Below are 86132 nucleotides of genomic sequence, written 5' to 3'. Positions count from 1 at the left end.
CCGGTCCCCTCGACCACGTCCTTGCGGAACCGCCGCTTCAGCTCGGTGGCGAGCGCCTCGTCGCCGGCCACCCAGCGGGCCTCCAGCAGCGAGGTGCGGATGGTGTAGTCCTCCCGCGCGAAGCGGATGCACTCGTCCACCGTGCGCGAGGCGTGGCCGACCTTGAAGCCCAGGTCCCACAGCGCATAGAGCAGGCACTGGATCGTCGCCTCGGCGTGGGCGTCGCCCTTGTGGGGGCGCAGGAACAGCAGGTCCACGTCGGAATAGGGCGCCATGGTCCCGCGCCCGTAGCCGCCCACCGCCACCAGCGACAGCGGGTTGGCTCCCTTGCCGGTCGGCTCCGGCAGCACATGGCGGGTGACGAAGTCGTAGAGCGCGGTGATCGCCACGTCGGTGAGCGCGCCCAGCACGCGGGCGGTCTCCAGGCCCCCGCCGCCGGCTTCCAGCCTGGCGCGGGCGGCTGCGCGGCCCTGGTCAAGCGCCTGACGCAGGCGGCGCACGGCCTCCGTGCGGCGATCGTCCAGATCGGGCTGGGCGGCGGCGATGGCGTCCAGGTCCTCGCGCAGCGCCGTCCGGTCGACGAGGGCTTCGCTCTGGAGTGGACGGGCGCGGGGCATGAGGTTTCCTGTTCCCAGCCTTCATCTAGGGTGGCTTGGCGGTTTTGTGAATGCGCCCACAGCGTCGCGTCCCGCGACGTAAGGGACCGCTACCGGGTCATGTTCTTCAAGCGGTACAGCGCCTCTAGCGCTTCGCGGGGACTGAGCGCGTCGGGGTCGATGGCCTCCAGCGCCGTCTCCACCCGCGACGCCTCCACCGGCTCCGGCGGCTTGGTCGCGGCGAACAGCGGCAGATCGTCCAGCCGGGCGGGGGAGTTGGGATCGCGCTCCAGCCGCTCCAGCACCTGGCGGGCGCGGGCGACCACGGGGGCGGGCACGCCGGCCATCTTGGCCACCTGCACGCCGTAGGAGCGGTCGGCCGCACCCTCCACCGCCTCGTGCAGGAACACCAGGTCGCCGTTCCACTCCTTGGCCCGCATGGACAGGTTGCAGCAGGCCTTCAGGCGCTGCTCGAGCCGCGCCAGCTCGTGATAGTGGGTGGCGAACAGGGCTCGGCAGCGGTTGGTGTCGTGCAGGGCCTCGGCGCAGGCCCAGGCGATGGCCAGGCCGTCATAGGTGGCGGTGCCCCGCCCGATCTCGTCCAGCACCACCAGCGAACGCGGCGTCGCCTGGGTCAGGATGGCGGCGGTCTCCACCATCTCGGTCATGAAGGTCGAGCGGCCGCGCGCCAGGTCGTCGCCCGCGCCCACCCGGCTGAACAGCCGGTCCACCACGCCCAGCCGCAGCCGCCTGGCCGGCACGAAGGCCCCGGCCTGGGCCAGCACCGCCAGCAGCGCGTTCTGGCGCAGGAAGGTCGACTTGCCGGCCATGTTCGGACCGGTGACGATGGCCAGCCTCGGGCAGCCGTCGCCGCCCCCATCCAAGCGGCAATCGTTGGGGGTGTAGGGCGCGCCGGTGCGGCGCACGGCGGCCTCGACCACCGGGTGGCGACCGCCCTCGACCTCGAAGGCGGTGCTGTCGTCGATCTCGGGGCGCACCGCCTCGACCTCCACCGCCCATTCCGCCAGCGCGGAAGCCACGTCCAGCACCGCCAGCGCGTCGGCGGCGTCGGCGATCTGGCCGGCGAAGTCGCAGGCCTGGCGGCGCAGCTCGTCGAAGGTCTCCATCTCCATCGCCAGCACGCGTCCGCCCGCCTGGGAAATCCGGGCGTCCAGCTCGGCCAGCTCCGCGGTGGTGAAGCGCACCTGGTTGGCGGTGGTCTGGCGGTGGATGAAGACGGTGTTCAGCGGCGGCTGCATCAGCATCTCCGCCTGCTTGGCGGTGGCGTCGACGAAGTAGCCGAGCACGGCGTTGTGGCGGATGCGGACCTGCACCCCGCTCTCGCCCTGCAGCCGGGTCTCCAGCGCCACGATCACCCGGCGGCTGTCGTCACGAAGCGCGCGGGTCTGGTCCAGTTCCGGGCGATAGCCGGGCGCGATGAAGCCGCCGTCGCGCGCCGACAGGGGCAACTCCATCTCCAACCCATGGCTGAGCGCCTGCAGCAGGGCGGCCAGCGCCGGCTGTTCCGACAGGCCGAGCGCGTCCAGGGCCTTGGCGATCTCGGCGGGCGGGATGGCCAGCGGGCTGCGCAGGGTGGCGAACAGGGCGCAGAGGTCCTGGCCGACGGTCAGCCCGGCCCGGATCGCGCCCAGGTCGCGCGGACCGCCCCGGCCCAGCGCCAGGCGGGACAGGGCGCGGGCCATGTCGGCGGAGCCCTTCAGGGCGTCGCGCACCCGGCCGCGCAGGTTTGCGTCTTCTGTGAAGGCCTGCACAGCGTCCAGGCGCGCGTCGATATAGGTGGGGTCCAGCAGGGGCCGGGCCAGCCGGTCGGCCAGCTTGCGCGCGCCGGCGGCGGTGATGGTGCGGTCGATCACCGACAGGAGGCTCCCCTCGCGCGATCCGCCCTGGGTGCGTTCGAGTTCGAGCGAGGAGCGGGTGGCCGGGTCGATGGCCATGGTGTCGGCAGCTCCGCCTCGGCGAGGCGCGCGCAGGGCGGGCAGCTTGCCGGCCTGGGTGGTCTCCAGGTGGGCGGCGATCAGGCCCAGCGCGATCACCTCGACGGTGGCGAGATCGCCGAAGCCGTCCAGCGTATCCACGCCGTACAGCCGCTTGACCCGCGCCTCGGACGCCGAGGGTTCGGCCAGGGCCGAGGGCATGGGCTGGACCGCGCCGCCGGCGGTCTTCAACGCAGCGGAGGCGGCCTCGTCGGCGAACAGGCGGTCGGCGGCCAGCACCTCGGATGGTCGCAGCGAGGCCAGGGCCGGCCCCAGCGCCGAACGCTCCATCAGCAGGCTCTCGACCTCGCCGGTGGACAGCTCCACGCTGGCCAGCGCCGCCTGGTTTCCACGCACCGCGACGGCCGCCAGCCGGTTGGCCCCGCGCGCGTCGAGCAGCGAGTCCTCGGTCAGGGTGCCGGGCGTCACCACCCGCACCAGGTCGCGCCGCACCACCGCCTTGGAGCCGCGCTTTTTGGCCTCGGCCGGGTCCTCCATCTGCTCGCAGACGGCGACCTTGAAGCCCAGGCGGATCAGCTTGGCTATGTAGGCGTCAGCCGCATGGACCGGGACCCCGGCCATCGGGATGTCCTCGCCGCCATGCTTGCCGCGATAGGTCTGGGCGATGCCGAGCGCGCCGGCCGCCACCTTCGCATCGTCGAAGAACAGCTCGTAGAAGTCCCCCATCCGGAAGAACAGCAGCGCGTCGGGCTGCTTCGCCTTGGATTCCAGATACTGGACCATGACCGGTGTGGCGTCCGCCGCCGGGGTCGGCGGGGGCGGGATGGGAGGGGCTTGCACATTCATCAGGCCTACAGGCTTAGCCAATGCCGCGCTGCGCCGGAAGCCGTGCGGTTGTCGCCGCCGATTTTGCAAATTTGCGAAGGACGGTTCCCTTCGACGGCGATCATGTTCTAGGTTCCCGCCGCCTTCCGGGCCTCCCCGCCCTCGCGCGCCGCATCTCTTCTGGAGCCAGCATGTCCGACGATCGCAAGAGCTTTACCGACGAAGAGGCGCTGGCCTTCCACCAATTCCCCACCCCGGGGAAGATCGCAATCATGGCGACCAAGCCGATGGCGACCCAGCGCGACCTTAGCCTGGCCTATTCGCCCGGTGTGGCCGTGCCGGTGAACGCGATCGCCGCCGACCCGGACCTGGCCTACGAATACACCTCCAAGGGCAACCTGGTGGCGGTGATCTCCAACGGCACCGCCATCCTGGGCCTGGGCGATCTCGGCGCGCTGGCCTCCAAGCCGGTGATGGAGGGGAAGGCTGTGCTGTTCAAGCGCTTCGCCGACGTCGACGCGATCGACATCGAGGTCTCGTCCCGGGATCCGGACGAGATCATCACCGTGGTCAAGAACATCGGCATCAGCTTCGGCGGCATCAACCTCGAGGACATCAAGAGCCCTGAGTGCTTCCGCATCGAGACCGAGCTGCAGGAGCTGCTCGACGTTCCGGTGTTCCACGACGACCAGCATGGCACCGCCATCATCACCGCCGCCGGCCTGATCAACGCCTGCAAGATCACCGGGCGCGAGATGGATACCGTCAAGGTGGTGCTGAACGGTCCCGGCGCGGCGGGCATCGCCACGCTCGAGCTGATCAAGGCCATGGGCGTACGGCCGGAAAACTGCATCGCGGTGGATCGCAAGGGCGTGCTCTACCAGGGCCGCACCGAGGACATGAACCAGTGGAAGTCCGCCCACGCGGTGGACACGCCGCACCGCACCCTGGCCGACGCGCTGAAGGGCGCGGACGTGTTCATCGGCCTGTCCGCCAAGGGCGCGCTGACCGCCGACCTGGTGAAGACCATGGCCGACCAGCCGATCATCTTCGCCATGGCCAACCCCGATCCCGAGATCACCCCGGAAGAGGCCCATGCGGTGCGTAAGGACGCCATCGTCGCCACCGGCCGGTCCGACTATCCCAACCAGGTCAACAACGTCCTGGGCTTTCCCTACATCTTCCGCGGCGCGCTGGACGTGCGGGCGCGGCGGGTGAACCACGAGATGAAGATCGCCTGCGCCAACGCACTGGCTCAGCTCGCCCGCGAGGACGTCCCCGATGAGGTGACCGCCGCCTATGGCCGCCAGCTGCGCTTCGGGCGCGACTACATCATCCCCGCGCCGTTCGATCCGCGCCTGATCTCCTACATCCCGCCGTTCGTGGCCCAGGCGGCCATGGACACCGGCGTCGCCCGCAAGCCGATCGAGGACATGGACGCCTATCGCGCCCAGCTGGCCCAGCGCCTCGACCCCAGCGCCGCCTTCCTGCAGAACATCACCGCCAAGGTGCTGAGCGCGCCCAAGAAGCGCATCGTCTTCGCCGAGGGCGAGGAGACTGCGGTGATCCGCGCCGCCTACGCGTTCCAGCTCCAGGGCCTGGGCCACGCCATCCTGGTCGGGCGCGAGGACACGGTGCGCGAGAACGCCAAGGCCGTGGGCATCGACATCCAGGAAGCCGGCCTGGAGATCGTCAACGCCCGCCTGTCGCACCGCAACGAGGAGTATGTCGAGTTCCTCTACAAGCGGCTGCAGCGTCAGGGCTATCTCAAGCGCGACGTGCAGCGTCTGATCAACCAGGACCGCAACTCCTTCGCCGCCTCGATGGTGGCGCTGGGCCATGCCGACGGCATGGTCACCGGGGTGACGCGGACCTACAATGTTTCGCTGCGCCAGGTGATGCGGGTGATCGACCCGATGCCGGGCGGCCGGGTGGTGGGCCTGTCGGTGCTGCTGGCCAAGGGCCGCACCATCTTCGTGGCCGACACCAGCGTCACCGAGATGCCGGGCAGCGACGAACTGGTCGAGATCGCGGTGGAGGCGGCCGAGGCGGTCAAGCGGCTGGGCCATACCCCGCGCGTGGCCTTCGTCTCCTACTCGACCTTCGGCAATCCCCAGGGCGAGCGCGGCCAGAAGGTCAGCGAGGCGGTGGCGATGATGGACGCCCGTTCCGACATCGACTTCGAATACGAGGGCGAGATGCCGCCGGAAGTGGCGCTCGATCCCGAGAAGCGCGCCAACTACCCGTTCGTGCGCCTGACCGACGACGCCAACATCCTGGTGATGCCGGCGATCCACTCGGCCTCGATCTCCACCAAGCTGGCGCACCTGCTGGGCGGGGTCACGGCGCTGGGCCCGCTGCTGCTGGGCATGGGCAAGCCGGTGCAGATCTGCTCGCTGTCGGCGTCGGTCTCGCAGATCCTGAACATGGCCACCTTCGCCGCCTACGACGTGCGCGAACTGACGGTGGAGAAGTAGGGACTTCTGCGTCCTTCGAGACGCCCCTTCGGGGCTCCTCAGGATGACGGAGCGTGTTGGGTTTCTCCAACCTTCGTCATGCTGAGGAGCGCGGGACGCGCGTCTCGAAGCGCGCAGTCCGTCGGCGGCTACAGCCGCGCCTTCACCTGGGCCACCACCGCCTCGGCGGTGATGCCGAACTCCCGGTACAGCCGCTCGGCGGGCGCGCTGGCGCCGAAGCCGGTCATGCCGACGAAGCCGCCGTCCTGCCCGACATAGCGGTCCCAACCCATGCGCACGCCAGCTTCCACCGCCACGCGCACGGACGTCTTGCCCAGCACGGCGTCGCGATAAGCCTGGTCCTGGACCTCGAACAGCCGCCAGCAGGGGACCGACACCACCCGCGTGGGCACGCCCTCGGCCTGCAGCGTATCGCGGGCGGTGAGCGCCAGGGCCAGTTCGGTGCCGGTGGCGAACAGGGTGGCCTTGGCCTCGCCCACGGCGGGGCGGATCTCGTAGGCGCCGCGCGCGCTCAGGTTCTCCGTCGAGGACGTGATGCGGCAGGCCGCCGTCTTCTGGCGCGACAGGGCCATGACCGAAGGCGTCGTCTCGCTTTCCAGCGCCACGCGCCAGCACTCCGCCGCCTCCACCGCGTCGCCGGGGCGGAACACGTTCAGGTTCGGGATCGCCCGCAGTGCGGCCAGATGCTCGACCGGCTGGTGGGTCGGGCCGTCCTCACCGACGCCAATGGAGTCGTGGGTGCCCACATGGATCACCCGGATGCCCATCAGGGCCGCCAGCCGGATGGCGGGCCGGCTGTAGTCGGTGAACACCAGGAAGGTGCCGCCATAGGGGATCACCCCGCCATGCAGCGCCATGCCGTTCATGGCCGCGCCCATGGCGTGCTCGCGGATGCCGTAGTTGACGTAGGTCCCGCCGTAGTCGGGGGCGTCCAGGATCGCCATGCCCTTGACCAAGGTGTTGTTGGAGCCGGTCAGGTCGGCCGAGCCGCCCACGAGGTCGGGGTTGGCGGGCACGAGTGCTTCCAGCGCCGCGCCGGATGCGGCGCGGGTGGCCAGCGCCGGCGGCGCCTCGATCAGCTTGGCGATATGGGCGTCCAGCCGGGCGAAGGCCTCGGCTGGGAGTTCGCCGGCCATGGCGCGCTCGAACTCGGCCTTCAGCGGCGAGTTGAACAGCCGCGCGCCCCAGCGCTTGCGCACGGTGGCGCCGCGCTTGCCGATCCTGGCCCAGGCCTCGGCTATGGATTCGGGCATCACGAAGGGCGCGTGCGGCCAGCCCAGCTTCTCGCGGGTGGCGGCGATCTCGGCCTTGCCCAGCGCCTTGCCGTGGGTGTCGTGGTGGCCTTCCAGCGTGGCGGAGCCCCTGCCGATCTTGGTCTTGCAGGCGATCAGCACCGGCTTGGGCTGGCGCGTCGCCCAGCGTAGGGCGCGGTCGATCTGGGCGGTGTTGTGCCCGTCGATCCGCCGGGTCATCCAGCCGGCGGCGCGGAAACGCGCCAACTGATCGCCGGTCTCCGACAGGCTCAGCGCCCCGTCGATGGTGATGTCGTTGTCGTCCCACAGCACCGTGAGGCGGTTCAGCTTCAGCCGCCCGGCCAGCGAGATCGCCTCCTGGCTGACGCCCTCCATCAGGTCGCCGTCGCCGCACATGACCCAGGTCCGGTGGTCCACCAGCACGTCGCCGAAGCGCGCGTTCAGGTGGCGCTCGGCCATCGCCATGCCGACGGCGGTGGAGATGCCCTGGCCCAGCGGTCCGGTGGTGGTCTCCACGCCCGGCGTATGGCGGTATTCGGGGTGGCCGGGGGTCAGCGATCCCCACTGCCGGAACCGCTTGATCTCCTCCATGGTCATGCCCGGATAGCCGGTCAGGTGCAGCAGGGCGTAGAGCAGCATCGAGCCGTGGCCGTTGGACAGCACGAAGCGGTCGCGGTCGGCCCAGGTCGGGTCGGTGGGATCGAACTTCAGGTGTCTGGCGAACAGGGCGGTGGCGACGTCGGCCATGCCCATCGGCATGCCGGGGTGGCCGCAGGTGGCGGCCTCGACCGCATCCATGGCCAGGACGCGTATGGCGTTGGCCAGGTCGGCTTCGGTCGCCGGAGAGGGGGTCGGGGTGAGAGTCTCGGCCTCGGACATAGGGCCTCCTGTCGCAAACGGGCTCGCTTTGCGGCAGGCGGACGCGCGGCGCAAGGCGAAGCGGTGCGATCGGGACGCGAGGTCGCGGCTGTAACGCCCCCAAGTCGCGCTTTTGACTCCGCTTCGGCCCATGCCGCGCTTTGGCCCCGCCGCGACGCGGCCTATAGGTGAGTCGCAGGCAAGAGGTGAGGACGCCCAATGCGGGAGCCCGTCGCCCGAGAGGCGAGCGGACCAGATGCGATCGGCGAGGCCGCGCGCCGGTTGGATCGCGCCCTGACGCGCGTAGAGAAGCTGCTGGCCGCGCGCGGGACCGGCGGCGGTTCGGACCTGTTCGATCATGACCGCTCGGCCCTGGCCGCCGAGCTGGACGCCGCCCGCGCCCGCGAGCGCGCCCTGGAAGAGGCAGCGAGCGCCGCATCCGACGCACTGGGCCGCGCAGCGGCCGAGGTGCGGCTGGCGCTGGGCGAGGACGATCCGGAGCTGGACGTGGGCGACGAGGGGGCCGGCTGGGAGGAACCTCGGCGCGAAGATGTGCTTGAAGCTGAGGGGGAGACGGCGGGGGCCGATCATAAGGACGCGGGCGCAGCGGGAGAGGGCGACACCGCCCCCGACGCCGAACCGGACGCGTCCCAGCCGCAGAAGGACGCCGCGTCATGAGCACCGTCAACGTCGAGATCAACGGCCATCCCTTCGCGGTGGGTTGCGAGGATGGGCAGGAGGAACACGTCCACGCCCTGGCCCGGGTGTTCGATCGGCAGGTGCAGGAGGTCTCGCGCACCGTCGGCCGTGTGGGCGACCTGCGGCTGTTCCTGATGGCGGCGCTGATGACGGCGGATGAGCTGGCCGACGTGCGCGCCCGGCTGGCCCATGTGCAGTCCGAGTTAGCGCGGGTGCAGTCCGACCAGGCCCGCTCCGAGGCGCGCGCGGCCCAGGCCCTGGACGCCGCCGCTCTACGCATCGAGGCGCTCGCCGCCAAGGCGGGCTGAACTGACCCTCGAAGACGCCGCAGCCCTGCATCAGGCCGGGCGGCTGGACGAGGCCGAGGCGACTTATCGGCGCCTGCTCGCGGATGGGGCGGACGGTCGGCCGATCGTGCTGCAACTGCTGGCGCTGCTCCACACTCAACAAGGCCGGTCCGAAGACGCCCTGACCGCCTACGACATCCTCGCCGCGGAGGGCGAGATCGGCGCCGACCTGCATCAGGCGCGCGGGGATCGCCTGCAAGGCCTTGGCCGGTTCGAGGCGGCGGTGGAGGCCTATGACGCGGCGCTGGCGCGCGAGCCGGCTCGGGTCGAAGCCCTGAACAACCGCGCCGCCGCCCTGGAGGCGACGGGTCAGTTGGATGCGGCGCTGCAAGGTTTCGACGCCGTGCTCTCGATCCGGCCCGATCACACGCAGGCGCTCTATAATCGCGGCGGCGTGCTGACCGCGCTCGGGCGCTCGACCGAGGCGCTTGAAAGCTACGACCGGGTGCTGGTCCTGCAGCCGGATTTTGCGCCGGCGCATAACAATCGCGCCCTGGCCTTGGCGGCGCTCGGCCGGTTCGAGGAGGCGGTCGTGGGCTACGACGCGGCGCTGTCGCTGGCCGACGACGCCTCGACCTCGAGCAATCGGAGCGCCGCCCTGCGCGCCCTGCGTCGGCTGGACGAAGCGTTGGACAGCGCCCGCCACGCCCTGGCGCTACGACCCGACTTCCCTGACGCCCTGAACGCCGAGGGCTTGGCGCTGGCGGCCATGAACCGTTTCGAAGCGGCGCTGGCCAGTTACGACCGCGCGCTGGTCCTGAAGCCGGACCATCGCGACGCGCTCAACAACGCCGGCGTGACGCTGGCGGCGCTTCGGCGTTTCGATGAGGCCGGGGTGCGCCACGAAGCGGCGCTGGCGCTGGACCCGAGCTTCGCCGAGGCCGAATACAACCTGGGTCTCCTGGGGCTGCGCCTCGGCGATCCGGCCGGTTGGGCGCGGCATGAAGCCCGCTGGAGGCGTGCGGGCCAGCCGGGCCCGACCTATCCCGACGCCCAGCTCTGGCTTGGCGCCGACGACATCGCGGGCTCGACCCTGTTGCTGCACGCCGAGCAGGGCCTGGGCGACACGATCCAGTTCGCCCGCTACGCCTCCCATGTGAGGGCGCGGGGCGCGAAGGTCGTGCTTCAGGTCCAGCCCGCGCTCGAGCGCCTGGTGCGGGGCCTGGACGAGGCGGACGTGGTGGTGGCGGCCGTCGGAGAACCCCTACCGCCTGTAGATCGTCATATCCCGCTGATGAGTCTGCCGCTGGTGTTCGGCGTGGAAGGTGGTGCGCCCTACCTCCAAGCCGATCCCGCGGCGGCGGCGCTCTGGCGCGAGCGTTTGCTGGCCGATCGGCTGCGGGTGGGGCTGGCCTGGGCTGGCAACCCGGCGCACGGGAACGACGCCAACCGCTCCATCGCCCTGAGCGTTCTCGCCCCCTTGCTGGCGAGAGCGGCGACTTTCGTCAGCTTGCAAAGGGACGTCCCTCCGACGGACGTCCCGACGCTGGCCGAGACCGGAATCCGCCCCTTCCCAGCCTCGATCTCGGACTTCGCCGACACCGCCGCCCTGATCGATGCGCTCGACCTGGTGATCACCGTGGACACCTCGGTCGCCCATCTGGCGGCGGCGCTGGGACGGCCGACCTGGGTGCTGCTGCCGCGCTTCCCCGACTGGCGCTGGGGCGAGGCCAGCGACGAGACGCCCTGGTATCCGACCATGCGCCTGTTCCGTCAAAGTGACTTCGGCCAGTGGGGCGACGTCGTCGAGGTGCTCGGCGCCGCGCTCGATCTGGTCATCGCGTCACGCGCCGCTTGAGACCGGGCCGCACAGCGCCTACGTTGATCCTCGGCGGGTCTTGCTGCGGTTCGCGTCGGAGGACTCACATCCCGGGGACCTTAATCGTCTCGATCGGGGGCTGTCCCTGTGTAGGTCCGTGGACCTGCGCACATGGCTCCCACCTGGTTAACCAGGTCCGAGGGGATTGAAATGCCTCCACGGTTCTTCGCGGCGCCGCCACCCTTTTCTCCCAGTTCCGAACCGCCCGGTTCCGGCGCTCCGGCCCTGGACGCCGCCAAGGCGCAGCTTCGGCTCCGAGCCCGCGCGACGCGCCTGGGCCTGAAGGGGGCGGTTCCGGATGCGGCCACCTGGGCCGCAGCCCTGGCGCCGCTCGACATCCTGCTGTCGGCGCGTCCCTGCGTGCTCGCCGTCTACCATCCGGTCGGCGCGGAGCTCGATCCGGGGCCCCTGGCCGCCCGGCTTGGCCTCGAGGGCGCCGTCGTCGCCTCGCCGGTGGTGGTCGCCAGGAACGCGCCGCTGATCTTCCGCCTGCAGACCGACGCCGAGCCGGTTCCCGACGCCCTGGGGATCATGGCGCCGCCGCCCGAGGCGCCCGAGGTGCGGCCGGACGTGGTGATCGTGCCGCTGCTGGCCTTCGACCCGACGGGGGCGAGGCTAGGGCAGGGCGGGGGCTATTACGACCGCACCCTGGCGCAGCTGAGGGCGCAAGGAGCCGTGCTGGCGGTCGGCCTCGCCTACGCCGGCCAGGCGGTCGCGCACATCCCTGTGGACGGCTTCGACCAGAGGCTGGATGGCGTTTTGACCGAAACCGCCTATTTGGACTTCAGCTAGCGCCGCCTCGGCGGCCGCCATCCTCTACGGGAGATCGTTGAACGCATGCGTCTGGCCTTTTTCGGCGACATCATCGGGCGGGCCGGCCGCGAGGGGCTGGCGACGCACCTGCCGGGGTTGCGGCGCAGGCTGGCGCTGGATTTCGTGGTGGTGAACGCCGAGAACGCCGCCGCCGGCTTCGGCATCACCGAGAAGACCGCCAACGACCTGTTCGACGCCGGGGCCGACTGCCTGACGCTGGGCAACCACTCCTGGGACCAGCGCGAGGCCCTGACCTATATCGAGCGCGAGCCGCGCCTGCTGCGCCCGCTGAACTATCCGCGCCTGTCGCACGCGCCGGGCCGGGGCAGTTGGATGTTCGATGCGCCGGGCGGCCGCCGCATCCTGGTGATGAACGTGCTCGGCCGGGTCAACATGGACGCGTTGGACGATCCCTTCTCCGCTGTGGACAAGGAGCTGGAAGCCTGCCCGCTGGGCGTGGCCGCCGACGCCATCATCGTCGACATCCACTGCGAGGCCACCTCGGAGAAGATGGCCATGGGCCACTTCTGCGACGGGCGAGCCAGCCTGGTGGTGGGCACCCACACCCATGTGCCGACCGCCGACGCCCAGGTGCTGCCGGGCGGCACCGCCTACCAGACCGACGCCGGCGCCTGCTGCGACTACGACAGCGTCATCGGCATGAACAAGGAGGAGGCGGTGCGCCGCTTCGCCACCCGCCTGCCCGGCGCGCGCCATCAGCCGGCCTCGGGGCCGCCTACGGTGTGCGGCGTCTATGTCGAGACCGATCCCCGCACGGGGCTGGCCACGCGCGTCGAGCCGATCCGGGTCGGCGGCCGGCTGCACGCCCATGTGCCGGAGCCCGCGTTGGTTCGCGCTTAAGTCTGCTTGGGACCTAGAAGGGTCGCACGGCCCGGCGCTTCACGAACAGTTCGTCGATATCCAGCCGTCCGATCCGCATGTGTTTGAAGCGCGACCGGCCGACGGTGAGCTGGCCCACCGCCAGAACGCCGATGGCCAGGGCCCCGATGGCGACGGCGCCCACCGCCGCTGCGCCCACCAGGGCCAGGGCGTACAGGCCCAGGTTCCCACCCTCGCCCACCGACAGGCCGCGCCGAGGCGACCACTGGATCAGTTCGGGGTTGTCGAGTTGGGGTTCGGTGTCGTCGACGTCCATGGGGCCTCAACGGCGACGCGGCGCGCCGGTTCCGCGCGGGCCTTGCAACGGATGCGGGGTGACGCCGACCTTCCCTAGCGCTAAAGGAGCCGTTTGCGTAGCCGCCTTCCGGCGCGCGGTCAGACATTCAGATATCGAGCATGGCCGGTCACTCCAAGTTCAAGAACATCCAGTTCCGCAAGGGCCGCCAGGACAAGCTCCGCTCCAAGCTGTTCTCCAAGCTGTCGCGCGACATCACCCTGGCCGCCAAGACCGGCCTGCCCGACCCCAAGGACAACGCCCGCCTGCGCCTGGCCATCGTCGCCGCCAAGGCCGAGTCGATGCCCAAGGACAACATCGACCGCGCGATCAAGAAGGCCATGGGCGGCGAGACCGACACCTACGAGGAGATCCGCTACGAGGGCTTTGGTCCCGGCGGCGTTGGCCTGATCGTCGAGGTGCTGACCGACAACCGCAACCGCGCCGCCGCCAATGTGCGCACCATCTTCGGCAAGAACGGCGGGGCCATGGGCGAGACCGGCTCGGTGGCCTTCATGTTCGACCGGGTCGGGCGCATCGTCTATCCGCTCAAGGCCGCCACCGAGGACGCCATGATGGAGGCCGCCATCGAGGCCGGCGCCCAGGACGTGGAATCCGACGAAGAAACCCACACCGTCTACACCGCCTTCGAGGACCTCGGCGCCGTGGTCGAGGCGCTGGACGCCCAGCTCGGCGCCCCCAAGTCCACCGCCCTGGTCTGGCGGCCCAAGTCCGGCACGCCGGTGTCGGGCGACCCAGCCGCCACCCTGCTCAAGCTGTTCGACGCCCTGGACGACGACGACGACGTGCAGATGGTCTTCTCCAACGAGGAGATCGACGAGGCTGAACTCGAGCGTCTTTCCGCCTGATCCGGGGCCGCCTGAGCCGGCTTCACCCCTAACGCCGATCCTTTGGCCGACCGACATCGGCCGCCCATCCAAACCTTGTTGATCCCCACATGACCGACACGCCTCCCGACCGCCTCTGCGCCAACGCCAACAGCCCCTACTTCGACGCCGCGATCATGGAGCGGGGCGTCGGCATACGTTTCAAGGGCCAGGAAAAGACCAACGTTGAAGAGTATTGCGTCAGTGAAGGCTGGGTCCGGCTGACGGTGGGCACCACCCTGAACCGCAAGGGCGAGCCCATGACCATCAAGCTGCAGGGCGAGGTCGAACCCTACTTCCGGACCCCGGCGGAATAAGGCCGCAGCGCCTGTCGCAAAGGCGTCGCACGGCTGCGATTGCCGAGCCGGCCCAAGCCGGCTAGACGCCACCTGGATTGATCCGCACACGCGTAGCTGGAAGGGGGACGAGCCATGCCTGCGCTGCACCCCATGTTGGCCGCCCGACGGCCCTGGCGCTTCATCCCCAGCGTTTGGGACGCCGTCATCTTCGCGCTGCTGATCGGCGGCTTCGTGTTGATCGCGCTCGGCGGTCGCGAGACGCTTCAGCCCCTGGCGCATAGTCCCAAGATCAGTCTCGATCCCTGGGCGCTGCCCGACTATGCGCTGCGCACCACTTTGCGGATGCTGGCCGCCATGGCCTGTTCGGTGGTGTTCACCTTCGTCTATGGCGCCCTGGCGGTGAAGAGCCGGCGGGCCGAGATGGTGCTGATCCCGCTGCTGGACATCCTGCAGTCGGTGCCGGTGATCGGCTTCCTTTCCTTCACCACCGCCTTCTTCCTTGGATTGTTTCCAGGCCAGATTCTGGGCGCGGAGTTCGCCTCCATCTTCGCCATCTTCACAAGCCAAGCCTGGAACATGACCTTCAGCTTCTACCAGTCGCTGAAGACCGTGCCGCGCGATCTCAGCGACGTATCCGACTCGCTCAGGCTCGGCGCCTGGCGTCGGTTCTGGGTGCTGGAGGTTCCGTTCGCGGCCCCGGGTCTGATCTGGAACGCCATGATGTCCATGTCCGGCGCGTGGTTCTTCGTGGTGATCTGCGAGTTCGTGACCGTCGGCAATGTTTCCATCACCCTGCCCGGTATCGGCTCCTATGTCGGTTTGGCGATCGAACAGAAGAACCTCGGCGCCATCGGTTGGGCCATTGTCGCTATGGGCTTGGTGATCCTCGCCTACGACCAGCTCTTGTTCCGGCCTCTGGTGGCCTGGTCGGAAAAGTTCACGGTGGAGCTCTCGGCTCGGCAGACGGCTCCCCCGCAATCGTGGTTGCTGAACTTTGTCCAACGCGCGCAGCTCGCCCGTCGCGTGTGGATGCCCTTCGCCAAGATGGCGGGGTCTGTGACCCGCGTACATATCCTCGCGCCGCCACCGCCCCGGCAGTTTGTCCGGGCTTGGTCGAGCAAGTGGGCCGACGGGGTATGGTTCGCCCTGATCGCGGGCTTCGGGCTCTACGCCGCGTGGCGGGCGATCGCCTACATCGGTGGCGAGGTGGGACCGATGGAGGTGCTGGGCGTGGTGGGCCTTGGCGTTCTGACCCTGCTTCGCGTCCTGATCCTTACCGTGCTCGCCAGCGTGGTCTGGGTGCCGATCGGCGTGATGATCGGCCTTCGCCCCAAGTGGACTGAGGCGATCCAGCCGATCGCCCAGTTCATGGCGGCGTTCCCCAACAACCTGTTCTTCCCACTGGCTGCGGTCGTCATCGTTCGCTTCCACCTGGCGCCGGACATCTGGCTGTCGCCGCTGATGATCCTGGGCACCCAGTGGTATATCCTGTTCAACGTCATCGCCGGGGCTGCCGCCTTCCCCAACGACCTGCGTGAGGCGTCGGCGAGTTTTGGCGTCCGAGGTTGGAGCTGGTGGCGCAAGGTGATGTTGCCGGGCGTGTTTCCGCACTTCGTCACGGGAGCCATCACCGCCAGCGGCGGCGCTTGGAATGCTTCCATCGTCGCCGAGGTGGTGAACTGGGGACACACCCACCTTGTCGCGCATGGCCTGGGCGCCTTCATCGGCGACGCCACTACACGCGGCGACTTTCCGCGCGTGGTGCTGGGGGTCGCGGTGATGAGCGTATTTGTGGTGTTCTTCAACCGGCTGCTGTGGCGGCCATTGTTCGGCTACGCCTCGCGCCGCCTGCGGATGGACTAGGAGAGCGACCATGGTCGACGCCACCCTCGACACGCCTCCAGCCGTCGAAGCCGACACCCTGCTGCATATCCAGCACGTGCGCCAAGCCTATCCCAAGGGTTCGGGCGCCGACCTGCTGGTGCTGGACGACATCAACCTGGACCTACACTCCAACGAGATCCTCGGCCTGCTGGGCCGTTCGGGGTCTGGCAAGTCGTCCCTGCTGCGTATCATCGCCGGACTGGCGCGGCCGGTATCGGGCGACGTGCGCTGGCGGGGCAAGCCGCTGACCGGGCCCAGCGACGGCATCGCCATGGTGTTCCAGAGCTTTGCACTGTTCCCCTGGCTGACCGTGCTGGAGAACGTGGAGATCGGGCTGGAGCCGCTCGGCGTACCCGCCGCCGAGCGCCGTTCGCGCTCCATCGCCGCCATCGACCTGATCGGGCTGGACGGTTACGAGAGCGCCTATCCCAAGGAGTTGTCGGGCGGCATGCGCCAGCGGGTGGGCTTCGCCCGCGCCCTGGTGGTGCATCCCGAACTGCTGCTGATGGACGAGCCATTCTCGGCGCTCGATGTGCTGACCGCCGAGACCCTGCGCACCGATCTGGTCGAGCTGTGGCACGAGAAGAAGCTGCCGTTGTCCTCGATCCTGCTGGTCACCCACAACATCGAGGAAGCGGTGCTGATGTGCGACCGCATCATCATCTTCGCCTCCAATCCCGGCCGCATCGCCCACGAGATCAAGATCGCCCTGCCGCACCCGCGCGACCGCACCACGCCGGTGTTCCGCCAGGTGGTGGACGACATCTACGGGCGCATGACCAACCCGCTCGACCCCAAGCTGATGGCCGAGCAGCCCACCCCCGACGTGGCCGACAGCGCCGGCGTGCGCTGGGGCCTGGACAGCATCTCCACCAACCTGCTGGCCGGCTTCATGGAGGCCTTGGCCCGTCCGCCGTTCAACGGCCGCGCTGACCTGCCCCAGCTGGGTGAAGACCTGCAGATGGAGATCGACGAACTGTTTCCCATCGCCGAGTCGCTGCAGTTGCTCCGCTTCGCCGAGGTGGCGCACGGCGACATCCAGCTCAACGACGCCGGCCGCATGTTCGTCGAGGGCGAGTCCGACGTGCGCAAGCGCCTGTTCGGCCAGCAGCTGCTGGCCCATGTGCCGATCGTGGCCCTGATCCGCCGGGTGCTGGACGAGCGGCCGAGCCACAAGGCCCCCTACCGCCGCTTCTCCGAGGAGCTGGAGGATGTGATGTCGGAGGAATACGCAGACGATACGCTCGACGCCGCCATCAATTGGGGTCGCTACGCCGAGCTGTTCGCCTACGACGAACAGTCCCAGACCTTCAGCCTGGAAGATCCGGAATAGCCCCGTTGCGGCCCGTTCCCACGCGGGCTAAGCGCAGTCCATGACATCCGTGAACACCGTCGAGCTCGCCAAGGCCCTGGTCCGCAAGCCTTCGGTGACGCCGGCCGACGCCGGGGCCATGGATGTGCTGCAGGCGGCGCTGGAGGGGCTGGGCTTCCGCTGCCGCCGGCTGCGGTTCGGCGAGATCGAGAACCTCTACGCCCGTCGCGGGGACCGCAGCCCCAACTTCTGCTTCGCCGGCCATACCGACGTGGTGCCGGTGGGCGACGCGACCGCCTGGCGCGAGCAACCCTTCGGCGCCCAGGTGGTGGACGGGGTGCTGCACGGGCGCGGCGTGGTCGACATGAAGGGCGCGGTGGCGGCTTTCGTTGCGGCGACCTCCCAGGTGGTGGCCGAGGGCGAGCCCCCCGGTTCGATCTCGCTGCTGATCACCGGCGACGAGGAGGGCCCCGGCCACGACGGCACGCGCCGGGTGGTCGAGCTGTTGCAGGCCGAGGGCGAGCGTATCGACCATTGCCTGGTGGGCGAGCCGACCTCATCCGCCCAGCTCGGCGACATGATCAAGGTCGGCCGTCGGGGCAGCCTGAACGCGGTGATCATGGTCGAGGGCGTGCAGGGCCACGTCGCCTATCCCGACCGCGCCGCCAATCCGGTCCCGGTGCTGGTCGAGCTGCTGCATCGGCTGGGCGCGCGCCAGCTGGACCAAGGCTATCCCGAGTTCCAGCCCTCCAACCTGGAAGTCACCGACCTGGAGGTCGGCAACCCCACCCACAACGTCATTCCCGCCCGCGCCAAGGCCCGGCTGAACATCCGCTTCAATCCGACCTGGAAGGGCGCGGACCTGATCGCCTGGATCGAGGCCGAAGCCGCCAAGGTGGCCGAGGGCTTCCGCGGTAGCGTCGCGGTGGACGCCCGCGCCACCGGCGAGGCCTTCTACACCGCGCTCGGCCCTTTCACCGACCTGATCGCCGCCGCCGTTCGGCAGGCCGTCGGCCGCACGCCGGAGCTGTCCACCTCGGGCGGCACATCGGACGCCCGCTTCATCCGCGACCTGTGTCCGGTGATCGAGTTCGGCCTGGTCGGCCGCACCATGCACATGGTCGACGAGCGCGCGCCTGTGGCCGAACTCCAGGCGTTGGAACAGATCTACGCGGGTATCCTGCGGCTCTATTTCGAGCGTTTCTGTGCACGCTGAACCGCCGTTGAGGGCGGGCTCAGATATCGTCCGGGTCGCACGCGGCCTCGGCCGGCTGCTGCGCTTCGACGCCCGCTGGGTCGAGGGGTTCGACTTCTCGATGCGCGGCTTCCTACAGTCGTTCTACGGGCCGCTGCTGGCGATGCCGTTCTACGTCTTCTACATCGCCATGGTGCAGTCGACCCAGGCGTCGGGGCGCGGGCTGTCGGCCCTGGTGCTGGGAGTGGCGGCGGGCGAGCATCTGCTGGACGCGTTCGGCTACATCCTGATCATCGCCGTGATCTCGCGGCCGCTGCGGGTGGGCGCGGGGTTTTCCGCATTCGCCACCGTGGTCAACTGGAGTTCGCTGTTCCTCAACGCGCCGCTGGCTGTCGCCTCGCTGCTGCTGATGGGCGGTCAGGACGGGCTGGAGGGGTTCGGTCTGTTTGGTCTGCTGCTGGTCTGCCTGTCGGTCTATGTGATCTGGCGCGCGGCGCGCGAGACCCTGACCCGCGAGATCGCCCCCTTGGCCCTGGTGGTGGTGCTGGCGGTGGCCTGGAGCACCGTGGTGGATCAGGTGGTGGGCTGGGCGACCGCCGGGCTGTAGTCGACCCCGGTCAGATACAGGCCCTGCGACGCCGCCACCTGGCCACAGGCGCGGCGGTCGCGGGCGGCCAGCGCCTCGGCGACCCGCTCCACCGCCCACCGGCCCGAGCCGACCTCGACCAGGCTGCCGGCCATCGAGCGGACCTGGCGATGCAGGAAGGAGCGCGCGGCGAAGGTCAGATGCACCTCGGCCCCGACCCGCGCGACCTCGGCCACGTCCAGAGTCTTCACCGGCGAGCGGCTTTGGCAGTGCATGTCGCGGAAGGTGGTGAAGTCGTGCGTGCCCACCAGCGCTTGAGCCGCCGCGTGCATGGCCTCCACGTCCAGTGGCGTCTTCACCGACCAGACCCGCGCCCGCTCCAGCGCCGGCGGGCTCTTGCGATCCAGGATGCGGTACAGGTAGCGCCGCCCGGTCGCCGAGAAGCGGGCGTGGAATTCGTCGCTGACCTGCTCGGCCTTCAGCACCGAGACCGGCTCGGGCACGAGGTGGGCGTTGATGGCGTCGCGCACTACGTCGGTGCGCCACTCGCGCGTCAGATCGAAGTGGATCACCTGGCCGGTGGCGTGAACCCCGGTGTCGGTACGCCCCGCCACGTGCACCCGGGCCGCTTCGCCGGTGAAGCCGGCGATGGCGCGCTCCAGCGCCCCCTGCACCGACGGGCAGTCGTCCTGTAGCTGGAAGCCCTTGTAGGGGCCGCCGTCGTACTCGATGGTCAGCTTGTAGCGGGGCATGGCGTCAGCCCAGCACCGTTCCCGCGGGCAGGGCCAGCCCGCGCAGGAACACATCGGCGGGCTGCGCGCCCTTGCCCTCGCGTTGCAGCCTGCTCAGGCGCACCGCGCCCTCTCCGCAGGCCACGACCAGGCCGGTTTCCGGCGTCCCGTCCAGAACTTCGCCCGGCGCGCCCGACCCGCCGTGCGGACGGGAGAGCAGGGCCTTGACCCGCACCGTGCCCGACGGCGAGGGCGCCTCGAACCAGCCGCCGGGGAAGGGCGACAGGCCACGGACGTGCTGGTCCAGTTCGCTCGCCGGGCGCGACCAGTCGATGCGGGCCTCCGCCGGCTTGATCTTCTTGGCGTAGGTGACGCCCTCGACCGCCTGGGGCGTCTCGACCGCGCCGCCACGGGCGATGGCCGACAAGGCCACGGGCAGCAGGGCGGCTCCAGCGATCGCCAGCTTGTCGTTCAGGCTGGCGGCGGTGTCGTCGGGGCCGATGGCGACGGTGGCGGACAGCAGCACCGGGCCTTCGTCCAGACCCTCGCTCATGCGCATGACCTGCACCCCGGTCGCGGCGTCGCCGGCCATGATCGCCCGCTGGATCGGTGCGGCGCCTCGCCAGCGCGGCAGCAGCGAGGCGTGCAGGTTGAAGCAGCCCAGCCGCGGGGCGTCGAGCACCTCGCGCAGCAGGATCTGGCCGTAGGCGACGACGATGGCCGCATCCAGCTCCAGCGCCTGGAAGCCGGCGATGGCGTCGGGCGCCTTCATCGAGACGGGTGTGCGCACCTCCAGGCCCAAGCCTTCGGCGAAGGCGTGGACCGGGGAGGGCTGCAAGGTCTGGCCCCGTCCGCGCGGTTTGGGCGGCTGAGTGTAGACGGCGGCGATCTCGTGGCCTGAGGTGACCAGTTCGGCCAGGGCGCGGACGGAGAATTCGGGGGTGCCGAGGAAGGCGAGGCGCATGGGCGGTGCTTAGAGCATTTTGCGCTGCGGATAACCCTTTGGCGTCAATACCCCAGCGCGATCCCCTCGCGGCGGGGATCGGCGGCGCCTTCGTACCCATGCGCGGTAACGACGATGCCGTGCAGGCCGGACTCCTCGCCCGCATTGGCGCGCACCTTGACGCCCTTGGACTGGAGGAAGGCGATGATGGCGGGGTCGGCGCCGCTCTCCACCGCCACGCTGTCGCCGTGGCCGATGACGTTGGGCAGGGCGAAGGCCTGGCCGATCGGCAGTTTCCAGTCGAGCAGGCCGACCAGCGCCTTGGCCACATAGCCGATGATGTTGCCGCCGCCGGGCGAGCCCAGCGCCGCCACGAACCGCCCCTGGGCGTCGAGCACGATCACCGGCGACATCGAAGAACGTGGTCGCTTGCTCGGCCCCACTGCATTGGCCGCAGGGCTCCCGTCAGGATCGGTCGGCGAGAAGGAGAAGTCGGTGAGCTGGTTGTTGAGGAAGAAGCCGCCCGCCATCCGGCCCGAACCGAAGATGTTCTCCACCGTGGTGGTCATCGACACCACGTTCCCCTGCGCGTCGACGATGGCGAGATCGGTCGTTCCGCCGGGCTCTGTCGTCCGGTCGGACCCAGCCATACCCGCGCCAGGCGGGGTTCCGGCGAGGGCCGGCGCGCCGCCGAGACCGGGGATCAGGCCTGCCCGCGTCGCGTCGTAGGCCGGGTCGATCAAGCCGGCGACCGGCGCCTTCACGAAGTCCGGATCGCCAATGTAGTGGTCGCGGTCGGCATAGGCGAGGCGGCTGGCCTCGGCGAACTCGTACCAGGCCTGTGGGTCCTTGGGACCGCGGCTGGCGATGTCGGTGCGCTCCAGCTCGCCCATCAGCTCCAGCACGCCCACCCCGCCGGCCGGGGGCGGCGGGGCGCAGATGCGGTACCGGCGATAGGGCCGACACAGGGCGTCCGAGGTCTGCGGCCGATAGGCGGCGATATCGGCGGCGGTGAGCGTGCCCGGCCGTGGGCCTTCGTGGGTCTTGGCGGCGATGTCGGCGGCGATGCGACCGCTGTACAGCGCGCTCGGTCCCTCGTTCGCCAGCCGGCGCAGGGTGGCGGCGTAGGCCGGGTTCTTCAGCAGGTCGCCGATCTGGTAGCGCGCGCCGTCGGGCTTGGTGAAGTAGGCCGTGGCGTCCGGGGTGCCGGCCTGGGGCGGCCGGCCGTTGATGTCCTCGGCCAGGCGCGGGCTGACCTTGAAGCCATCCTCCGAGAGCTGGATCGCCTCGCTGAACAGGTCCTTCCAGGCCAGCTTGCCGTGGGCCTTTTGCGCCATCGCCAGCATGGCGATCGCACCGGGTACGCCGGTGGAGCGGCCCGAGAGCACGCCCTGCATGAAGGGCAGCGGCTTGCCGTCCGCGCCCAGGAACATGTCGGGCCGCGCGCCGGACGGGGCGGTTTCGCGGCCGTTGTAGGCGGTCGTGCGCCCAGTCTTGGCGTCGTAATAGACCAGGAAGGCGCCGCCGCCGAGGCCGGAGCTCTGTGGCTCGACCAGGCCCAGCACCGCCTGCACGGCGACCGCGGCGTCCACAGCGCTGCCGCCGGCCCTCAACACCTTGACCCCGGCCTGCACCGCCAGGGGATTGGCGGCGGCGACCATGGCGTGGACGGCGCCGCCGGTCTTGACCACGGTCGGGCCGGTGGCGGGAAGCGGGTCCTGGGCTTTCGCGACCTGGGTCGACAGCAGCAGGGCTAAGGAAAGCCCGACGAAGCTGTACCGCATGAGAGCCTTCCTCCGGCCTTGACGTCCGACCTCTCCGCTACGCTGCGGCCGGGATGACAGGAAGAGAGAAAAAGGCGGAGGACGGATATTCGTCCTGGGGCGTCAGGCGGCGTCCAGCTTGTAGGCGCGCCTGGGCGCGTCGTAGGCCAGATAGCGGGCGACCTCGTGCGCCTCGTCCTCCTCCAGCCGGTGCTCGGCCACCAGGCGGGCGAGGAAGCCGCAATCCATCCGCCGGGCCACGTCGTGGCGCGCGGGGATCGACAGGAAGGCGCGGGTGTCGTCGTTGAAGCCGACGGTGTTGTAGAAACCCGCCGTCTCGGTGGTCTGCTCGCGGAAACGGCGCATGCCCTCAGGGCTGTCGTGGAACCACCAGGCCGGGCCGAGCTTCAGCGCCGCATAGTGGCCGGCCAGCGGCGCCAGCTCGCGCGAATAGCTGGTCTCGTCCAGGGTGAAGACGATCAGACTGAAGCGCGGGTCGCCCCCGAACCGATCCAGCAGCGGCTTCAACTCGCGGACATAGGTGGTTTGGACCGGTATGTCGGCGCCCTTGTCGCGGCCGAAGCGGGCGAACAGGCCGGCGTTGTGGTTGCGGAAGCAGCCGGGGTGGATCTGCATCACCATGCCGTCCTCCACGCTCATCCGCGCCATCTCGGTCAGCATCTGGGCGCGGAACAGCTCGGCGTCCTCGGCGTCGCCTTGGCCGCTTGTCACCTTGCGGAACAGGGCTTCGGCATCAGTGGGCGTGAGGTCGGCGGTGCGGGCGGTGGCGTGGCCATGGTCGGTGGAGGTGGCGCCGGCCTCGCGGAAGGCGGCGCGACGCAGGCGGTGCGCCTCCAGATAGCCGGCCCAGCCATAGACGTCCTGGCCCGACAATTCGGCGAAACGAGCCATGGCGGCGGGGAAGCGCTCGTCCTCCACATCGATCACCGGGTCGGGGCGATAGGCGGTGATCACCCGGCCATTCCAGCCGGACTCGCGGATCGCCTTGTGGTGGACTAGGTCGTCGGACGGGCTTTCGGTAGTGGCCAGCAGCTCGATGTTGAAACGCTCGAACAGGGCGCGGGGGCGGTAGGCGGGGGTCTGCAGCGCCTCGGTGATGCGGTCGAAATAGAGATCGGCGGTGGAAGCGTCCAAGCGCACGTCGAAGCCGAACACCTCGGCGAACACATGGCCCAGCCACATCGACGAGGGCGTGCCGCGAAACAGATGCATGTTTTCCGCCAAGGTCCGCCAGGCTTCGCGGGGTTCGGCGCAGGCCCCGCCGTCCCTGGGCGCCACGCCGACCTGTTCGAGCGTCACGCCCTGGCTGTGCAGCATGCGGAACAGGTAGTGGTCCGGCGTCAGCAGCAGGTCGGCGGCGTTCTCGAACGGCTGGTCGTAGGCGAACCAGGCCGGGTCGGTGTGGCCGTGCGGGCTGATGATTGGCAGAGCGGCCACCTCCGCATAAAGGCGGCGCGCCATGTCGCGTGTAGCCGGTTCGGCCGGGAACAGGCGGTCGGGGTGAAGTGTGAGCGGGACGGGCATGGCGGCTCTAGGACACGACGGCGAGTCGAATGTGACCGCTCACATTTAGCCAGCTTGTTCTTCGCATCATAGGCGGTTCCTCGCCGCTTCGGCCATGTGGTCTTGACCATCGGCCTAATCGGCCCCTCCCGATCCAGAGGAAACGATTTGCTCCCGTTTTTCGGCACAGTCGTCAGGCGCGGTGTCCAGGCGCTACTCGGACCCGGCCGGATGAGGTGTGGGCGGAGGGGACGCATCCTTGCAGACTGCGGGGTCTCCCGCCTTGATCCTGGCGCGGGTCTTCTCAAGCAGGGCGTTCCGGGCCGCGGTGTCCGAGGGATCGATGGTCGTTCTCAACTCGACATGGTTTCGAACCCTTACGGTGACGGTGAGGGGCGATCCCTCCGTCATCGCCGAGAGAATGGCCACGCCGACAGGGTCGTTTCGTCCGTAAAATATCCGGCCGGATTTAACGGTCTTGGGACGGGGCGCGGGGAGGGTGGATAGCCAATCCGAGTTAGGGCTTGCGGGCTGTTCAAAACTCCACTTTTCGCCACGGATGGCGAAATCGATCTCGAGAGGATCTCGGATCCCAGCGTTTCGCTGGAGATCGTATTCGATCTCCAGATCCGTCAGTTGCGTCGGCGGGTCCCAAACGCCCCCGGTCCAACCGACGTGAATATTCATCGGCGAGCCGGAAGCCGGGGGGGACCATCTGACCCAGGACGCAGTGAGCGGCGCTCCGGGAGGATAATCATTGGGGTCCGGATTGACGCCCGCTTCTACGGCGCCGCCTGCCGGAGACCGCATGAGAACTTCGCACCGTTTCGATTGCGCCTGAGCCGAGCCGGCGAACGGAATCAACAATGCTGCAAACAGGGCGACAATAGTCGCCTTCGTATGTGCTCGAAAAATCATATCTGGTTCTCGCAAGCCAATCTGTAACCCGTCAATGCCTCACGGGCGGTGGATCGGACCGCATCGATCGCCAATGCAAATTGTCGTCGGTCCATAAAATGCCCCGCTCCAGATTTTTGTTTCAATTATTGAATGACCGTCGGGATATATCGGAATCACGAAGAAACTAATCTTTTGCGGATCGTCGAACTGTATGCCCTGGAAGATGCCGTCATCTAGGAATTGAGACATTGCGCGATAGTCCTTGTTTATTCGCGAATATTTCAACACCCTATTATACATCCCAACTTCTTTGGCGTCATGGTAGAAGCTTGCCCGATCTTCCACCATGCCCAGGGCGTCGCGAGCCGAGCCCGAGCCCATGATTTCGCCGATGGTCGGCCCCGGCGCCGCGAACTTCGGAGCCGTCGAAGGGCCCTTCGGTCCTGTCGGATAAGGAGAGCGTGAGGCGGGCGGAAGCCAGGACACGTCTTGTCTGAGAGGATTGTGGGTAAGGTCGCCGTTCGCCGGGTCGCCGTCTTTCGAAGGGTCGGATAGGCTGAAACGGGGGATCGGTCGGGTCATCGGCGTCTCCTGGTCGGGAGGAGACTATTCGTTCCCTCTATGTTCTGGCCAAGTGCAAAGTGCGTAAAACGCACAGTCGGCGTCGACGGGATCGATCTTACGCCCCGCCGACACTTTCAGCCCGCTACAGGTTCAGCAGCATCGGGTCCCCGCCCTGGGCGGCGATGTTGACGGACAGGGCGCGCTCGACCGCGAAGCGCAGCAGGGCGTGGGGACCGCCGGCCTTGGGCCCGGTGCCGGACAGGCCCTCGCCGCCGAAGGGCTGCACGCCGACCACCGCCCCGATGATCGAGCGGTTGACGTAGACGTTGCCGGCCGGGACCAGGTCGCGGACCTCCTCGGCGAAGGCGTCGATGCGGGTGTGCACGCCCAGCGTCAGGCCGTAGCGCCGCGCGGCCAGCTTGCCGGCGACCTCGGGCAGCTTGGCCGGATCGTAGCGGTAGATGTGCAGGATCGGGCCGAACACCTCCTGCTCCAGGAAGTCGGGGGTGGGGATCTCGGCGATGACCGGGCCGAAGAAGCTCCCCTTGTCGGCCAGGGCGCCGACGTCATAGCGGGTGATGATCCTGGCCTCGCGCTCCAGCCGCTTGACGTGGGCTTCCAGGGCGTCGCGCGCCTCCGCGTCGATCACCGGGCCGATGTCGCAGGCGGGGTCCGCGCCGTCGCCGACCACCTGGGCCTCCAGCGCGCCTTTCAGGGTGGCGATCAGCAGCTCTGCGCTGTCCTTGGGCACGTACAGCACCCGGAGCGCCGAACAACGCTGGCCGGCCGAACCGATGGCCGAGGCGATGACGTCGTCAACCACCTGTTCCTTCAGCGCAGTGGTGTCGACGAACATGCCGTTCAGCCCGCCGGTCTCGGCGATGAAGGGAACGATAGGACCGTTGCGGGCGGCGAGCGTGCGGTTGATCGCCCAGGCGGTGGAGGTGCCGCCGGTGAAGGCTACGCCGTCCAGCTCGGGATGCCCGGTCAGGGCCGCCCCGACCGTCTCGCCCCTGCCTGGCAACAGCGCCAGCAGATCGCCCTTCAGCCCGGCCCGGTGGAACAGGCGCACGGCCTCCGCCGCGATCAGCGGGGTCTGCTCGGCGGGCTTGGCCAGCACCGCGTTGCCGGCGGCCAGCGCCGCGGCGATCTGGCCGGTGAAGATGGCCAGGGGGAAGTTCCAGGGGCTGATGCAGACGAACACGCCGCGCCCGCGCAGCTCCAGCGCATTGGTCTCGCCCACCGGGCCGACCAGCATCTCCGGCGCGCGGAACTGCTGTTCGGCCAGGACGGCGTAGTAACGGCAGAAATCGGCCGCTTCGCGCACCTCGGCGATGGCGTCGAGCAGGCTCTTGCCGCCTTCGCGACAGAGCAGGGCGCACAGCCGGTCGAGATCGGCCTCAAGCGCGTCGCCCATGGCGCGCAGCACCTTGGCGCGAGCGGGGCCGCCGATGCGGTCCCAGGCCGGCTGCGCCTTGCGGGCGAGGCGGAAGGCCAGATCGATGTCGTCGCTCCCGGCTTCGGAGGTCTCGCCGACGATGCGCGAGAGGTCGGCGGGGCTGCGCACGGGGGCGACGTTCTCGCCCTTGCGCAGACCGCCGGCGACGATGGGGCCGCTGGTGAAACGCTGGCTGTCCAGCGCTACGGCCGCCGCCGTCAGCCGGTCGCAGTCGGCCTTCATCGACAGATCGCGGCCCAGCGTGTTCAGGCGCGCGGGGCCGTACAGGTCGCGGGGCAGGGGGATCTTGGGGTGCGGCCCGGGGCTGGCCTCGACCGCGCTGATCGGATCGGCCACCACCAGGTCCGCCGGCACCCGGTCGTCGAGCAGGGCGTGGACGAAGGAGGTGTTGGCGCCGTTCTCCAGCAGGCGGCGCACCAGATAGGGCAGCAGGTCCTCGTGCCCGCCCACCGGCGCATAGGCGCGGATGATCAGGTCGTTTCCATACCGCGTCGTGGCGGCGGCGTAGAGCGCCTCGCCCATGCCGTGCAGGCGCTGGTGCTCGATCTGCACGCCCGCCTCGCCGGCCATGTGGCGCACGGCGGCCAGCGTGTGGGCGTTGTGGGTGGCGAACTGGGGATACAGCGCCGGCGAGGCGTCGATCAGGGTGCGCGCGGCGACCAGGTAGGACAGGTCGGTGGCTGGCTTGGTGGTGTAGACCGGATAGCCCGGCCGTCCCGCCACTTGGGCGCGCTTGATCTCGCTGTCCCAGTAGGCGCCCTTGACCAGGCGCACCATGATCCGGCGCTGGCTGTCGCGGGCGAGCTTGGCCACCCGTCCGATCACCTCGACCGCGCGCTTCTGGTAGGCCTGGACCACCACGCCCAGCCCCTGCCAGTGGCCGAGCTCGTCCTCGTGGGCCAGCTTCTCCAGCAGCTTCAGCGAGATCACCAGCCGGTCGGCCTCCTCGGCGTCGATGGCGAAGTTCAGGTCGTAGTGCGAGGCCAGGACGGCCAGCCGCTTCACCCGCGGATACAGCTCGCTCCACACCCGCGCCTCTTGCGTGGACTCGTAGCGGGGCGACAGGGCCGACAGCTTCACCGACACGCCGTGGCCGCGTTCGGGACCCGCGCCGGCCGTAGCCTTGCCCACCGTCTCGATGGCGGCGGCGTAAAGACGCTCATAGCGTTCGGCGTCGGCTGAGGTGCGCGCGCCCTCGCCCAGCATGTCGAACGAGCAGAGCACACCCTCCTTGCGGGCGCGCTTCAGGGCGTCCTCGATGGTGCGGCCGAGCACGAACTGTTCGCCCATAATCCGCACCGCGGCTCCCACGGCCTGGCGCACGACGGGCTCGCCCAGACGACCGGCCAGCCGCTTGACGAAGCCGCCGATGTCGCTCTTGGCCTCCTCGTCCACGTCCACCAGCTTGCCGGTCAGCATCAGCCCCCAGGTGGAGGCGTTGACGAACAGGCTGTCGGACTGGCCCAGGTGCGAAGCCCAGTCCGCGTCCCCGATCTTCTCGGCGATCAGTTTGTCGCGCGTATCCTGGTCGGGCGTGCGCAGCAGGGCCTCGGCCAGGCACATCAGCGCCAGGCCCTCCTTGGTGCCCAGCGAGAACTCCTGCAGAAAGCTCTCCACCACGCCCTGACGGCGTGCGCTGCTGCGGGCGGCGCGGACTAGGCCCTGGGCGTCGGCGGCGACGCTGGCGCGGGCTTGGGCGCCCAGCGGCTTGGCGGCCAGCAAGGCCGAGACCGCTTCGCTCTCGTCACGGTACTTGTGGCGGTCCAGGGCGTCCCAGGTCATGGCGTCTTCCCAGCTTAAGTTCGCTTCCAACTACCGCTCATCCCCGCGAAGGCGGGGACCCAGGTCAAGGCCTCAGGCGTGGCCGGATGAATCTGGATTCCCGCCTTTGCGGGAATGAGCGGACAAGGGGCGATGTTCAAATTTCGGAATATCGTATTGTTATCCGAATGTGCTTTTCTTCACCGGCGGATCGACCGAAGATTCTCAGGTTATATGGCTCCATGACCGAAGTTTCGCTCGACGACACCGATCGCCGTCTGCTGCGCCTGCTGCAGACCGACGGCCGGATCACCAACCAGGACCTGGCCCGGCGCGCCAACCTGTCGCCGGCCGCCGTCCACGAGCGGGTGCGCAAGCTGCGCGAGCGGGGCGTGATCCGGGGCTACACCGTGGACCTGGACCCGGAAAAGGTCGACCGGGCGCTGCTGGTGTTCGTGGAAGTGGTGCTGGACCGCACCACCAGCGACGTGTTCGACGCCTTCGCCGCCGCCGTGTTGCGCGTGCCCGAGGTGATCGAATGCCACATGGTGGCGGGCGGGTTCGACTACCTGATCAAGGCCCGGCTACGCGACATGGGAGACTACCGCGCCTTTCTGGGCGAACTGCTGGTCAAGCTGCCGGGCGTGCGCGAGACGCGGACCTACACCGTGCTGGAAGAGGTCAAGAGCGGCGGGGCCCTGCCGGTCTGATCGGAAGTCCCGATCAACCTGCACCCAATGCGCTGCTCCCGCCTCGGTCACGTCAACGCGACGGGAGGCGCAAACAGGCCGCCCCCGAAAGACCCGCTCGCGCGGTCGGTTTCCAGGAAGAACACCATGATGTCGTTGGGATCGGTCCCGGTTGCGGCGAGGTGTTCCACCAGGCTTTCGACGAGGGCTCGTTTTCGCTCGGTCTCTGTGCCCGACGACACCAGCGCCTCGATGATCAGCACCTGGTCCGTGCGTGCTTTCGGCAGCCCTGGATATTTCGGGTCCACCCGGAAATGGCCCGGTTCGAGCGGGAGAAAGCGCTGGAACATGTCGTCGGAGGGGTAGCCGGCGGCGACGGCGGCGGCATGGATCGCGCCGGAAAGGCGCTCGATTTCATCGGCGGACCTGCCGGCCCGCAAAGTGACGGTGAACAACGGCATGGGATCTCCTGTCCGGCAGGCCGAACAACCCCGCACCCCCCCCGCGAACGGGGATATGCGGAACTTGGCGGCGGCTCAATCCATACCCGGATGCGCTAGAGTTCGGCCGGCGTCTCGGGCTCGCCGGCGTCGAACTGCATCAGGTCGCCGGGCTGGCAGTCCAGCTCCCGGCAAAGCGCGTCCAGGGTGGTGAAGCGGATCGCCCGAGCCTGACCGCCCTTGAGCAGGGTCAGGTCGGCCACGCCGATCCCCACCCGGTCCGACAGCTCGGTCAGGGACATGCGGCGCGCGAGCAGCATGCGGTCCAGGTGCAGGCGTATGGCCATGGGTCTTCGCGATCCTCTAGATCGTCAGCTCGGCGTCCTGGCGCAGGCGCGCGCCCTCACGGAACACCTCGGCCAGCACGAACACCACCAGGATCGCGAACCAGGCGGTCGGATTGACCGAAATCCCCTTGTCGCCGTGGACGCTGGGCGCGGCCCAATGCAGGAAGGTGGACAGGACGTAGCTCCAGAGTTGCAGGGCGATCAGCGCCAGCCCGATCACTCTCAGCCGCCCCACGTTGTGGGGTAGGAACGGATCGCCCAGGGTGAGCGTCTCGAAGATGCGCCTCAAGCGGTTGAACACCACCACCAGCACCGCGACGTAGATCGCGAACCCGAACATGCACAGCGCCAGCATCATCGGCGAGATCGAGATGTTGGCCGGATGCGAGCGCGTCAGGTCATGCAGGTCCAGCTCGTAGAGCTGTCCCACGAACGGCTGGAAAACCAGCAGCGCCATGCCCCCGATCAACAGCAGCCCGAGCGCGACCCACAGGGCGGCGTGGACCACCTCCAGCACGATCTTCAGGAAGCTGGAGACCGACCCCGGCCCCAAGGCGCGCATTTTCCAGCCTCTATCCACTGGCGGCGATATAGCCGCGCTCTTCGCCAACTTGCCCAAGCCGCCGCCTCCACGCCAGCGCCACGCAGGTTAATTATCGGAAAGCTCGCGGAATGAGGCATCGGCGACGGCTTTAGCCCGGGGCGCTCTTGCTTTACGGACTGCGTTCAATCCCGAAGGATCGTCCATGACCCTGAAGCTGCAGACCGGCGCGCGTCTGGTCGTCGCCACTCACAATCCCGGCAAGGTGGTCGAGATCGCGGCCCTGTTCGACGGCCGCTTCGACGCGGTGTCGGCGGGCGAGCTTGGCTTGCCCGAACCGGAGGAGACCGAGGCCACCTTCATGGGCAACGCGGTGTTGAAGGCGCGCGCGGCGGCGGACGCCGCCCACCTGCCGGCCATTGCGGACGACTCGGGCCTGTCGGTGCGGGGGCTGGGCGGCGCGCCGGGCGTGCTGTCCGCGCGCTGGGCGGGCGAGCCGCGTGACTTCGGCGTCGCCATGGATCGGGTGGCGCGCGAACTGGCCGAGCGAGGCAGCGACGATCGCTTCGCCTGGTTCACCTGCGCGCTCGCCGTCGCCTGGCCGGACGGGCCGGTGGTGGCGGTGGAGGGGCGCGTGGAGGGCGAACTGGTGTTTCCGGGCCGCGGCGGACAAGGCTTCGGCTATGATCCGATCTTCCGCCCGACCGGCCTTGAGATCACCTTCGCCGAGATGGACCCGGCCCACAAACACGCCATCAGCCACCGCGCCCGCGCCTTCGAGAAGCTGAAGGCCGTGCTGCTGTGACCGGCGATCCCCTTGGCTGAGGCCGGCGCGCCGCTCGGCGTCTATATCCACTGGCCCTATTGCGAGCGGATCTGTCCCTATTGCGACTTCAACGTCGTGCGCGACCGGGGCCGTTCCGCCCGCGCCGAGGCGCTGACCGCCGCCATCGCCGCCGACCTGCGCGCCCAGGCGGCGCTGGCCGGGCCGGCTCGGCTGGCCTCGATCTATTTCGGCGGCGGCACGCCCTCGCTGATGCCGCCGGAGGCGGTGGGCGAGCTGATCGCCCTGGCGCGCGGCCTGTGGACGGCGGAGCCGGACCTGGAGATCACGCTGGAGGCCAATCCCACCGATGCGGAGACCGGCCGCTTCCGCGCCTTCGCCGAGGCCGGGGTGAACCGGCTGTCGCTGGGGGTGCAGGCGCTGGACGATGCGGCGCTGGGATTGCTCAAGCGCAATCACGATGCTGCGGCGGCGCTGCGGGCGGTGGAGACGGCGGTCGGCGTGTTTCCGCGCGTTTCGCTCGACCTGATCTACGCCCTCCCGGGCCAGACCGCCCAAGCCTGGACCGAGACCCTGCGCCGGGCGACCGCGCTCGGGACGGAGCACGTCTCGGCCTACCAGCTGACCATCGAGGCGACGACGCCGTTCGGCCGGGCGGTCGGGCGGGGCCAGATGGCGGCGCCGGACGCCGACCGGGGCGCCGACCTCTACGAGACCACGATCGAGACCCTCGCCGGCCTGGGTTTCGACGCCTACGAGGTGTCGAATTTCGCGCGGGGCCGTGCGGCGCGCTCGCGCCACAACCTCGTCTACTGGCGCGGCGAGGCCTATGTCGGCGTCGGCCCCGGCGCGCACGGCCGGGTGGTCATGGACGGCGCGCGGTACGCGACCGAGGCCGAGTCCGGGATCGAGGCCTATGTCCGACGCGTCGCCGAGACCGGGACCGGCTGGGCGCGCCGCGAACCTGTCGCCCCTTCGGAAGTCCTGGAGGAACGCATCCTGATGGGCCTGCGCATCGACGAGGGCGTGGCGCTGGACGATGTGGCGGCGCTTGGCCGGTTGGACGCCCTGGCGCCGCTGACCGAGGGCGGCTGGCTGACGGTGGACGGCGGCCGTGTACGCGCGACGCGCGCGGGCCGCCTGCTGCTGGATCGGGTGACGGGCGAGCTGTTGGCGTGACGGTTCGCGTCGCTGCTCACCCGATCGCTTCGGTCAGCGCGTCCACTACCCGGTCCACATCCTCGTCGGCCATCGCCGGATAGAGCGGCAGGGCCAGGATACGGGCGTAGTAGGCCTCCGCGCCCGGCAGGCGCATCTCGCCGTAGCGGTTGCGGAAATAGGGCTGACGGTAGAGCGGGATGTAGTGGACCTGCGCGCCGATCCCTTTGGCGGAAAGCGCGCGCATCGTCTCCGCCCGCGTCACGCCCGTCGCCTCGAAGTCGACCAGCACGCCGTAGAGGTGCAGCCCCGGCTTCGAGCCTGGCCCGGAACGTATCGGCGTCACGCACGGAGCCAAGGGTGTAAGCAGCCGGTCGTAGCGCGCCGCCAACGAGGTCCGGCGATCGACGAAGCGCGCGAGCTTGTGGAGCTGGCTCAGCCCCAACGCCGCCTCCATCTCGTTCATGCGGTAGTTGAAGCCGAGTTCGAGCTGTTCGTAGGCCCAGGGGTTGGGCGCGCCATCGGCGTCGAAGCTGTCGGCCTCGCCCATAAGGTGGGGATCGCGGGAGACGGCGTGATTGCGCAGCCGGCGCATCCGCTCGGCCCGCTCCGGATCGTTCAGGGTGATCGCCCCGCCCTCGCCGGCGGCCAGGGTCTTGACCGGATGGAACGAGAAGGTGGCGGCGTCGGAAACCGCGCAGTCGCCGACCTGGCGTCCCTGGGCGTCGCGTCCGCCGATGGCGTGGGCGGCGTCCTCCACCACCCAGGCTCCGGCCGAGCGCGCCAGCGGCGCCAGCGCGTCCATGTCGCACAGCCGCCCTCCCAGATGCACCGGCAGCACCACCTTGGGCGCGGGCTCGCGCGCGAGGGTTGCGGCTAGGATCTGCACAGTCATCAGGCCGGTGACGGGGTCGACATCGGTGAAGGCCACCTCCGCGCCGCACAGCCGCGCCGCCGTGGCGGTGGCCAGGAACGTCATCGCCGGAACCAGGCAGACATCGCCCGGCCCCACGTCGAGCGCCGCCAGCGCCAGGTGCAGGGCGGCGGTGCCGGAGGAACAGGCGACGGCCTCTTTCGCGCCCACCGCGGTCGCCAGCGCACGCTCGAACGCCGTCACGCTGGGACCATGGGCGATGTGATCGCTCTTCAGCGCCGCCACCACGGCGGCGATATCGTCGTCCTCCACCAGGTGGCGGCCGTAGGGGAGGGGATGAGGGCTCGACATGGAACGCAGCATGCCGTCCGCCCCTTGCTCGCCCGTTAACCACGAAACGTTAACCCTAACGGGTCAGCATGGCGCTCCATCCTTGCAAGGTCCGCCCATGCCCGCCGCCAACCTCGCCGAAAGCCTGGAAGCTGTGCAAACCGTCGCGAGCACCCGCGATTTCCGCACCCCGCGCGTCGATCTGAACGGCAAGGTGGTGCTGATCACCGGGGGCACGGGCTCGTTCGGGCGCGCCTTCGTGCAGATGGCCTGTGAGGAATTCCGGCCCAAGAAGCTGATTATCTTCAGCCGCGACGAGCTGAAGCAGTACGAGATGGCCCAGGCCTTCCCACCCGAGCGCTATCCCTTCCTGCGCTATTTCATCGGCGACGTGCGCGACGCAGCCCGGCTGGAGATGGCGATGCGGGGGGTGGACTATGTGATCCACGCGGCCGCCCTCAAGCACGTGCCGATCGCCGAGTACAATCCCTTCGAGTGCATCAAGACCAACGTCATGGGGGCGGAGAACGTGGTCAACGCCGCCATTTCCGCGGGCGTGCAGCGGGTGGTGGCCCTGTCCACCGACAAGGCGGCCAACCCGATCAATCTCTACGGCGCCTCCAAGCTGGCGTCGGACAAGATCTTCGTGGCCGCCCAGGCGATGGCGGGCGACGCGGGGACCCGTTTTTCGGTGGTACGCTATGGCAACGTCATGGGTTCGCGCGGGTCGGTGGCGCCCTTCTTCCGCAAGCTGGTGGCCGAGGGCGCGGTCGAGCTGCCGATCACCGACGCGCGCATGACCCGGTTCTGGATCACCCTGGAGCAGGGGGTGAACTTCGTGCTCTCCAGCATGGAGATGATGGCCGGCGCCGAGATCTTTGTGCCCAAGATCCCCTCCATGCACACCACCGAGCTGGCCCACGCCATCGCGCCCAACCTGCCGCACAAGCTGGTCGGCATCCGCCCGGGCGAGAAGCTGCACGAGATCATGGTGCCCGAGGACGACGCCCGCTCGGCCGTCGAACTGGACGACCGCTACGTGATCCTGCCCAGCCACGACCTGTCGCGGCGAGACGCCTGGCTCGAACAGGGCGCGCGGGGCCTGCCGGAAGGGTTCTCCTACACTTCCGACCGCAACCCCGAACGGCTCGACGCGCGCGGCTTACAGGCCCTGCTCGCACAGTCCCTCGGACACTGAGAATACAGCTTCGAACCGATCAAACCCAAGGTCGTCGACCCCGGTCGAGGGGCGACGCCTTAGTTTCGTCATCTCGCCCCCCTTTACCAAGCACAGCAGCCTGACGAGCCATGATGCCCGAGCCAACGACCTTGACCGCCGCCAGCTTCAGTCCCCTGGCCATGTTCATGAGTGCGGACTGGGTGGTCAAACTGGTCCTGACAGGACTGATCGTGGCGTCGCTGTGGTCCTGGGCGGTGATCCTGGACAAGATCTTCCGGCTATCCTCGCTCAACCGCATCGCCGCACGGTTCGAATCCGAGGTCGGTTCCGGTCGTCCGCTGGAGGACATCGCTTCCGAGGTCGGCGAGAACCCCGTCCACGCCCTGCCGCGCATGCTCCAGGCGGCGCTGCGCGAGTGGCGCGGCTCGCGGGTGCGCGCGGCGCTGAGCGAGACCCAGACCGCCCTGACCATCCAGCGCATCGACCGGGCGCTGGACAGCGTCATCGCCAAGGAGAGCCGCAAGGTCGAGGAGGGGCTGGGCCTGCTGGCCATCGTCGCCACCGCCTCGCCCTTCATCGGGCTGTTCGGAACGGTGTGGGGGATCATGACCGCCTTCCAGGCCATCGCCATCCAGAAGAACACCAACCTGACCGTGGTGGCGCCGGCCATCGCCCACGCCCTGTTCGCCACCGCCATCGGCCTGGTGGCGGCGATCCCGGCCTATATCGCCTACAACAAGTTCTCCACCGACGCGTCCAAGTTCACCGCCCGCCTGGAAGCCTTCGCCGACGACCTGTCGGGCGCGGTGGCGCGCCGGCTGGGCGAGCGGCTGGGCGCGCCCTCTTCCACCGCCGCCGACGCCGAGCGGGTCTGAGCCTTGGCGCTGTCCGTCCACGACGCCCTGTCCACCGGCCGGCGCGGCCGTCGCCGCCGGCGCGGACGCGCGGCCCTGTCGGAGATCAACGTCACGCCGCTGGTCGACGTGATGCTTGTGCTGCTGATCATCTTCATGGTGTCCGCGCCCCTGCTGACCGCTGGCGTGCCGCTGGAACTGCCCAAGACCGACGCCGCCGCCATCAGCACCCCCGCCGAACCCGTCACCGTCAGCGTGCAGAAGGACGGCCGTATCTATGTCGGCGAAAACGAGACCGATCTTGACGAGCTGGCCGACCGGGTGAAGTCGGCCGGCGGCGCGGCGGGCGTCGGCCAGGGCGGCGAGAGCAAGCCGCTCTATGTGCGCGCCGACGGGGCCGCGTCCTACGCCGTGGTGGCCCAGGTGATGGCGCGCTTGTCCACCTCGGGCTTCAGCGCGATCAACCTGATCACCGATACGGGCGGCGCCGAGCATCCGGCCAAGCGCGCCGATACCGACGCCTCCGGCCAGCCCTGAGTCCCGCCGTGGCGGAGCGCACCACCACTCTTCGGCCGGCGTTCGTCGCCTCGCTGGGCCTGCACCTGCTGGTGGTGCTGGCCATGCTGATCAGCTGGAAGTTCGCCCCGCCCCTGACCCGGCCGATGGTGGTGACGCCGGTGACGCTGGTCGCCAACGCGCCCGAGACCAATGTGCGCGCCGCCGTCCAGGCCGAGGAGCGCCAGACCGCCGCCGCTCCCGAACCCGCGCCGCCGTCGCCCCTGCCGCCCTCGCCGGTGGAGACGCCGACGCCTGAGCCCAAGCCCGCCCCGCCGCCGCCCGAACCCGCGCCGCCGCCGCCGCGCCCGGTCCACCGTACGCCGCCGCCACTGCCGCAGCCCGCGCCTGAACCCAAGCCCGTGCCGGTGAAGCGCACCCCGCCGCCCAAGCCCGAGCCGAAGCCCATTCCGAAGCCTGTCGCGAAGTCCGACCCCAATTTCCTTGAGCACCTCGCCAGTGAGCAGCCGAGAACCAAGGCGCAATCAAAGTCGAGTCTGCTGGAAGGCATCCTCGCGGAAGACTCGAAATCAAAGTCACGCGCTAAAGCTTCGCCTAGCTTTTTAGAAACGCTAGCCGCCGAAAGTCCATCCGGCCATCGCGCCAATGCCGCCAAGGGACAGGCGCATGCGGAGACAGACCGCACTGCCCGCATGGCCGCCGGGGCGGCGACAGCGCTGGACGCCAATACGCTGGGGGCGTTGACGGCCAAGGTGATCCGCCTGTGGCACCCAAACTGCGGGATCGAAGGCGCAACGGGCGTAGAAGTGAAAGTCCGCTTTCTCTTGACCCCGGACCATCGTCTCGCCGGCCAACCTACTGTTTTTAAAAAGAGTTCGTCCGGCGCAAGTGAGGCTGTAATGAATGCCGCCGCCCAACGTGCAGTCAGCGCGGTCGCTCAGGGCGCCCCTTACACCGAGCTGCCGCCAACGGCCAACCGAGACATCATTCTGGACTTTGATGCGAAGTCTGCGTGCGAGGGATAGATGAGATTTGATGAAAGCGTCAGCGAGACGGTTTAAGAGGAAGCCCATGCGTCACTTCATCGTCGCCTTCGCCGCTCTTCTCGCTAGCGCTTTTCCGCTCGCGCTTACGGTCGCGCACGCTCAGCCAGTCGAGGTACAGATCAATAAGGGTACGTTGGAACCCCTGCCCATCGCCGTGCCGCCCTTCAGCGGCGCGGACGCCCGCACCACGGAGCTCGGCGGCCAGATCGCCGACGTGGTGTCCAAGGACCTGGAGCGCTCGGGCTACTTCAAGCCGGTGCCAGCGAGCACCTTCCCCGAGAAGACGCTGAACGTGAACATCCAGCCCCAACTCGCCGCCTGGCGGCAGGTGGGCGCCCAGGCGTTGGTCAACGGCTTGGCCAGTATCGACGCGGACGGCCGCCTGCGCGTCGATTTCCGCCTGTGGGACGTCTACAACCAGAGCCAGCTGGTCGGCACCCAGTTCACCTCGACGCCGGACAACTGGCGCCGCGTCGCCCACAAGATCGCCGACGCGGTCTACAAGCGCCTGACCGGGGAGGACGGCTATTTCGACACCCGCATCGTCTTCGTGGCCGAGAGCGGCCCGCGCGGCCATCGGGTCAAGCGGCTGGAGATCATGGACCAGGACGGCGCCAACCCGGCCTTCCTGAGCAGCGGTAAGGAGACCATCCTCAGCCCCCGCTTCTCGTCCAGCAACCAGCAGATCACCTTCGCCTCCCTGACCAAGGACGCGATCCGGGTCTACCTGTACGATCTGGAGACCGGCCGGCGGGAAACCATCGGCGAGTTCCAGGGCGCCATGGCCTTCGCCCCCCGCTTCTCGCCCGACGGGTCGCACGTGGCCCTGTCGGTGGAGCGCAACGGCAATACCGACATCTACGTCTACGACCTCCGCTCGCGCGAAAGCCGCCGGCTGACCTCCGACCCGTCGATCGACACCTCGCCCTCCTATTCGCCGGACGGCGGCCAGATCGTGTTCACCTCGGATCGGGGCGGTAGCCCGCAGATCTATTCGATGAGCTCGAGCGGCGGCGGCGCGCACCGCATCTCCTTCGGCAGCGGTCAGTACACCACGCCGGTGTGGAGCCCGAAGGGCGACCTGATCGCGGCCACCAAGCAGACCGGCGGCCAGTTCCACATCGTGGTGATGCACCCCGACGGCTCGGGCGAGCGCACCTTGACCTCGAGTTTCCTCGACGAAGGTCCGACCTGGGCTCCCAACGGACGGGTGCTGATGTTCTCGCGGGAAACGCCGGGGGCCGGGCCGCGTTTATGGACCGTGGACGTTTCCGGGCGCAACGAGCGCCTGGAACCGTATCCGGGCGGCGCCACCGATCCGGCGTGGTCACCCTTGCTGAAGTAAGGCCGGCGTTCTTCGGTCCAGCTCCCTTTTTGCAGAATATGAAGGAGTAAATTCCCATGGTGCTGAACACCCGGGCTCTTCTGAAGACCGCAGCCGGCGTTGGCCTGGCGGCTTCCCTCGCGGCTTGCGCCCACAAGGGGCCGCCGCCTCCGGCCGACACCGGCCCGCCGCCTCCGCCGCCGATGGCCGACAACGGTCCTCCGCCCCCGCCCTACACCGGCCCGTCCCAGGCTCCGGTGGGCGCCGTCCCCGGTTCGGTGCAGGACTTCGTCATCTCCGCCGGCGACCGCGTCTATTACGAACTGAACGCCGACAGCCTCGGCGCCGAAGGCCGCCAGATTCTGGACAACCAGGCCCAGTGGCTCGGTCGCTATCCGCAGGTGACGGTGCGCATCGAAGGCAACTGCGACGAGCGCGGCACCCGCGAGTACAACCTGGCGCTGGGCGCGCGCCGGGCCGAGTTCATCAAGACCTACCTGATCCAGCATGGCGTCGCCGCCGGCCGCATCACCACCATCTCCTATGGCAAGGAAAAGCCGATCGACGCTGGTTCGGGCGAAGACGCCTGGGCCAAGAACCGTAACGGCCACACCGCCATCACCGCCGGCGCGGTCGGCGGCGTGAACGATAGCGGCCAATAAGGCCCGGACACTACCGGATACCAGGCGGGGCGGCGCATGCGCTTCCCCGCCGCGATCCGCCAACGCTCCTGCTTCCGCCGTCCGGCGCAAGCGTCTACGGACAGCATCATGACTCGACCGAGACTCCTCCTGGCCTCCGTAGCGTTCCTGGCGCTCGCCGGCTCGGCCCACGCCCAGGACAACGGGCGGGTCGATCGGCTGGAGAAGCAGGTGCGCGAACTGCGCGCCATCGTGTTCCAGGGCCGCGACACCGGCCAGGCGGTCGAAGTGAAGCTCGCCGGACCCGATCCCGCCGTGTCCGCCGTCGAGCAGAGGCTGGATGCGGTGGACGCCACCTTGCGCCAGCTGTCCGGCCAGCTCGAGGTGATGACCCACGACGCCGACGAGGCGCGCCACAGCAGCCAGGCCCTGCGCGATCAGACCGGCGAACTGCGCGGCCAGCTGAAGGACCTCAGCGATCGCGTCGGCCGGCTGGAAGCCCAGTTCGCGCCGGGCGCCGCCGCCGGCCAAATCCCGCCTCCGCCCACCGACAATTCCGTTCCGCCTCCGCCGACCGGCCCGAACGGCTCCGACGCCACCGCTGCGGCCCAGGCGGCCGATAGCGGCAGATTGGGCGGACCGTCCTCCGCGCCCGACGCCCCGCCGCCGGCCGCCGCCGCGCCTGCGGGTCCAGCCGACGTCTATCGCGCCGCCCGCGCCAGGGTGACCTCGGGCGACTACGCCGGGGCCGCCAGCGCCTTCCAGGACTATGTGACCCGCTATCCGTCGGCCAAAAACCTGTCGGAAGCCTACTACTGGATGGGCGAGAGCGACTACGCGCGGGAAGACTTCCAGGACGCGACGCCCGCCTACGCCCGCGCCCTGAAGGGCTGGCCCAAGACCGCGTGGGCCGGCGACGCCACGGTGAAGCTCGCCCGCGCGCTGGTGGAGACCAACCGCTCCACCGAAGCCTGCGCGGCGCTGGCGGAGTTCGATCACCGCTTCAGCTCCACGGCCGGTCCAGCCACCAAGGCCCGGGCCGACGGGGTGCGCGGTCGCGCCAAGTGCAGCGGCTGATCCTCCGATCGCCGTCGCTCGCCCTGACCTGACATGAGGTTGACGGCGCTCGATCTTCGGCTCGAGCGGGGCGCCGGGCGTCCGATCGCCGTCGCCCTATCCGGCGGGAGCGATTCCACCGCCCTGCTGGTGCTTGCGGCCCGTTGGGCGCGGACGAACGGCCGGCGGCTGTTGGCGCTGAGCGTCGACCACGGCCTCAATCCCGACAGCGCCCGCTGGACAGCCGAGGCCGGCGAAATCGCCGGACGGCTGGGGGCCGAGTGGCGGCCCCTGAGCTGGACGGGACCGAAGCCGCAGACGGGCCTGCCGGCCGCGGCCCGCCGTGCGCGCCATGCGCTGCTGGCGGAGGCTGCAGGGGCGGCGGGGGCGCATGTGATCCTGATGGGCCACACCGCCGACGACGTCGCCGAGTCGGACCTGATCCGCCGCGACACCCCGACCCACGGCCGCTTGGAAACCTGGGCGCCCTCGCCGGTATGGCCGGAAGGACGGGGCGTGTTCCTGCTGCGGCCCCTGCTGGCGGTGCGGCGGACGGACTTGCGGGCGTTGCTGGCGGCGGAGGGGATGGGGTGGTTGGAGGACCCCGCCAACGCCGATCCCCGCTTCGCCCGCAGCCGGGCGCGCGCGGTGTTGGCGAACGAGGTGGGGCAGGTGGACGTCGTGCCGGCGTCCGTGATCTCCATCCCGCGCCGTGCCGATGGGGCGGCGACGGCCGACGCCTTGGGGCGGGTGATGCTCTCGCGTGCGGCGTCCGTCGATGTCGTGGCCAAGGCGGTGCTTTGCACTTCGGGTCGGGAACGGCCGCCGGCGGGGGCGGCGGTGCGTCGCCTGACTGAGCGTCTGGCGCGGCACGAGACCTTCAAGACCACCCTTGGCGGCGCGCGCGTGCGGGCGACCGACGGGCAGGCCGTGATCGTGCGGGATGTGGGAGAGCGTTCGCGGGGCGGCCTTTCGTCGCTTCCCCTGACGCGATCCGAACCCGCAGTGTTCGACGGTCGCTTCGAGGTGGAGGCGACGGTGGACGGCCTGCACGTCGCGCCCTTGGCGGGCCTGGCCGCGCGCCTGCCCCCGGCGGACGCCGCGCGACTCAAGGCCTTGCCGGCGGAGGCGCGGGGTGCGCTTCCGGCCCTGGTCGCCGAGGACGGAACGGTCAGCCTGCCGGCGCCTTTCGGAAGCGGTCCGGGGCGGGCTGTGGCGCTGGCGCCGAGGCGTCTGGCGGCGGCGTGTGGGCGCATCGAGGTCGAGGTGGAGGCCGTGCGCGACGCTTTGACGTGGACCGGGTGAAACTTGGCGCCGACAGCCTCATGGCGCTGCAGCCTCGGCCACCCTATCTTGATCCCCGGAGTTTGAAGTCGTTTCCTGGCGTTAAGCCAGGCGAGGACAGGTCAGGACGAACATGAATTTGCGCAATCTGGCCATCTGGGGTGTGATCGTCGTGGTGCTGATCGCGCTGTACAGCGTGCTCAACCCCAGCGCCCACACCACGGCGGCGGGCGAGATCAGCTATTCGCAGCTGCTGCAGAAGGTCGACAGCGACCAGATCAAGGATGTGGTGATCCGCGGCGAGACCGTGCAGGCCCACGATTCCTCCGGTCGGCGCTTCACCACCACCACGCCGGGCTCGCAGGAAGACCTGCTGAAGCGGCTGGAAGGCCATAGCGCCAACATCCAGGTGCAGTCGGCCCAGCCGTCCGGGTGGATGCAGCTACTGGGCAGCCTGCTGCCGATCCTGCTGCTGATCGGGGTGTGGATATTCTTCATGCGCCAGATGCAGGGCGGCGCGCGCGGGGCTATGGGCTTCGGCAAGTCCAAGGCCAAGCTGCTGACCGAGAACAAGACCCGCGTCACCTTCGACGACGTCGCCGGCGTGGACGAGGCCAAGGACGAGCTGAACGAGATCGTCGACTTCCTGAAGGACCCGGCCAAGTTCCAGCGCCTGGGCGGCAAGATCCCCAAGGGCGCGCTGCTGGTCGGTCCTCCGGGCACCGGCAAGACCTTGCTCGCCCGCGCCGTCGCCGGCGAGGCGGGCGTGCCGTTCTTCTCGATCTCGGGTTCGGACTTCGTGGAGATGTTCGTCGGCGTCGGCGCCAGCCGCGTGCGCGACATGTTCGAGCAGGCCAAGAAGAACGCACCCTGCATCATCTTCATCGACGAGATCGACGCGGTGGGCCGCCATCGCGGCGCGGGTCTGGGCGGCGGCAACGACGAGCGGGAGCAGACCCTCAACCAGCTGCTGGTCGAGATGGACGGCTTCGAGACCAACGAAGGCATCATCCTGATCGCCGCCACCAACCGGCCCGATGTGCTCGACCCCGCCCTGCTGCGGCCGGGCCGTTTCGACCGTCAGGTCGTGGTGCCCAATCCCGACATCAACGGCCGCGAACGCATCCTGCGCGTCCACATGCGCAACGTGCCCCTGGCCGCCGACGTGGAGGTGAAGACCATCGCCCGCGGCACCCCGGGTTTCTCCGGCGCCGACCTGATGAACCTGGTCAACGAGGCCGCCCTGATGGCCGCGCGCAAGAACCGTCGCATGGTCACCCAGCGCGACTTCGAGGACGCCAAGGACAAGGTGATGATGGGCGCCGAGCGCAAGTCCATGGTCATGACCGAGGAAGAAAAGCGCATGACCGCCTATCACGAGGGCGGGCACGCCATCGTGGCGCTGAACGTCCCCTCCACCGACCCGGTGCACAAGGCCACCATCATCCCGCGCGGCCGCGCGCTGGGCATGGTCATGCAGCTGCCCGAGCGGGACAAGCTGTCGATGTCCTACGAGCAGATGACCTCGCGCCTGGCCATCCTGTTCGGCGGCCGGGTGGCCGAGGAGATCATCTTCGGCAAGGACAAGGTCACCTCCGGCGCCTCGTCCGACATCAGCCAGGCCACCAAGCTGGCCCGCGCCATGGTCACCAAGTGGGGCTTCTCCGACGAACTCGGCGTGGTCGAATACGGCGACAACCAGGAAGAGGTGTTCCTGGGCATGTCGATGGGCAACCGCCAGAGCATCTCGGAAGAGACCTCCAAGAAGATCGACGCGGAGGTCAAGCGCCTGACCCAGGGCGGCTTCGACGAGGCGCGGCGGATCATCACCGAGCGGCTGGAGGACCTGCACACCCTGGCCAAGGCCATGCTGGAGTACGAGACCCTCAGCGGTGCAGAGATCGCCGACGTGCTGAAGGGCATTCCGCCCACGCGTGAAGAAGACGAGCAGGAGCCACTGGCCGGTCCCGCCGTCTCGGTGCCCTTGACCCACGTGGATCCCGAGCCCCAGCCCGCGTGATCGCGACGTTGCGACGGCGCCCCCTGGTGATGGGGGTGTTGAACGTCACGCCGGACTCGTTTTCCGATGGCGGCCGGTTCGCCGAGCGCGACACGGCCCTGGCCCAGGCGCTGGCCCTGGTCGCGGCCGGAGCCGACATGCTCGACATCGGCGGGGAGTCCACCCGCCCCGGCGCCGCGCCGACAGCCGAGGCGGTGGAACTCGCGCGCGTGTTGCCGGTGATTACGGCGATCCGCGCCGTCAGCGACGTCCCGCTTTCCATCGACACCCGCAAGCCGGCCGTGGCGCGCGCCGCCGTGGCCGCGGGGGCAGTGATGTGGAACGACATCAGCGCCCTGACCGGCGCTCCGGACAGCCTGGCGACGGCGGCCGAGCTGAACACGCCCGTGGTGCTGATGCACATGCAGGGCGATCCCCGCACCATGCAGGACAATCCCCGCTATGCCGATCCGGTGGGCGAGGTGCTGGCCTACCTGTCGGCGCGGGCGGAGGCGGCGATGGCGGCCGGCGTGCGGCGCGAGGACATCTGGTTCGATCCCGGCATCGGCTTCGGCAAGCGGCTGCAGCACAACCTGGCCCTGCTGGCCAACCTGGATCGGCTGGCCGCGAGCGGTTTCCCGGTGTTGCTGGGGGTCAGCCGCAAGCGCACGGTGCTGCACATCGACTCCACCGCGATCGACCCGAACGACCGCATCGGCGGTTCGCTGGCGATGGCGCTGCAGGGGGCGGCGTCAGGCGTGACGGCGCTCCGGGTCCATGACGTGCGCCAGACGGTGCAGGCCCTGGCGGTGCAGGCCGCGATCGCAGCGGCTAGGGCGCCGGAGGCAGCGGGCGCCAGCGATTGAGCTCGTGCTCCAGGGCTGCGGGATCGAGCGGCTTGGTCAGGAAGCCGTCCATGCCGGCGTCCCGGCACAGCCGCCGGTCGTCCTCGAAGGCGTTGGCGGTCAGCGCCACGATGGGCGTGGCCAGCCCCGCCGCGCGCATGGCCCGCGCCGCCGCCGGGCCGTCCATTCCGGGCATGCGCATGTCGAGCAGGATCACGTCGTAGGGCGCGTCTTTCACCGCTTTGACCGCGTCCTCGCCATTGGAGACATGCACGACCGAACAGCCGTTGCGGGTCAGCAGGGCGCGCGCCAGCAGGGCGTTGACCGGATTGTCCTCCGCCAGCAGGGCGCGCAGACCGCCGAGCCGGCGTGGCGCGGCGCGTTCGTCGTGGGCGTCCTCACGCTCGGCCTGGAGGCGCTCGGTCTGGACGCGTCTGGCCTGGGCGTGAACCGCCAGGACGCGGGCGGCCAGCGACGCTCGGCGCAGCGGCTTGATCAGATATCCGGCGTAGCCCGCTGCGCGATAGGTCGCGATCCGTTCGCGATCCTCGGGCGCCAGCAGCACCAGGGCGGGCGGCGCGCCGGCGGGGTGGGGCACCGACGCGGGGATCGAGGCGCTGTCCACCAGGGCCACGTCGCAGGCCTGGGCGGCATGCTGGAAACCGCCTCCGCAGGCGGCGATCTGGGCCGTGGCGGCCTCACATACCGCCCAGGACGGCGAGACCACGCCGACGGTGAGGCCCGCCAGCGGTCGTTCGCTCCTCGGCGCGTCCATGGCCTCGAAATCGGCTTCGAACCAGAAGGAGGCGCCCTCGCCGAAGGTGCTGTCGACGCCCACGCGACCGCCAAGCGCCTCGGCCAGCCGTTGGACGATGGCCAGGCCCAAACCGGCGCCGCCGGCCTGGACGCCCGCCTCCGCCTGGACGAATTCATCGAAGATGCGGGATTTTTCGTCGGGCTTCAGACCGGGGCCGGAATCCTCGACGGTGAAGCGCAGGCGAAGCGCGCCGTCGTTGGCCGCTGTCCGCGCGGCGGTGACCAGCACCCCGCCTTCGCGAGTCAGCTTGACCGCGTTTCCAGCCAGATTGAACAGGATCTGGCGCAGACGCCCGTCGTCGGTGCGGATCGGCGGGACGTCGGCGGCCACCGCCCAGGCGATCTCCAGTCCCTGGGCGTGGGCGCGGGGGCTGAGCAGTTCGCAGACCCCCTGGAGCAGGCCCTCGACGTCGGTCTCCACCATCTCCAGTTCGACCCGACCGGACTCCAGCTTGGCCAGATCGAGCATGTCGTTGACCAGGCCGAGCAGATGTTCGCCGCAGTCGCGCAGGGTGGCGAGATAGGCGCTCTGGGTGGGGTCCAGCGAGGTGCTCGCCAGCAGACCGGCCATACCCAAGACACCATTGAGTGGCGTTCGTATCTCGTGGCTGAGAAGTGCGAAGACCTGATCGCGGGCGCGGACCACTCCTGGGTCATCGCGCAGTGCGCTGATGATTTCGCCAGACTTTGCAGAAGCTGAACCCATGGCCCAAATTGCGCCAAACCTCCTTAACAGTCTCCAAAGCGGGGCATTTTGACCACCCTAGGCTTGTAGGGGTTGCTTCGACTTGCCCCAGATTGCAAGCGGTGCAATGTGAATTGTTTATTAGGCGCGTCGAGGGGCGGACGAGCGCACGAACTAGGAGAAGAGATGGTTGAACGCGCAGACATCAACGGACCCGATCCGATCGACATCGCCGTAGGGCTGCGTCTGCGTACGCTGCGCAAGTCCCGGGGCATGTCTCAGGAACAACTCGGCCGGGCGTTGGGCATTACCTTCCAGCAGATCCAGAAGTACGAACGCGGCACCAACCGTATCTCGGCTTCCATGCTGGTGAAGTCCGCTCGCGCGCTCGCGGTGGCGCCGACGTCTTTGCTCCCGGAAGAGGGTGAACCCGCGCCCAAGTCCCCGGCCATCATGGCCCTGATCGCGCAACTGCGCGGGGCCGAGGAACTGATCGAGAGCTATTCTCGCATCAAGTCGCCTCGCCTGCGTCGGGCCCTGCTGCAAATGAGCCGTAGCCTCGCCAACGAGGAAGTCGGCAGCGCCAAGGAACCGGTGGAAGCCGCCTGACAGGCGCCTTATCGGCGGTCGCGCCCTAGATTCCCGTCGTCGTCAGAAGAGCCGTAGGGCGCTCGGCGACGAGGGAGGGGCGGCGATAGATCAAGGCTTCCGCCACGTGCGTTCGTCGCACGGCGTCGACCCCGTCCAGATCAGCGATGGTGCGAGCCAACCGCAGCGTGCGGGTCCAACCGCGCGCCGAGAGGCCGTGCGCCTCGGCGGCCTGGGCGAGCAGCGCCTTGCCAGCCTGATCCAGCGCCGTGACCCTTTCCAGGGTTTGGCCCTGGAGGCGGGCGTTCAGGGTCTCCACCCCATCGCCGGCCTCGCCGCGCTCGACTTGCATCGCCCGCGCCGCCGCGACCCTGGCCGCGGCTTCGGCCGTGCCCTCCGCGGGCGGCGGCAGCGCCAGGTCGGCGGGCGTGACGGGCGGAACCTCCACCTGTAGGTCGATGCGGTCCATCAGCGGGCCGGAAATGCGCCCCTGGTACTGGAGCTGGCATTTGGGGGCCTTGCCGCAGGCCCCGCGCCCCGCCCCGCCATGTCCGCACCGGCAGGGGTTCATCGCCCCGATCAGCTGCACCCGCGCAGGATAGCGCACATGCGCATTGGCGCGCGCCACCATCACCTCGCCGGTCTCCAGCGGCCCGCGGAGGCTATCCAGAACCTGCGGGGCGAACTCCGGCAGTTCGTCCAGGAACAGGATTCCATTGTGGGCGAGCGACACCTCGCCCGGCTTGGCGCGGACGCCGCCGCCGGTAAGGGCGGCGATGCTGGCGGAATGATGGGGCGAGCGGAACGGCCGGGCCGTGGTCAACGCGCCCTTGGCGATCAGGCCGGCGACGGAATGGACCATGGAGGTCTCGAGCAGTTCGCGCGGGGTCAGGGGCGGCAGCAGGCCTGGCAGGCGTTGGGCCAGCATGGACTTGCCCGATCCCGGCGGCCCCATGAACAGCAGGTTGTGGCCGCCGGCCGCAGCGATCTCCAGCGCCCGCTTGGCCTGTTCCTGGCCCTTGACGTCGCGCAGGTCGGCGACGGCGGCGCCCGACAACACCGGGCCGGGCTTGGGCGGGCTCAGCACCTGGGTCCCGCGGAAATGATTGATCAGCGAGATCAGCGAGCGCGGGGCCAGGATCGGGACCTCGCCGGCCCAGGCCGCCTCCGCGCCCGACGCCTCCGGACAGATCAGGCCCAGTTCCAGGGCCGAGGCGGCCATCGCGGCGGGCAGGGCGCCGGCCGTGGGGGCGATCTGGCCGTCCAGCCCCAGCTCCCCGAACGCCAGCCAGCCGTTCAGCGCGTCCGCCGGCAGGATGCCCATGCAGCCCATCAGGGCGAGCGCGATCGGCAGGTCGTAGTGGCTGCCTTCCTTGGGCAGGTCGGCGGGCGCCAGGTTGACGATCAGTCGCTTGGCCGGCAGCGCCAGGCCCAGGCCGGCGAAGGCGGCGCGCACCCGCTCGCGACTCTCCGCCACCGCCTTGTCGCCCAGGCCGACGACGATGAAGGCCACCGCGCCCGAGCTCAACTGCACCTCGACGTCGACCCGGCGCGCCTCCACGCCTTCGAACGCCACCGTCACCACCCGCGCGACCATATCCCGCCCCGAAATTCAGGTGGAGGATAAGCCGATTGCACCTCCATCTGCAAGAACGGAGGGGGAACTTAACTTCCCTAACGGATGGTTAATTTCGGAACATATCATCAACATCCGGCGCGGATGGCCTCGATGCGATCCCACATCAGGGCGGTGGCGTCCACGCCGGTGAAGCGTTTGAGCTGCTGGGCGCCGGTCGGGGAGGTGACGTTGATCTCGGTCAGGTAGTCGCCGATCACGTCGATGCCGACGAACAGCAGGCCGCGCGCCTTCAGGTCCGGTCCGATGGCGGCGCAGATCTCGCGGTCGCGCGGCGTCAGGTCCACGGCCTCGGCCCGGCCGCCGACCCGCAGGTTGGAGCGCACCTGTCCTGCCGCCGGCACCCGGTTGACCACGCCCACCGGCTCGCCGTCGACCAGCAGGATGCGCTTGTCGCCCTTCTCCACGGCGGGGAGGAAGGCCTGGCAGATCACCGGTTCGCGGCCGATGGCGAAGTGCAGCTCCAGCATGGCCTCGAGATTGGAGTCGTCGGGCTTCAGCCGCGCCACGCCCGAGCCGCCGCCGCCGTAGAGGGGCTTGAGGATCATGTCGGGATAGCGGGTGCGGAAATCGGCGATGGCGTCCAGGTCGCGCGAGACCAGGGTCGGCGGCTGTAGGCCCTCGAATTTGGTGACGAACAGCTTCTCCGGGGCGTTGCGCACCTCGACCGGGTCGTTCACCACCAGGGTCCTGGGATGGATGTGCTCCAGGATGTGGGTGGCGGTGATGTAGGCGAGGTCGAAAGGCGGGTCCTGGCGCATCAGCACCACGTCCACCTCCGACAGGTCCAGCACCTCGGGCGGCCCGAGGGTGACGTGGTCGCCGACCGTGGGCCGGACCTGCACCGGGCGGGCGCGGGCGGTGACGCGGCGGTCCTCCAGGGCCAGGTGCTCGGGCTGGTAGACCCACAGGCTATGCCCGCGTTCCTGGGCGTTCAGCGCCATCAGGAAGGTGGTGTCGCCCTCCGGGTTGGCCAGCTCGATGGGGTTCATCTGGATTGCGACCCGAAGGGCCATGGCGATCTCCCGCTGAGGGTGTGGAGCCTAACTGTCGGGCGCACCTCTAGCTCAGTTCAGCCGCCGGCGAACCCTTTCGCGCGCGTGGTCGGCGTAGCCGGCCGCGCCGCCGAGCGCCTGGGCCCGGTCGAGCGCCTCCAGGGCGCCGGCCAGCCGGCCCTGTCCCTCGCGAGCGGCGGCGATGTCGAGCCAGGGGTGATGGTCGCGGGGATGGAGCAGGGCGCGGCGCATGGCCGACCGCTCCGCCCGTTCATAGGCGCCGGCGCGCACGGCGCGGGCGAAGATCTGGTTCTGCAGCCGCAGCACCACCTGCCGATCGCTGACGGCGACCATCAAGGTGTCGAGCCGGTCGGCGACACTGGGGATCAGGCCCGCGTTCAAGGCGCGGCTGGTGAGCTCGGACGGCATGACGATGCGGCCGCCGTCATAGGGGTCCAGCGCGATCGGGCCTTCCACCGTCTCGATGCGCAGTAGGAAGTGGCCGGGAAAGTCCACGCCGCCCAGCTCCAGCCCCGCCCGGCGTCCCGCCTCCAGGTAGAGCACGCCAAGCGCGATCGACAAGCCCCGGCGCCGGTCGCAGACTGCGATCAGGTCGGCGTTGGCGGGGTCCTCCGGCGTGAACAGGTCGCCGCCCAGCCCCAGGTCGCCCCCGAGCGCCTCGCAGACGGCGTCCTCTGGCCGTTCGGACTTCAGCCGCACGCCCAACCGCTCCACCGCCTCGTCCACCAGCCGGCGCGCGGGATCGGGATCGCGGGCGCCGTCTTCGTGCAGGGCGCAGGATAACGCGGCCTCGAACATCGGGAAACTGCCATCGGGGCTGGCCCCGGCGGCGGCCAGCACCTGTTCGCTTTCTTCGCGCGTCGTCATGGTGGGCTGGACATCGCTAGGAGGCGGGCCAGCTGTCGGGCCAGGCGTTCGGGACATGACGCGGCCAGCGACCGGGCGCCAGGGCCATGAGGTCGAGCCGCACCGATAGGCCCTCGAACCCCGGTCGGCCGCACACGGCTTCGGCCGCCCGGCGCAGGCGCGCCTGCTGCACGGGCGTCACGGCCTCCATCGCCTCGGCCAGCGACCCGCGCGCCTTGACCTCCACCACCGCCAGCACGCCGCCACGCCGGGCCAGCAGGTCGATCTCGACGCCGTGGGTGCGGCTGCGGAAGGCGAGGATGCGATAGCCGCGGACCATCAGCCAAAGGGCCGCAAGGGCCTCGGCGGCGCGGCCGGTCTGGCGCGCCTTCAGCCCCCTGTTTCGGCGCAGGGCGGTGCGGCTCGCGGGCATAGGATCGCGCGTGGCCCTCATCCGTCGTTCCGCAGCGCCAGGGCGCGCTTGTACAGGGCGCGGCGGGGCAGGCCGAGCGCCTTGGCCACCTCGCCGGCGGCGTCGCCCGGCGACAGGCGCGACAGGGCCTCCGTTAAGGCGCGGTCGGCGTCGGCTTCGCTGGCGGCCTCCTCGCGGCCGGGGGCGACCACCACCACGATTTCGCCCCGAGGCGCTTCCAGGGCCGGATCGGCGACCAGCGCGTCGAGCGGGCCGCGCACGAAGGTCTCGAACTTCTTGGTCAGCTCGCGGCACACCGCCGCCTCGCGCGCGCCGAACACCGCCAGCATGTCGGTCAGGCTGTCGCGGAGCCTGGGCCCGGTCTCGTAGAACACCAGGCTGGCGCGCACCGAGGTCAGCTCCTCGAACTGGGCGCGGCGAGGGCCGGACTTGGGCGGCGGGAAGCCGGCGAACAGGAAGCGGTCGGTGGGCAGGCCGGCGCCCGCCAGCGCGCCCAGCAGGGCGGAGGCGCCGGGAATCGGGATCACCGCCGCGCCCTGCTCCAGCGCCGCCTGCACCAGCCGGTAGCCTGGATCCGACACCAGCGGCGTGCCGGCGTCCGAGACCAGGGCGATGCGGCCGCCCTCCGCCAACCGCTTCAGAATGGCGGGACGCGCCTGCTCGCCGATGTGGTCGTCATAGCGCTGCATTTTTTTGGACAGCCCATAGGCCGTCAGCAGCTTGGAGGTGACGCGGGTGTCCTCGGCCAGCACCAGATCGCAGGCGGTCAGCACGTCGAGCGCCCGGAAGGTCAGGTCGCGCAGATTGCCGATCGGGGTGGAGACCACATAGAGGCCGGGCTCGAGCGGCGCGTCCGATGGCGGCGGTGGCGCTGGCGACATGGACCGATATCAACCTCTTCCGGCCCCACAGGGAGGGCTGGGGCCAAGCGTTGGGATAGCGTCTCCCGCCGCCAGCCGCCAGCGGAGCCGGCCAGCTAAAGCGGTTGTCGGGGAAACTGGCGCCGCTCTTGCGCCGTGTCGTGGCGATGACGCACACGCCCTGCCGATATCTTGCTGGAATCACGGGCTTCAGCCGGCCGAACGGGCGAGTCGTGCCTGCGACACGCCAATCGTGCCGGGCAAAACTTGCCGTTCAAGCGGGGAGCGCCCGATGATCTCGTCGCTCGGCGGTATCCTCAACATCGCCACGAGTGGGCTGCAGGCCGCCCAGGCCGGGCTCGGCGCGGTCTCCAACAACGTCGCCAACGTCAATACGCCAGGTTACGCCCGCGAGATCGCCAACCAGTCCACCTTCAACGTCGGCGGCGCCGGCGCCGGGGTCGACGTCACCAGCATCACGCGCGTCATCAACCAGTTCCTGGAGCAGGCCGGCTACGCCGCCCAGTCGCAGAATGGTTCGGCGGCGATCGAATCCTCGACCCTCGACCAGGCCCAGAGCCTGTTCGGCGACCCGACCAGTTCGTCCTCGTTCTTCGGCCAGCTGGACAGCGTCTTCTCCGCCTTCTCGACCCTGTCCACCAGCCCGTCCAGCGCCGGCCAATCGGCGGCCGTCAGCCAGATCCAGCAGTTCCTGTCCCAGGCCCAGTCGATCACGTCGAGCCTCAACACCTTGAGCAGCCAGACGGACCAGCAGATCAGCGGCGACGTCACCACGGCCAATTCGCTGTTGAAACAGATTGGGCAGCTCAACAGCCAGATCTCCCAGGCGACCGCCAGCGGGACGGACCCCACCGGCGCCCAGAACCAGCAGAGCGCGCTGATCAACCAGCTCTCGGGCCTGATGGACATCAAGACCAGCACCAACGCCACCGGCGGGGTGAACATCGCGGCTTCGGACGGAACCCCGCTGGTCACCAACCAGACGGCGGGCAGCCTGGCCTATTCGGTCAGCGCGGGGACCGGCCAGCTGCTGGTCACGCCGGTGGGCGGGGTCGAACAGCCCATGGGCTCGCGCCTGACCAGCGGCGAGCTGAACGGGCTGCTGGATCTTCGCAACAACCAGTTGCCCGCCATCACCAGCCAGGTGTCCAACCTGGTGAGCGCCGCCGCCAATCAACTGAACGCCGTGTCCAACAGCTTCTCCGCCCAACCGCCGCCTGCCACGCTGACGGGGCGCGACACCGGCATGGACCTGCCCACCGACATCTCCGGCTTCACCGGCACGACTAACGTCGCCGTGCTGAACTCCTCGGGCGTAGTGCAGAGCCAGGTCGCCATCGATTTCGACGCCGGGACCATGAGCCTGAACGGCGGGGCCGCGGTCAGCTTCACACCGTCGACCTTCCTGACCACGCTCAACAGCCAGCTCGGCACGTCCGGTTCGGCCAGCTTCTCCAACGGGGCGCTGTCGATCTCGGCCACGGGCGGGAACGGGGTGGCGATCTCCGACGACTCGACCACGCCCAGCTCCAAGGCGGGCCAGGGCTTCTCCGACTTCTTCGGCCTGAACGACCTGGTGCAGTCCTCCAGCCCGACCGACTACAACACCGGCCTCACCCCCTCCAGCGCCAGCGGCTATCCCGCCGGCCAGACCATCACCTTCGCCCTGACCGGCTCGGACGGCTCGTTGCTGAAGAACGTGACGGTGACTACGCCGGCCGGCGGCACCATGCAGGACATGCTCAACAGCCTGAACGACCGGGCCAACGGGGTCGGGCTGTACGGTTCGTTCGCGCTCGACTCCAACGGCCAGCTCGCCTTCACGCCGAACGGCGGCTCGGGCGTGGCGCTGGCCGTGCAGAGCGACTCCACCGCCAACACCGCCACCGGCACGTCGCTCAGCCAACTGTTCGGGATCGGGGACGCCACCCGCATCGCGGCGCAGAACACCTATGCGGTGAATTCGAGCATCGCCGCCGACCCGACCAAGCTGCAAAGCGCCCAGGTGGACCTGTCGGGCGGGGTGGGGTCCACCGCCCTGGCGCAGACCGACAACTCCGCCGCCGGCGCCTTCGCCAATGCGGGCGACGTCTCCACCACCATTGGGGCCGCCCTGGGTCTGGCCGCCCAGACCGGCACCCTGTCCGACTACGCCTCGACCATCAGCCAGTCGATCGCCAGCGCGGCCACCTCCGCGTCGGACGCCGCCACCACCGCCACAGCCGTGCAGACCGAGGCCCAGACCCGCCTCAGTTCGACGGAGGGGGTCAATATCGACCAGGAGCTGGTCTCGCTGACGACTTATCAACAAGCCTATAACGCTTCCGCCCGTATGGTGCAGGCCACGCAGGACATGTTCACCACCCTGCTCGGCATGACCGGGACCTGAGGTTAGAAAACCGCCATGACAGCCGTGTCCACAGCGTCCTTGTTCCAGTCGGCGCTGCTCAACATCCAGAACAACCAGAACCAGCTGGCCAAGCTGTCCGACCAGGCGGGCAGCACCTTCGTCTCGCAGAACCTGGCGGGCTACGGCGATCAGGCCGGCCAGCTCACCGCGCTGAACTCCACCGCCTCGCGCCTGAGCAGCTACGTCAATGGGACTCAGGCCCTGTCCGACAAGCTCGACACCCAGAACACCGCTCTGACCGCGGTCAACACCGCCGCCCAGGGCGCCGTCTCGGCGATCAACGAGGCGCTGGCCAACAACAGCGCCAGCACCCTGCTGAGCACGCTCCAGTCCCAGCTCACCGCCGCATCGAGCGCGCTCAACACCCAGCTCAACGGCCAATACCTGTTCTCGGGCGGCAATGTGAACACGCCCCCGGTGGCCAACAGCACGCTGTCGAGCCTGAACACCGCCGCGGACGTGACCGCCGCGTTCCAGAACGGCCAGACCCCCTCGGTCGGGCGGATCGACGCCAACACCACGGTGCAGACCGGGGTGCTGGCCAGCAATGTCGCTTCGCCCCTGTTCTCCGCCCTACAGGCGGTCCAGGCCTTCAACGCCGGGCCCAACGGCCCGCTCACCGGCTCGCTGACTTCGGCCCAGTCGACCTTCCTGAACGGCGTGGTGGCCCAGTTCAACAGCGCGCTGGCGACCACCACCAGCGCGGTGGCCAACAACGGCGTGGTGCAGCAGCAGGTCACCACCGCCAACACCAACCTGACCGACCAGCAGACCGCGCTCACGGGCGTGATCGGCAACATCACCGACACCAACGAGGCCCAGGTCAGCAACCAGATCAACCTGGCCCAGACCGCGCTGCAGGTCTCCGCCGAGGTGTTCCAGGGCCTGCAGAGCGACTCGCTGTTGAATATCCTCACCCCGTCGACCGGCGGGTGAGCGCCCTTCGCCTCGCCATGGCCGTGCAGCGAGCCGCAGCGCCGCGCGTTCGGTGCTGATCATGTCCGGTCTCAAGGCGATCCCCAACCTGCTCACCGGCGCGCGCATCGTGCTGGCCGTCGGGGTGTTCCTGCTGCTGGCCGAGGCGGGCAGGGAGCCTGCGGCCCTGCGCGGCCTGGCGTTGTGGGCGTGCGCGGCCTTCGTGGTCGCGGCCCTGACCGACTATTTCGACGGCTGGCTGGCGCGCCGGTGGAATGCGCAATCGCCGTGGGGAACCGCGCTCGACCCGATCGCCGACAAGATCGCCGTGCTGGCGGTGGTGCTGGGCCTGCTCCTGGTGCGGCCGCGTCTGGGCCTGGCGATCCCCGGCTTCCTGATCCTGTTCCGCGAGATGTTCGTCTCCGGCCTGCGCGAGGCGGGAGCGGGCTATTCGATCAAGCTGCCGGTGACTTGGCTCGCCAAATGCAAGACCACCGTGCAGCTGATCGCCCTGTCGGTGGAGCTGCTGGCGCTGGGCCTGGCGTCCTCGCCCCTGACCCTGGCGGGAGACGTGCTGCTGTGGATCGCGGCGGCGGCGACGCTTTGGACCGGAGCCCAGTACGCCGTCGCCTTCTCCCGCGCCACCGCTGGCCGCACCCCGCAGTGAAGACGCCCGGATGAAGAAGGTTGTGGCGTCCGTCCGCACGGGCGATTATCTGCGGTAGCGGGCGAAGCCTGTCGGGCGAGGGCTTCAACATCGCCGCCCCGACGGACGGCGTCTCCCACCCGGCCCTCCTGTAAGAAGGAGCGGCGGACTCCTCGAACGACCGGACCCGAATACGTGAGCACCCCCTCGGCCCTTCTCAAGGTGATGATCGACGCCGCCCGCAAGGCCGGCCGCAAGCTGGCGCGCGACTTCGGCGAGGTGACGGAACTCCAGGTGTCCAAGAAGGGGCCCGCCGACTTCGTCTCCGCCGCCGACCTGAAGGCCGAGCAGGTGGTGTTCGAGGAACTGGCCAAGGCGCGCCCCGGCTACAACTTCCTCGGCGAGGAGCGCGGCCTGGTGGAGGGCACCGACAAGACCCACACCTGGATCGTCGACCCGCTCGACGGCACCACCAACTTCCTGCACGCCATCCCCCACTTCGCCGTCAACATCGCGCTGGAGCGGGACGGGGCGGTGGTCGCGGGGGTGACGCACAATCCGATCACCAACGACACCTTCTGGGCCGAGAAGGGCAAGGGCTGCTTCAACAACGACAAGCGCATGCGCGTCGCCGCCCGCCGTCGCCTGGACGAGAGTCTGCTGGCCACCGGCATCCCGTTCATGGGCAAGCCCGGCCACGGCCAGTTCCTCAAGGAGCTGCACCAGGTCTCAGGGCGGGTGGCCGGCGTGCGCCGGTTCGGCTCGGCCGCGCTCGACCTCGCCTGGGTCGCGGCGGGCCGCTACGACGGCTATTGGGAGCGCGACCTCAAGCCCTGGGACATCGCCGCCGGCGGCCTAATGATCCTGGAGTCCGGCGGGACCATCTCCTCGATGTCGGGCGAACGGTTCGACCCTCACGAAGGCACCCTGCTGGCCTCCAACCCCGACCTGCACCCGCAGATTCTCCAGCACCTGAAGGCGGCGGGATAGACGCGGCCAAAGATAAAGGGCGCGCCTTGCGGACGCGCCCTGAACTTATCGCTCTAGCGAAACCTTCAGCCGAAGCTCAGCCCGCCGCGCCCTCTTCGGCCGCGACGATGCGGGAGACGGCGTTGATCACCGCCCCGATCCGCAGCGCGGTCTGGACGTTGACGCTGGGCACGCCGCGCTTGCGCAGCTCTTCCTCGTGGCTGTCCAGGCACAGGCCGCAGCCGTTGATGGCCGACACCGCCGTGCACCACAGCTCGAAGTCGTCCTTCTCCACGCCCGGATTGGCGATGATGTTCATGCGCAGCTTGGCGGGCAGGGTGGAGTATTCGCGGTTCTTCATCAGGTGCAGCGAGCGGTAGTAGACATTGTTCATGCCCATGATCGCCGCCGCCGCCTTGGCTGCGGTCGCGGCCTCCTCGCTGAGAGGATTGCCGTCGTTCAGGGCCCGGATCACCGTGCCGACGCCCACCGCATAGGCCGAGGCGATGATGCAGCCCCACTTCTGCTGCTCGGTCAGCACCGTCTCGTTGGCGAGCGACGAGAGGTTGAGGCTCAGGTCCTTGGCGTAGGCCGGCAGGGCTTGGCGCAGGGTGTCGATCGACATGGCGGGTCCGTTTGCTTTTCTGATTTCGGAAGAGAGGGAGCCGGGGAACGAGGGAGGGGCGTCCCCCGGCTCTGCCGAAGCGTCGCCTTTAGGCGGCCGGCTTCAGGACGTCGCCGCCGACCTGGCGGTTGCAGGGGCACAGTTCGTCGGTCTGCAGCGCGTCGAGCACCCGCAGGGTGTCGGCGGGGTTGCGGCCCACGTTCAGGTTGGTGACGTAGACGTGCTGGATGGTGTTGTCCGGATCGACCACGAAGGTGGCGCGGAAGGCCACGCCCTCGTCCTCGTCCAGAACGCCGAGCTTGGCGGCGAACTTGCCCGACGGATCGGCGAACGACCACATCGGCAGGCGGTCCAGATCGGGGTGGTTGCGGCGCCAGGCCAGCTTCACATGCTCATTGTCGACCGAGCCGCCCATGACCACCGCGTCACGGTCCTCGAAGTCCTTGGAAAGACGGGCGAATTCCGCGATCTCGGTCGGGCAGACGAAGGTGAAGTCCTTGGGGTAGAAGAAGATGATCTTCCACTTGCCGGCGAACGACTCGTGGGTCAGCTTTTCGAACGCGGACTTGCCGCTTTCTTCGTGGGCGTTGAAGCCGGGCTTCACGCCCGTGACTTTGAAGTGCGGAATCTTTTCGCCAACGCCTAGCATGCAGGGCTCCTGGGGTTTTCGCGGCGGGGGCCGCCTGGAAATGGGATGCGGCCTTGCGCCGCGTCGTTGGGGTACGAGGCCGCGCTCCGAAAATCCAATCAATTGTTTTTGGCCTACGCATAGAGCATGCCTATATGGCCCTCATGTTCCCCACCCTGCGCCAACTCCAGTATCTCAAGCTCCTGGCCCAGCACCGCTCGTTCAGCCGGGCGGCCGAGGCGGCGTTTGTGACTCAACCCACCCTATCGGCCGGCATCCAAGAACTGGAGCGGACGCTGGGCGCGCCAGTGGTGGATCGCGCCCGCTCGGGCGTGATCCTGACCGCGGTCGGCGAGGAGACGGTGCAGCGCGCCGAGGACATCCTGGCCCGGGCCGAAGACCTGGTGCAGTCCGCCCGCATCGCCGGCCAGCCCCTGGTCGGACGGTTCCGGCTGGGCGTCATCCCCACCATCGCGCCCTTCCTGCTGCCCAAGGCGCTGCCGCTGCTGCGCGACCGTTTCCCCAAGCTGCGCCTGTTCCTGCGCGAGGACTTGACCTCCAAGCTGGCGACGGGCCTCAAGAGCGGCGCCTTGGACGCCGCCCTGATCGCCCTGCCGCACGACATCGCCGGCCTGGAGACGGCGACGGTGGGGATGGACGAACTGATGGCGGCCACCCCCGAGAACCACCCGATCTCGCGCGGCGCCACGGTCAACCCAGACGACTTGCAGGGCGAGGACGTGATCCTGCTGGAGGACGGCCATTGCCTGCGCGAGCATGCGCTCTCGGCCTGCCGGGTCGAGGGCGGCCGGATCGCCGATAACGGTTTCGCCGCCACCTCGCTGCACACCCTGGTGCAGATGGTCGGCTCGGGCCTGGGCGTCACCCTGTTGCCGGCGATGGCGGTCCAGGCGGGGCTGGCCGCCCAGGCGGCGGTGACGGTGCGTCCGTTCCGAGCCGAAGCGCCAACGCGCGAGATCGTGGTCGCCTGGCGCTCGGGGTCGAGCCGCGAGGCGGAAGCGCGCCTGTTGGCGGAGACCCTGCGGGGCGCCTGAACAAGGTTCTTGTATCTAGACATTCTTCGATATATCTAAGCGCTATCTGATAATCAGATATATCTTGAGAGGTCTAAATGCATCGACATTTTGGTTTCATGCGGGGCGGCCATCCCGCGCATCACGCCCGGCCCGAGGACGGCTGGGGCGGCTTTCGCGATCATCTCGGCGGCGGGCGTCACGGACATCCGGGTCGTCGGGGACGGGTGTTCGATCCCGGCGATCTGAAGCTGCTGATCTTGCAGCTGATTTCCGAAAAGCCCAGCCACGGTTACGAGCTGATCAAGGGCATCGAGGATCGCCTCGGCGGCGCCTATAGCCCCAGCCCCGGCGTGGTCTATCCGACCCTGACCCTGCTGGAGGAGATCGGTCTGGCCACGGTCGAATCCCAGGAGGGCGGCCGCAAGCTCTACTCGATCACGCCCGAGGGTATGGCGCACTTGGAGGCCAACCGCGCCGCGATGGATGCGGTCGGTCGGCGGATGGACGAGGCCCGCACGCGCGGCGGCGACATCCCCGCGCCGGTGCTGCGGGCGATGGAGAACCTGAAGACTGCGCTTCGCCTGAAGCTGCAGGGCGGTCCGCTGGACGCCGAACGCGCCTCGGCGCTGGCCGCCGTGCTCGACGCCGCCGCCCTGGCGGTGGAGCAGGGCTGATGGCGGTCTCCCAGGGTGTGGTCGAGACCCCCTCGGCCGCCGCTTACCTGCAGTCGCTCTCCGACCACTGGCGCCATGTCCACCGCTTCGCCATCGGCGCGGAGGGCGAGGTCAGCCTGGTGTTCATGCCCACGGTGATGTGCCGGATGTGGGTCGAGCCGGGCCGGCTGGCGTTCGCGCTGGAGACCGCCGACAGTTCGGAGATGGCGCTGGTGGAGCGGTTCGTCTCCGCCCATCTCGCCCGCGCCGCCGTCGGCGAGCCGGGGGTGCGCCTGACCTGGACGCGGATCGAACCCGCATCGGCGGACGAGCCGCCGGTCTGGGGGTCGTCCCGCTCGCTGTTCGCGGGGCTCTAGGCCTCCACCGTGGACGCCTCGACCGCGTTGCGGGTCACGGCCAGCGGCGGAAACGCCACGTAGGCGGCGATCTGCGGGTAGGCGGCGTTCATGGCGATGTCGACGCCGGTGTTAGGGATCTCGCGATCCAGCAGCGGGACGAACACCGGCTCCGGCCGCAGCGGGAAGCAACGCGCCAGCAGGGCCTGCGCCCCTTTCGGGCTGATCGTGTAGGCGGGCGTCCCCAGCGCCCGATGCAGGCGCAGCAGGGTCGGCGCGGTGCGCTCCGCCTGGAAGGCCGGGATCGAGGCGCGCAGCCTGGCCTGGTCGAAGCCCATGGCGAACGGCGTCTCGCCGAACAGCCGCCCCGCCAGCACCGAGTCGAAGTTCCAGCCCCATAGGATCAGCTCGGCCTTCGGCGCACGCTGAGCGATCTCGGCCGACATGGCCGGGAAGTCGCCGCGCAGGATGGCGTCGTCCTCGCAGATGGTCAGGGGGGTTCCGGTCTCCACGCACCGCCGCCACAGCGCCGCGTGCGACAGGGCGCAACCGAAGGCGCCGGGCGTGTAGGCGAGATCGGCATGGGCCAGGCCCGCCTCGATCAGGGCGTGGCGGTCGACGCTGCGTCCGTCCACGGCGGCGAAGCGCGCGACGGCGATGCCGGGGTTGTCCGCCTGGAAGGTGCGCCAGCGGTCGGGCGTGCGATCCAGGCTGATGACGTGGATGGGACTGGCCGCCGCCACCCTCAGTCCATCAGCTTCTGCGACAGGTAGACCATCTCCAGCGCCTGCTCATGAGCGGTCTCGCGCAGGTTGGCGCCGGCGGCGTGGCCGCCCTCGGTGTTCTCGTAATAGAGGAAGGGCAGGCCCATCGCCTCCATCTCGGCGGCGAACTTGCGCGCGTGGACCGGGCCGACGCGGTCGTCCTTGGTGGTGGTGAAGACGAACGGCTCGGGATATTTCACCCCCGTCTTCAGGTTGGCGTAGGGCGAGATCGAGGCCAGGAAGGCGCGCTGGGCCGGGTTCGACACGCTGCCGTATTCGCCGACCCACGACGCGCCGGCGGCGATCTGCTCGAAGCGCAGCATGTCCAGCAGCGGCACCTCGATGATCGCAGCGTTCCACAGCTCGGGATGCTGCTCGAACTCCACCCCCATCAGCAGGCCGCCATTGGAGCCGCCGCGGATGCCGAGCCGGCGGGGCGAGGTGATCTTGCGCGCGATCAGGTCCTGGCCCACGGCGGCGAAGTCGTCATAGGCGCGCTGGCGATGCGTGGTCAGCGCCGCCTCGTGCCAAGCGGGGCCGAACTCGCCGCCGCCCCGGATATTGGCCAGCGCGTAGGCCCCGCCCCGCTCAAGCCACAACTTGCCCAGCGTGGCGGAATAGGCCGGGGTCATCGACACCTCGAACCCGCCGTAGCCGTAGAGCAGGGTGGGCGTGGAGCCGTCGTACTTGATGTCCTTGCGATGGATCAGGAAGTAGGGGACCCGCGTCCCGTCCTTCGAGGTCGCCTCGAACTGTTCTGTGACCAGGTTGGCGGCGTCGAACTTGGGCGGCAGCGCCTTGACCTGGCGCAGCAGCCCGCTCCAGCCGTCGACCTGCCACAGCGTGGTGGGGGTGAGGAAGCTGGTGACGTCCAGGAAGGCCTGGTCGTCGTCGCTGCTGGTGCTGGCGATCGAGACGGCGGCGTTGTCGGGCAGGTCGAGGGTCCTCGAGGCCCAGCCGCCGGTCTCTGTCGGCGAGAGCACCCAGGCGCGGCCGCGCACATTGTCCAGGCCCGTGATCACCAGGCGGTTGCGGGTGGCGGAGACTTCGCTAAGCGCCTGGCGCGGGCCCGGCGCCCAGACCAGGGTGGCGACCAGGTGGTCGGGATCGGCCTCGACCGCGCCGAGGTCCAGCGACACCACCGAGCCGGCCTTGAAGGTGGTCGCGCCCGGCGTCCAGTCCTCGCGCAGGGTGACGATCAGCCGACCCGCGACCAGATCGTCGATGTCGACCTTGGGCGGCAGGGCCAACCGGCGTCCGCCATGCGGAGTGACCAGGTACTGCTCGGTCTCGAAGAAGGTGACGCCGCGGGTGATGACGATGGCGCGCCGGCCCGACCCGTCGACCAGCACGCGGGGCGTCGCGCCCACCTGGTCGGTCGGTTCGCCGCGGAAGACCTCCTGCGCCTGGCGAGGTTGCTGGCCCCGGTGCAGCACCTTGACCACGAAGGGATAGCCTGAGGCGGTCATGGTCCCCGCGCCCCAGTCGCGGGCCAGGATCAGGGTGTTCTCGTCGATCCAGTCCGCTTCCTGCTTGCTGTGCGGCAGGGCGAAGCCGCCGTCGACGAAGCGGCTGGTGGACAGGTCGAACTCGCGCAGGGTGACGGCGTCCTCGCCCCCGTCCGACAGGGCGACCATGCACAGCCGCTCATGCGGACGCTCGCAGGCCGTCCCCTTGAACACCCAGTTGGCGTTCTCGGCCTTGGCCAGCTGGTCGATGTCCAGCACCGTGCGCCATTCCGGCTCGGGCTGGGCGTAGTCGGCGACGCTCACCGCCCGCCAGAGACCGCGCACGTGATCGACGTCCTGCCAGAAGTTGTAGACTTGGCCGCTCAGGAATTCCGGTTGAGGGATGCGGTCCTTGGCCTGGGCCAGCGCCAGGGCGTCGGCGTGCAGGCCGGCGTAGCGCGGATCGCTTTCCAGCACCTTGAGCGAGCGGGTGTTCTCGGCGTTCACCCAGTCCAGCGCCCGCTTGCCGTCCACATCCTCCAACCAGAGGAAAGGATCGGTCGAGGACGCCGCTGCCGCCGCCTGTGCGACCGCCTGTCGGTGGCCTGCGAGGACAGATGAGGCGGAGACGGCCAGGATCAGGGCGAACGTCGACGGGCGCATGGACGGTCCGGGAACTGGAAGCGGATAGCGGAACATAGGGCCAAGCCGTCCGCCGTCCAGCCGCTATCCGCCTCCGAACACGTCCAAGCTTCAGGCCGCCTTCGCGCGCCGCGCCGCTTCCCCGACGAAGGCGAACATCTCCGGCGTGATCGGCAGCCGCGGCGCGGCCGTGGGATCGGCCATGGCGTCGCGCCACAGGGCGGCGGACTTGGCGTTCAGGACCGGATCGCCGCCGGTGAACTGGTCCACCAGGGCCTGCCAACGGCGGGCGAGGTCCATGGCCTCGGGCGAACCGGGGTCGTTCACGGTCATCAGCCGGCGCGCCTCGGCGATCAACACGCGCCAGGCGGCGCCCTGATCCTCGCCGTCGGTCCCCAGGTCCTGCTTGCGGGTCCGAACCTCGGCCTGTTCTTCCGGCGTATAGTGTTTGTCCACCAGCGGCTCGAAGATCTCGCGCCACGCCTCATTGCTCAGTTCGTTGTTCATCGTCGTCTCCCGCGTCAGCCTGGTCAGGTCGTCAAGGGAGAGGGTCCCGCCGGCCGCCAGCCGCCGCCGCGCCTGGGACAGGAGCGTCAGGCCATGCTCGGCTTCCGCCTTGCGCGCTTGCAGAGCCCCCTCCTGGACGGCGAGGACGTGGTCCAGCTCCGCCAGGCGGCCTTGCAGCACCTCGGCGATACGCGCCAGCGACAGGCCCAGCCGTTTCAGGGCCAGCACCTGGTGCAGACGCGCAATCTGTTGGGGGCCGTAGGTGCGCCAGCCCGCGCTAGTGCGCACGGGTTGGAGCAGGCCGCGCCGCTCGTAGACCCGTAAGGCCCGCACGGTCACGCCAAGGCGTGCGGCGGTCTCGGCGGGACTGAGGAAGCGGTCGGCGGTCACGCGGGGTCCTTTCTCTCGACCCCGCGGAAGATCAGGCCGGACCCTGGGTCCGGCGCAAGTCCGAAATCGCGATCAGAGACCGGGCAGCTTGAAGTGCTTCTTGGCCGGGGCGCGCTGGATGATCACCTCCTTGTTCCCGGTCAGGGCGGCGATGGTCTTCTGGGTCACGGCGGGGTCGATCGGGGAGGGGGTGTCGGCGGCGTTGGTGGCGTCGGCGGCCGCGGCGCTCTGCGACTGGCCCTTGCGCCAGAACATGACCCGGTCGGCGAACGGCTTTTCCTTGTGGGCGATGTCGCCGTACTGGTCGTCGACCACGTAGCGGATCAGCGGGTCGGCCTTGGCGGCGCCGGCCTTGTTGGCGAGCAGCACCTCGCCCTCGCTGCGGTTGATGGCTTCGCGCTGGCCGAGCAGGGCCTGGCGCGCCTGGCTCTCGGGCTGCAGCTCCTGCGGGCGCGGCTCGCCGGGCGTGGGCGGACGCAGGGCGTATTCTGGCGGCACCACCAGGGGCGCCTTGGTCACGACGCGGAACTCATCGGGCGCCAGCTTGGCGTTGCTGATGGCGCCGCTGACGGTGTGGCAGCCCGAAAGCGCCAGACCGGCGGCCATCAGACCCGCCGCCGTCGCTCCGGCTCGGACGCGCAATACGCGGCTGGAAACCATGACTTACTCCGTAGCCGCTCCCGGCTATTTGAATGGCCGATACAATACTCCGAGGCCCGAGCAAAGGCACGCGGCGACGCAGGGCGGCCAAGACCGCCACGCGCAGGGTCAGCCCGCCTTCACCGGCTTGGTCAGCAGGCTGTCGAGCAACAGCAGGATCACGCCCACGGTGATGGCGCTGTCGGCCACGTTGAACACCCAGGGGAAGCCCAGCTGGGTGAAGTCGAGAAAGTCGGCAACCGCCCCGATCCGCACCCGGTCGATTGCGTTGCCGACCGCGCCGCCCATGATCAGGCCGAGCGCCAGGGCCGACAGCCAGCGGGTGGTCCGCCGGGCCCACAACAGGCCGAGCGCGATCGCCACCCCGATGGAGAAGACGAACAGTCCCCACCGCGCCATGCTGTTCCCCGACAACAGGCCGAAGCTGAACCCCTTGTTCCACACCAGCGACAGCCGGAAGATCGGCAGGATCTGGATCGGGACGTACTCGACCAGGTGCAGGCCGTAGAGCATCCAGGCCTTGGAGATCTGGTCGGCGGCGATGGTGAATACGGCGAGCGCGTAGGCGAACAGGCCCAGGCGCGTGACCGATGTCGAGGTGGGGGCGAGGGTGGTCATTGGGCTGGGGGCGTCCCGATCTCGTCCACCGCCGCATCGCAGCGTTCGCACAGGAACTTGGGCGCATGCACTTCCGGCAGGACGCGCCAGCAGCGGGCGCATTTCTCGCCCTCGGCTAGGTGAAACTCCGCAGAGCTACCGGAGCCGATACCCGCCTGCTCATCGCCACGAATCAAAGTGGCCTGGCTTGTCCGAAACACTTCCGCTGCATCCAGCCCCTCAAAGGCGTCGAATACCCCCGGACCAGTCGTTTCAACTACGGGAGCGGCTTCGAGCGCTGAACCAATAACTTTCGCCTGGCGCTGGCCTTCGAGCATCAGGGTCACAGTTTCCAGGGCGTCGCGTACCTTAGGCCACCGCGCAGCCTCCCCGTCGTTGCGCCAGTCGTCAGGCGTCGCGGGCATGGTGCGCAGGGAGTTGGAGCCCTGGTCGGGAAAGCGCATCGTCCACGCCTCCTCGGTGGTGAACGGCAGCAGCGGCGCGAGCCAGATGGTCAGGCGCTCGAACACCGCGTCCATCACCGTGCGCGCGGCGCGCCGGCGCAGGCTGGAGGGCGCGTCGCAATAGAGCGCGTCCTTGCGGATGTCGAAATACAGCGCCGACAGCTCCTGGGCCGCGAACTCCGACACCGGCCGCCACACGTCGTTGAAGCGGTACTCGGCGTAGGCGGTGCGCACCTGGGCGTCGAGCTCCCAAAGCCGGTGCAGCACGTAGCGCTCCAGCGGCGGCATGTCGGCGACCGCCACGCGTTCGGCCTCGGAGAAGCCCTCCAGCGCGCCCAGCAGGTAACGCAGGGTGTTGCGGAACTTGCGGTAACCGTCGGTGGCGGTCTGCAGGATCGCCTTGCCGATCCGCTGGTCCTCCGCATAGTCGACCATGGCGACCCACAGGCGCAGGATTTCCGCCCCGCTGTCCTTGATCACCGATTGCGGGTCCACGGTGTTGCCCTTGGACTTAGACATCTTCTCGCCCTGCTCGTCGAGCGTGAAGCCGTGGGTCAGCACGGCGTCATAAGGCGCGCGGCCACGGGTGCCGCAGGATTCCAGCAGGCTGGACTGGAACCAGCCCCGCGCCTGGTCGGAGCCTTCCAGGTACAGGTCGGCCGGCGAGCGGCTGTCGTTGCGGCCTTCCAGGGTGAAGGCGTGGGTCGATCCGCTGTCGAACCAGACGTCGAGGATGTCCTCGATCTTCTCGTAGTCCGCCGGGTCGCGATTCGGGCCCAGGAACTCGGCCGAGTTCCGGGTGAACCAGGCGTCGGCGCCCTCGCTGGCGATGGCGTCCTGGATGCGGCGGTTGACCTCTGGATCGCGCAGCGGCTCGCCGGTCTTGGAATCCACGAACATGGCCAGCGGCGTGCCCCAGGCCCGCTGGCGAGAGATCAGCCAGTCCGGGCGGCCCTCGACCATGGCGCGGATGCGGGTCTGGCCGGTCTGGGGATAGAAGGCGGTGGCGTCGATGGCCTTCAGCGCGCGCTGGCGCAGGGTGTTCGTCCCCTCGATGGGTTCGTCCATCCTGATGAACCACTGCGGAGTGTTGCGGAAGATCACCGGAGCCTTGGACCGCCAGGAGTGCGGGTAGGAGTGGGTCAGCCGGTTGCGGGTGAGCAGGTTGCCGGCCTCGATCAGCCTGTCCATCACCGCGCCGTTGGCGGGTCCGAACTTGCCGGCCTTCTTGCCCTCGGTCTCGATCACCTGCAGTCCGGCGAACAGGGCGACGCTGTCGAAGTAGGCCCCGTTGGCGTCCACCGTCTCGGGGATGTCGCGGTAGCCGGACTTCAGCCAGACCAGATAGTCCTCCTGGCCGTGGCCGGGGGCGGTGTGGACGAAGCCGGTGCCGGCATCGTCGGTCACATGCTCGCCGGCCAGCAGCGGCACGTCGAAGCCGTAATAGGGGGCGAGCGTGGCCAGCGGATGGGCGCAAACCGTCTCGGCCAGTTCGGCGGCCAGCACCGGGCGCTCCAGGGTCCAGCTCTCGATGGCGGCGGCGGCGAAGGTCTGTTCGGCCAGGGCCTGGGCGACGATCAGCCGGTCGCCGGTCTTGGCCCAGGGCTCATAGTCCAGCCCGCCCTTGATCTGCTCGACCCGGTAGACCGCATAGGCGATGCCGGGGCCGTAGGAGACGGCGCGGTTGGCCGGGATGGTCCAGGGCGTGGTGGTCCAGATCACCACCGAGGCGCCAGCCAGTGGCTTGGCCCCGACGGGGGCGTTCTCGCGCATCACCGGGAACTTGGCCCAGATCGTGGGCGAGGTGTGCTCGTGGTACTCGATCTCGGCGTCGGCCAGGGCGGTGCGCTCGACCGGGCTCCACATGACGGGCTTGGAGCCGCGATAGAGCTGGCCGCTCATCAGGAACTTGTGGAACTCCCCGACGATCTTGGCTTCGGAGCCATAGTCCATGGTGGCGTAGCGGTGGTCCCAGTCGCCCAGTACGCCGAGGCGCTTGAACTGGGCGCGCTGCACGTCGATCCACTCGGCGGCGTAGGTGCGGCAGCGGGCGCGGAACTCGGCCTTGGAGACCTCGTCCTTGCGCCGGCCCTTGGCGCGGAACTCCTCCTCGATCTTCCACTCGATCGGCAGGCCGTGGCAGTCCCAGCCGGGGACGTAGTCGACGTCCTTGCCGAGCGCGAACTGCGAGCGGACCACGAAGTCCTTCAGCAGCTTGTTCAGGGCGTGGCCGATGTGGATGGCGCCGTTGGCGTAGGGCGGCCCGTCGTGCAGCACGAACAGGGGCGCGCCCGCATCCTGGCGCGCCTTGCGGATCGAGCCGTACAGGTCCTCGGCCGCCCACCGCTCAAGGATTTGCGGCTCCAGCTTGGGCAGGCCCGCGCGCATGGGGAAGTCGGTCTTGGGCAGGAAGACGGTGTCGCGATAGTCGCGCGCGGCCGCTTCGGGCGGGGTGTCGGAGGTGTGGTCGTCGGGCATGGAGACTACGCGGGCGCTGGGGGCGCCGCCTTATATCGGGAAAGTCCCTGTCCCTATGCCCGCCGATCTAGCGCCGGGGCAAGTACCGGCCGAGCAGGAAGCCGATCACGCCGCCGATAATCCCGGCCGTCATCACCGCCGATCCGCCGCCGAGCGCGAACCAGCCCAGCATCTTGGCCCGCGCACGCCGGTCGTAGTCCGCCGCCGCCCGGCGCATGGCCGGAGGTACGGCGGCGTGCAGGGGCTCGGCCCTGCGGGTGCGGTGGAAGACGATGCGCTCGCCGTTCAGGTCGACGTGATCGACCCGCCAGCCGGCGTCGAGCCAGGCCCGTTCATGCGGTCGCACCCCAGCCAAGGCGTTGGACCACCAGCCTTTCCGCTCCCGCGCGCGGCGCGGCAGGGGTTCGCCCAGCAAGGTCTCGAGCGCGGTCAGGCTCGCGGTCCAGGTGTCGCTCTGCAGCCGCGACAGGTGCTGGGTCAGGGGTGCGAGCGAGCCCACGGTATCCTCCTGGTGATGATCCATAAGGGTCTAAACACCCGAGCCGGCGACACCGTTGCCGTGGGCCAGACGCGTCATTGCGTCCCTGCGTCCGCGAACGGGCGGCTTGATGCGGCAGAATCCAGGTGGCCTTTGGCGCGGCGCTGCGGCTATTGACCTCCAATGACCGACGATCCCGTTCAGATCATCGCCCGCGGCCCGCGCGCCGACGCCGAAGCCGCCGCCCGTGCGGTGGACGCCGATCCGCTGCTGGAGGGTTCGACCTATTCCATCCTGGAGGAGGACGAGGACCGCGACGTCTGGCGCATCGACGCCTTCCCGACCGAATTCGAGGAGGCCGAGCAGTTTCGCGCGGTGCTCGGCGGCTGGCCGACGCTGCGGGTCGAGACCGAGGTGCTGGCGGATGCGGACTGGCTGGCCATGGCGTTGTCGGGCCTGCCGCCGGTGCGGGCCGGGCGCTTCTTCGTCTACGGCGTCCACGACCGGGGCCGCACGCCGCCCAATGCGGTGAACCTGCGCATCGAGGCCGGCGCGGCCTTCGGCACCGGCCACCACGGCACCACGGTCGGCTGCCTCTACGCCTACGACGCGCTGTTGAAGCGGATGCGTTTCCCCAAGGTGCTGGACGTGGGCGCGGGCACCGGAGTGCTGGCGATTGCGGCAGCCAAGACCGGCTCGAAGGTTGCGGTCGGCACCGACATCGATCCGATCTCGGTGCGGATCGGGCGGGAGAACGCCAAGGTCAACCAGGTCGGCGCCCGGTTCGTCTACGCCAACGGCCTCAAGCATCGCGCTGTCGCCGAGGGCGCGCCCTACGACCTGGTGTTCGCCAACATCCTGGCGCGGCCCCTGGTCTGGCTGTCCTCGGATATCCGCGATGCACTCAAGCCCGGCGGCCTGGCGATCCTGTCGGGCCTGCTGCGGAGCCAGGAGCGGTTCGTGCGCGCCGCTTATCTCGCGCGCGGCTTCAGGCTGGAGCGCCGCTACCATCGCGACGCCTGGGCGACACTGGTGCTGAAACGGCTTTAAGTCCGCCCTTCAATCCTCGCCTCGCATCCTTCCCATTTGCGCCCGCCCTCGCCGCGATTAGATTGGACGGATGCGCCAGACCTTCGAAGACGCCGCCGACCCGTCCTACGGCCGCCAGCACCTGCCCCTGATCCGCGCCGAGATGGCCGCACAAGGGCTGGACGGCCTGCTGATCCCCCACGAGGACGAGCACCAGAACGAGTACCTGCCCGCCGCCAACGAACGGCTGGCCTGGGCCACCGGTTTCACCGGCTCGGCCGGGGCGGCGGTGGTGCTGGCCGACAAGGCGGCGGTGTTCAGCGATGGGCGCTACACCCTGCAACTGGCCGCCCAGACCGATCCCGAACTGTTCGAGCGGCGCGACCTGGTCGAGGGCGGGGTGCCGGCCTATCTGGAGAGCGCTGTCCATTCCGGCGCCAGCATCGGCTACGACCCCCGCCTGCACAGCCCTGACGCCCTGGCGCGGCTGCAGGCCTCCGCCGCGCGGGCCGGCGCGACCCTGAAGGCGGTGCAGGATAATCCCCTCGACCGCGCCTGGGCCAAGGCGCGGCCGGGCCAGCCCCAGGCGCCGGTCGTGGCGCAATCGCTGGACCATGCCGGCGAGGCCTCGGCCGACAAGCGCGCGCGGGTGGGCAAGGCGATGGCTGAAGCCGGCGCCGAGGCGGCGGTGCTGACCGCGCCCTCGTCGATCGCCTGGCTGTTCAACGTGCGCGGCGGCGACGTCATCCGCTCGCCCTTGCCGCTGGGCCAGGCGGTGCTGCGCGCCGACGGGACCGCACGGCTGTTCCTCGATCCCGCCAAGGCCACAGAGGCGCTGGGCGCCTGGCTCGGCAACGGCGTGACGCTGGAGCCCGACACGGCCCTGCCCGAGGCGCTGGCCGAGCTGAAGGGCCAGCGGGTGCTGATCGACCCGGCCCAGTCCTCGGCCTGGTATTTCGACACGTTGGAGCGGTCGGGCGCGACGGTGGTGCGCGGCGCCGACCCCTGCGCCCTGCCGCGCGCCTGCAAGAACGCGGTGGAGATCGAGGGCGCCCGCCAGGCCCACCTGCGCGACGGCGCCGCTGTCGCCCGCTTCCTGCACTGGATGGGGACCGAGGCCCAGGCCACGCTTCCCGACGAGGTCGAGGTGGTCACCAAGCTGGAGGGCTTCCGCGAGGCCACCGGCGCGCTGAAGGACCTCAGCTTCGACACCATCGCCGGGGCCGGCCCGAACGGGGCGGTGGTCCATTATCGCCCGACCCACAAGACCAATCGTCGGATCGAGCCGGGCCAGTTCTTCCTGGTCGATTCCGGAGCGCAATACGTCGAAGGCACCACCGACATCACCCGCACCGTGGTCTTTGGCGAGGTGTCGGCGGAGATGAAGGACCGCTTCACCCGCGTGCTGAAGGGCCATATCGCGCTCGCCCGCATCCGCTTCCCGGCTGGGACCACCGGTTCGGCGCTGGACGTCCTGGCGCGCCAGCCGCTGTGGATGGCGGGGCTGGACTACGACCATGGCACCGGCCACGGCGTCGGCTCGTATCTGGGCGTGCACGAGGGGCCGCAGCGGATCGCCAAGGCGCCCAACACCATAGCGCTGGCGGCGGGCATGATCGTCTCCAACGAGCCCGGCTATTACAAGGCTGGGGCCTACGGCATCCGCATCGAGAACCTGCAGACCGTGACGGCGGCGGGGCCGATCGCGGGCGGTGAGCGGCCCATGCTGGGCTTCGAGACCCTGACCTTCGCGCCCATCGACCGCCGCGCCATCGCCGTGGAGCTGCTGGAGGCCGACGAGCGCGCTTGGCTCGACGCCTACCACGCCGAGGTGCTGGCCAAGATCGGCCCGCGCGTGGACGCCGAGGTCCGGGCCTGGCTGGAAGCGGCCTGCGCCCCGCTCTGACCTTCGATGGGGGCGGACCCTACTTGATCCGGGTCCAGTTCTGCCCGTTGCACAACGGGTAGACCAGGCAGCCCACCACCCGCACCTTGTCCGGCGAGGTCAGGCGCAGCGTGCCGCGATAGGTGCGCCCGTCGTTGGGGTTGTAGATGCGCCCGTCGGTCCAGATGTCGGGACCGCCGCGGAAGCCGTGGAAGATGTCCAGGCCCCGCAACCGTCGCGTCTGCAGTTCGGGATGCCGGTTCTTGACGTCGCGGATGTCGGGCTTGTCGCGCAGGTCGTCCGATGCGGCGATACGGCCACACAGGGTGTCGCCGTCGCAACGATGCAACTCGATCACGCCGCCGCCGGACTTGACCTGCCAGAAGCCTTCGATCGGCAGGGGCGCCGCGCCCATCGTGGCGACGGCCCCGAGCAGGACGGCGGCTCTAAACAGGATCATTCGCATCCGGGGTTAGGTGTGGGCTCAGTGCGTCCGCCGCCAGACCTGGGTCCGGCACAGGGGGAATACGACGCAGCCGGTCAGCTTCAGGGTGTTCGGGTCGGCTAGGGTGATGGAGCCGTGATAGGTATGGCCGTCGTCGGGATTGTAGATTTCTCCGCCCTTCCACACCGTCGGGCCGCCAACAAACCCATGGATCATCTGTAGGCCCTTGACCTGCCGGTCGCGCAGCGCCGGATCGCTGTTGTGGGCGTCCTTGAGATCGGGTTGCGCGCGCAGCAGGTCCGAGGTGAGCACCCGCCCGCACACCGCGTTCCCACAATCATAGACATCGATGTCGGCGTTGCGGGCGTTCGCCGGGGTGCGCCAGACGCCGGAGATGGGCGACGCGGCGGCCGATCCGCAGAGGGCGACCGTGGCCAGGACACCCAGGATCATGGAACTGCGCAAGCGGAAGACCTCCCATTTCTGTGACCGATACCATAGTTCGCCCCAGACGCGAGCTTGGGCGGGAGCCCGGAGCATAGGCGTCAGGTCCCAGCCGTCAGCGCCAGCCACTCGTCCTCGCTGATCACCTTCACGCCGAGGTCGGCGGCGGTCTTCAGCTTGGAGCCTGCGCCCGGCCCGGCGACCACCAGGTCGGTCTTCTTCGATACGGAGGAAGCGACCTTGGCCCCAAGACGTTCCGCCTGGGCCTTGGCTTCGTCGCGGGTCATGCGCTCCAGGGCGCCGGTGAACACTACCGTCTGGCCCGCCACCGCCGTATCCGACTTGGGCTTTTCGGCCGGTTCGACCTGGAGTTCGGCACGCAGGCGATCCACCCGCGCCGCGTTGTCGGGCTCGGCGAAATAGGTGGCCAGGCTTTGGGCGGCGACCAGTCCCATGCCCTGGCCGCGCGACAGCTCCAGGAAGGCCTCGCCCGCGTTGTGGTCGGCCGCCGCCCGCACCGCCTCGGTGAAGCGGGTCCAGTCGCCGAAGTGCTCGGCCAGGCGTGCGCGAACGGGCTTGGACAGGCGGGGGATGCTCTGGCCGATCTTCTCGGCCAAGGGGGCGTCGGTCCACGGGTCTTCGAACGGCCCATTGCGGCCGAAGGCGATCAGGGCCTCCAGGTTCACCGGCCCGATCCCTTCCAGCACCGCCAGGTCGAAATAGTCCCGGCCCGGTTGCGCCTGCGCCGCGCGTTTGCAAGCGTCCAGGAACCGGTCGGCCTCCTCGAAATCACGCGCCAGCAGGCCGGCGGTGGTCTCGCCCACGTGCCGTACGCCGAGCGCGAAGATGAAGCGGGCCAGCGCGATGGCGCGCCGCGCCTCGATGGCGGCGACCAGGTTGCGCACCGAGGTCTCGCCATAGCCCTCCCGCTCACGCAGCACGGCGAGCGCTTCCTCGTTCCTGGCCAGCTTGAAGATGTCGGCAGGTTCGCGCACCAGCCCCTCTTCGTAGAAGGCCGAAAGCTGCCGTTCGCCCAGGCCCTCGATGTCGAACGCCTTGCGCGAGACGAACAGCTTCAGGTGCTCCACCCGCTGGTAGGGGCAGGCCAACTCGCCGGTGCAACGGCGCACCACTGTCTCCTCACCGGCGGCGGTCAGCTCGCGCGCCACCGCCGTCTTCAGCGGGCAGGGGCAGATCTCGGGGAAGGCGTAGGGGACCGAGTCCGCCGGCCGCGCGTCCAGCACCACCTCGACGATCTGGGGAATGACGTCGCCGGCGCGCTGGACGATCACCGTGTCGCCCAGGCGCACGTCCTTGCGGGCGATCTCGTCGGCGTTGTGCAGGGTGGCGTTCTGCACCACCACGCCGCCGACATTGATCGGCGCCAGCTTGGCCACGGGCGTCAGGGCGCCGGTGCGGCCGACCTGGATCTCGATGTCGTTGAGGATGGTGCGGGCCTGCTCGGGGGCGAACTTGTGGGCGATAGCCCAGCGCGGCAGGCGGCCGACGAAGCCGAGCCTCTGCTGCCAGTCCAGCCGGTCGACCTTGTAGACCACCCCGTCGATGTCGAAGCCCAACTTCGGCCGCCGTTCCTCCAGGTGCGCGAACTGTTCCGCCAGGGCGTCCGCCCCGTCCACCCGCACCGACAGCGGGTTCACCGGCAATCCCCAGGCCTTGAACAGCTCCAGCGCCTCCCATTGGGTGGCGGCGAACGGTGCGCTCAGTTCGCCCCAGGCATAGGCCAGGAACCGCAGCGGGCGCCTGGCGGTGATGGTCGGGTCGATCTGGCGCAACGAGCCCGAAGCGGCGTTCCTGGGATTGACGTAGGTCCGCGTGCCGGCCGCTTCGGCCGCCGCGTTCATCGCCGCGAAGCCCTCATGGTCGAGGAACACCTCGCCGCGCACCTCGATCAGGTCGGGCCAGCCCTTGCCGGTCAGGCGGTGGGGGATATCCTTGACCGTCTTCAGGTTGACGGTGACGTCCTCGCCGGTGCGTCCGTCGCCGCGCGTGGCGCCCTGGACCAGCACGCCCTTCTCGTAGCGCAGGTTGGCCGAAAGCCCGTCGATCTTGGGCTCCACGGTGAAGGCCAGGGGTTCGTCGGCGCCCAACTTGAGGAAGCGGCGCACCCGGGCGGTGAACTCCGCCACCTCGTCGTCGTCGAAGGCGTTGTCGAGCGACAGCATGGGCACGCCGTGCCGCACCGGGGCGAACTGCGAGGACGGCGGGGCGCCGACCTTGAGCGAGGGCGAGTCCGCACGGACCAGGTTCGGGAAACGGGCTTCCAGGGCGGCGTTCTCGCGGACCAGGGCGTCGAAGGCGGCGTCGTCGATCTCCGGCGCGGCTTCGTTTTCGTACAGCGTCCGGTGCCGCGCGATTTCGCCCGCCAGCCGCTCCAGCTCGGCTGCGGCCTCCGATGGGGTCAGATGCTCGATATCCTGCGCCGCCACACTGTCCTCGCCGGTTCCTGGCCGAGGTTTATAGGGTGTCGCGCGCCCCTCGATCCATCCCGATCACGCAGGTCCGTTGTGTTAACCACCTCGTTTTGCTCCGCGTAAATCAACCTTCGCTAGAGCGGAGGCGAATGCGTCTTGGGGGCGTCGGGTGCAGGAAGCGGCAGCGTTCGGGAAACGCGGGGTCAGGGTCGAGCCGAGGTTCGCGCCGCCCGCCCCAAGGGACGAGACGCCCCAGCCCGCTGTGCAGGCGCCGCCGCGCGTCAGCCGGTTCGCCGCCATACCCTGGGTCACCTGCGCCATCCTGCTGGTCCTGACGGCGATCTACCTGCTGGAGACGGCGGTCAGCGCCGCCGGCGGCCACCCGGGCGTCATCAGCCACAGCACCCTGGTCCATCTGGGCGGGTTGAGCCGCAACCTGGCGCTGGGCGCGGGCCAGCCGTGGCGGCTGCTGACGGTTTCGCTGCTGCATCTCAATCCCGCGCACCTGATCGGCAATGGGGTGGCGTTGTTGCTGGTCGGCTTGTTGCTGGAGCCCATCGTCGGACGCGGCTGGTTCGCCCTGATCTATCTGGTCGGAGGACTGGGCGGGGCGGTGGCGTCGATGGCGATGAACGCGCCAGAGATCGTCAGCGTCGGAGCTTCCGGCGCGATCATGTGCGTGCTGTCCGCCACCCTGGTGCTGAGCTTCCACGCGGCTTCCTACGAGAAGCGCAAGCGGATGCGAATCCTCAGCCTCCGGGTGATGATCCCGGCCCTTTTGCCCTTGGGCTCGACGCATGGCCACGTGGATTACAGCGGCCATATCGGCGGCGTCCTGGCCGGCATGGTGATGGGCTTCCTGCTGCAGATCTTCTGGGCCGAGGACGACGTGCGCCCGCCGGGCGAAGCGGTCGCGGGCTGGACGGCGGCCGGTATCGGCCTGCTCAGCCTGCTCGTGCTGGGCTCGGCCGCCGCCTTGCCGAGTTCGGCCCCGGCGGAGACACCCGGACTGATCCCCATGGACGACGTGCCGGCCACGCTGAAGGACGGACTGGCCCGCGCGGGCCAGCTCGCGGCGGAATATCCCGACGATCCACGCGCCCGTCTCTACGCGGCGATGAGCGATCTCAAGGCGCAAGACGAAACGGACGCGGAGGTCGAACTCACGCGCGCGCTGCAGAGTCCGCTGCTCGGCGCGCCGGAACTGCCGCGCACCCTGGGCACGACCATCCGGGCGACCCTGAGCGGAATCTACCACGACCAGGGTCGGATGGCGGAGGCGCACGCCACAGCCACGCCGCTTTGCGCCGCGCCCGACACCGTGGATGCGAAGATGATGGTGCTGATGCGGAAGTCCGGCCTCTGCGATCCGGCCTGACGCCGCAGGAATTCCCGTCTTGCGCTAAGCGCTCATCAGCGCTCGCGCCGCCGCACGGGCCGCGTCGGTGACATGGGCACCGGCCAGCATGCGGGCCAGTTCCTCTTCGCGGGCGGCGGGGTCCAGCGTCGAGATGGCGGTGGTGGTGCGCTCGGCCTTCAGCGCCTTGGACACCCGCCAGTGGGCGTCGGCGCGGGCGGCGACCTGGGGACTGTGGGTGACGACCAGCACCTGGCCCGAGGCGGCCAGCCGTTTCAGCCTCAAGCCCACCGCATCGGCCACGGCGCCGCCGACCCCCTGGTCCACCTCGTCGAAGATCAGGGTGGGGCCGAGCGCGTCGGGGCCGCGGGTGGCCAGCGCCACCTTCAGCGCCAGGGCGAAGCGCGCCAGCTCCCCGCCCGAGGCGATGGCGCCCAGCGGCCCGAACGGCGCGCCGGGATTGGTGGCGATCTCGAAGGCCACGCGATCCACGCCGTCCGGTCCCGCGCGATCCTCGGACTGGGCCTCGACGGCGGCGCGGAAGCGGGCCTTGTCGAGCTTCAGCGGCTTGAGTTCGGCCTCGACCACGGCGGATAGGCGCTCGGCGGCGCGGGTGCGGGTGGCGCTCAGCGCCTCGGCGGCCTTGCGATAGGCCATGGCCGCCAGGGTCACGGCCTGTTCGGCCTTGGACAGGGTCTCGTCGGCGGTCTCGAAGCTGTGCAGCAGTTCGGCGAAACGCACGCGCTCGGCCGGCAGCTCCTCCACCGGCACACCCAGCTTGCGCGACATGGCGCGGAGCGCGAACAGCCGCTCCTCGGTGCGCTCCAGCCGGGCGGGCTCGAACACGAAGGCGCGGGCGGCGGCGTCGAGCGCCGAGACCGATTCCTGCGCCTCCAGCAGGGTGCGCTCGCCGGCGGCCACCGCCTCGCCAAGCTTCTCGATCGCGGTGGCGCCGACCACGCTCCCGGACTGCATGGCCCGGTCGCGCGCCCGCTCCAGCGCCCGCATCCCTTGCGACAGGCGGTCGGCCAACTGACGGGCGGCGAAGGCTTCGCGGGCGGTGGAGATGTCGGCCAGGATCTTCTCGGCCGCGCCCAACAGGCCGCGTTCGTCGGCCAGGGCGGCTTCCTCGCCCGCGCGGGGATCGAGCCGGTCCAGTTCGGCCAGGCGCAGGCCGGCTTCCTCGGCGTCCGCGGCGCTGCGGGCGGCCTGGGCGCGCAGCGCCTCGGCGATGCGCAGGGCGTCGCGCCATTCGCTCCAGCGCGCGCGGCAGGCGGCCAGCGCCGGGGCGCACTCGCCGTAACCGTCGAGCAGGGCGCGGTGGGTGCGCGGGTCCAGCAGGCCGACGGCGTCGTGCTGGCCGTGCACCTCCAGCAGCAGGGCGCCCAGCTCCTTGAGCACGCCCACGCCCACGGCCTGATCGTTGACGAAGGCGCGGGAGCGGCCGTCGGCGGAGACCTGGCGGCGCAGCACCAGGTCCTCGCCCGGCTCGCCGGCGACGCCCTTGTCGGCCAGCAGGGTCCAGGCGGGATGGTGGGGCGGAAGCTCGAACACGGCGGTGGCGACCGCCTGGGCCGCGCCATGACGCACCAGGCCCGCATCGCCCCGCGCGCCGGTGGCCAGGCCCAGCGCGTCCAGCACGATGGACTTGCCCGCGCCGGTCTCGCCCGTGAGCGCAGTCAGACCTGCGCCGGGCTCGAGGTCCAGCGCCTCGATCAGCACCACGTCGCGGATGTTGAGGCCGATCAGCACGACGTCGTCCGCCTTGGATCGATGGGGCCGGCGGTCAGACCCGACCGAGACGGCTCATGGCGCCCTTGGGCTTGGGCTTGGGCGGGGCGGAGGGGCGCAGGCCCTTGGAGGTGAGCAGGGCGTAGGCCTTGTCGTACCAGTGGTCGCCGGGGAAGTTGTAGCCCAGCACCGCGCCGTCCTTGGTGGCCTCGTCGCGCAGGCCCAGCGTTAGGTTGGCTTCGACCAGGCGGAAGAGGGCCTCGGGGGTGTGGCTGGTGGTCTGGAACTTGTCGACCACGGTCTTGAAGCGGCCGATGGCGGAGATCGGCAGGCCCTGGCGCAGATACCAGCGGCCAACCGACATCTCCTTGCCGGCCAGCTGGTCCATGATCATGTCCTGCTTCAGCTTGGCGTCGGTGGCGTATTCGGAGGTGGGGAAGCGCTTCTCCACGTCGCGGAAGCCGGCCTGGGCCTGCTGGGTGGCGGCCTGGTCGCGACCCACGTCGGCGATCTGCTCGAAGTAGCACTGCGCCTTCAGATAGTAGGCGTAGGGGGCCGAGGGGTTGCCGGGGTAGAGCGAGATGAAGCGGTCGGCGGCGGCGATGGCGTCGTCGTACTGGTTGGCCTGGTAGTGGGCGAAGGCCTCCATCAGGATCGAGCGGCGCGCCCATTCCGAATAGGGGTGCTGGCGCTCCACCTCGTCGAAGTACTGGCTGGCCAGCCCCCACTGGTGATCGTCCATGCGCTGGGCGCCGGTGGCGTAGAGCAGCTCGACGGAGCGCTCCTGGTAGGAATTGTCGGCCTTGGCCAGCTTGTCCTGGCGGCCGTGGTTGCAGCCGGCCACCAGCGTGGCGGCGGCGAGGGCGAGCAAAAGTGGCCCGCGGGCTTTGACGTTACCAAACACCTTGCTCAGTTCCCTTGGAAAGACGCGGTCGCGAGCCACCCGTACTTAGAGGCCTTGTAGCCTAGGCGGGAACGTTTCGCCAACGACCGTGCGCCGCAGGGGCAAGGGGATTTCGCAGAAGGGCGCTGCATCCTTCGAGACGCCCTTTCAGGGCTCCTCAGGATGACGAGCGGAGGTGGAGCCGAGGACTCGTTAGAAGCTTTCCCAGACTTCGTCATGCTGAGGAGCGCTCTGGAAGAGCGCGTCTCGAAGCACGCGTTGCGGTCCAGCCTCAGACCGCTTCGGCCAGCACCTGGGTGGGCGTGCGCATGCGCCAGGCGTCGCGGCGTTCGGCGAAGGCGCGGACCAGCTTGTTGTTCAGGGCGTGGCCGCCGTAGCGGCTCTCGAACCGGCCGAGCAGGGGCGCGCCCAGGACGTAGAGGTCGCCGATGGCGTCCAGCGCCTTGTGGCGCACGAACTCGTCCTTCATGCGCAGGCCTTCGGGGTTCAGGATGGCGTCGCCGTCGAGCACGATGGCGTTGTCCATCGAACCGCCGCGGGCGAGACCGGCGCGGCGAAGGGCCTCGACCTCCTGGATGAAGCCGAAGGTGCGCGCCGAGGCCAGCTCGTCGCGGAAGCTGCGCTCGGTGACCGGCATGATCACGCGCTGGCGGCCGATGGCGGCGGAGGGGAAGTCGATCTCCACGTCGATCTCGAACCGGTCGCTGGGATGCAGGGCGGCGTACTTGACCCCGTCCTGGACCTCGACGGTCTCCAGCACCTCGATATAGGCGCGGGGCGCTTCCTGGGTCTTGCGGCCGGCGCGGTCCAGCAACTGGATGAAGGGGAGGGCCGATCCGTCCATGATCGGCACTTCCGGGCCGTCGACCTCGACGATGGCGTTGTCGATGTCGAGCGCGGTGAGGGCGGCCATCAGATGTTCGATGGTGGAGAGGCTGACGCCCGAGGCGTTGGCGATCTCGGTGTTGAGCTGGGTGCGGGCCACCGACTTCGGGCCGACGCGGATGCGGTTGTCGGCTTCGGTCAGATCGCTGCGGACGAATACGACGCCGACATTGGCGGCGGCGGGGCGGATCGCCATCCGGGCGCGCTTCCCGCTATGGACGCCGACCCCGGCGCAGACCGCGGGACCCGCGAGCGTATGCTGCAGCAACTGGAATTCGTTCAACACATCATCCTTTGCCCAAGACGGCCGTCCTGCCGCCTCTAGCTCCCCAGCGTTCGTCTATGCGGCTTTCGCAGGCGCATAAACACAACTCCTGTTTCGGAATATTTCCCTTCACGGATGAGCGGAATTGCGGCGAAAAGGTTACGAAAACTGTAACATTTCAACGGCGAAACCTTAGCCGCTACGCCACGGAGATTTTGCGCTGCGGGTAGCCTATATTGGTCCGTAATGTCCCGCTCGTTTGTGAAGATGAACGGGCTCGGCAACGACTTCGTCGTGGTCGAGGCCCGAGGCGCTCCCTTCCGCCCTACGCCCGAAGAGGTGCGCGCCATCGCCGACCGCGAGAGCGGGATCGGCTGCGACCAGCTCATCGCCATCGAACCGACCGCGAACGCCGACGCCTTCATGCGTATCTGGAACGCGGACGGGAGCGAGGTTTCCGCTTGCGGCAACGCCACCCGCTGCGTCGGCTGGCTGCTGATGCAGGCCAAGGGCGACGGCCGCGCGACCATCGAGACCCTGGCGGGCCTGCTCACCACCTGGGCGGCGGGGCCGAGGGCGGTGACCGTGGACATGGGCGCGCCGGGGCTCGGCTGGCGCGACATCCCGATGGCCGAGGACATGGACACGCGTGGCGTGGAGCTGCAGGTCGGCCCGATCGACGCCCCGCACCTGCATACGCCGGGCTGCGTCAGCATGGGCAATCCCCATGTGGTCTTCTTCGTCGCCAACGCCGAGCTGGCGCCGGTGCGCGAGGTCGGCCCGATGATCGAGCACCACCTGCTGTTCCCCGAGGGCGTCAACGTCGGCTTCTGCGAGGTCCGCGAGCCCGACCGTATCCGCCTCCGGGTATGGGAGCGCGGAGCTGGCGAGACCAAGGCCTGCGGCACCGGCGCCTGCGCGGCGGTGGTGGCGGCCAGCCGGCGCGGCCTGGCCAAGCGTCGCGCCACGGTGACGCTCGACGGCGGCGACCTGAAGATCGACTGGCGCGAGGACGACGGCCACGTGCTGATGAGCGGCCCCGTCGCTGTCGAGTTCACCGGCGTCCTGCCATGAGCGACCTCGCCCCCGATCCGATCCGACCCGGCGCAAAGGCGTCCGGCGTCGAGGTGGTCACCTTCGGCTGCCGGCTGAACGCCTACGAGAGCGAGCAGGCTAAGGCCCGCGCGCTCAGCGACGGGCTGGACGATGCGGTGATCTTCAACACCTGCGCGGTCACCGGCGAGGCGGTGCGCCAGGCCCGCCAAGCCATCCGCAAGGCGCGGCGCGAACGTCCCGGCGCCCGGCTGATCGTCACCGGCTGCGCCGCCCAGATCGACCCGGACGCCTTCGCCGCCATGACCGAGGTCGACGCGGTGCTGGGCAATGGGCTGAAGTCCGCGCCCGGCGCCTATGCGGCCACGGCGCTGGAGACCCGCGTGCGGGTGGACGACATGGCCTCGATCCGCGAGACCGCCGGCCACCTGGTCGACGGGCTGACCGACCGGGCCCGCGCCTATGTCGAGGTGCAGAACGGCTGCGACCACCGCTGCACCTTCTGCATCATCCCCTACGGTCGCGGCCCCTCGCGCTCCGCCGCCGCCGGCGAGGTGGTGGATCGGGTGCGCCGGCTCGCCGCCCAGGGCTACAAGGAGGTGGTGCTGACCGGGGTGGACATGACCTCCTGGGGCGCCGATCTGCCGGGCGGCCCGACGCTGGGCCAGCTGACCGCGCGGGTGCTGAAACTGGTCCCCGAACTGCCGCGCCTGCGCCTGTCGTCGATCGATGCGGCCGAGATCGATTCCGATCTGCTGCGCTGCCTGGCCGAGGAGCCGCGCCTGGCGCCCTATCTGCACCTGTCGCTGCAGTCGGGCGACGACATGATTCTCAAGCGGATGAAGCGCCGCCATACCCGCGAGCAGGCCCTGGCCCTGGTCGCTCTGGTGCGCGCGGTGCGGCCGGACACCGCCTTTGGCGCCGATCTGATCGCCGGTTTCCCGACCGAGACCGAGGAGATGTTCGCCAACACCCTGGCCCTGGTCGAGGACGCGGGGCTGGCCTACCTGCACGTCTTCCCCTTCAGCCCCCGCCCGGGAACGCCTGCGGCCAAGATGCCGGAACTGCCGCGCGCGGTGGTCAAGGTGCGCGCGGAACGGCTGCGCGCGGCCGGCGCCGCGGCGTTGACCCGGCACCTGGCGCGGCAGGTCGGGCGCACGGTCGAGGCGCTGGTGGAGCGTGAGGGCCTGGCCCGTGCCGCCGACTTCACCGAGATCAGGATCGACCGTGGCGTCCCCGGCGAGATCGTCTCCGTACGGATCATGGACCACGAGGGCGGACGCGCCGTCGGCGTGACCGTCGATGACTGAGACCGGCCCACTCGATCTTCCACAGGATCGAGCGGAGGCGGACGGGGAGGGCGCCGCCGAGGCGATCAAGGCCGCCATCCGCGTCAAGGCGCTGGAGCTCGGCTTCGAAGCGTTCGGCGTCGCCGACCTGGACACGCCCTGGAGCGCGGGCGAGCGGCTGGAGGAATTCGTCGCCGACGGGCGGCACGGCACCATGGCCTGGATGGAGACCACTCTGGAGCGCCGGGTGCACCCGCGCGCCATGTGGGGCGAGGCGCGCTCGGCCATCGTGCTCGGTCTGAACTACGGGCCCGAGACCGATCCGCGCGAAGGGCAGGGGCGAACCGACCGGGCGGCGATCTCGGTCTACGCTCAGGGCGACGACTATCACGAGGTGATCAAGAAGCGGCTGAAGGCGCTGGGTCGCTGGATGGCCGAGCAATACTGCTGCCAGCTCAAGGTGTTCGTCGACACCGCGCCTCTGATGGAAAAGCCGCTGGCCGGACTGGCGGGGCTCGGATGGCAGGGCAAGCACACCAACCTGGTGTCGCGCACCTTCGGCTCCTGGCTGTTCCTAGGCGCCGTTCTGACCACGCTCGACCTGCCGCCCGATGCGCCGGGGGCGGAGACCTGCGGTTCGTGCCGGGCCTGCCTGGACGCCTGCCCGACGGACGCCTTCCCCGCGCCGTTCCAGATCGATGCGCGGCGTTGCATCTCGTATCTGACTATCGAGCACGCCGGCCCGATCCCGGTGGAGTTCCGCGCGGCGATGGGCAACCGGATCTATGGCTGCGACGACTGCCTGGCGGCCTGTCCCTGGAACAAGTTCGCCGCCACCGCGCGCGAGGGCGCCTTCCATGCGCGCGAGGCGCTGAAATCTCCGGCCCTGGAGGATTTGGCGGCGCTGGACGACGCCGCGTTCCGCGTCCTGTTCTCCAAATCGCCGGTCAAGCGGGTCGGGCGCGACCGCTTCGTGCGCAACGTGTTGTATGCGGTGGGCAATTCGGGACGGCCGGCCTTGGCCGAGGTGGCGCGGGCGCGCCTGGACGACACTTCGCCGATGGTGCGCGGCGCTGCGGTCTGGGCGCTGTCACGCCTGCTGGATAAGGCGGCGTTCCAGGCGGCGGCGGGTGCAAGACCCGTCGAGGAGATCGACGAGGACGTGCTGGCGGAGTGGGGGCGGTCTTAGCCGGACGCGGCGTCTTCAAGCTTCGAAGTGGCTCCCTCTCCCTCGAAGCGAGAGGGCCGGGGTGAGGGTGTGGCCACCGCCGCATCCGGACGAACCGATGAGACGGTCCCGCCTCGAGCGCTTATCCGTAAGCGGTGCGGGTTCACCCCCATCCCCGCCCTTCCCCCTTCGAGAGGGAGGGGTGCTTTGCCTCAGCCCTGGCGCTGTTCCATCCCGCCCATGCGGCCGTGACCGCCCCGACCGCCGAAGCCGCCACGGCGTCCGCGCGCCAGGCGGCGCAGCGCGTCGAAGGTCTGCTGCTGCTCGGGCGACAGGGCGGCGTAGAAGCGCTTGGTGGCTTCCGTGCGTGCGACCATGCGCTGTTCGCGCTTGGCCTGCCAGGCGGCCATGCGGTCCAGCATCTGCGGCGTGGTCTGGGGGGTCTGCGCGCCCTGAGGCTGCTGCATCCGTTCGCCGCGTGCGTGCTCGGGCGGGGTCAGCGCGGCCTGGTAGGCCTGCCAGGCGCCGTCCTGCTCGGGACGGATGCGCAGGACGGTGTGCAGGTCCTGCATCCGTTGCTGGCGCTTGGCGGCGAACTTGGCGCGCCACTCGCCGCCGCCCATGTGGTCGCCGTGATGGGCGTGACCCTGGCCGTTCGCCATCCCCGGCTGGGGCGCTTCAGGTTGGGCGAAGGCCGGCGCGGCGGCGAGGACAAGAGCGGCTGCGGCGACGAGCAGCACGGACGTTCTCATGACAGGTCTCCAATAGTGGCGACCTGATCTGTAGCCCTCAGGTGTTGGCGCGGTATTTCGACGATATTTCAGCAACGGCGTGCAGCGGCCGGGCAACACCGCCCATCTTCACATTTTCGCCGGTTTTCAGCACGCCGATCAGGCTGACGTCGAACACCAGCACGCTGTCGGGCGGGATCACCGGCGGCTGGCCGTCGGGGCCGTAGCCGAGCTTGGGCGGCACGTAGAGCAGCCACTCGTCTCCCGGCCGCATCTTCGGCAGGGCCTCCATCCAGCCCGGCACCAGGTTGTCCAGCTTCATCACGGCGGGCTGGCCACGGGTGGTGGTGGAGTCGAACACCTGGCCGTCGATCAGCGAGCCCGTGTAGTTGATCTTGATCTCGTCGCCCTTGGCGGGGTGCGGCCCGTCGGCGGGACCCGAGCGGATCACCTTGTACTGCAGGCCCGAGGCCAGCACGACCATGCCCGGCGCCTTGGCGTTCTTGTTCATGTACTGGGTCGTCGAGGCGGACTGCACGTGCTGCTTCGGCCCGCACCCCGACAGGGTCAGGGCGGCGGCGACCGACAGGCCGATGACGAGGGGAGCGGCGCGCATTTTGTTCAACCTAGCCTGGCTCTACCCGACGAAGGGGTCGCGCATGAGGATGGTGTCTTCCCGATCCGCGCCGGTGGACAGCAGCGCCACGGGCGCGCCCACCAGCTCCTCGATCCGGCGGACGTACTTGATGGCGGCGGCGGGCAGGTCCTTCCACGAGCGGGCGCCGTGGGTGCTCTCGCTCCAGCCCTCCAGCTCCTCGTAGATCGGGGTGGCGGCGGCCTGGTCGGTCTGGCCGGCGGGCAGATAGTCCACTTCGCGGTCGCCGATACGATAGCCGATGCAGATCTTCAGCGTCGGCAGGCCGTCCAGCACGTCCAGCTTGGTCAGCGCCATGCCGTGTATGCCGTTGATGGCGATGGTCTGGCGCACCAGCACCGCGTCGAACCAGCCGCAGCGGCGCGCTCGGCCGGTGACCACGCCGAACTCCTTGCCCACCGTGCCCAGGTGGTTTCCCACCTCGTCGAACAGCTCGGTCGGGAAGGGACCTGAGCCGACGCGGGTGGTGTAGGCCTTGACGATGCCCAGCACGTAGCCGACCGAGGACGGCCCGACGCCGGAACCCGCCGCCGCCTGTCCAGCCGCGGTGTTGGACGAGGTGACATAGGGATAGGTGCCGTGGTCGACATCGAGCAGGGCGCCCTGGGCGCCTTCGAACAGGATGCGCTTGCCGGCCTTGATCGCGGTGTCCAGCACCCGCCAGGCGGGTTGGGCGTAGGCGAGGATTTTCGGCGCGATCTCCAGCAGGCTCTGCTTCAGCGCCTCGCCGTCGACTTCGTCCAGGTGCAGGCCGCGGCGCAGCGCCTGGTGGTGGGCGAGCAGGCGGGGCAGCTTGGCGTCCAGCGCGGCCGGGTCGGCCAGGTCGGCGACGCGGATGGCGCGACGGCCCACCTTGTCCTCGTAGGCGGGGCCGATGCCGCGCCCGGTGGTGCCGATCTTGCTGGCGCCGGCCTCGTTCTCGCGCGCCTGGTCCAGGTCGCGATGGATGGGCAGGATCAGCGAGGCGTTGTCGGCCAGGATCAGGATGTCGGGGGTGATCTTCACGCCCTGGCCGGCCAGCTTCTCGATCTCCGACAGCAGGTGCCAGGGATCGACCACCACGCCGGAGCCGATCACCGACGGCTTGCCTTGCACTACGCCCGAGGGCAGCAGCGACAGCTTGTAGACCTGGTCGCCCACCACCAGGGTGTGCCCGGCGTTATGACCGCCCTGGAAGCGGACCACGACATCGGCCCGGCTGGACAGCCAGTCGACGATCTTGCCTTTTCCCTCGTCGCCCCATTGGGCGCCGACGACTGCGACGTTGGCCACTACTGAGCCGACTTGCCGAATTTGTAGACGACGCGGCCGCCGAAATTATCCAGGCCGGGATTGCGGCCGCCGAGGCCGGCGTTGCTGTAGTGCTCCCACGCGGCTTCGATGGCGACATGCTGGGTCAGGTCGTAGCCCAGGGTGAAGTTGGGATTGAACACGAAGTCCGAACCCATGGCCTTGCGGTTGTTGTAGACATGCAGGTCCGACTGGAAGCGCTGGATCTGGGCCGGCGTGGCGTTTGCGGGCAGCGGTACGTTCGGATTGAAGTCGTCCGGATAGGTGTTCAGCCCGTCCACGTAGGAGCCGCCGACGCCGAAATCGCCGTAGAACTTGGTGTGGAACAGGTGCTTACGCCACTCGGCGCCGATGGTGTAGAAGTTGGTGCGGTCGTCGGTGTTGAACTGGCCTTTGACGTAGAACATCGGGTTCAGCAGGAACCACAGGCTCTGGACCTGGGCGGTGCGATAGCCGAGCTGGAAATCAT

79 protein-coding genes and 1 other RNA gene are annotated in these 86132 nt (G+C 69.5%); 40 read left to right on the top strand and 40 right to left on the bottom strand.

Going from position 1 to position 86132, the window contains the following annotated elements; translation table 11 throughout:
* Positions 1-617, bottom strand: a 617-nt coding sequence (locus tag GSQ87_RS16355) for a nucleotidyltransferase domain-containing protein (protein WP_174241455.1), incomplete at its 3' end; no start/stop codon positions are given.
* Positions 618-706: 89 nt separating this feature from the next.
* Positions 707-3397 (bottom strand): DNA mismatch repair protein MutS, encoded by a 2691-nt coding sequence (gene mutS, locus GSQ87_RS16350; RefSeq protein ID WP_158916395.1) that lies wholly within the window; start codon positions 3395-3397, stop codon positions 707-709.
* 170 nt (positions 3398-3567) lie between these two features.
* Between mutS and GSQ87_RS16345 the strand changes: the two genes are divergently transcribed.
* Positions 3568-5853 (top strand): NADP-dependent malic enzyme, encoded by a 2286-nt coding sequence (locus GSQ87_RS16345; RefSeq protein WP_158916394.1) that lies wholly within the window; start codon positions 3568-3570, stop codon positions 5851-5853.
* Between the two features lie 128 nt (positions 5854-5981).
* Here the strand turns inward: GSQ87_RS16345 and tkt are convergent, their stop codons facing one another.
* Positions 5982-7985, bottom strand: a complete 2004-nt coding sequence (gene tkt / locus GSQ87_RS16340; RefSeq protein WP_158916393.1) for a transketolase — start codon at positions 7983-7985, stop codon at positions 5982-5984.
* Positions 7986-8183: 198 nt separating this feature from the next.
* Here tkt and GSQ87_RS16335 point away from each other — a divergent pair, with 198 nt between their 5' ends.
* From GSQ87_RS16335 to GSQ87_RS16310, 6 genes are all read left to right on the top strand, one after another.
* The gene (locus tag GSQ87_RS16335; protein ID WP_158916392.1) at positions 8184-8642 is read left to right on the top strand and encodes a DUF4164 family protein; all 459 of its coding nucleotides are present in this window, start codon (positions 8184-8186) and stop codon (positions 8640-8642) included.
* Positions 8639-8971 (top strand): cell division protein ZapA, encoded by a 333-nt coding sequence (locus GSQ87_RS16330; protein WP_158916391.1) that lies wholly within the window; start codon positions 8639-8641, stop codon positions 8969-8971. The genes GSQ87_RS16335 and GSQ87_RS16330 overlap by 4 nt, the downstream gene beginning before the upstream one ends.
* 106 nt (positions 8972-9077) lie before the next feature.
* Positions 9078-10808: a tetratricopeptide repeat protein gene (locus tag GSQ87_RS16325; RefSeq protein WP_158916390.1), complete on the top strand. Its 1731-nt coding sequence runs from the start codon at positions 9078-9080 to the stop codon at positions 10806-10808.
* A gap of 37 nt (positions 10809-10845) precedes the next feature.
* Positions 10846-11008, top strand: a non-coding RNA gene (ssrS, locus tag GSQ87_RS16320) — 6S RNA.
* Positions 11009-11054: 46 nt separating this feature from the next.
* Positions 11055-11621: a 5-formyltetrahydrofolate cyclo-ligase gene (locus GSQ87_RS16315; RefSeq protein WP_158917800.1), complete on the top strand. Its 567-nt coding sequence runs from the start codon at positions 11055-11057 to the stop codon at positions 11619-11621.
* Positions 11622-11666: 45 nt separating this feature from the next.
* Entirely contained in the window at positions 11667-12503 is an 837-nt protein-coding gene (locus GSQ87_RS16310) for a YmdB family metallophosphoesterase (RefSeq protein ID WP_371416679.1), read from the top strand.
* Between the two features lie 13 nt (positions 12504-12516).
* Here GSQ87_RS16310 and GSQ87_RS16305 read toward each other — a convergent pair whose 3' ends face one another.
* Positions 12517-12798 carry a hypothetical protein gene (locus GSQ87_RS16305; RefSeq protein WP_216839358.1) on the bottom strand — a complete coding sequence of 94 codons (282 nt, stop codon included), beginning with the start codon at positions 12796-12798 and terminating at the stop codon, positions 12517-12519.
* A gap of 140 nt (positions 12799-12938) precedes the next feature.
* Here GSQ87_RS16305 and GSQ87_RS16300 point away from each other — a divergent pair, with 140 nt between their 5' ends.
* From GSQ87_RS16300 to GSQ87_RS16275, 6 genes are all read left to right on the top strand, one after another.
* On the top strand, positions 12939-13685 hold the full coding sequence (locus GSQ87_RS16300) for a YebC/PmpR family DNA-binding transcriptional regulator (RefSeq protein ID WP_158916389.1): 747 nt from the start codon (positions 12939-12941) through the stop codon (positions 13683-13685).
* An 89-nt stretch (positions 13686-13774) separates the two neighbouring features.
* Entirely contained in the window at positions 13775-14020 is a 246-nt protein-coding gene (locus tag GSQ87_RS16295) for a DUF3297 family protein (protein ID WP_158916388.1), read from the top strand.
* A gap of 114 nt (positions 14021-14134) precedes the next feature.
* On the top strand, positions 14135-15865 hold the full coding sequence (locus tag GSQ87_RS16290; RefSeq protein WP_158916387.1) for an ABC transporter permease subunit: 1731 nt from the start codon (positions 14135-14137) through the stop codon (positions 15863-15865).
* Between the two features lie 10 nt (positions 15866-15875).
* Positions 15876-17219, top strand: coding sequence for an AAA-associated domain-containing protein (locus GSQ87_RS16285; protein WP_158916386.1), 1344 nt, complete (start codon positions 15876-15878; stop codon positions 17217-17219).
* A 40-nt stretch (positions 17220-17259) separates the two neighbouring features.
* Complete coding sequence (dapE, locus tag GSQ87_RS16280) at positions 17260-18414, top strand: succinyl-diaminopimelate desuccinylase (RefSeq protein WP_158916385.1); 1155 nt, start codon at positions 17260-17262, stop codon at positions 18412-18414.
* On the top strand, positions 18404-19000 hold the full coding sequence (locus GSQ87_RS16275; RefSeq protein WP_158916384.1) for a hypothetical protein: 597 nt from the start codon (positions 18404-18406) through the stop codon (positions 18998-19000). Before dapE ends, GSQ87_RS16275 begins: the two co-directional genes overlap by 11 nt.
* On the opposite strand, the gene truA is transcribed toward GSQ87_RS16275, so the two are convergent.
* From truA to putA, 7 genes are all read right to left on the bottom strand, one after another.
* Positions 18967-19731: a tRNA pseudouridine(38-40) synthase TruA gene (gene truA / locus GSQ87_RS16270; protein WP_158916383.1), complete on the bottom strand. Its 765-nt coding sequence runs from the start codon at positions 19729-19731 to the stop codon at positions 18967-18969. The genes GSQ87_RS16275 and truA overlap by 34 nt on opposite strands.
* A 4-nt stretch (positions 19732-19735) precedes the next feature.
* Positions 19736-20674 (bottom strand): methionyl-tRNA formyltransferase, encoded by a 939-nt coding sequence (fmt, locus tag GSQ87_RS16265; protein ID WP_158916382.1) that lies wholly within the window; start codon positions 20672-20674, stop codon positions 19736-19738.
* Positions 20675-20718: 44 nt separating this feature from the next.
* Entirely contained in the window at positions 20719-22437 is a 1719-nt protein-coding gene (locus GSQ87_RS16260) for a gamma-glutamyltransferase family protein (RefSeq protein ID WP_158916381.1), read from the bottom strand.
* A gap of 102 nt (positions 22438-22539) precedes the next feature.
* Positions 22540-23961 (bottom strand): glucuronate isomerase, encoded by a 1422-nt coding sequence (gene uxaC, locus GSQ87_RS16255; RefSeq protein WP_158916380.1) that lies wholly within the window; start codon positions 23959-23961, stop codon positions 22540-22542.
* A gap of 192 nt (positions 23962-24153) precedes the next feature.
* The gene (locus tag GSQ87_RS16250; RefSeq protein ID WP_158916379.1) at positions 24154-24858 is read right to left on the bottom strand and encodes a hypothetical protein; all 705 of its coding nucleotides are present in this window, start codon (positions 24856-24858) and stop codon (positions 24154-24156) included.
* Between the two features lie 39 nt (positions 24859-24897).
* Entirely contained in the window at positions 24898-25422 is a 525-nt protein-coding gene (locus tag GSQ87_RS16245) for a hypothetical protein (protein ID WP_158916378.1), read from the bottom strand.
* 124 nt (positions 25423-25546) lie between these two features.
* Positions 25547-28645 carry a bifunctional proline dehydrogenase/L-glutamate gamma-semialdehyde dehydrogenase PutA gene (gene putA, locus GSQ87_RS16240; protein ID WP_158916377.1) on the bottom strand — a complete coding sequence of 1033 codons (3099 nt, stop codon included), beginning with the start codon at positions 28643-28645 and terminating at the stop codon, positions 25547-25549.
* Between the two features lie 221 nt (positions 28646-28866).
* On the opposite strand from putA, the gene GSQ87_RS16235 reads away from it, so the two are divergent.
* A complete protein-coding gene (locus GSQ87_RS16235) occupies positions 28867-29334 on the top strand; it encodes an Lrp/AsnC family transcriptional regulator (RefSeq protein WP_158916376.1) in 468 nt (155 codons plus the stop codon).
* A gap of 47 nt (positions 29335-29381) precedes the next feature.
* Here the strand turns inward: GSQ87_RS16235 and GSQ87_RS16230 are convergent, their stop codons facing one another.
* From GSQ87_RS16230 to GSQ87_RS16220, 3 genes are all read right to left on the bottom strand, one after another.
* The gene (locus tag GSQ87_RS16230; protein WP_158916375.1) at positions 29382-29774 is read right to left on the bottom strand and encodes a tautomerase family protein; all 393 of its coding nucleotides are present in this window, start codon (positions 29772-29774) and stop codon (positions 29382-29384) included.
* 95 nt (positions 29775-29869) lie between these two features.
* Positions 29870-30100: a helix-turn-helix transcriptional regulator gene (locus GSQ87_RS16225; protein ID WP_158916374.1), complete on the bottom strand. Its 231-nt coding sequence runs from the start codon at positions 30098-30100 to the stop codon at positions 29870-29872.
* Positions 30101-30116: 16 nt separating this feature from the next.
* Positions 30117-30662, bottom strand: a complete 546-nt coding sequence (locus GSQ87_RS16220) for a DUF2975 domain-containing protein (RefSeq protein ID WP_158916373.1) — start codon at positions 30660-30662, stop codon at positions 30117-30119.
* A gap of 184 nt (positions 30663-30846) precedes the next feature.
* Between GSQ87_RS16220 and rdgB the strand changes: the two genes are divergently transcribed.
* A complete protein-coding gene (rdgB, locus tag GSQ87_RS16215) occupies positions 30847-31446 on the top strand; it encodes an RdgB/HAM1 family non-canonical purine NTP pyrophosphatase (RefSeq protein ID WP_158916372.1) in 600 nt (199 codons plus the stop codon).
* A gap of 12 nt (positions 31447-31458) precedes the next feature.
* Positions 31459-32604 carry a radical SAM family heme chaperone HemW gene (gene hemW / locus GSQ87_RS16210; RefSeq protein WP_254063029.1) on the top strand — a complete coding sequence of 382 codons (1146 nt, stop codon included), beginning with the start codon at positions 31459-31461 and terminating at the stop codon, positions 32602-32604.
* Positions 32605-32620: 16 nt separating this feature from the next.
* Here hemW and pseC read toward each other — a convergent pair whose 3' ends face one another.
* Complete coding sequence (gene pseC / locus GSQ87_RS16205) at positions 32621-33820, bottom strand: UDP-4-amino-4,6-dideoxy-N-acetyl-beta-L-altrosamine transaminase (RefSeq protein WP_254063027.1); 1200 nt, start codon at positions 33818-33820, stop codon at positions 32621-32623.
* An 85-nt stretch (positions 33821-33905) separates the two neighbouring features.
* Here pseC and pseB point away from each other — a divergent pair, with 85 nt between their 5' ends.
* The 10 genes from pseB (at position 33906) to folP (ending at position 44553) form a co-directional block, all read left to right on the top strand.
* Positions 33906-34985, top strand: coding sequence for a UDP-N-acetylglucosamine 4,6-dehydratase (inverting) (pseB, locus tag GSQ87_RS16200; RefSeq protein WP_158916371.1), 1080 nt, complete (start codon positions 33906-33908; stop codon positions 34983-34985).
* Between the two features lie 113 nt (positions 34986-35098).
* The gene (gene tolQ / locus GSQ87_RS16195; RefSeq protein WP_158916370.1) at positions 35099-35842 is read left to right on the top strand and encodes a protein TolQ; all 744 of its coding nucleotides are present in this window, start codon (positions 35099-35101) and stop codon (positions 35840-35842) included.
* 3 nt (positions 35843-35845) lie between these two features.
* Complete coding sequence (locus GSQ87_RS16190) at positions 35846-36358, top strand: ExbD/TolR family protein (protein ID WP_158916369.1); 513 nt, start codon at positions 35846-35848, stop codon at positions 36356-36358.
* Between the two features lie 8 nt (positions 36359-36366).
* Positions 36367-37362: a hypothetical protein gene (locus tag GSQ87_RS23005; protein WP_158916368.1), complete on the top strand. Its 996-nt coding sequence runs from the start codon at positions 36367-36369 to the stop codon at positions 37360-37362.
* Between the two features lie 46 nt (positions 37363-37408).
* Complete coding sequence (gene tolB, locus GSQ87_RS16180) at positions 37409-38728, top strand: Tol-Pal system beta propeller repeat protein TolB (protein WP_216839356.1); 1320 nt, start codon at positions 37409-37411, stop codon at positions 38726-38728.
* A 56-nt stretch (positions 38729-38784) separates the two neighbouring features.
* The gene (gene pal / locus GSQ87_RS16175; protein WP_158916366.1) at positions 38785-39369 is read left to right on the top strand and encodes a peptidoglycan-associated lipoprotein Pal; all 585 of its coding nucleotides are present in this window, start codon (positions 38785-38787) and stop codon (positions 39367-39369) included.
* Positions 39370-39477: 108 nt separating this feature from the next.
* On the top strand, positions 39478-40425 hold the full coding sequence (locus tag GSQ87_RS16170; RefSeq protein WP_158916365.1) for a tetratricopeptide repeat protein: 948 nt from the start codon (positions 39478-39480) through the stop codon (positions 40423-40425).
* Positions 40426-40458: 33 nt separating this feature from the next.
* Complete coding sequence (gene tilS, locus GSQ87_RS16165; RefSeq protein ID WP_158916364.1) at positions 40459-41709, top strand: tRNA lysidine(34) synthetase TilS; 1251 nt, start codon at positions 40459-40461, stop codon at positions 41707-41709.
* Between the two features lie 112 nt (positions 41710-41821).
* Positions 41822-43708 carry an ATP-dependent zinc metalloprotease FtsH gene (gene ftsH / locus GSQ87_RS16160; protein WP_158916363.1) on the top strand — a complete coding sequence of 629 codons (1887 nt, stop codon included), beginning with the start codon at positions 41822-41824 and terminating at the stop codon, positions 43706-43708.
* A gap of 29 nt (positions 43709-43737) precedes the next feature.
* On the top strand, positions 43738-44553 hold the full coding sequence (gene folP, locus GSQ87_RS16155; RefSeq protein ID WP_158917790.1) for a dihydropteroate synthase: 816 nt from the start codon (positions 43738-43740) through the stop codon (positions 44551-44553).
* On the opposite strand, the gene GSQ87_RS16150 is transcribed toward folP, so the two are convergent.
* The gene (locus GSQ87_RS16150; protein WP_254063025.1) at positions 44519-46054 is read right to left on the bottom strand and encodes a response regulator; all 1536 of its coding nucleotides are present in this window, start codon (positions 46052-46054) and stop codon (positions 44519-44521) included. The two genes, folP and GSQ87_RS16150, sit on opposite strands and share 35 nt — an antisense overlap.
* A gap of 165 nt (positions 46055-46219) precedes the next feature.
* Between GSQ87_RS16150 and GSQ87_RS16145 the strand changes: the two genes are divergently transcribed.
* A complete protein-coding gene (locus tag GSQ87_RS16145) occupies positions 46220-46642 on the top strand; it encodes a helix-turn-helix domain-containing protein (protein ID WP_158916361.1) in 423 nt (140 codons plus the stop codon).
* A 25-nt stretch (positions 46643-46667) separates the two neighbouring features.
* Here the strand turns inward: GSQ87_RS16145 and GSQ87_RS16140 are convergent, their stop codons facing one another.
* The 5 genes from GSQ87_RS16140 to rsmI form a co-directional block, all read right to left on the bottom strand.
* Positions 46668-48218 carry a YifB family Mg chelatase-like AAA ATPase gene (locus GSQ87_RS16140; RefSeq protein ID WP_158916360.1) on the bottom strand — a complete coding sequence of 517 codons (1551 nt, stop codon included), beginning with the start codon at positions 48216-48218 and terminating at the stop codon, positions 46668-46670.
* A gap of 107 nt (positions 48219-48325) precedes the next feature.
* Complete coding sequence (gshB, locus tag GSQ87_RS16135; RefSeq protein WP_158916359.1) at positions 48326-49273, bottom strand: glutathione synthase; 948 nt, start codon at positions 49271-49273, stop codon at positions 48326-48328.
* 51 nt (positions 49274-49324) lie between these two features.
* On the bottom strand, positions 49325-50140 hold the full coding sequence (locus GSQ87_RS16130; protein WP_158916358.1) for a transglutaminase family protein: 816 nt from the start codon (positions 50138-50140) through the stop codon (positions 49325-49327).
* Positions 50141-50156: 16 nt separating this feature from the next.
* Positions 50157-50573 carry a YraN family protein gene (locus GSQ87_RS16125; protein WP_158916357.1) on the bottom strand — a complete coding sequence of 139 codons (417 nt, stop codon included), beginning with the start codon at positions 50571-50573 and terminating at the stop codon, positions 50157-50159.
* A complete protein-coding gene (rsmI, locus tag GSQ87_RS16120; protein ID WP_158916356.1) occupies positions 50570-51433 on the bottom strand; it encodes a 16S rRNA (cytidine(1402)-2'-O)-methyltransferase in 864 nt (287 codons plus the stop codon). The genes GSQ87_RS16125 and rsmI overlap by 4 nt, the downstream gene beginning before the upstream one ends.
* Before the next feature lie 271 nt (positions 51434-51704).
* On the opposite strand from rsmI, the gene flgK reads away from it, so the two are divergent.
* The 4 genes from flgK to GSQ87_RS16100 all read left to right on the top strand — a co-directional run bounded on the left by flgK (position 51705) and on the right by GSQ87_RS16100 (position 56394).
* Complete coding sequence (gene flgK / locus GSQ87_RS16115; RefSeq protein WP_158916355.1) at positions 51705-53822, top strand: flagellar hook-associated protein FlgK; 2118 nt, start codon at positions 51705-51707, stop codon at positions 53820-53822.
* Between the two features lie 15 nt (positions 53823-53837).
* Positions 53838-54779: a hypothetical protein gene (locus tag GSQ87_RS16110; RefSeq protein ID WP_158916354.1), complete on the top strand. Its 942-nt coding sequence runs from the start codon at positions 53838-53840 to the stop codon at positions 54777-54779.
* Positions 54780-54840: 61 nt separating this feature from the next.
* On the top strand, positions 54841-55425 hold the full coding sequence (gene pgsA / locus GSQ87_RS16105; protein ID WP_158916353.1) for a CDP-diacylglycerol--glycerol-3-phosphate 3-phosphatidyltransferase: 585 nt from the start codon (positions 54841-54843) through the stop codon (positions 55423-55425).
* A gap of 174 nt (positions 55426-55599) precedes the next feature.
* The gene (locus GSQ87_RS16100) at positions 55600-56394 is read left to right on the top strand and encodes an inositol monophosphatase family protein (RefSeq protein WP_174241454.1); all 795 of its coding nucleotides are present in this window, start codon (positions 55600-55602) and stop codon (positions 56392-56394) included.
* Positions 56395-56470: 76 nt separating this feature from the next.
* On the opposite strand, the gene GSQ87_RS16095 is transcribed toward GSQ87_RS16100, so the two are convergent.
* Both GSQ87_RS16095 and GSQ87_RS16090 read right to left on the bottom strand, forming a co-directional pair.
* Complete coding sequence (locus tag GSQ87_RS16095) at positions 56471-56998, bottom strand: carboxymuconolactone decarboxylase family protein (protein ID WP_158916352.1); 528 nt, start codon at positions 56996-56998, stop codon at positions 56471-56473.
* Between the two features lie 88 nt (positions 56999-57086).
* The gene (locus GSQ87_RS16090) at positions 57087-57647 is read right to left on the bottom strand and encodes a peroxiredoxin (protein WP_158916351.1); all 561 of its coding nucleotides are present in this window, start codon (positions 57645-57647) and stop codon (positions 57087-57089) included.
* A gap of 143 nt (positions 57648-57790) precedes the next feature.
* On the opposite strand from GSQ87_RS16090, the gene GSQ87_RS16085 reads away from it, so the two are divergent.
* The 3 genes from GSQ87_RS16085 (at position 57791) to GSQ87_RS16075 (ending at position 59693) form a co-directional block, all read left to right on the top strand.
* Complete coding sequence (locus tag GSQ87_RS16085; protein WP_158917786.1) at positions 57791-58681, top strand: hydrogen peroxide-inducible genes activator; 891 nt, start codon at positions 57791-57793, stop codon at positions 58679-58681.
* Positions 58682-58758: 77 nt separating this feature from the next.
* Entirely contained in the window at positions 58759-59337 is a 579-nt protein-coding gene (locus GSQ87_RS16080; protein ID WP_254063024.1) for a PadR family transcriptional regulator, read from the top strand.
* Complete coding sequence (locus tag GSQ87_RS16075; protein WP_158916350.1) at positions 59337-59693, top strand: DUF2218 domain-containing protein; 357 nt, start codon at positions 59337-59339, stop codon at positions 59691-59693. The genes GSQ87_RS16080 and GSQ87_RS16075 overlap by 1 nt, the downstream gene beginning before the upstream one ends.
* On the opposite strand, the gene GSQ87_RS16070 is transcribed toward GSQ87_RS16075, so the two are convergent.
* The 7 genes from GSQ87_RS16070 to GSQ87_RS16040 all read right to left on the bottom strand — a co-directional run bounded on the left by GSQ87_RS16070 (position 59690) and on the right by GSQ87_RS16040 (position 68121).
* Positions 59690-60415, bottom strand: a complete 726-nt coding sequence (locus tag GSQ87_RS16070) for a glycosyltransferase family 25 protein (RefSeq protein WP_158916349.1) — start codon at positions 60413-60415, stop codon at positions 59690-59692. The two genes, GSQ87_RS16075 and GSQ87_RS16070, sit on opposite strands and share 4 nt — an antisense overlap.
* A gap of 2 nt (positions 60416-60417) precedes the next feature.
* Positions 60418-62547, bottom strand: coding sequence for a prolyl oligopeptidase family protein (locus tag GSQ87_RS16065; protein ID WP_158916348.1), 2130 nt, complete (start codon positions 62545-62547; stop codon positions 60418-60420).
* A 90-nt stretch (positions 62548-62637) separates the two neighbouring features.
* Positions 62638-63423 (bottom strand): MerR family transcriptional regulator, encoded by a 786-nt coding sequence (locus GSQ87_RS16060; RefSeq protein WP_158916347.1) that lies wholly within the window; start codon positions 63421-63423, stop codon positions 62638-62640.
* A gap of 72 nt (positions 63424-63495) precedes the next feature.
* Positions 63496-64083, bottom strand: a complete 588-nt coding sequence (locus GSQ87_RS16055) for a DUF3035 domain-containing protein (protein WP_158916346.1) — start codon at positions 64081-64083, stop codon at positions 63496-63498.
* Positions 64084-64191: 108 nt separating this feature from the next.
* Positions 64192-64701 carry a signal peptidase II gene (lspA, locus tag GSQ87_RS16050; protein ID WP_158916345.1) on the bottom strand — a complete coding sequence of 170 codons (510 nt, stop codon included), beginning with the start codon at positions 64699-64701 and terminating at the stop codon, positions 64192-64194.
* Positions 64698-67532, bottom strand: coding sequence for an isoleucine--tRNA ligase (ileS, locus tag GSQ87_RS16045; protein ID WP_256375905.1), 2835 nt, complete (start codon positions 67530-67532; stop codon positions 64698-64700). The genes lspA and ileS overlap by 4 nt, the downstream gene beginning before the upstream one ends.
* A 157-nt stretch (positions 67533-67689) precedes the next feature.
* Complete coding sequence (locus GSQ87_RS16040; RefSeq protein WP_158916343.1) at positions 67690-68121, bottom strand: hypothetical protein; 432 nt, start codon at positions 68119-68121, stop codon at positions 67690-67692.
* Between the two features lie 162 nt (positions 68122-68283).
* On the opposite strand from GSQ87_RS16040, the gene GSQ87_RS16035 reads away from it, so the two are divergent.
* Positions 68284-69150: a 50S ribosomal protein L11 methyltransferase gene (locus tag GSQ87_RS16035; protein ID WP_158916342.1), complete on the top strand. Its 867-nt coding sequence runs from the start codon at positions 68284-68286 to the stop codon at positions 69148-69150.
* Between the two features lie 70 nt (positions 69151-69220).
* A complete protein-coding gene (locus GSQ87_RS16030) occupies positions 69221-71035 on the top strand; it encodes an aminopeptidase P family protein (RefSeq protein WP_158916341.1) in 1815 nt (604 codons plus the stop codon).
* A 19-nt stretch (positions 71036-71054) separates the two neighbouring features.
* Here the strand turns inward: GSQ87_RS16030 and GSQ87_RS16025 are convergent, their stop codons facing one another.
* The 3 genes from GSQ87_RS16025 to ligA all read right to left on the bottom strand — a co-directional run bounded on the left by GSQ87_RS16025 (position 71055) and on the right by ligA (position 74350).
* Positions 71055-71474, bottom strand: a complete 420-nt coding sequence (locus GSQ87_RS16025; protein WP_158916340.1) for a DUF2147 domain-containing protein — start codon at positions 71472-71474, stop codon at positions 71055-71057.
* Positions 71475-71498: 24 nt separating this feature from the next.
* Positions 71499-71924 carry a DUF2147 domain-containing protein gene (locus GSQ87_RS16020; protein ID WP_254063023.1) on the bottom strand — a complete coding sequence of 142 codons (426 nt, stop codon included), beginning with the start codon at positions 71922-71924 and terminating at the stop codon, positions 71499-71501.
* 80 nt (positions 71925-72004) lie between these two features.
* Positions 72005-74350: an NAD-dependent DNA ligase LigA gene (ligA, locus tag GSQ87_RS16015; protein WP_158916339.1), complete on the bottom strand. Its 2346-nt coding sequence runs from the start codon at positions 74348-74350 to the stop codon at positions 72005-72007.
* A gap of 154 nt (positions 74351-74504) precedes the next feature.
* On the opposite strand from ligA, the gene GSQ87_RS16010 reads away from it, so the two are divergent.
* Entirely contained in the window at positions 74505-75713 is a 1209-nt protein-coding gene (locus tag GSQ87_RS16010) for a rhomboid family intramembrane serine protease (protein WP_158916338.1), read from the top strand.
* A gap of 24 nt (positions 75714-75737) precedes the next feature.
* Here the strand turns inward: GSQ87_RS16010 and recN are convergent, their stop codons facing one another.
* The 3 genes from recN to lpxC all read right to left on the bottom strand — a co-directional run bounded on the left by recN (position 75738) and on the right by lpxC (position 79495).
* Complete coding sequence (gene recN / locus GSQ87_RS16005) at positions 75738-77444, bottom strand: DNA repair protein RecN (protein ID WP_158916337.1); 1707 nt, start codon at positions 77442-77444, stop codon at positions 75738-75740.
* Positions 77445-77478: 34 nt separating this feature from the next.
* Positions 77479-78294: an outer membrane protein assembly factor BamD gene (locus GSQ87_RS16000; RefSeq protein ID WP_158916336.1), complete on the bottom strand. Its 816-nt coding sequence runs from the start codon at positions 78292-78294 to the stop codon at positions 77479-77481.
* Positions 78295-78598: 304 nt separating this feature from the next.
* A complete protein-coding gene (lpxC, locus tag GSQ87_RS15995; RefSeq protein ID WP_254063022.1) occupies positions 78599-79495 on the bottom strand; it encodes a UDP-3-O-acyl-N-acetylglucosamine deacetylase in 897 nt (298 codons plus the stop codon).
* A 228-nt stretch (positions 79496-79723) separates the two neighbouring features.
* Here lpxC and dapF point away from each other — a divergent pair, with 228 nt between their 5' ends.
* From dapF to queG, 3 genes are read left to right on the top strand one after another with little or no spacing between them, the layout of a single operon-like run.
* Positions 79724-80551 (top strand): diaminopimelate epimerase, encoded by an 828-nt coding sequence (gene dapF, locus GSQ87_RS15990; RefSeq protein ID WP_158916335.1) that lies wholly within the window; start codon positions 79724-79726, stop codon positions 80549-80551.
* Entirely contained in the window at positions 80548-81840 is a 1293-nt protein-coding gene (mtaB, locus tag GSQ87_RS15985) for a tRNA (N(6)-L-threonylcarbamoyladenosine(37)-C(2))-methylthiotransferase MtaB (protein ID WP_158916334.1), read from the top strand. Before dapF ends, mtaB begins: the two co-directional genes overlap by 4 nt.
* Positions 81833-83008 (top strand): tRNA epoxyqueuosine(34) reductase QueG, encoded by a 1176-nt coding sequence (gene queG / locus GSQ87_RS15980; protein ID WP_158916333.1) that lies wholly within the window; start codon positions 81833-81835, stop codon positions 83006-83008. The genes mtaB and queG overlap by 8 nt, the downstream gene beginning before the upstream one ends.
* Before the next feature lie 191 nt (positions 83009-83199).
* On the opposite strand, the gene GSQ87_RS15975 is transcribed toward queG, so the two are convergent.
* The 4 genes from GSQ87_RS15975 to GSQ87_RS15960 all read right to left on the bottom strand — a co-directional run.
* Positions 83200-83739 carry a Spy/CpxP family protein refolding chaperone gene (locus GSQ87_RS15975; protein ID WP_158916332.1) on the bottom strand — a complete coding sequence of 180 codons (540 nt, stop codon included), beginning with the start codon at positions 83737-83739 and terminating at the stop codon, positions 83200-83202.
* 37 nt (positions 83740-83776) lie between these two features.
* Positions 83777-84334, bottom strand: a complete 558-nt coding sequence (locus tag GSQ87_RS15970) for an FKBP-type peptidyl-prolyl cis-trans isomerase (protein ID WP_158916331.1) — start codon at positions 84332-84334, stop codon at positions 83777-83779.
* A 21-nt stretch (positions 84335-84355) separates the two neighbouring features.
* The gene (locus GSQ87_RS15965) at positions 84356-85645 is read right to left on the bottom strand and encodes an adenylosuccinate synthase (RefSeq protein WP_158916330.1); all 1290 of its coding nucleotides are present in this window, start codon (positions 85643-85645) and stop codon (positions 84356-84358) included.
* Positions 85645-86132, bottom strand: a 488-nt coding sequence (locus tag GSQ87_RS15960) for an acyloxyacyl hydrolase (protein ID WP_174241453.1), incomplete at its 5' end; no start/stop codon positions are given. The genes GSQ87_RS15965 and GSQ87_RS15960, both read right to left, overlap by 1 nt.

The organism is Caulobacter sp. S45 (assembly GCF_009765965.1).
Taxonomy (GTDB): domain Bacteria; phylum Pseudomonadota; class Alphaproteobacteria; order Caulobacterales; family Caulobacteraceae; genus CAHJWH01.
The sequence above is the reverse complement of the archived record's forward strand: the minus strand, read 5'-3'. Positions and strand labels throughout refer to the sequence as shown.

Bases quoted from the DNA above. Each gene is read 5' to 3' on its own strand.
- mutS (WP_158916395.1), bottom strand. From the start codon at position 3,397: ATGAATGTGCAAGCCCCTCCCATCCCGCCCCCGCCGACCCCGGCGGCG.
- GSQ87_RS16345 (WP_158916394.1), top strand. From the start codon at position 3,568: ATGTCCGACGATCGCAAGAGCTTTACCGACGAAGAGGCGCTGGCCTTC.
- tkt (WP_158916393.1), bottom strand. From the start codon at position 7,985: ATGTCCGAGGCCGAGACTCTCACCCCGACCCCCTCTCCGGCGACCGAA.
- GSQ87_RS16335 (WP_158916392.1), top strand. From the start codon at position 8,184: ATGCGGGAGCCCGTCGCCCGAGAGGCGAGCGGACCAGATGCGATCGGC.
- GSQ87_RS16330 (WP_158916391.1), top strand. From the start codon at position 8,639: ATGAGCACCGTCAACGTCGAGATCAACGGCCATCCCTTCGCGGTGGGT.
- GSQ87_RS16310 (WP_371416679.1), top strand. From the start codon at position 11,667: ATGCGTCTGGCCTTTTTCGGCGACATCATCGGGCGGGCCGGCCGCGAG.
- GSQ87_RS16305 (WP_216839358.1), bottom strand. From the start codon at position 12,798: ATGGACGTCGACGACACCGAACCCCAACTCGACAACCCCGAACTGATC.
- GSQ87_RS16300 (WP_158916389.1), top strand. From the start codon at position 12,939: ATGGCCGGTCACTCCAAGTTCAAGAACATCCAGTTCCGCAAGGGCCGC.
- GSQ87_RS16295 (WP_158916388.1), top strand. From the start codon at position 13,775: ATGACCGACACGCCTCCCGACCGCCTCTGCGCCAACGCCAACAGCCCC.
- GSQ87_RS16290 (WP_158916387.1), top strand. From the start codon at position 14,135: ATGCCTGCGCTGCACCCCATGTTGGCCGCCCGACGGCCCTGGCGCTTC.
- GSQ87_RS16285 (WP_158916386.1), top strand. From the start codon at position 15,876: ATGGTCGACGCCACCCTCGACACGCCTCCAGCCGTCGAAGCCGACACC.
- dapE (WP_158916385.1), top strand. From the start codon at position 17,260: ATGACATCCGTGAACACCGTCGAGCTCGCCAAGGCCCTGGTCCGCAAG.
- truA (WP_158916383.1), bottom strand. From the start codon at position 19,731: ATGCCCCGCTACAAGCTGACCATCGAGTACGACGGCGGCCCCTACAAG.
- fmt (WP_158916382.1), bottom strand. From the start codon at position 20,674: ATGCGCCTCGCCTTCCTCGGCACCCCCGAATTCTCCGTCCGCGCCCTG.
- GSQ87_RS16260 (WP_158916381.1), bottom strand. From the start codon at position 22,437: ATGCGGTACAGCTTCGTCGGGCTTTCCTTAGCCCTGCTGCTGTCGACC.
- uxaC (WP_158916380.1), bottom strand. From the start codon at position 23,961: ATGCCCGTCCCGCTCACACTTCACCCCGACCGCCTGTTCCCGGCCGAA.
- GSQ87_RS16250 (WP_158916379.1), bottom strand. From the start codon at position 24,858: ATGATTTTTCGAGCACATACGAAGGCGACTATTGTCGCCCTGTTTGCA.
- GSQ87_RS16245 (WP_158916378.1), bottom strand. From the start codon at position 25,422: ATGACCCGACCGATCCCCCGTTTCAGCCTATCCGACCCTTCGAAAGAC.
- putA (WP_158916377.1), bottom strand. From the start codon at position 28,645: ATGACCTGGGACGCCCTGGACCGCCACAAGTACCGTGACGAGAGCGAA.
- GSQ87_RS16235 (WP_158916376.1), top strand. From the start codon at position 28,867: ATGACCGAAGTTTCGCTCGACGACACCGATCGCCGTCTGCTGCGCCTG.
- GSQ87_RS16230 (WP_158916375.1), bottom strand. From the start codon at position 29,774: ATGCCGTTGTTCACCGTCACTTTGCGGGCCGGCAGGTCCGCCGATGAA.
- GSQ87_RS16225 (WP_158916374.1), bottom strand. From the start codon at position 30,100: ATGGCCATACGCCTGCACCTGGACCGCATGCTGCTCGCGCGCCGCATG.
- GSQ87_RS16220 (WP_158916373.1), bottom strand. From the start codon at position 30,662: ATGCGCGCCTTGGGGCCGGGGTCGGTCTCCAGCTTCCTGAAGATCGTG.
- rdgB (WP_158916372.1), top strand. From the start codon at position 30,847: ATGACCCTGAAGCTGCAGACCGGCGCGCGTCTGGTCGTCGCCACTCAC.
- pseC (WP_254063027.1), bottom strand. From the start codon at position 33,820: ATGCTGCGTTCCATGTCGAGCCCTCATCCCCTCCCCTACGGCCGCCAC.
- pseB (WP_158916371.1), top strand. From the start codon at position 33,906: ATGCCCGCCGCCAACCTCGCCGAAAGCCTGGAAGCTGTGCAAACCGTC.
- tolQ (WP_158916370.1), top strand. From the start codon at position 35,099: ATGCCCGAGCCAACGACCTTGACCGCCGCCAGCTTCAGTCCCCTGGCC.
- tolB (WP_216839356.1), top strand. From the start codon at position 37,409: ATGCGTCACTTCATCGTCGCCTTCGCCGCTCTTCTCGCTAGCGCTTTT.
- pal (WP_158916366.1), top strand. From the start codon at position 38,785: ATGGTGCTGAACACCCGGGCTCTTCTGAAGACCGCAGCCGGCGTTGGC.
- GSQ87_RS16170 (WP_158916365.1), top strand. From the start codon at position 39,478: ATGACTCGACCGAGACTCCTCCTGGCCTCCGTAGCGTTCCTGGCGCTC.
- tilS (WP_158916364.1), top strand. From the start codon at position 40,459: ATGAGGTTGACGGCGCTCGATCTTCGGCTCGAGCGGGGCGCCGGGCGT.
- ftsH (WP_158916363.1), top strand. From the start codon at position 41,822: ATGAATTTGCGCAATCTGGCCATCTGGGGTGTGATCGTCGTGGTGCTG.
- folP (WP_158917790.1), top strand. From the start codon at position 43,738: ATGGGGGTGTTGAACGTCACGCCGGACTCGTTTTCCGATGGCGGCCGG.
- GSQ87_RS16150 (WP_254063025.1), bottom strand. From the start codon at position 46,054: ATGGGTTCAGCTTCTGCAAAGTCTGGCGAAATCATCAGCGCACTGCGC.
- GSQ87_RS16145 (WP_158916361.1), top strand. From the start codon at position 46,220: ATGGTTGAACGCGCAGACATCAACGGACCCGATCCGATCGACATCGCC.
- GSQ87_RS16140 (WP_158916360.1), bottom strand. From the start codon at position 48,218: ATGGTCGCGCGGGTGGTGACGGTGGCGTTCGAAGGCGTGGAGGCGCGC.
- gshB (WP_158916359.1), bottom strand. From the start codon at position 49,273: ATGGCCCTTCGGGTCGCAATCCAGATGAACCCCATCGAGCTGGCCAAC.
- GSQ87_RS16130 (WP_158916358.1), bottom strand. From the start codon at position 50,140: ATGACGACGCGCGAAGAAAGCGAACAGGTGCTGGCCGCCGCCGGGGCC.
- GSQ87_RS16125 (WP_158916357.1), bottom strand. From the start codon at position 50,573: ATGAGGGCCACGCGCGATCCTATGCCCGCGAGCCGCACCGCCCTGCGC.
- rsmI (WP_158916356.1), bottom strand. From the start codon at position 51,433: ATGTCGCCAGCGCCACCGCCGCCATCGGACGCGCCGCTCGAGCCCGGC.
- flgK (WP_158916355.1), top strand. From the start codon at position 51,705: ATGATCTCGTCGCTCGGCGGTATCCTCAACATCGCCACGAGTGGGCTG.
- GSQ87_RS16110 (WP_158916354.1), top strand. From the start codon at position 53,838: ATGACAGCCGTGTCCACAGCGTCCTTGTTCCAGTCGGCGCTGCTCAAC.
- pgsA (WP_158916353.1), top strand. From the start codon at position 54,841: ATGTCCGGTCTCAAGGCGATCCCCAACCTGCTCACCGGCGCGCGCATC.
- GSQ87_RS16095 (WP_158916352.1), bottom strand. From the start codon at position 56,998: ATGTCGATCGACACCCTGCGCCAAGCCCTGCCGGCCTACGCCAAGGAC.
- GSQ87_RS16090 (WP_158916351.1), bottom strand. From the start codon at position 57,647: ATGCTAGGCGTTGGCGAAAAGATTCCGCACTTCAAAGTCACGGGCGTG.
- GSQ87_RS16085 (WP_158917786.1), top strand. From the start codon at position 57,791: ATGTTCCCCACCCTGCGCCAACTCCAGTATCTCAAGCTCCTGGCCCAG.
- GSQ87_RS16080 (WP_254063024.1), top strand. From the start codon at position 58,759: ATGCATCGACATTTTGGTTTCATGCGGGGCGGCCATCCCGCGCATCAC.
- GSQ87_RS16075 (WP_158916350.1), top strand. From the start codon at position 59,337: ATGGCGGTCTCCCAGGGTGTGGTCGAGACCCCCTCGGCCGCCGCTTAC.
- GSQ87_RS16065 (WP_158916348.1), bottom strand. From the start codon at position 62,547: ATGCGCCCGTCGACGTTCGCCCTGATCCTGGCCGTCTCCGCCTCATCT.
- GSQ87_RS16055 (WP_158916346.1), bottom strand. From the start codon at position 64,083: ATGGTTTCCAGCCGCGTATTGCGCGTCCGAGCCGGAGCGACGGCGGCG.
- lspA (WP_158916345.1), bottom strand. From the start codon at position 64,701: ATGACCACCCTCGCCCCCACCTCGACATCGGTCACGCGCCTGGGCCTG.
- ileS (WP_256375905.1), bottom strand. From the start codon at position 67,532: ATGCGCGCGGGCCTGCCCAAGCTGGAGCCGCAAATCCTTGAGCGGTGG.
- GSQ87_RS16035 (WP_158916342.1), top strand. From the start codon at position 68,284: ATGACCGACGATCCCGTTCAGATCATCGCCCGCGGCCCGCGCGCCGAC.
- GSQ87_RS16030 (WP_158916341.1), top strand. From the start codon at position 69,221: ATGCGCCAGACCTTCGAAGACGCCGCCGACCCGTCCTACGGCCGCCAG.
- GSQ87_RS16025 (WP_158916340.1), bottom strand. From the start codon at position 71,474: ATGATCCTGTTTAGAGCCGCCGTCCTGCTCGGGGCCGTCGCCACGATG.
- dapF (WP_158916335.1), top strand. From the start codon at position 79,724: ATGTCCCGCTCGTTTGTGAAGATGAACGGGCTCGGCAACGACTTCGTC.
- mtaB (WP_158916334.1), top strand. From the start codon at position 80,548: ATGAGCGACCTCGCCCCCGATCCGATCCGACCCGGCGCAAAGGCGTCC.
- queG (WP_158916333.1), top strand. From the start codon at position 81,833: ATGACTGAGACCGGCCCACTCGATCTTCCACAGGATCGAGCGGAGGCG.
- GSQ87_RS15975 (WP_158916332.1), bottom strand. From the start codon at position 83,739: ATGAGAACGTCCGTGCTGCTCGTCGCCGCAGCCGCTCTTGTCCTCGCC.
- GSQ87_RS15970 (WP_158916331.1), bottom strand. From the start codon at position 84,334: ATGCGCGCCGCTCCCCTCGTCATCGGCCTGTCGGTCGCCGCCGCCCTG.